Consider the following 112206-nt stretch of genomic DNA (forward strand, 5'->3'; position numbering starts at 1 on the left):
GCTATCCCGTCCTACTCAGAAGGGCGTCGGCCGTCGTCACGGACGTTGGGCGGGTTGCGGTGGACGCTGGTTTACGCTGAGACGACGGCGTGGACGGGCGTACGGCAAAACCGTGTGGTCCTGGCACCCGTTGCAGGTGTCAAGCCGTCGGGTAGGCGAGAGCTGAACCGGCGGTGACGGAGTCAACCAAGAACTCGTCTCCGGGGAGATCACGGCATAAGCCGTAAAGCCATTGCGCAGGGAAGGCCGGGTGTTCTCCGCTGCCCTGTATGCTCGTGTGCAGCCTACTTAGTGCAAACCGCACACGAGACCGCGGGTGCAGCGCGCACCCGGTCTTCCCTGCGCCCTCTGTATTTAGGGCGGGAAGTTTCTAGCAAAGCTCGGGCGCAATGCGTCGCGAGATCGCGAAGCTGTATCCACGTCGTCCCGGCGAAGGCCGGGACCCATAGCCACCGAAGTCAGCGATTGAAAGAAAGTCGTCGAACATCGTTTTTCAAAACAAGCGCCGCGGCGTATGGGTCCCGGCCTTCGCCGGGACGACGAACCAGTTAGCGATCCGATGTGCGCAGCGCGGGCGGTGACCGTAAATCCACGTGACCTGCCGTCGTTTCACTGTCGCATCGTGCTGCTATCCGCTTTGGCAGGGGCGCGTCATCGATTCGCGTGGGGCTATCAGTCGCGTCGGTTGTCATCGCCCTGTCACAGGGATCTGTTAGGTGCACGGCATGGGTAGTGACTCCTCGAGTGAAGAGAGCCCGGAGCGGCGCTTTCGCACTTTGTTTATCTCCGACGTCCATCTCGGAGCCCGCGGCTCGCAAGCCGACCGGTTGCTGGACTTCCTCAAAAGCCACGACGCCGACACCATCTATCTGGTCGGCGATATCGTCGACGGCTGGGCGCTGAAGTCCAACTGGTACTGGCCGCAATCGCATAACGACTTCGTGCAGAAGATGCTGCGCAAGGCGCGCAAGGGCGCCAAGGTCGTTTACGTGCCCGGCAATCACGACGAGTTCCTGCGCAACTATTACGGCACCCATTTCGGCGGCATCGATGTGGTGGAAAACACCATTCATGAGGGCGCCGACGGCAAGCGCTATCTCGTCATCCACGGCGACATCTTCGATCTGGTGGTGCAGAACGCGCGCTGGCTCGCCCATCTCGGCGACAAGGCCTATGATTTCGCCATTCAGATGAATCGCCTGGTCAACTTCTTCCGGCGCATGTTCGGCGTGCCCTATTGGTCGCTGTCGCAATGGGCGAAGCTGAAGGTCAAGAACGCGGTGAATTATATCGGCGCATTCGAAAAGACCCTGGCCGGCGAAGCGCGGCGTCACGGCGCCGATGGCGTGATCTGCGGCCATATCCACTACGCCACCATCCGCGACGAGCACGGCATCCGCTACATGAACTGCGGCGACTGGGTCGAAAGCTGCACCGCGCTGGTCGAACACGAGGACGGCCGGTTCGAAATCATCACCTGGGCCGATCCGCAGCGCCGGCTGGCGCCGGTTCCCCGCGTCGCGGCGCGCGCGGCATGACACATATCCTGGTCGCGACCGATGCGTGGCATCCCCAGGTCAACGGGGTGGTACGGACGCTGACCATGATGGCGGAAGCCGCCAAAGGCTTCGGCGTCGACGTCAGCTTCCTGACGCCGCAATCGTTTCGCACCTTTGCGATGCCGAGCTATCCGGATTTGCAGCTCGCGCTGCCTTACCCGGCGAAGATCGCGGCGTTGATCGAAGCGGCCAAGCCCGACAGCATACACATCGCGACCGAAGGCCCGATCGGCCTTCTGGTTCGCCGCTATTGCCGCAAGCACGGACTGCCGTTCACCACCAGCTTCCACACGCGCTTTCCGGAATACGTCTCGGCGCGCTCGCCGATCCCGGAAAAATGGGTCTGGCGCGCGCTGCGCTGGTTTCACCGGCCGACCCAGGCGGTGATGGCGGCGACGCCGGCGCTTGCAGCTGAATTGCGCAAGCGCGGATTTCGCAATGTGGTGCTGTGGTCGCGCGGCGTCGACACGTCGCTGTTTCATCCGCGCACCGCCGACCTCTGTCTGCCGCAGCCGGTGTTCCTCAGTGTCGGCCGCGTCGCGGTCGAAAAGAATCTCGAGGCGTTCCTCGATCTCGATCTGCCCGGCACCAAGCTTATTGTCGGCGATGGCCCGGCCCGTGTGGCGCTGGAGCGGAAATATCCGGACGCGGTGTTCCTGGGCGCCCGGCACGGCGAGGAACTGGCGGAGATTTATGCGGCCGCCGACATCTTCGTGTTCCCCAGCAAGACCGACACCTTCGGCCTGGTGCTGCTGGAAGCGCTCGCCAGCGGCGTGCCGGTTGCCGCTTTTCCGGTCACCGGTCCCCGCGACGTGATCGGTGCGGCGCCGGTCGGCGTGCTCTCCGACGATTTGCGCGCCGCCTGCCTCGACGCGCTGCAGATATCGCCGCAGGCCTGTGTGGAGTTCGCCGCCGCCCACACCTGGCAGGCTTCGGCGCGGGTTTTTGTCGACCATGCGCTCAATGTCCGGGCCCCAGGCCCCGAAGGCGAGGTGGTCGAGTTTGTGGAAGACCCGCATTTCGCCGCCTGACTTCACCGGATTGCGTCTTGCCGGCCTGTCCACGGACGCGATACAAAGTCGTCATGACGGATCAAGCCTCGATGGCACCGATTGGTGCCGCAGATATCGATGCGGCGGCGCGGGTGGTTGCGCCCTTTGCGGTGCGAACGCCGCTGTTGTCGTTCCCGGTTCTCAACGAGCGCGTCGGAACCAAGGTCTTTCTCAAGCCGGAAATGCTGCAGCGGACCGGTTCTTTCAAGTTCCGAGGCGCCTTCAACAAGCTCGCCTCGATCCCGCAGGCCGAACGCGGCGGCGGTGTGGTCGCGTTCTCGTCCGGCAATCACGCCCAGGGTGTGGCGGCGGCGGCGCAGATCCTCAACATGCAGGCAACCATCGTGATGCCCAAGGACTCGCCGCTGACCAAGCGCGAGCGCACTAAGGGCTATGGCGCCGAAGTCGTGCTCTATGACCGCGACAAGGAAGATCGCGAGGCGATCTCTCAAGATATCGCGCGCAAGCGCGGCGCCACGCTGGTGCGCCCCTATGACGATCCTTTCGTGATCGCCGGGCAGGGCACTGCGGGCCGCGAGATATCAGAGGATATGGCCGCGCTCGGCCTGACGCCCGATATCGTGGTGGCGCCGGCTTCCGGCGGCGGACTGATTGCGGGCGTTGCGACGGCCATCAAGGCGCGCTTTCCGCAATCGACGCTCATCGTCGCCGAACCCGAGGGCTATGACGATCACGGTCTCTCGCTGCGCGCCGGCCATCGCGAAGCCCATCGTGCGGCCGATCGCACCATCTGCGACGCGCTGATGGCCGCGATCCCCGGCGTGATGACGTTCTCGATCAACAGCAAGCTGCTGGCCCAGGGCGTGGTTGCCTCCGACGCGGAAGTCGGGGCGGCGGTGGCCTATGCCTACCGGGAACTGAAGCTGGTGGTCGAACCCGGCGGCGCCGTCGGCCTCGCTGCCTTGCTGGCCGGCCGGATCGATGTGCGCGGCAAGAACGTCGTCATCGTTCTCTCCGGCGGCAATGTTGACGCCGACCTGTTCGCCAAGCTGGTCGCCTGAATGGGTGCGACCGGACGCCGCAGGCCGCGAGGGCTCAGCCCGACCTGATAGCGAGAACTGCCTAATCCCGTGATTCCCGAGCGCTTGCGCCTTAGTCCAACTGGTGGCCGGCCGGAGTCCAACCCATTGCTGTGGTAGTGTTGCACCGCAGGTACATGCGAGTTCCCCAAATGTAGGTACGTTGTTCCCGCTAAGGAACAGCTGAACGAACGTTGTGGAGCTTGGAATGAATATCCGGAAGTGCGGTCTGTGGATCTCGGCGACGGCGCTCGGCGCGATGATCCCGTTTGCAACCGCCCTGGCGGCCGATATGCCGGTGAAGGCCGCGCCGATCGTGGCTGCGGCTTATGACTGGTCCGGCGTCTATCTCGGTGTGCACGCCGGTTACGGCGGCGGCATGAAGGATTGGGATGCGCGCAACGCTGATTTCGTCGCCCGCGGATTCCTCGCCGGCGGTCAGGTCGGCATCAACAAGCAGATTTCAAGCTTCGTGTTCGGCCTCGAACTCGACGGTTCGTGGGCTGATATCAGTGGCTCGCAGTTTGTCAGCGTCGGCAGCGCGGCGCTCGGCGTCACCAGTTCCCAAACCGCCAGATCGAAGATCGACGGTCTCGTCACCATTGCAGGCCGGGCCGGCCTTGCGGCCGATCGCTGGTTCGTCTTTGCCAAGGGTGGCATCACCGTGGCGCACGAGCGTCATTCGATGGATGCTTCCGCGACCGGATTTGGCCAGGCCGGAACGGCTACCGCTAGCGGCAACGAGATTCGCTATGCGCCGATGGTTGGATTCGGTGCCGAGTACGCGCTGGGCGGCAACTGGTCGGTCAAGGGCGAGTACAACTACATCCATTTGGACACGACGACGACCACGTTGAGGGGCACCGCGACACAGGCCGGGCTCACCGCTCCGTTCAGGGTCGATCCTCAGATCGAAGAAGCGATCCATGTCGTCAAGGTCGGCGTCAATTATCGCTTCGGCGGCATTGCGAAAGACCCGTCCTATGCGCCGGTGCCTGCCGCGCCGGGCACCAACTGGTCGGGCGCCTATATCGGTGCGCAGGCGGGCTATGGTTTCGGCCGCAAGCAATGGCCGGACCTCGGGCAGGCCGTCGCTGTGACCAACCTGCCGCAGTATGACATGTCGGGGTGGCTGGCCGGCGGCACCGTCGGCGTCAATGCCCAGGCCGGGCGCTTCGTGTTCGGCGTCGAAGGCGAGATCCTGGGGACAGACATCAAGGGAAGCCAGGCGATTGCGCTTGCCGCTCCTGGTGTCACCCAGACCCTCAACTATGACAGCAAGATCGACTGGCTCGCGCTCGCAACCGCGCGTGCCGGCTTCGTCGTCGGCGATCGCCTGATGTTCTACGGCAAGGGTGGCCTTGCGATCGCGCAGGAGACGCACAATTTCAGTTTCGCCACGGTTGCCGTCCCGGGTCCGGGCAATATCGGGGCTAATGTATCCGCGAAGGCCGTGCATACCGGCGTGGTGGTGGGCGCCGGTGGTGAATACGCGCTCGGCAACAACTGGTCGATCAAGGCGGAATACGACTACATCAAGATGTTCGCGCAACAGGTCACGGCCACGGGCACCGTGAATTTTAACATCCCGGGCGTGCTTGTCGGTACCGGCGGCGGGGCCTTCCAGGGCAGCAAGCTGACCCAGGATCTGCACCTCGTCAAAATCGGCGTGAACTATCACTTCAGCCCGACGCCGACCGTGGTCACCGCGCGTTACTGATCGGCGCTGCGCAAAAGCTCATACGAAAAGGCCCCGGCATCGACCGGGGCCTTGTTGCATCATCGTGCGATCAGCGCCTGAACCCGCCGCCGCCAAACGAGCGGCCACCGCCAAACGAACCGCCGCCACCGAATGAGCGGCCACCACCGAACGAATGCCGCGAGTGAGCAAACGAGCTACGCGAATGGTTCGCGGCGAAGCGATGGCTGGAGTGGCTGTGGCTGTGCATGCCGCCGCCCATCCTGCGCGGTCCGCGATCGTGGAATCGGCTTTTGCCCTGCATGTGATTGGCATGGGCGTGGGCGTTCATCCCTGAGGAAGTGTTCGTGAACTTGCCCGGCCTGTGGCCGTTCATCGAGGCGGATGCATTCATGCCCTTTGCCGATGAGGCCAGGGATGGCGCCCGATGGCCGTGCGAAAAGCCATGTCCATGGTGGCCCGAATGCTTCGACAGCCGGTTGAAGTGCATCAGCGGAACGTTTCTCGGCTGTGTTTGCAGCCTCAATGCCGTGCGCGCATACGGACTATCGGGGAAGCGGTCGCGGAACGACCTGTATCCGCCAGATGTGTTGGTGAGCACCGCCTTGTGCCATGCATATGACTGCCGCCAGTTGCCGAGCAGCACGCGAACGCGATCGGACAGCGGGTCGGACGGATACAGCTGAATGAATTCCTCATAATGTTCGGGCGAACCTTCCGACAGGACGTAATCATAGGCCTGACGCACCGAACGCGAAGGCAGGTTCGACGCCATCTGAACCACCGGGCCGCGATCGGGCGCGCGGGTTGCCGCAACCGCCGTGTCGCCGAAGAAATAGAAGTCGTTGGTCAGCGACGAGCTTTCCCACGGCGTCTGCCGGCCGCCGGTGGCGTTGTTCACTTCGAGACGAACGCGCTTGAATAATTGCTCGATCGGCAGATTGGGCTGGCGCGCGATGTTCAGGAAGGCGGACGTATAGGGGCTGTGATTGCCATCGCCATCATGGGCTACCATGCCCGGCGCCGTCGAATATCCGACGATCGAGCCGGCCGGCGCATCGACCATCGCAAGGCCGCGCCCGGAATCGTCGACGTCGGGAAAGGGATTGTTGCGGCAGGCGTCGAGCACGACGATCCGCATCCGGCTCGATATGGTTTCCAGCGTTCCCATCAGATCGACCAGACGCAGCGAATTGCTGTCGAGATCCGACAGCTTGGAAATTCGCGCATCGATCGGCAGCAGGTAGTTCTCGCCCTCGAGCTGCACGCCGTGCCCGGCATAATAGACCATGGCGACGGCATTGGGTCCGCGATTGGAAACCCGGTCAACAAAATCCTCCACCGCCTTGATCATGTCGCTGCGCGTCAGATCGGTCGCCGTCGTGACTTCAAAGCCCGCCGTGTTGAGGAGCTGCGCTACCGATCGCGCATCGTTGCTCGGATTGGCGAGCCGCGGCGCGATCTGGTAGTTCGCGTTGCCGATCACGAGGGCGACCCGCTGCTCGGCGGGCAGCGATCGAACGCCGTCGCTGATGGCAGCGTTCACCGCCTCTGCAAAAGCGGTGCTGGTGTGCGCCAAGCTCAGCAGGCTGCCCAACAGACCGGCGCAAAGCGCCAATGATTTGAACCCTGGCATGGGTGTCCTCCATCCAATCTCAAGGCGAGATGTCCGGCGGACAGGCTAGATTGAGGTGGGGGTGCTGTACGTGACCTTGGTCACTTAGTTCCGTTACGCAACGTGAACCAGATTTCAGGGGAAGCTGCGAACAACCTCGATCGTACCGACGATCGCGGCGTTGAAGTCGTTCAGATCCTCGGCCGGAATCCAGTATTCCAGGTGAGCTTGTCCACCAGCGTCCTTGATATCGTAGCGATCGATGAAGCTTCGCCTCACCTTGAAGCGCGTCACAAATCCGGAACCGCTCGCTGGAACGTTCCAGTCGCGCGCAATTTTCACCGCGTATTCCTCAGTGAGGACAGGGTAGAAAATTGGCTGTTCAGGTAGCCGCGGAGGGAAGGCCCGCATGCCGGTCTGCCGGACCAGTTCGAGCTCTCAGGGGCCGACTGGTCGCCAAAGGGTCAGTGTCTCATCGTTGCCGGACATGTGACCTACGAAAAGAACGCGATCTTCTCGGCCTGGCTCATGCGCCGGATCGGGGCCAGCGGATCATTGGCAGCGACAGGTCTGCGTACGATGCCGCTGGCGATGATCGACGAGCCGAGCGAGACTTCCAGCGCCGGTTCCGGCATGGCTGCGGCAACGGGCTGAGGCGGTGGTTGAACCGGCGGCGCGACCGGTGCGGACATCATTGGCTCGGGCAATGCAGCGACGATTTCGGGCGGGGCCGGAAGCGGCTCGACAATCTGAGCCTCCTCAATAATCGGCTCCGCAAGCCGGGTTTCCTCAACCATCGGCATTGCGGCGTGGGTTTGCTCGATCTCCGGTTCGACGAACTCATCGTCGTCGATCGGATCGGGCGCGCCCATCTCCATCGCGATCATGTCGAGGACCGCCTCGTCATGGGCGTCGGCAGCCTCGGCGGTGAGTTCAATCCCGGCCGTCTCGGCGGTTTCCACTTCCTCCAGCGCGGCCTCGGCCTGGGAGACCACGGCTTCAGCGACCATAACTTCAGCGACCATAACTTCAGCGACGACGGCTTCGGCGGCCGGAGCTACGGCGAGGGTCGAAACGGAACTGGTTGCAGCCTGGGCTTCCGATGCGGGCGCCTCCTCGATGACCTCGGCGACAGCCGGGGATTCATCCTGCGCCACCGGGGTGGGCGCGGCGACATACGCCCCAGCAATTGGTGTCTCAGCAGTCGGCGCCTCGGCAACCGGGGCGGGCGTCTCTTCATCGCTGAATTCTGCGATCCGTCCGGCAAGCGAAGCGAACGCGGCCTCCAATGCGGCCTTGGCCTCGTCGGAGGAGATTTGCTCGGCGCCCTTCTCGATGACCTGAACCTGCGAATCGATCAGGTCGCAGATTCGGCTGTCATTGCCGATTTCCCGCAAGCGCCAGGCGATCTCCCGAATCACCCGCGCGCCCTTGCGCACCGGCGCCAGCTTCTCGTTCAGCGCCAGTCCGTCGATCGCCCCCATCGCCGAGGTCTGCGCCGCCTCCAACGCCCCGCGAATCGCAATCAAGGCCTCAACTAATTTGGCCTCGGCGAGGCTATTGTCTGCGACGACGTCCGCCGCCGCTCGCTGTGCGTTGGCAGCTTCGCGCTGTGCGTTCGCAGCCTCCCGCTGGATCGCGAGGCTCTCTTCCTTCTGCGCGGCGAGGCTTTGCTCGATCCGCGCCACCGCATCGAGCACCATGCTGGTGTCGGCGTTGCGGTTGCGCTTGGCGTACTCGCCGAGAAACCAGCGGCCCCGCGAAGTCTCCATGAAGGCTTCGCTGATTGCAGCATAGTCTTCCTCGCCCGGCAGCGCGGCGCGTGCTGAGATCGGCGAAAGGGCGAATGCTTCGTCGGCCATGCTAAACTCTTCGCGCAAATCACCGCGCGTTGCGATAACGAAACAACACGATATCGGGCGAATCGCAATTGAATTGATGCCAAGCGAATCACAAATCCCCATCGCATCTCAAGGCGCATCGAAGCGATTCGCGGCGCGGCTGGCGCTGTTCTACGGCGCGACGTTCGGGACGATGGGCACCCATCTGCCGTTTTTCACGCTGTGGCTGAAGTCGGTTGGCATCGATGCCTCCTGGATCGGAATCATTTCCGCGGTTCCTGCGGTGACGCGCTTTACCGTGCTGCCGTTCGTGACGGGTGCCGCCGGGAGGCGCTATTCGCTGCGCGCGGTCCTGATCGTCACCGCGACCGCCACCGCGCTCGGCTTTGCGGTGATCGGCACGCAATATCTGCCGCTCGCAGTGTTGCTCGCTTATGCCGTGACCTGCTGCCTGTGGACGCCGATGGTGCCGCTGACGGACGCCTACGCGCTGGGTGGGGTGGCGCGCTATGGCCTGAATTACGGACCGCTAAGGCTGTGGGGCTCGGCGGCCTTCGTGGTGGGCGCGTTGATCTGCGGTCTGCTGGTCGACTTCATTGCGGCTAGCCAGCTGATCTGGGTCATTGCGGCGATGGCGGCGCTCGGCGCGGTCGCGAGCCTGGGGCTGCAGCCGCTGGACCGGCCAAAACCTCCAGCGACCGCGGTGCTTGGCGCGAGCGCCTTGCTGCGAGATCCCGGTTTCCTCGCCATCATTGTCGCGGCCGCCCTTATCCAGGGCAGCCACGCCGCCTATTACGCCTTTGCTTCCATCACCTGGCAGGCGTCCGGCCTGGACGGGCTGACCATCGCCGGCCTGTGGGTGCTGGGCGTGCTCGCCGAGATCGTGGTGTTCGCGCTCTCGCCGCGTTTCACGCTGGCACCTGCGCTGCTGGTGGTGATCGGCGCGCTCAGCGCGGTGGCGCGCTGGCTGATCACCGCGCAGGAGCCCTCGGTCGTGGTGTTGTCCCTGGTGCAGCTCGCGCATGGCCTGACCTATGGACTGACGCAGGTCGGCATCATGGGTCTGCTGGTGCGTCACGTGCCCGGCCATGTGATGGCGCGCGGGCAGGGCTATCTTGCGGCCTGCGGCGGCATCGTCAGCGGCACGGCGTCGGTGGTGTCGGGATTGGTCTATGCGGGCTATGGGCAGCGGGTCTATTACGTGATGGCGGCGATGGCGCTGCTGGCTGCGATCGTGATGTGGCTGGCGCGGCACCGCCTCGCGCGTCAGCCCCAGAGCGCGGCTTCCGGCGGATAGACCAGACTGCCTTCGTAGCGCAGTCCATCGACGCGGTCGTGCGCCAGCAATAGCGGGCCGTCGAGGTCGACGAAGCGCGCGTGCTGCGCCAGCAGCATTGCGGGGGCCATCGCGAGCGAGGTGGCAACCATGCAGCCGATCATGATTTCGAAGCCGAGTGCGTGCGCGGCATCCGCCATATCAAGCGCTTCTGTCAGTCCGCCTGTTTTGTCGAGCTTGATGTTGACGGCGTCATAGCGTTCGCGAAGGCCGCTGAGCGAGGCGCGGTCATGCACGCTTTCGTCGGCGCACACCACGATCGGCCGCTTGATGCGCGCCAGCGCGGCGTCATTGGCGGCGGCAAGCGGTTGCTCGACCAGCGTCACGCCGAGTTCCGCGCAGGCGTGCAGGTTCCGTTCGAGGTTGTCCGAGGTCCAGGCCTCGTTGGCGTCCACGATCAATTCGGATTCGGGGGCAGCCTTGCGGACGGCAGCGATCCGCCTCTCGTCGCCGTCGCCGCCGAGCTTGATCTTGAGCAGCGGGCGGCGCGCGGCCTTGGCGGTCGCTGCCGCCATCGCCTGCGGCGTTCCCAGCGAAATCGTGAAGGCGGTGGTGCAGGCTCGCGGCGCCGGCCGGCCGAGCAGGGTCCAGACCCGCTGGCCCCTGCTTTTGGCCTCGAGGTCCAGCAGCGCGCAATCCAGCGCGTTACGGGCGGCGCCTGCTGGCATCGCAGCCTGCAGGGCCGTTCGGTCCAATCCCCTGGACAGCGGTTCCTGCATCGCCTGAAGGGCAGCCAGGGTCGCTTCCGCCGTTTCGCCATAGCGGGGATAGGGAACGCACTCGCCGCGCCCGGTATGGCCGCCATGGCTGACTTCGGCCACGACGGTAACCGCTTCCGTCTTGGCCCCCCGGCTGATGGTGAACGAGCCGGCGATCGGCCAGCGTTCAATGCGGGCAACAAGCTGTCGGGCAAATTCTTGGGATCGGCTGGAAGTCATTTTAAAATCTGGCAATTTCTGAACCGCGCGCTTGCTCGCCGCAACCAACTATGGCTGGTTAGGGACAGATTCTACAAGGCAATGCGGCGTGCCGGACCATACCTTTTGCATCATTAGCGGGCGGGCCAGGGGGCGGGCATCGTGAGCGCAGACCCGACACTGGAGCGGATAGCCCAGGGCAACGGGCTTGCGCTGTGCGCTGCCGGTTCGTGGACGGCCCGCTTTGCCCCGGTGCTCGAGAAAATGGTGGCCGACGCCGAGAAGCTTCGCGGCAGCCGCCCGAACATCTTCATCGACGTCTCGCAGGTGTCGAAACTCGATACGTTCGGCGCCTGGCTGATCGAACGGCTGCGCCGCAGCCTGACCGAGGGTGGCATCGAGGCCAAGATCGCGGGCCTGTCGGCGAATTATTCCAGTCTCGTCGACGAGGTGCGCCGGGTCAAAGCCGAGCCGGTCGTCCAGGCCCGTTCGGTGACGATCACGGGCATGCTGGAGCAGATCGGGCGCAGCGTGGCCGGCGTCGGCGGCACCCTGGTTGGATTGATCGAGATGCTCGGCGCGGTGCTGGCAGCGGCCGGCCATGTCCTGATTCGTCCCCGCGGTTTCCGCCTGACCTCCACCGTGCATCATCTGGAGCAGGTGTGCTGGCGCGCGGTGCCGATCGTGGTGCTGATCACGTTCCTGATCGGTTGCATCATCGCGCAACAGGGCATTTTCCATTTCCGTCAGTTCGGTGCCGATATTTTCGTGGTCGACATGCTCGGCGTGCTGGTGCTGCGCGAGATCGGCGTGCTGCTGGTGGCGATCATGGTGGCAGGCCGTTCGGGCTCGGCCTACACCGCCGAACTCGGCTCGATGAAAATGCGCGAGGAGATCGACGCGCTGCGCACCATGGGTTTCGATCCGATCGAGGTCCTGATCCTGCCGCGCATGCTGGCGCTGGTAATGGCGTTGCCGATTTTGGCTTTCCTCGGCGCGATGGCAGCACTCTATGGCGGCGGCCTCGTGGCGTATCTCTATGGCGGCGTCGAACCAGAAGCCTTCCTGCTGCGGCTGCGCGACGCCATCTCGATCAATCATTTCATCGTCGGGCTCATCAAGGCGCCGGTCATGGCCGCGGTGATCGGCATCGTGGCCTGTGTCGAGGGGCTTGCGGTGCAGGGCAGCGCCGAATCGCTCGGACAACACACCACGTCGTCGGTGGTGAAGGGAATTTTCCTGGTCATCGTCATGGATGGCGTGTTCGCCATCTTCTTCGCATCGATCGGAATGTGACCATGGTGGGCGAGATTTCCGACGCCATCATCCGGGTCCGCGACATCACCGTCCAGTTCGGCAAGACGCGGATTCTCGACGGGCTCAATCTCGACGTGAAGCGCGGCGAGATCCTGGGCTTTGTCGGCCCGTCGGGCGCGGGCAAATCCGTGCTGACGCGCACCATCATCGGCCTCGTGCCCAAGGTCGCCGGCCGCATCGAAGTGTTCGGCGTCGATCTCGACAAGGCCTCTACGGCCGAGCGGCGCGGCGTGGAACGGCGCTGGGGCGTGCTGTTCCAGCAAGGCGCGCTGTTTTCCTCGCTTACCGTGCGGCAGAACATCCAGTTCCCGGTGCGCGAATATCTCAACCTCTCGCAGCGCCTGCTCGACGAGGTCATGGTGGCCAAGCTCGGCATGGTGGGCCTGAAGCCCGAAGTCGCGGACAGGTTTCCGTCCGAGCTTTCCGGCGGCATGATCAAGCGCGTGGCGCTGGCGCGCGCGCTCGCGCTCGATCCGGAACTGGTGTTCCTGGACGAGCCGACCTCGGGCCTCGACCCGATCGGCGCCGGCGATTTCGACGAGCTGGTCCGCACCCTGCAGCGTACTTTGGGGCTGACCGTTTTCATGGTAACCCACGACCTCGACAGCCTTTACACGGCTTGCGACCGTATCGCCGTTTTAGGGAACGGTAAGATCATTGCAGCAGGATCAATTGCCGACATGCAGGCCTCGCAGCATCCATGGCTGCAGCAATATTTTCACGGCAAGCGCGCCCGCGCTGTGATGGGCTAGAGCGTTTTCGAGCGAAGCGGGTCCCGGTTCGCGTGAAGAAAACGCGTCAAAAGGATAAAGTCGGGCGCCTGGTTCTGATCAGAACCGAGCGTCTAGTACCGGAGTAATTCGAGTTATGGAAACGCGGGCGAATTACGTCCTGATCGGTGCCTTCACCCTGGCGGTGATCGCGGCGGCGTTCGGCTTTGTGCTCTGGTTCCAGAGTCTGCACACCACCAAGGCGCGCAGCCCGCTGCGGGTGATTTTCGAAGGCCCGGCGACCGGCTTGCGCAATGGCGGCAGTGTCAATTTTAACGGTATCCGGGTAGGCGAAGTTGTCCGCGTGAAGCTGGACAACCCGCGTCGCGTCGTCGCACTGGCGATGGTCGAGAACAACGCGCCGATCCGCAAAGACACCCTGGTCGGCCTCGAATTCCAGGGACTGACCGGCGTGGCTGCGATCTCGCTCAAGGGCGGCGAGGAGGGGGCGCCTCCCGTGCCGCTGGACGAGGACGGCGTTCCGGTTTTGACCGCCGATCCGGCCGCGCTGCAGGATGTCACCGAGTCGATCCGCGCCACCTTGCAAAACGTCAACCGGATCGTCGCCGACAACCAGGAATCAGTGAAGAACTCGCTGCGGAACCTCGAGACCTTTACCGGAGCGCTCGCGCGCAACTCCGAGAAGATCGACAACGTCATGCTCAAGGTCGACGGCGTCATGCTCAAGGCCGACAATCTCATGCTCGGCCTCAACACCATCGCGGGCGGTGCCAACGGCGGCGAGTTGAACCTGATGGTGAAGTCGATCCGCGAACTGGCTGACGATCTCGACAAGCGCACGGGCGCGCTGATTTCCGATGGCCGCCGGACTCTCGCCGACATCAGCCGTGCGGTGAACAATTTCGACCGCAATCCGAGCCGGGTGATTTTCGGCGGCGGCAACAACGCCGCGCCGGCAGAGCCCGCGGCAGCACCGCCGCCGGCCAGGCCCGCCGCGCCCAGACCGCCTGCCGCGGCGGCAGCACCGAGTGGACAGAAGCGACAGTAATTGGCGAATGGGAAATGGCGAGTAGCGAGTAGATCGCTACGAGAGCCGTCATTGCGAGCGAAGCGAAGCAATCCATGTCGCCCAGTGCGCACAGTTGGATTGCTTCGTCGTAGGCGCCGTGTGTCAATTGGTGCCCTGGACTGTAAGCCCATGGCGGCGACCGGCGGATTACGCGTCGCCCCACGTCCGGATTTTTTCCAGGAAGGCTTCGAAGGTCGGTGCCACTTCGTAAGGTTTTACAGGTTCGGCTCCCGTCAGGTCACAGTAAACAATGCGCCCCGAAAACTGTCCGGGGATACCCAAGCAAAAAATGTTGCCACCGGAATCGCAAGCGATAGGCAAGAGACGATGGTCCGGAAGGCGTTCGCGCGCAAATTTGATGTTCCAGGACAGGTTGCTCGTTTCAACACCTCGCCCGATTCCAAAAAATATCTGAATGTCCGTCGGGCTACCCGGTAGACGGTCGATATCTATCGTGTCCGGCACGGGTCGACCGCCGTTATTTTTCAACAAGAAGTCCTTGTAAGAAGCAGGCAGCTTGCCACCGATTGCAGCCTCTACTTCGGCGATACGGCTGGTGTCGATTTGAGGGCCCGGATTGTCAATCGTGATCATAGCTCATGGCCCAGTTTTGAAACCGCCAGCGTGCCTCTTGCCGACCGAAAGATAAACTACGAACCAAAAAAACGGAGGCATCGCTGCCTCCGTTTTCATTCACTACTCGCTATTCGCCCGTTATCCCAGCCGTCCCGCCGCATGCGCGAGCAGGGTGTAGACGAGGCCGGTCTCCGAGGTCAGGTGGCCGCGCAGCGCCTGCGGACCGCGATCCTCCCGCGCAACTTCGTCGAGCAAGCGTTCGAACTCGGCGATGTAGCGGTCGACCGTCTGCTTGAACGCACGGTCGGCGCGATACTTGCGGGCGACCTCATCGAACGCCTTCTGGCCGGCGGGCGTATAGAGCCGCTTGGTGAAGGCCTTGCTCTCGCCGCGCTGATAGCGATCCCACATCTCGGCCGCGAGATTGCGATCCATCAGCCGGCCGATGTCGAGCGACAGCGATTCCAGCGGATTGGCCGGGCCGCCTTGCGGCGCGCGCGGGCGGGGAGCCTCGCGTCCGCTCGGACCACCGGCGTCGGTGCGGCTGAGCAGGTCGGACAGCCATCCGTCGCGTCCACCGTCCTGGCTGCTCGCCGGGCTGACCGGCGGGGCTTCGGTGCGGCGCGTCGCCGGCATGCCGAGATCCGGCGGCGGCAGGTTCGATGCGCTGCCGGTGTCGCGCATGCGCACGTCGTTGCGGCCGCCGCTAGCGGCTGCTGCCATCACCGGTTCTTCCTGGCGTTGCACGCTGGCGCGGCTCGTCGTCATGACGTCGAGGCCGCGGCCGTGATGGGCGACGATCCGGTTGAGTTCGGCCAGCGCCTCGATCTGGTCGACGATCACCTTGCGCATCTGCGCGGTGTTGTCGGCGGCCTCCTGCGGCATTTCGAGCACGCCGCGGCGCAGTTCGTTGCGGGTCGCCTCGAGCTCGTGATGCATCTCGGATGCCATCTGCTTCATGGCCACCACCATGGCGCCGAACTTCTCGGTCGACTGCTTGAACATCGCGTCCGTTTCGGCGTTGCTCTGCTGGTACAGTTCGTTCATGGCGTCGATGGTCTGGTGCCGCTCGTTTTCGGCTGCGACACGAACCGCTTCGAACTGCCGGCTGATCGCGGCAGAACCGGCGCCGGCGGTTTCCGCCACCACGCGGGCGATGTCGCGGGCGCGTTCCTCGGCGGCGGCAAGCGATTCATCCAGCAAGCCGGTGAAGCGCGACAGCCGCTGATCGAGGTCGGTGGTGCGCAAATCGATGGTGGTCACCAGCGATTCAAGTTGCGATTTGCGTTCGGCGACAGACGTCGTGGTGGTGCGGTTGGCCTGTTCGACCGCCGTGGCGGCATCGACCAGCGCCTTGCCGTGGGTTTCGAACTCGCTCGACAGCGAGCCGAGATCCTCCAGCGCCTTCGAGGTCTTGGTGTTGAAGGTGGTGAGCTGGTCTTCCAGCGTCTGGGTCGCAACGCCGTTGCGCGAGGTGACGTCGTTCATGGCGGACACGAAGTCGGCCACGCGGGTCACCAAAGCGCGCTCCAGCGAGTTGAGGTTGTCGTGGGCGCCGGTCAGCACTTCCTGCAGCAGGATGTTGCCTTCACGCAGCCGCTCGAACAGCGCGACGGTGTCGGTGCGCAGGATCTTGCTGGTCTCCTGCATTTCGGTGACGGCCGCGATCGAAACCTGACGCGACTGGTCGATGGCCGAACGCGACGACTGCTCGAGATCCTTCAGCGACTTGGCCACCGCGCCGGTTGCCATATCGCCGGCGGAGGTGATCGTGCGGGCGACTTCCGAGCCATGGGTCGCCATCGATTGCGAGAACGCCTGGCCCCTGGTCTCGATCGACTTCAGCGAGTCGGCGGTGACGCGGTCGAGCTCGGTCGTGAGCTGGGTGGTCTTGGCGCTGAGCGCTTCGACCAGCGAGCCACGGCGGCTGTCCACGATCTGCGCCAGACGATCGGTCTGCTGCTGGACATAGGTGACGATTTCGTCGGTCTTGCCGGTCATCGTCGAGCCGAAATTGCTGCTGGCTGACAGCACCGAGCGTTCGATATCGGCCGAGGTCGTCTTGACCTTGGAGCTGACTTCGTTCGAGGCGGCGACGAGCGCACTCTGTGCATTCTGCGCGCTGGCCTGGATCGCGTTCTGCGCAGTCTGCGCCGTGGTCTGGATGTTGTCGGTGGTGGCGGCGGTGACCGCAGCGAGCGAACGCTCGATGTCGCTGGCGATCGCCTTGATCTGGCTTGCGGCGTCGGCCGAGGTCGCGGCGAACGAGCTCTGCGCTTCGCGCGCGGTGCCGAGGATCGAGGCGGCGGTGCCGGCGCCGACCGCGCTCAGCGTACGTTCGACATCGATGGCCAGCGACTTGACGTGGTCGGCGGCTTCCGTCGACGCGGTGGAAAGCGCGCTCTGCGCTTCACGGGCGCCTGATGTGATCGACTCGGCGGTGGCATTGCCTGCCATCGAGAGCGAACGTTGCATGTCGGCTGCCAGCGACGCGACCTTGGTCGCGACATCAGTCGATGCCGTGAGGAGGGTGTTCTGAGCTTCGCGCGCACCCGACGTGATGGCTTCGGCAGTGGCCGTACCCGCGGCAGACAGCGAACGCTCGACATCGGCCGTGAGCGACTTGACCTGGCTGGTCGCATCCGTGGAAACGGTGACGAGGGTGTTCTGGGCTTCGCGTGCACCTGACGTGATGGCCTCGGCTGTGGCGGTACCGGCGGCCGAGAGCGAGCGTTCGACGTCGGCAGCGAGCGACTTGACGTGGCTGGCTGCATCAGCGGACGCGTTGATGAGGGTGTTCTGGGCGTCGCGGGCACCGGCGGTAATCGATTCGGCGGTGGCGGTGCCGGCGATCGACAGCGAGCGCTGGACGTCGGCGGCGAGCGACTTGACCTGGTTCGCCGCATCCGTGGACGCGTTGACCAGCGTGCTCTGCGCCTCGCGGGCGCCGGCGGTAATCGATTCGGCGGTGGCGGTGCCGGCGATCGACAGTGAGCGCTGGACGTCGGCGGCCAGCGACTTGACCTGGTTGGTGGCCTCCGTGGAGGCCGCGATCAAGGTGCTCTGGGCTTCGCGGGCGCCGGTCGTGACGGCTTCGGCCGTGGCGGATCCGGCGGCCGACAGGGCACGTTCGACGTCTGCGGCGAGCGACTTGACCTGGCTTGCCGCGTCCGCGGACGCCGTAACCAGCGTGGTCTGGGCCTCGCGGGCGCCGGAGAGCACCGACGCAGCGGTGGCGTTGCCGGCGGCCGAGAGCGTGCGCTCGACGTCGTCGGCCAGCAATTTGATCTGGGACGCAGCTTCGCTGGAAGCCGAGACCAGCGAGGTCTGGGCCTCGCGGGCGCTGGTGAGGATCGAGTTCGCGGCACCGGTGCCGACGGCGGTGAGGGAGTTTTCGACCTCGGCCGATGTCAGCCTCAGCTGGGCGCCGACATCGGACGAAACCGTGAGCAGCGCCTGCTGCGCGGTGCGCGCGCCGGTCTGGATGGTTTCAGAGGTGTTGACCACGAGGTTGGTGAGCGAGCGCTCGGCGTCCTCGACGTGCGACCTGATGCCCGAGGACAGCAGTTCGGCGCGGGCCATGAGGTCGTCGCTGGCCTGACGGCCGCTGCTTTCGATACGGCCGGCCACGGCTTCGACGCGCGAGCCGAGCAAATCCTCGAACTGGGCGACGCGCATGTCGATGTCGGTGGCGATGGCGCCGACCCGGGTTTCGATACCCTGGTGGATATCCTGGAACCGCGCCGCGATCGTGTCGGTCAGATAGGCGCTGCGGCCGTCGATGGTCTGGGTCACGCTGGTGATGCGCTGGTCGACGGCTTCGACTGCCTGTGCGGTGCCAACCGTCAGCGACGTGGTGACGTTGGAGAGGCGCTGGTCGATGGCTTCGACCGCTTGGGCGGTGCCAACCGTCAGCGACGTGGTGACGTTGGTGAGGCGCTGGTCGATGGCTTCGACCGCTTGCGCAGCGCCAACGGTCAGCGACGTGGTGACGTTGGTGAGGCGCTGGTCGATAGCTTCGACGGCTTGCGCGGCGCCAACCGTCAGCGACGTCGTCAGGTTGGTAAGGCGGGAGTCGATCGACTGGATGGCCTGCGTGGTGCCTCCGGTCAGCGACGAGGTGAGTTCGGTGAGACGCGAGTCGATCGAGTGGATCGCCTGCGCGGCACCGTCGGTCAGCGAACTCGCCAGTGTGCCGAGGCGATCATCGATCGTCTCCGTGACGGACCTGGCGCGGGTGTCGAAGGTCTGCTCCAGCGCTTTCAGGCGGCCGTCGACGGTCTCGTCGAACGACCTGATCTTGGTGTCGAGCGAGTTGTCGAGATGGTTGACGCGCGTGCTCAGCGTGGTTTCGAACTGCAGCAGGCGCTGATCGAGCGAGGCGGTGATCTCGCCGCTGTTGGAGATCAGGCGGGTGTCGAAGGTATCGACATAGTTCTTCAGGCTGTCGGCGATGTCCTGCGTCCGCTGGCCCATGCGTTCGACGATCTCGCCGCCGAAGGTTTTGACGGTGCGGTCGAATTCGGAGATGTGACGGGTGATCAGGGCGCCGAGCGTGCCTGAGTCGCGGGCGAATTTCTCGACCAGTTCGCTGCCCTGGTTCTGCACCAGTTCGTCGAACGCGCTCATCTGCAGCGAGAGGCTGTCATGCGCGGTCTCGGTCTGGCTGACGACCTTGGCGACCAGCGAGTTTACGGTCACGTCGAGCGCGTCGCTGGCCTTGTCGCCGGAGGTCATGATGCGGGTCGCCAGGCGGTTGCCGGCCTCGTCGATCTTGCTGACGAGATCGCCGCTGCGCAGTTCGAGCTCGAGCAGCAGCGAGTCGCTGGAATTCTTCAGGGAGTCGTGGACCTGTTCGGTGCGGTCGGAAATGCCGTCGACGATGGTCGAGGAACGCTGCTCGAACTCGCCGGTGATGCGGTCGATGCGCTCGTTCAGCATCTCGTGGACGCGATCGGCCAGATCGACGAACTCGTCATGGACGTGGCCGGTCTTGAAGTTGAGGCTGGTGGTCAGCCGTTCCGAGGCGTCGAGCACGGCGCGCGTGGTCTCGGCGCTGGCTTCCTCGAGGCGGTCGAGCAGGTCGCCGCCGCGCTCACCGAGCGCGAGGATCATGTTGTCGCCGGCATGGCTCAAGGCGGTGGTGATGTGGGCGCCGCGTTCTTCCAGCGCGCCGGTGATGCTTTTCGCGACTTCGTCGACGCGCGAGGCGATCGCGTCCGAGATCAGCGCGATGTCGTGGCGCAGGTCGATCTGCACGCCGGAAATGGCGCTGCGAACCTGCTCGGCCTGGCCGACCAGGTTGTCGCGCTGATGGGCGATGTCCTGCAGCAGCGCGCGGATGCGCACTTCGTTGTCGGAATAGGCACGCTCCAGCGCCGCGACTTCGTTGGCCACCAGCGTTTCCAGTTCGCCGGCGCGCGCGATCGCGCGTTCGACGCCGTCGCCCATGGCAGCTACTTCGCGGCGGATCGCCTGGCCGACCGTCACCATCGAGTCGGAGGCGGCACCTTCGGGCTCGGAGAAGCGGATCGCGACCTGCGCCATCGATTGCGCGATCATCCGCATTTCCTGGCCGCGCCAGGCAAGGCTCGCGAGGAAATAGAACAGCAGCACCGGCGCAAAGAACAGCGCGGCGAGGCCGCCCAGCACCAGCACGCCGCCGCTCTGTCCCATTGCGGCCTGCAGCGAAGGCAGGAACGCGGCGGTCAGCAGCGCGCAGCCGACGATCCAGACGCCGGCGAACACGGTGGCAAGCGTATAGACGCCGCGGGCAGGGCGGCCCTTCTGGATTGCCTGCAGAATCTGTCCGATGGTTTCGCGGTCATCGTTGGCGGCGCGGCGCGGGGCGCGCGGCTCTTCGATCGGATCGAAGACCTGGCGGTCGCCGCCAGAACGCGTATCAACGCGCGTATCGAACGGGGTTTCGGAGTAGGGCGGGGGCGCGGACGAAATGCTTGATGGCGAAAGGTCGTTGTTGCCGATCGAATTGCGATTGGGATCGACAGTGGTGTCACTGATGTTCAGCGCTTCCTGAATGGCGGAAAGCGCGACTTCGGTGGGATCTTTGACCTTCTTGGGATTGTTCGCCATGTTCAGTCGAGCCCTCTTACTTTTTTACGCGTCCAGCTGGTCTTGCAAACGCCCCCGCAAGCCCAAACCGGATCTTTGCCCCCACACGGACCGCAGCCGCGCCCCGTCGGCGGCTTGTCCGCTACATCCGCAAACATCCTATTGGTTGAGTGATGCGAATGAAATGGCCGCGATTAAGACATTCTTAATCATCGTTAACAGCTTTGTGGCTTAAGGCCTTACGGATACTCGAAATTCCCGTGGGAGACTGTCCTTTACGGCAACTCCTCGGCGAAAAGTAGGCGAAGTTGCGGCAATTCCGGTGAACGTTCCATTAACCAGTTTCGTGATTGGGTGGCCAAAACGGCCCTGCCTAGATCGGTCCGGCGGGGAGATGTGGGTCAGGCCATGCCGCTGCACCTTGAACGGATACAATGGATGCCATCGCCGCCGCTCGCTCCCGATGACGGTCCGATCGATTTCGAACACCTTAAGCGGATGACGCTTGACGACGCCGGCCTCGAACAGGAGGTGCTGGCGATGTTCGCGGCCCAGTCGGCCAAGCTGATGGCCATGCTTGCCACCGTGCCGGCAGATGCCAATGCGCTGGCCCATACGCTGAAGGGCTCGGCTCGCGCGATCGGCGCCTTCGGTGTGGCGGAAACCGCCGCCCGGCTGGAGGCGGTTCTTGCTGATGGCGCCGATCCGTCCCGGCTTGTTGCCGAACTCGGCGAGGCCATTGCGCGGGCGCGGGCGGCGATCGAGGCGACTCTGCGCCGGTCCTGACGCGAACCTGCGGTCTGACGCCCGACAAACCCCCGCCAAATTAGCCCCTTAGGTTTTCGTCCCGACCGCTAGCGCTGTGCGGATCGACCCGTTATAGGACTGCCGGGGACCCTCCTACCGTATACCGGCAGCACGAGCGATCATGGCCAAAATCCACTTTGTCGACCATTCCGGCGAAACTCGAACCATTGAAGTCGAAAACGGCGCGACCGTGATGGAAGCCGCGATCCGCAACGCCATTCCGGGCATCGAAGCCGAATGCGGCGGGGCCTGCGCCTGCGCGACCTGCCACGTCTATGTCGACGACGCCTGGCGCGAGAAGGTCGGCTCGCCCACGCCGATGGAAGAGGACATGCTGGATTTCGGCTTCGACGTACGGCCGAATTCGCGCCTGTCGTGCCAGATCAAGGTCTCCGACGAACTCGACGGCCTCGTGGTCTCGACGCCGGAACGGCAGGCATAGAGCCTGGTCCAGCTCTGCTGGATGGTTCAGCGCGCTCCGGCGCGCTCCTTTTCGACCAGTTCCTCATCGACCGCATAAGCCGCGCAGTCGGCGGCAGCCTTTGCGCATGCGGCAAGGGCCGCCTCCCGCGCCACGACGGCCGACCGCTGCCCGGCGCGGTAGCCAAAGCTGCCGGTCGGGGACACCGCAAATGCCTTGTGAGGGCTCGCGGACAAATAATCTGCAAAGGCTGAACGGCCTTTTTCACCCAACCGGGGCGGCGGCGAAAGCGCTGCCGGAAGCGGTGCTGCGGCCAGTTCCCGCGTTCCCAGATTCTGCTGGTGCAGGAAGCGATCGACCATCGGGGTCCATAGCGCAATGCCCCTTGAGAAGAGCGTGTGCCCGTCGTCGCGGAACGCAGGGGCGTCGATCAATTCGGCGCGGCCGCCGGCGTCGGTGAACGCCGCGTGCATCCGGTGGGCGAGGTCGGGGCGAAAGAACTTGTCGTTCTCCGCATAGATCCACAGCATCGGAATTCGCGACGTCCGGCCCAGAGCCGCAAATGCCCGGACCAGTGCCGCCTCGTCGCAGACATCGTCATCGGCACGTGAACCGCGACCGCCGGCGAAGCTGATTGCGGCGACGAGGCCGGGCGGCGCAGTGGCGGCGAGCGCGATGCTGGCAAAGCCGCCCGCCGAGGAGCCGACCGCGATCATGCCGCTGGTGGACACGTCGGTGCGGTCCTGCATGGCCCGGATCGCGGCGGCCAAATCTTCGGCAGACGCCCGGGCCGATCGCAAATAATCACGATTGGCGCAGCGACCGTTGCTCTCGGCATATCGGCCGCCGGAGTCGCCATAGCCTCGCCGCATCACGACCAGCGCTGCGAAACCGCGCCGCGCGAATTCGATCGCCTGCCGGTACATTCCATATGGCGACATGGTGGCTCGCGCGGTGTGATCGCGCGGTGCGCCGTGGCTGATCAGCGCCAGCGGAAAGCGTCCGCTGCCCGAGGGCCGCACCAGCATTGCCTCAAGGCCTGCCGTTTCCGCAGCCGCCATCGGAATGCGCAAATCCTCGCGATAGAATCCATCGGCCGCGGCGGGCTGCATCGTCGCGGAGACGATCAACACCGCCAGCAGCGCGACGCGCATTATCGTCCGTCCATTCCGCGCCGCAGCCAGCGCTGGAAGTTTCCGATGATCTCCTCGGTCAGCGGTGTCGGCTTGCGGGTGGCCTCATTGAGCAGCACCGATACCGATTGTGCCGAGGCAATGCATGTGCCTTCGGCAAATACCACCTGGTCGAAGGTCACGGAGGTGCGGCCGAATTTCACCACCCCTAGTCCCATCTCGATGGTGCCGGGCCAGCGCAGCTCGGCGCGGAAATGCATGTCGAGCCGGACCATGATCCAGGTGACGCCGTGCGGCATCAGCCCGTAACTGCGATCCTTCATCAGCGTGACGCGGCCGGTTTCGAAATAGGTCGCATAGACCGCGTTGTTGACGTGCTGGTTGGGGTCGAGGTCGGCGAAACGCACATTGTCGGTCAGCCGGTAGGGGAAATCCTCCAGGCGCGGCGTTGAATCGAGGCGGGCAGGGGCGTTCACGGGGCGGTCTCCGAACGTTTCACGTTGTTACAGCCCAGTTACCCTGCTCCGGCAAGGGGTTGAGGCGAAGGCCACCTGCCATATTATGGCTTTCCTGTTCCACCGGCGTTGGCTAGACAGACGCTGCCCCAGAAGCGCCGCCCAGGCCATCGGCGCGGTCCAACCGAAAAGAAGCTGAGATGAGCGAAGCGATCAAAACCGATGTGCTGATTATTGGTGCAGGTCCTTGCGGACTGTTCGCCGTGTTCGAACTGGGCCTCCTTGATATGAAGACGCATCTGGTCGACATCCTCGACAAGATCGGCGGCCAGTGCGCCGAGCTCTATCCGGAAAAGCCGATCTACGACATTCCCGGCATTCCTTTTGTCACCGGCCAGGGCCTCACCGACGCGCTGCTGGAGCAGATCAAGCCGTTCAATCCGACCTTTCACCTCAACGAAATGGTGGAGACGATCGAGAAGATCGGCGATCCGCTCTTTCGCGTCACCACCGACGCCGGCCAGGTGTTCGAATGCAACGTGGTCGTGATCTCCGCGGGCGGCGGCTCGTTCCAGCCCAAGCGCCCGCCGGTGCCGGGCATCGAGGCCTATGAGGGCACCTCGGTGTTCTACGCGGTGCGCAAGATGGAGCAGTTCCGCGACAAGAATATCCTGATTGTCGGCGGCGGCGATTCCGCACTCGACTGGACGCTCAATCTGCACCCCATTGCCAAGCGCGTGACGCTGTTGCACCGGCGCGATGATTTCCGCGCCGCTCCGCACAGCGTCGAGCAGATGCGCGCACTGGTGGCTTCCGGAAAAATGGACCTGAGGATCGGTCAGGTCACCTCGCTTGAAGGCGAGGGCGGCAAGCTCTCGGGCGCCATGATGAAAGGCAACGACAACGCGGTCTCGAAAGTCGAGTGCGATACGATGCTGCCGTTCTTCGGGCTGACCATGAAGCTCGGACCGGTTGCGAACTGGGGCGTTGCGCTCGAGAACAACCTGGTGCCGGTCGAAACCGCCGCCTTCGAGACCAATGTATCGGGCATTTTTGCGATCGGCGACATCAACACCTATCCGGGCAAGCTGAAGCTGATCCTGAGCGGATTCCACGAGGGCGCGCTGATGGCGCAGAAGGCGCACCGTTACGTCTACCCGGACAAGCGCCTCGTCTTCCAGTACACGACCTCGTCATCGAGCCTGCAGAAGAAGCTCGGCGTCAACTGACAGCCGGCGCATCCGACGAAAGTGTTTGACTAAGAGTTCGACTGACGTTCATTTACAGCAGCGCCCCTGAGCTGTCCCATTCGGAGAGCACCGTGAAACGTTGGTCGAACCGAGTGAGGCGGTGCGCGGTCACCTTGTTGTTGTGCGTCCTGCTGCCGGCGGCGGGTAGCGCCCTTGGTGGCGAGAGTTCGGACGACACCATCAAGGTCGGCGTCCTGCATTCGCTTTCCGGCACCATGGCCATCAGCGAAACCACGCTGAAGGATACCGTCCTCTTTCTGATCGACGAGCAGAACAAGAAGGGCGGCGTGCTCGGCAGGAAGCTCGAGGCGGTCGTGGTCGATCCGGCGTCGAACTGGCCGCTGTTTGCGGAAAAGGCCCGCGAGCTGATCACCAAGGACAAGGTCGCCGTCGTATTCGGCTGCTGGACCTCGGTGTCGCGCAAATCCGTGCTCCCGGTGTTCAAGGAGCTGAACTCGATCCTGTTCTACCCCGTGCAATACGAGGGTGAAGAGAGCGAGCGCAACGTGTTCTACACCGGGGCGGCGCCGAATCAGCAGGCGATCCCCGCGGTCGACTACCTGATGAAGCACGAGAAGGTGAAGCGCTGGGTGCTGGCCGGCACCGACTACGTCTATCCGCGCACCACCAACAGGATCCTCGAAGCCTATCTGAAGTCGAAAGGCGTCGCGCAGGAAGACATCATGATCAACTACACGCCGTTCGGTCATTCGAATTGGCGGATGATCGTGGCCGATATCAAGAAATTCGGCTCGGCCGGCAAGAAGACGGCTGTTGTCTCCACCATCAACGGCGACGCCAATGTTCCCTTCTACAAGGAACTCGGCAACCAGGGCATCAAGGCGACCGACATTCCGGTTGTCGCGTTCTCGGTCGGTGAAGGCGAACTCGCCGGCATCGACACCAGGCCGCTGCTCGGCTATCTGGCCGCCTGGAACTACTTCCAGTCGATCAAGGATCCGGCCAACGAGAAGTTCATCAAGGCCTGGCAGGCCTACACCAGGAATCCGAAACGCGTGACCAACGATCCGATGGAAGCGCACGTCATCGGTTTCGAAATGTGGATCAAGGCGGTCGAGAAGGTGAAGTCGACCGACGCCGACAAGGTGATCGACGCGCTGCCGGGCATCGAAACTCCAAATCTGACCGGTGGTATCGCGAAGATGCTTCCGAACCATCACATCACCAAGCCGGTGTTCATTGGTGAAGTCAAAATCAATGGTCAGTTCGACGTGGTGTGGAAGGCACCGGGCCTGGTGGCCGGCGATGCATGGTCGAACGAACTCGAGGGCTCCAGGGACCTGATCGGCGACTGGGTTGGCAAGAAGTGCGGCAACTACAATACCAAGACCAACAAATGCGGAGGCAGCCATTGAAGCCGGTTTGCGTATCGAGCCGGTTCCTGGCTCTTGCCGGTGATGATTCCAACGAAAATATGACCGAATGGCCGCGGCGCGTTCGCCGCGGTCTCGCGTTCGTCCGTCCAGGCACTGGAACCGTCCGCGAAATGGCCTTAGTCTGCGGCCATTCATTTTGTGAATTAGTCAGGTGATGACGATGCGAAGTGCGCTTTCTGTGGTTCGACTGATATTGCCGATCGTGATGGGGCTTGCGTTCGTTTGCGACCTTGCGGCGCAAACGGCGGAGCCGTCAGCCGCCGGGCTGTGGCAAAAGGTCGAGAAGGGCAAGCCGGTCGGATGGTTTTTGGTGGTCGATCGCGACGGCATCTATGAAGGCGCGTTTGCCAAGCTTTTTCCTGAGCCAGGCGATGCTCCCAATCCGGTCTGCTCAAAATGCACCGACGATCGAAAAGATCAGCCGTGGCTCGGGCTCTCCTTCATCCGCGACATGAAGCGAGACGGACTGAAATACGAGAATGGCAATGTGCTCGATCCGCGCGATGGCAAGATCTACAAAGCCAAGATGACGGTCAGCCCCGACGGACAGACTTTGACCATGCGTGGCTATCTCGGCTTCTCGCTATTGGGCAAGGATGAGATCTGGACCCGGCTGCCGGACTCCTCGATCGCTTCGCTCGATCCGGCCATCATCGCGAAATATCTGCCGGCACAGGCGGCGGCGATGAAGCAGCCAGCTCCGAAAGCGCCTGTCGCAAAGAAGACGACGGCGCCCGCGCCTGCACCTGGAGCACCTGCCCCCGCGCGTTGAGCAAAACTGCTGGAGGAGATGATTCGGCAAAGCATGCCCTCGGGCCACGACCCGATGGGCGGCACCGGTTGTCCCTTGCGACAAACGCGAAACGTTTGCGCGGAGATCACGCTCAACCAAAATGATAGAGCGGGATGACGATCCGAAGAAAAGTCATCGAACGCTAACGCGTCCCCGGCAATATCGGGATCGGCGATACCGGCTGCGAAATCACTTCGGGCACGGCGGCATCCAGTTGCAGCACGGCGGCCGCGGCCGGCAGCGCCGCGTCCGCCATCGCGGCGTGGCCTTCGGCGGTGGGATGCACGGCGCCGCCATACACCGCCGACAGAACCCCCCAGGTCGCGTCGTGGATGTCGGCAGGCTGCTGCGACGACGGCAAGCCCAGCGGATAGGTCATTGCCGCGAAGTAGCTGTCATTGGCGTCGCGGATCCAGCGCGCGCGCGGCAGATAGGCGCGATATTCGCCGGCGCTGCGGCCGCACAGCATTGGCTGGCTGGCGGCGGTGACGATGTCGGGATCGAAGCTCTCGCCGCGGGCCGAGAAACATTGGCGATCGAATTCGGGATCGCTCTCCGCACGCGCGCAGAAACCGTGGTTCGCAAACGTCGCCTGATGCGCATCGACAAAGGTCATGCGGTCGGCGCGCGGGTTGCGGCACAGGATGCCGGATTGGCACAGCGCGAGCGCCTTCAGCTGCGGCAGGAATTCGCCCTCGACGAAGTTCGAGACGGCGGCGAGCCGCTGCGGCTCGGCGTTGAACGAGGGGTGAATATCGAAGCCCGCCCGTCCGCCGGGGCACGGCGTGCCGTTATTGGCCAGCGTCGGGTTGGCGTAGGAGGTGTAGACGACGCGCGACATATCGCCGACCAGCGGCTTCAGCGCCTCGCGCAGCTTGGCGAATCCTTGCGGGAGGTCCCGCATCAGCGCGCCGCGTGCCTCCTCGACCGATGCCAGCACGCCGCTGCGCCGGAACAGGGCGCGCTCCGTCGCCGTGTCGACGATCACGTCGGCGACGAGCCCCGAAAAATAAATGTCGTTGGCGCCGACCGACAGCAGCACCAGATCGAGCTTGCGATCGGGCTGGCGGCCTTTGGCCGCCGTGACGGCTTCGCGCAGTTCAGCGAGCTGGGCGTTGACCGTGCCCCGGCAACTGCCCGATTTCGACGGCGGGCAGTCACGGGCGCGCTGCGAGCCGAACAGGCCGTCGGCGATGGTGGCGCCGGTGCAGGCCAGCGGCAGATACGTCACCGCTATATGCGGAAACTGTACGGCGAGCGCCAATGCGGTCCGCGTCTGATAGCTGTAGAGCGAGCGGTGGCAGGCTGCATTGAGCCAGAGCGCGCTCTGCCGCTGCCAGACGGCCATCGTATCCGGGGCTTCACAGGCCCGTCCGCCCTTATAGCCGGCGCGGCTTGGACGGTAATATTGTGAGGCGGCCGATCCCAGATAGGAGCGGAAGCAAAAGCCATCATCGGACAGCGCGATAGGCCGGTCCGGATTTCCCTCGCCGGAGGCGACGCTGTCGCCGAGGCCCGCGATGAAGATGTCGCGCACCGAGATCTCGGTGGCGACGCGCTGGCCGCCGTCCGAGCCGGCGGAGACATCGACGCTGGCCACGGTGGTACGTCCATAGCGGACCCTGAAATTGACCGGCTCGGCGCAGTCGAACGTGGATCCCTGTGGTCCGTCGCCGTCGTCGAACGACCAGGCGCAGGTGGCGCCGACCGGAACCTGTCCCGTCAGGCGGACGGTGATCGGATGATCGATTGGCGTCAGATAGCTTTCCTTGACGTTGTCGCGGGTGCAGGGCTCGCTGACACGGCCGGCAAGATCGATGCAAAGCCGGTTCACGGTGTTTCGTGCCCAGCCGCGGCCGTCGCTTTGCAATCCCAGCGCCTGTTCGGCGGCCAGAACGCTGCGGCCGCGGCTAGCCTCGGCGTGCAGTTGGAAATCCCGTTCTTCACGGAACAGCCGGAAACGGTTGCGGACCTCCCAGTAAATCTGCATGGCGCCTTGGGGCGCGGTCTGCGCTTCCGCAGGGGGAGGCGATAGCGCCGCCAGCGCGCCGGCGAGCAGCGCGACTGATACTATCGATCGAGGTAAAATACCGGCCATGGCGCGTTTGACGTTAGCGGTAAGGCAGAAATAAGAGAATGAGGCAGCGCTAGCTCAAAAGACCATATGACGCAGATAACGTCGCTGTTACCGGCATGTGGCATCGGGCGGGCGCCGTCAGTTGAACCATTTCCAGGACCGGGCGGATCTTGACCGGTTGCCGCCGCTTCCCGGCTGCGTTCCAGACCTTGCCCGGCACGAGCTTCGTCATCGATGGCGCCGCCGCGTCGCGCGATGCAGCGCTCGCCCCGGCGCGGTGAGGGCAGGGGCATCGCCCACTTTTTCCGCAGCTCACGAAGGCCGCCGTGACGCGTCATTGGCGCGGATTTTGTGACACCTTCTCATTCAGCGCAGGGCGCGCCCGGCAATTGTGTCACCCCTGCCACAGGTCCCCGTGATTGTGCAGCCGCGCCCGGCGCTTGGGAGTTCCGGCCATTGCGGCCACTGGGCATCTCTCTAACAGTGATCTGCCCGGAACGGTGTCCGGTGGCGGGATCGTACGATTCGGCCGGAATCGGGACTGGGAATGGGAATGAGCATACTGGCGCTAGGTGGCGCGCGAACCCGGCGGCTGGCATCGCTGCTGGGGGGGACGGCGCTGGTCAGCGTGGCGGCGCTGTCGATGTCGGTCACCGACGCGAGCGCGGCGTGCACGACGCTCTTCACGGGCGTCGTGGATTGCCTCGCCAATACAACCACCACCAACAACACGAACACCAATGGCGCCACGAACCCGTCCAGCGACCGGGTTCAGGAATTCAACAACTTCACCAACATCACCTCCACCATCGCCGCGACAGTCGACGGCTATGGCCTCCAGCTCTCGCTCACCAACGCCGGGTCCAACTCCATCGGCGTCATCAACAGCGGCACCGTCACGACCAATCAGAACGTCAATGCTCTGGAGCTTAATGGCAATGGCGCGCTGGTCGGCTATATCGGCACCGGGACGGTCTCAACCACCACCGCCGGCGGCGGCAATGCCATGGCGTTTACGAACATCGGCGCCGGCGGCGTCACGGTCATTAACAACGGCGTCTTCAGCTCGGTCAGCAATTACGGCCTTTCGATCGACACGACGGGGGGCAGCACCGGCACCATCACCGTTACTGGAACCGGCACCATCTCCGGCGGCTTCGGCGGCATCTACGCAGCGGCAGACGGTGTCGCCACCGTCGATATCACCAGCGCCGGAGCTATCTCCGGCGGCAACGTTCCCAACGGCATCGGCATCTTGGCCGGCTCGGGCGGAGGCAATGTGCTCGTTGCCACCGGGAGCACCGTCTCCGGCTTCGACGCCATCATCGCAAACACCAGCGGCACCGGCACGATGACGGTCACCACCGGCGGTGCCATCACCGGCACCTCCGGAGTCGGTATCAGCACCGTCGCGGTTGACGGCGCCACCACGATCGATGCCGGACACGACGTGACCGCCGGCAGCGTAGCTATCCGGACATTCGGGAACGGCAGCGGGCTGGTCGACATCAATCATACTGCCGGGACCATCACCGCCGGAACGGAGGGGATCGCTGCATCACAAACCGGCAGCGGCGCCATCGACATCAGCCAGACCGGCGGTGCGCTCAACGCCACGAACAGGGCGGTACTCGCGTTGATGACAGGCAGCGGCAACGTGATCGTCTCGCTTACCGGCGGCACGGTCGGCAATGTCAGCGGCAATGTCGTCAATACCTCGGCCACGACAGGAACGACCACGATCACCAGCGATGTTAACCTCACCTCGACCGGCGGTAGCGGCATCAGCGCGACGTCGACGACGGGCACGATCAACGTCAATGGATCCGGCGCCATCAGCGGCCTAATCCGCGGCGTCGAGGCAACGGCAAGCGGCGCCGGCAACATCAATGTCACGAGCTCCGGAGCGATCGTCGGTGGCGCTGCCAGGGGAATCCACGCGCAATCGACCGGCGGCAACGTGCTCGTCGCGACCGGGAGCACCGTCTCCGGCGCCGACTACGGGATAGTGGCTTTCAGCAACGGCAGTGGCAGTGGCACGGTGACGGTCACCACCGGCGGCGCGGTCACCGGCACGAGTCTGGCGGGTATCCTCACCAGTGCGGTGAACGGCACCAACTCAGTCAATGTCGGCCACGACGTGACGGGCGGGTTCTACGCTATCTTTTCGACCGGCAACGGCAGCGGACTGATCGACATCAATCACACCGCCGGGACCATTGCCTCCGGAACGATCGGTATATTCGCTCAACAAACCGGCACCGGCACCATCGACATCAGCCAGACCGGCGGCGCGCTCAACGGCACGGGCTACGCCGTAGCCGCTGAGATGCAGGGCGGCGGCAACGTGATCGTCTCGCTCACCGGCGGTACGGTCGGCAATGCCAGCGGCGATGTGATCGGTACTATCGCCACCACGGGCACCACTACGATCACCAGCAACGTCGGCCTTACCTCGACCGGCGGACACGGCATCAGGGCGACGTCGACGACGGGCACGATCAACATCGACGGAACGGGCGCCATCAGCGGCCAGAGCAACGGTGTCTCTGCATCGGCCACTGGCGCCGGCACCGTCAATGTCACCAATGGTGGCGCTATTGTCGGCGTGACCAGCATGGGCGTCGGCGCCGGTTCGTGGGGCGGCAACGTGCTCGTCGCCACGGGGAGCACCGTCTCCGGCGGCATCATCGGGATACGGGCCGTCACCATCAGCAGCGGCACCGTGACGGTCACCACCGGCGGCGCGGTCACTGGCACGAGCTTCGTGGGCATCTCCACCAGCGCGCAGAACGGCACCACGTCGGTCAATGTCGGCCACAACGTGACGGGCGGCAGCAACGGTATCCGGTCGTATAGCGTCGGCAACGGACTGATCGACATCAACCATACCGCCGGGACCATCGCCGCCGGATTGACGGGCATCGAGGCAGTTCATGATGGCAGCGGCACCATCGACATCAGCCAGACTGGCGGCGCGCTCAATGGCGCGACGAATGCCGTCTCCGCGGCGACGACGGGCAGCGGCAATTTGATCGTCTCGCTCACCGGCGGCACGGTCGGCAATGCCAGCGGCCACGCGGTTCAAACGTCTGCCACCACCGGTTCGACCACGATCACTTCAGGCGTTGCGTTGACGTCGACGGCCCAGGACGGGATCAACGCCACCGCGACCTCGGGCAATATCGCGATCACCAACAGTTCTGTTGTCACCGGCGCAACCAACGCGGTGTTCGGCAGCACCAGCGGTGCCTTCAACATCACCAACAACGGCACGCTCAACGGCAATGTCAGCGTGACCGGCTCGAACGCGGCCTCGACATTCGCCAACAGCGGTATCTGGAATGCCGGCACCGGCTCGTCGCAGTTCAGCGGCAGCCTCAACAACACCGGCACGGTCAATGTGCAGAACGGCGCGGCCGGGCAGGTCATTACCTTCGCCGGCAATTACTCCGGCAACGGCGCCTATCGCGTCGACCTCGATGCGGCCGGCAATGCCGATCGCATGAACATCGGCGGCACCGCCAACCTGACCGGCGGCTCGGTGAACGCGCTGTTTCTGCCCGGCACCTATGTCAGCCGCAACTACACGATCCTCTCCGCGACCGGCGGGCTCGGCGGCACCACCTTCACCGGCGGACTAACTACCACCGCTCTGCCGGCAGGATTTACTGCGTCTCTGAATTACACATCGACCGACGTGCTCCTCGATCTGGCCGCGGTCCTCGGCATCAGCGGCAATTTCAGCCAGAATCAGCAGAATGTCGCCAGCACGCTCAACAACTACTTCAACAATGGCGGCGCGTTCCCGCCGGGATTTGTCACGGTGTACGGCCTTACGGGATCGGCGCTGGGTAACGCACTGACGCAATTGTCCGGCGAGTCGGCCACCGGTGCGCAGCAGGGCGCGTTCCAGCTCGGCACCGGTTATCTGTCGCTGCTGACCGACCCGTTCTCGACCAATCGCGTTAGGGCCGATGGCGCTATCGGGTTCGCGCAAGAGCCTTCCTCAGGGCGGCCGTCCTCGGCGCTGCCATCATCGGTGCGCTCGGCCTTTGCCGCCTACACCAAGGCGCCGCCCGCGGCCTATGCGCCGCGCTGGGACATCTGGGGCGCGGCGTTCGGCGGCGCCAACCAGACGCGCGGCGAGGCGGTGGTCGGCAGCAACGATATCTACACGCGCGCCGGCGGCGTCGCAGCCGGTGCGGACTATCGCATCTCGCCCAATGCGCTGATCGGCCTCTCGCTGGCCGGCGGCAACATCAACTGGTCGCTGACCGGCAACGGCGTCACCGGCGGCGGCAACAGCGATACCTTCCTCGCCGGGCTCTATGGCAAGTACAACGCCGGACAGGCCTACCTGTCGGGCGCGCTGACTTACGCCAACTACTGGACCTCGACCAACCGGACCGTGACGGTGGCGGGCCTCGACCAGCTCAAGGCCGACTACAACGCCCGGGCCTTTGGCGGCCGCATCGAGGCCGGCTATCGCCTGCCTGTGGCTTACGCCAACATCGTCTGGACGCCCTATGGCGCCGCGCAGGGCCAGAGCTTCAGCACGCCTGGCTACGGCGAGACCGCGGTCACGGGCTCCAACCAGTTCGCGCTCAACTTCGCCAGTCGCATTGCGACCGCCTTTCGCGGCGAGCTTGGCGTGCGCCTCGACAAGACGATGGCAATCGACAATGGCAGCCAGCTCAACCTGTTCGGCCGGTTCGCCTATGCGCATGATGCGATCAGCAATCCCGCGGCGGCGGCCAACTTCACCACGCTGGGTCTCGGGGCGGCCCCGTTCACCGTTTACGGCGCGAGGCCCTCGCGCGATCTCGCACTGACGTCAACAGGTGCGGAGTGGCGGCTTGCCAACGGGGTCTCCTTCCTCGCCAAGTTCGACGGCGAGTTCGGCGATCGCTCGCAGACCTACACGGCCACGGGACGCCTCCGCTATACCTGGTGATGATCGTCAGCCCGTTTCCGGCTTCGGAGTGCTTCGGCCGCAGCCGTACAGCCGAATGTTCGGGAATCCCGGATATCTGTTACCGTTTCGCTCGCTTGAGCGGCTGCCTGACCGGGACCTCCGCCGTGCGGGGCTGTTCGGTCATCTGGCGGCTGGCCTCCTCGTTCCGGCGGCGCTCGTACCAGGGTTTTAAGACGCTGAGCCAGAGCTCGCGCGTTCCCATGATCCAGATCGAGATGCCGAAGGGAATCAGGAAATACAGGATCCGGAACACCACCAGCGTCGCCAGCAATTGCTCCTTGCCGAACTGCGGCAGCGCCACCAGCATCGCGGCGTCGAACACGCCGATGCTGCCTGGCGCGTGGCTGGCGAAGCCAAGCAGTGTTGCGAGGATGAAGACCACCGCCAGCGAAACGAAATCGATATGGGGCTGCGTCGGCATCAACAGATACATCGCCAGCGCGCAGAACCCGAGATCGACGACGCCGATCATGACCTGCAGCAGCGTCAGCCGCGCCGAGGGCAGCACTACTTTCCAGCCGTTCTGGCCGAGTTCGCGGCGGTTCTCGCCCATCACCAGCCAGAGGAAATAGGCCGCGATGCCGGCGAGGCAGCCGAGCGCGATCAGCCGGTTCACCGATGGCGGCAGCAGATCCATGGCCGTCGCCGCTTCGGGATGCCAGGCCATGCCGATGCCGAGCACGAACAGATTGCCGAGCCAGAAGGTCAGGCCCGAGAGGAAGCAGATCTTGGCGACATCGATCGCGGTCAGGCCGTAGTCGGAATAGATCCGGAAACGGATCGCGCCGCCGGTAAAGACGGTGGCGCCGATGTTGTGGCCGATGGTGTAGCTGGTGAAACTCGACAGCGCGGCGATGCGATAGGGCACGTGCGTCTTGCCGATGGTTCGCAGCGCAAAGAAATCATAGAAGGTCAGCGTGAAGAACGCGCCTACCACGCACAGCGCGGCCAGCGCGATCCGATGCGGCGCGATCTCCGTCAGGGCGGTCAGAATGATCGCAGTGTCGACCCCCTTCAGGGTGTTAACCAGATGGGTGACCGCAAGGATGATGATGAGGAGACTCGCAACGATCCCTAGCCGTTTCCAGCCGATCTTCTCCTTGAAGCCACGCCCAAGCGTGGTCAGCAGCCGATGCATTCATCCTCCCGGCGGGATGGCAAAAGAAAACCTGTCAAAAGCGGCGACAGGGACGGTCAGACGCACCGTGCGCGAAGACACATAAGCCAAAATCGAACCGTTGTGCAGCCCTTGACAAGCCTAGCTTCTGCGTTCGTTCGGCAACCCTGTCATACGTCCTACATATGCGGCCGCGTTAACGATTGTGAGTCGCGGCCAGGCGTATTCCCAACGCTCTCTTGTAAGCGCCGTTCCGCTGTTACCGGGGCCCGCCCCGCGTAGATCGGCTTGAGGAGGGGCCGCGGTTTCGCATTCCCAAGCCGAGGGACGGTTATTGGGAGGCATCACGACCATGAACGGCTTGTTCATCCCGAATTGCGGACATCTAGTATTACGTGAGAGACAACTCGTGAAAGCGTCGCCGCCGAGAACGCGGCCGAAAAGCAGCTTAAACGGGGCTTTTTGTGTCATCTCGACGAAACAGGCGCATGCCCGGAAAGGTGCTTCCGCTGCGGGGGGGCCGATGGGCACGGCGGTCAATTGCCCGTCGATCGACGGCATCATCCAGAAGGCCGAGGAAGTCGTAAGGCGAGGTCGCGGCCGTGCTGGATGCAACGCTGAGCAATGTCGCCCTACGCCGCTGCGCCTGACGAGATCTCGCTATGGCTGCCTGATCGCCCGGGTGTGGAAGCTGCCGCGCGACCACGGTGCTGGCCGAGCCCACGGTTGGTCTGCAGCTGATTTGTCCGGTCCATTGAGGCAAAACGCCGCGCGTGAAAATCGCGCGCGTTCTTGCGTCAGGGGCTGCGATTCTGGCCGGCGTGCCACTGCCGGTGCGGGTACTCACTGCTTGGGAATCACTTCACGGGTGGCCGTTTGAGGCCGCGCTCGGTCGATAACGGGAATCACCGGGTACCGGCGGGAACCCGCAACCGGCACGCGAGGACGCCAAGCATTTATTCACCATCGAACCAGACGAAACCGCGTCGGTTACCCCAAATGCACCATTAGCGTCGTCATTACAGACCGGTAGCAGGGGTCTGTGATGTATCAAGTTCTGAATTGCCTGGTCACCGAGCATGATTTGCGGCTGGTTGTTCTCGCCGGCATCATTTGCTGGCTCGCCAGCGCGGTAGCGATCAGCCTGTTTCATCGCGCCAGGGCGTCGCAGGGACGAACCCGCGCGATCTGGGTCGGCCTTGATGCTGCGGTCGGCGGCTGCGGAATCTGGGCCACCCATTTCGTGGCGATGCTGGCCTACGATCCCGGGGCGGGGGCCGGATACAATATTCCGGTCACCCTGCTGTCGCTGATCTTTGCCGTCTCGATCGCCGCGGTCGGCCTCAGCGTTGCCCTGCTCAACGACCGCCGGTCGACGCTCGCGATGGGCGGCGCGATTGTCGGCGCTGGCGTCGCAGCGATGCACTACACCGGCATGATGGCGCTCGAGCTTCCGGCGCGCATCGTCTGGTCGCCCGGCATCGTGCTGGCATCCGTTATGCTCGGGAGCATGTTCGCAGGCCTGGCGCTCGTTGTCGCCGCGCACCGGGATGACCGCAAACACACCTTGGCCGCCACGGGCCTGCTGACGGTCGCGATCGTTTCCCACCATTTCACGGCGATGGGCGCCGTGACGCTCGTTGCCGATCCGACCCTCGTCACCGACGAATTGACGATCTCGCCGGGCGCGCTTTCCTTTCTGACCGCCGTGGCCGCGTTCGCCATTCTCGGCATATCGTTCGTAGCGGCGTTGCTCGATCGCCGCTCAAGCAGCGAACTGCACCAGCAGAAGGTCCTGCTCGACTCGGCCATCACAAACATGTCGCAGGGACTTTGCATGTTCGATGCGGACGGCCGCATCATGCTGTTCAACCTGCGCTACAGCGAGATGATGGATCGGACCAACATGCCGCTGCAGGGCCGTTTGCTGGTCGACGTTCTGCGGGATCAGAAATCGATCGGAAAATGGGACGGCGATCCCGAAGAATTCTTCAACATTGTGGTGACCGCGGCGAAAGCCGGCGAGAGCCTGAACCGGGTCGTCAGCCGAAACGGACGTTCAATCCGCGTCGTCGATCAGCCCAAAGAGGGCGGTGGTTGGGTTGCGACCTTCGAGGACATCACCGAATGGCAGGCGGCCCAGGAGCAGATCACGCATATGGCGCGCCACGACGCGCTCACCAATCTGCCGAACCGGACGCTGTTCCGCGAGCAGCTCGAGAAGGCGCTGCGCCTCGCCAAGCGCAGCGATCAGCTCGCGGTGTTCTGCCTCGATCTCGATCATTTCAAGGAAATCAACGACTCGCTCGGGCATCCGGTCGGCGACGCCCTGCTGAAGGAAGTTGCCCGCCGGCTCGGCGAATGCGTCACCGAGCACGACACGGTGGCTAGACTTGGCGGCGACGAATTCGCGGTCGTGCAGTTCTGCAGCGACTGCGATCCGTCGGCGGTGGCCTTGCTTGCCAGCCACATCGTCGAGAAGATCGGGGAGCCCTACGATATCGGGGGCCACCAGCTCGTCGTCGGCGTCAGCATCGGCATCTCGCTGGCGCCCGAGGACGGCAAGAACCCCGACGAACTGCTGAAGAAGGCCGATCTCGCGCTCTATCGCGCCAAGGCGGACGGCCGCGGCACCTATCGCTTCTTCGAGAGCGGAATGGATGCCCGCGCCCAGGCGCGGCGCATTCTGGAACTGGATCTGCGGGCGGCGCTGCAACGCGACGAGTTCGAGGTCTATTATCAACCGATCCGCGACGTCGCCAGCGACAGCGTCGTCGCGTTCGAGGCCCTTGTACGCTGGAATCATTCGCTCCGCGGGATGATCGCGCCGGCTAATTTCATTCCGCTGGCGGAGGAAACCGGCCTGATCATTCCGCTCGGCGATTGGGTGCTTCGGCAGGCCTGCGTGGACGCCGCAGGCTGGTCCGAGGATATCACCGTCGCCGTCAATCTTTCGCCGGTGCAGTTCAAGAATCCGAACCTGATCTTGTCCGTGAAGTCGGCGTTGCAGGCCGCCGGTCTTCCGGCGCATCGCCTCGAACTGGAGATCACGGAATCGGTGCTGTTGCAGAACAGCGAGGCGACACTGGCGGTTCTGCACGAGCTTCGCGGGTTTGGCGTCAGGATCTCGCTCGACGACTTCGGAACGGGCTATTCGTCGCTGAGCTATCTGCGCAGCTTCCCGTTCGACAAGATCAAGATCGACCGCTCGTTCGTCACGGAACTGGCCACACGCGACGATTCCATGGCCATCGTCCGCGCCGTGACCGGATTGGGCAAGAGTCTCGGGATCGTCACCACGGCGGAGGGTGTCGAGACGGAGGCCCAGTTCGATCTGCTGCGCCGCGAAGGATGCACGCAGGCCCAGGGCTATCTGTTCAGCAAGCCGCGTCCCGCCGCCGAGGTGGCCGCGATGCTGTCGAAGCCGCGCGCGCGCATCGTCGCGTAATCGCAGAGCGTTTTCGAGCGAAGCATGCCCTCGGACTTGATCCGGGGGTGGATACCGGTTCGCGTAGCAATCAAGTTTACGCAGATTGCGTAGACTTATCTGCGGTAGAAAACGCGTCAAAAAGAATCGGGTTTGAAGTTACGCTTTACGCAGCGCGAAATGCGCGCCGCAGAATGCCATCACGGCGCCGAGGCATAACGCCGCAAGACCCGAAAGCACGCCCGAAATCGTCGGGATCGGGCTCGGCGCGGAGGCTGCCTGGCCGGCGCCGGCCAGGATCAGCACGCCGACCGCGATCAGGAACTGGCGCATCCGCTGCGGGATTTGGCCGGACACCGCACTGTGCATCAGATTGGCGGTGAAATAGCCGCCGCAAAACCCGACGCTCGCAATCAGCCACCACGCAATGGCCGCGCCCGCGGGCATGAATTCACGGGTATCGGATCGCCACAGGCCGCCGAGATCGAGGCCGTAGCGTGCGCCGAGCATGTGAACGGCAAGCGCCAGCAGCACCCCGGATATCATCGCGCCGGCCAGAATCAGGCGTCGCGGAAAATAGGTCGTATCGGCCATGGCCTGCTTGTAAGGTAAAGCCGGCTGGCCGCGCAAGCTGCGCGCTCGGCCGCTACCGGGATTTTTGAATTGCCAACCTCACTACCGGACAGGACGGAGACATCGGGCGATAGCGCGCCCGAAACCCGCTATGTCTACAAGGCGTCGCTGATCGGATCGGCGCATGAATTCAAGCTGACCGATGCCGGCTTGTCCTGGCATATCTCGGGCAAGTCCGGTGTCTGGGGTTACGCCGACATCGCGGCGATCCGCCTCAGTTACAAGCCGTCGTCGATGCAGTCCCGCCGTTTCCGCGCCGACCTTCAGGGCAGGGATGGTGGACGCATCACCATTCTCTCGACCACCTGGCAAACCGTCTCGCTGATGGTGCCGCAGGATCGCGACTATCGTGCCTTCATCACCGAGTTGCATCGGCGTATGGCGAACGCGGGCAGCAAGGCCGCGTTGATCGCCGGTATCGGACGGATCACCTACGCCGCGGCCCTTGCGATGGTGACGTTGCTCGGCATCGCGATGACCGGACTTCTGGTGCGCGCGTTCGCGACCGGTGAATGGTACGGCGCGTTGTTTCTGGTTGGCTTCGTCGCGCTGTTCAGCTGGCAGATCGGCGGCTTCATCAAGCGTAACCGGCCGCGCGCTTACGACTTCGATCATTTGCCGCAAGCATTGCTGCCGTAGTTTCCGCAATCAAGCGCAATCAAATGTGACTTTGCGAGGCGCGCCGCATGCGGCAACGTGCCAATGCGTTCCCCGCGGTTGGATGAGCATTGCTGCGAGCACGAAGTGACGGATCGAAGCACGCGATTGCCGACCGAGGCCGAGATTGCCGCCATCAATGCGCAGCATTTGATCCGCACGCCGCTGAAGCCGGCTGATCTCTTGTTCGTGTTCGGCACCCGCGTCGATGTCAGGGAGCGCGTCGATGAGGCTTTCAGGCTGTGGCGCGACGGGTACTTTCGCTGCTCGATCGTCAGCGGGGGCACCACGCCGGGGGCGGAGCGTTCGGAATGCGAAATCATTGCCGATGCGATGATCGCGCGCGGCATCCCGCCCGGGCGGATCCTGCGGGAAGATCGCGCGATGAACACCGGCGAGAATGTGATCTTCTCGCTCCCGGTGATCGATGCCGCGCTGGGGCTTGCGCATGTTCGCAGCGTGATTTGCCTCGGCAATACCTGGACCGCGCGCCGCTATCCGATGACGCTGCATCGGCACTGGCCGGAAGTGGAGAAAATGCTGGTCACGGTCGACGGCTTTGCGACACCGCGGTCGCTCTGGCACACCGATCCCGAATTCAGGCGGCGCATGCTCTGTGAATGGGACAAGATCGAGCCGTACAAGGCGAATGGCTTCATCGCCGAGTGGCCGTGAGGTGCGGGCGACCGGTCTATTCGGTCGATTCGAAATCTTCTTCGCTCGCGCGCAGCATTCCCGCCAGCGTGCGCAGCGCCGCATCGAGCTGGTCGACGGGCGGTGCGGCCAGCGCCAGCCTTATTGCGTTCGGCGCATGTCCGGGGCTCACCGCAAAGGTCGACGAGGGCGTCAACGCGATGTCCCGGCGGGCTGCGGCGGCGACGAAGGTCTGCGACCGCCAGTGATGCGGCAGCGTCAGCCACAGATGGTAGGATTTCGGGTTGGCCTGCAACTCGAAGCCGGCCAGCCGTTCGGCGGCAATGTGCTGACGCCGCTGCGCATCGATGCGCTTTAATCTGACGAGTTCGGACGCGGTGCCGTCGGCCATCATGCGTTGCCCGGCCGCGAAGGCGTATCCCGAGGCCGTCCATCCGCCGGAACGAACCGATGCCATGATACTCTCGCGCAAACGTGGCGGCGGCACGATGAAGCCGAGCGCCAGACCCGGTGCGACCTTCTTGGAAAGGCTGTCGAGCACGACGCAGCGATCGGGTGCCAATGCCGCCAGCGGTGCCTCGTCGTCGAGGAATCCATAGACCGCATCTTCGATGATGGTGAGATCGAGTTTCTCGACGACGCGCAGCAACTCGGTGCGGCGCGAGGCCGGCATGGTCATGCCCAATGGATTCTGAACCGTCGGCTGGATGTACAGCGCCGACAGATGCGCTTCTCGGTGCGCCTTTTGCACGGCGTCGGGACGCACGCCGTGCTCGTCCATCGTCAGCGGCACCAGTGTCACGCCGATCCGGGCGGCGATGCCCTTGATGAAAGGATAGGTCAGGGCCTCCACGCCGCAACGGCCGCCGGCCGGTACGATCGCGGCCAAGGCGGCGGCGATGCATTGCCGGCCGTTGGCGGTGAAGACGATCTGCTCCGCGCGCGCCGACCAGCCGTTTTGGGAGAGGAAGTCCGCCGCGATGTTTCTTGCCGCTTGCGTGCCGGCGCTGGTGCCTTGCCGCAACGCGATTTCGAGGGCTTCCGGCCGCTCCAGTCCCTCAAGGCTTTTCGCGATCAGGGCCGATTGTGTCGGCAGCAGCGGATAATTGACTTCCAGATCGATGCGGGCGCCGCGTGGTTCGGTCAGCGTGGTGATCGCGCGGGGCGCCTGTCCGGAAATGAACGTGCCGCGTCCGACTTCGCCGACCACGAGGCCTCGCCGTAACAATTCCGTGTAGACGCGGCTCGCGGTGGAGACCGCGATCTTGCGCTCATAGGCGAAACTGCGCTGCGGCGGCAGGCGATCGCCCGGTTTGAGCCCGCCATTGGCGATCTCGGAGGCAACGGCATCGGCAAGCCTGAGATATTCGAACTTTGACATAATTGCACCGAGAGCAATGTTTTACTTGCACCGAGGAATGTACCGGATCATTTTGAACCTATCAAGCCTGAGATTGCACTGAGGAGAGTGCAAACAATCAGACCTAAAGGCGCTGCCGCTGATTCCCAGCGATTGCGTCGGCGGCATCGCCTTGCCGCGTGAAAGCCAACTGGAGAAGACCAATGACCATGATGTCCCAAGCTGCAGCCCAGCCTGCCATTCCCTTCGCATCGAGCGGATTTCTCCGCCGATTCGGGATCTGGGCGCATGTAATCGCCGCGTATCTGGATCGCCGGGCGGCGGTCAAAGCGCTGCGCCAGCTGGACGATCGTGAACTCCGCGATATCGGAATAACCCGCAGCCACATCGAGCAGGCGGTTTGGGGTCTCGCAGACCCGGATCTCGGGCGGCTCCGGTAAAGGCTGCGTGCCTTGATCTGGACCAACACAGAATTGCGGCCCGGTCGATCGGCCGGGCTGCATTGTGACTGCGTATCGCTATCGCTGCATCAATGCCGGACCACCAGCACCGAGCATTTGGCGTAGCGCACCACGTGGCCGGCATTGGAGCCGAGAAAATAGGTCCGCATCGCCGGCCGGTGCGACGTCATCACGATCAAATCGGCCTTGATCGCCGCAGCCTCTTCCAGGATCTCGTGATAGATACCGCCTTGCCGCACCACGGCGGAAATGCGCGACGCCTCGATGCCGGATTCCTGCGCCACGATCGCGAGCGCCTCTTCCGAGGTCTGGCGCTGCTGGGCGTCGAAATCGGCCGGCACATATTCCGCCAGCATCACCGGCGTCATCGGCATGACGTTGAGCAGCCGCACCGTGCCGCTCCAGGTCTGTGACAGCGTTGCCGCTGTTGCGATCGCGGGCTTCGCCAGATCGGTGTCGGCGAGATCGAGCGGCACCAGAATGGATTTGAACATCCGCGCCTCCTGTCGGAAACGAGCCTAGCATGAGGGCGACCGGATGTCCGCCCGGCCTACTTTGCATGGGGTTGTTTTCGCGATTTTATCTCTGGGCTAGTCGTCCGACGTCTGTCTCAGCAGTTTCGGGCTGGTGAAGCGCACGAGGTTGCCGCGGCGAAACGCCACCTCGTTCCAGTCCTCGATCGCAAAATCGAGGATCGCAAGGCCGCTGGTCGGCAGATTGTCATTGAGGGCTTTTTTCGCGGCCGCATCGCCGCTGCCGGATAGCGCCAGCGCCAGTTCATGCATGCCGGGATTGTGGCCGATCACCATCAACCGCTTCGGATCGGTGGCTTCGGCCATGCGGATGATCTGCAGGAGATGCGTCGGGTCGGCGCCGTAGAGTTCGGCCAGGAACTCGACCTGCGGCGGGGCGAAATCCTTGGCCGCATCCTGCATTGCCTGCCGGACGATCTCCCAGGTCTGCAGCGTCCGCACCGCGGTTGAGACCAGAACCATGTCGGGAACGGGCAGGTGCCGGCCGATCCAGCCACCGACGGCGGCAGCATCCAGCCGGCCGCGGTCGTCGAGACGGCGGTCCTGGTCGTGCCCCGAGGGCGCGTCGTGTTCGGTCTTGGCGTGACGCAGCAGCATCAAACGGCGCATGGGCAGCAATCTCGATTCGTTTCGGCCTGAATTAATCTACAGGCTCATGCCCAGGACAAGGTGACAAGCGCCGCAGCGGTCCGTAAGAAAACGCCATGGCAGAGACTTTCACAAGTGCGACCAACGGTCCGGACGACGACGCGCCGTTTCGCTCCCGCCTGTCGTTCGACCTCGATGTCGACATCTGCGTGGTCGGAGCAGGCCTCGCCGGCCTGACCGTGGCACTGGAGGCCGCGCGCCTTGGCGCCAGCGTTGCCGTGCTCGAGGGCCGCCACGTCGGCTGGAACGCGTCCGGCAACCAGCTCGGTACCGTCATGCCGGGCTATAGCCTTCCGATCGGCGAGTTGATCGAGCGCGTCGGCCTTGAGGATGCCCGCGAGCTCTGGGCGCTGTCGAAGGAGGGCGCTGATTACATTCGCGCGGTAGCGACCGAGGAGGCGATGCCGGGCATTGCGCTGACCGAGGGGGCACTGGAAGTCTCCAATGTCGATGCCGGCGAAACGCTGATCAGCCGGCTGCAGACGCTGAGCGAGGATTTCGAGACCGAAGTCGAGGGCTGGCAGGTCGATCGGGTGCGCGATCAGCTCAAGACCGGGCACTATTTCCACGGCATCTATTACCCCAAGGCGTTTCAGGTCGACGGCCGCAAATATGTCCATGGCCTGGCGGCGCTCGCAAGGCGGGCAGGGGCGCGCATCTTCGAGGACACGCCCGTGGTCAGCATCGATCCTTCGGGCATTCGCAAGCGCATCGTGACGCCGTCGGCGCGGCTTCGCGCATCGCACATCGTGCTGGCCGGCAACATCCATCTCGGGGCGCCGCTGCGGCGGCTGTCGGAAACGCTGCTGCCGGTCTGGCGCTATGCCGCCGTGACCGAACCGCTCGGCGCGCGCCTCACTGACGCCATCACCTTTCAGGGGTCTGTTAGCGACAGCGACGGCATCGATCATTTCCGGATCGTGGAAGGCGACCGCCTGATGTGGGCCAGTCCGGAAACGACGTGGGACGCGCGGCCGCGCCGCTTCGGCGCGACCATCCAGCAGCGGATCTCCACCATTTTTCCAAAGCTCGGCAAGGTCGGAATATCCGACGTCTTCGGCGGCGCCGTCGGTGTGACCGTCCACGGCATGCCGCAGATCGGCCAGTTGCGGAAAGGATTGTGGGTCGCCTCCGGCTTCGGCCGCCAGGGGATGAATACCGCGGCGATGGCGGGGCAATTGGTGGCGCGCAGCATTCTGTGGGGCGACGAGCGCTGGCGGCTGTTTTCGCCGTTCGAACTGGTCTGGGCAGGCGGCACGACCGGGCGGGTCGCCGGTCACCTGATCGGCATGTGGGGGCGGGGCAGTTCAGCCGCCGCGGGCGCGCTGGCCCGTTATCGGGAAGGCATGCGCGCCAAGGAGCGGATTCGCGAGGCGCGGGTGGCCGAGGCCAGCCGGCAGGCTGGAACCAGGCCGCCGCTCCGTCGCCGTCCGCCGCCGGGACCGTCGCGGCCGGTCCGCCCGCAGCCGCCGTCGGAAGCCGCGGAAGCTGCAATACCGCCGATCGTGACCTCGCAGGAAAGTGAGCGAATTCGGGACGGATCCGTGTAACTTCCGCACGCGCGCGCCGTATTTGATGGCGAACCACCTTGTTCCGCCTCGCACGGAGACCCCGATGATCGACCGCCGTATCCTGCTTGCATCTGTGGCCGGCCTGTTCGGCCTTGTGGCCTTCCGCTGGTTGCGCACAACGCCCGCGCAGGCCGCCGAGAAGTTCGAGGTCGAAAAGACCGACGCCGAGTGGCGCGCGCAGCTGACGCCGCAGCAATATGAAATCCTGCGCAAGCACGGCACCGAGCGTCCGGGCTCGAGCCCGCTTCTGAAAGAGCACCGCAAGGGCATCTTTGCCTGTGCCGGTTGCGACCTGCCGCTGTTCGCCTCGGAGACGAAATTCGAGAGCGGCACCGGCTGGCCGAGTTTCTACCAGCCGCTCGACAACGCGCTCGGCAAGACCGAGGACCGCACCTACGGCATGCTGCGCACCGAGGTGCATTGCAGGCGCTGCGGCGGCCATCTCGGTCACGTCTTCAACGATGGACCGAAACCGACGGGGTTGCGCTACTGCATCGACGGATTTGGGATGGTGTTTCACCCGGCCATGGCGTCGGCGACCTGACCGATTCCACCTCTGCTGCCCGGCAATTGTTGCCCGCCCGGCAATTGTGCCCCGGTCCTTGGACCGGGGTTTTTCATTTAAGATATTGATATAAATATATTTTCTATGTTGGCATAACGCTTGCGACGTCTTCCTTCGATTGCGGCCCTGAATTTTGGCAAACACCGGCACGCCGCCCGGATCGAAGTTGGAGACGATGTAATGGGTATCTTCGGCGCTCTCACCACGTCCGTCGCGGGCCTGCGGGCGAATTCCTACGCCCTAGAAAACATTTCCGGCAACATCGCGAACTCGCAAACGACCGCCTTCAAGCGGATCGACACCAGTTTCATGGATATCATTCCCGACACCGGTAGCACCGCGCAACTCGCGGGCAGCGTCACCGCCGGCTCGCGCAGCACCAACACCATCGCAGGGTCGGTGCAGTCGGCGGCGGTATCGACTTACATGGCGATCAACGGCGACGGCTTCTTTGCGGTGCAGAAGCCCGGCAGCATCTCCGACAACAACCCGGTGTTCGACGGCATCAATCGTTACACGCGGCGCGGTGACTTCTCGCTCGACAAGAACGGCTACCTCGTCAATGGCGCCGGCTACTATCTGGAAGGCGTGCCGATCGATCCGACCACGGGCAATCCGAGCGGCAGCGTGCCGCAGGTTCTGCGCTTCCAGAATGACTTTCTGCCGTCGCAGGCAACAACCAAGATCGACTACCGCGCCAACCTTGCGAGCTACCCGCTGACCAACAAGCACGACACCTCGGTGCCGGGATCGGAGTTGCTGCGGCCGGCCGACTTCATTTCAAATCCGAGAATCCTCGGGACCCCTGCGACCCCGTATTCCAATACGGCCGTGCTGGGTAACGCGCGGAACAACTATGAGACGATACCGCAGCCGATATCGGCAGGCACGTTGCTCACAAGCACGTCCGGCACCAACTCACTTCCTGCTGGATTTGCAAACGGCGATACGCTCGTGCTCAAGACCACCACCGGTGGCGTCACGACGACCAACACACTGTCCTTCTACACCGGTGCTGCGCCTGCTCCGGTAGCCGGCACCACTTTCATCGACCTTGCCACCGCGACAGTTGGAGGCCTGCTGACCACGATCGATGGCCTCACGGGCGGTGCGCCTGCTTCGAGCGTCTCCGCTGCAGGGGCCATCACGCTCAATACCGGTACCACGAACGACTTTACCCTTGCGGCCGGTGCGTCGGCATCGGCTGTATCGGCATTCCAGGCGCTCGGCTTCACGGGCACCGTCACGGGGCTTCGCGGTGGCGGCGGCACGGCTGGTACCGGCATCGTGATCGGCAGCGACAATAAGGCGTTTCTCGACGAGTCTATCAGCGGCGGCACCAGCACCGCCTACGACGGCAACGGCGCTCCAGTCGCCTTGCAATTCAGATGGGCCAAAGTGGAATCGGCCACACAGGGCGCAACGGACACCTGGAACTTGTTCTATCAGGTCAATCCCGGCGCCACCGGCAACACCGTCTCCTGGCAAAACGTCGGCACCGATTTCAAGTTCGGCACCAACGGCCAGATGCAGCCGGTTGTCGGCCAGATTACATTGACCGGTTTGACGGTCGCCGGCACCAGCCTCGGCAATGTCACAATGGCCTTCGGCACCGGTGGTCTCACGCAATTCGCTGATACCAACGGTAATGCTCAGGTGAACCAGTTGCAGCAGGACGGCTACGCGGCCGGTCAACTGCAGAGCGTATCGGTCAGCAACGAAGGCCGCGTCGTCGGCAGCTACTCCAATGGCCGCAACATCGATCTGGCGGAGGTCAGCGTGGCGACCTTCAACGGCGCCGACTTCCTGAAGCGTATCGATGGCGGTGCGTTCGAGGTCACCAACGAATCCGGTGAAGCCCTCTACGGCAAGGGTGGCAACATTTCCGGCTCGTCGCTGGAATCGTCCAACACCGACATCGCCGACGAGTTCACCAAGCTGATCGTGACGCAGCAGGCCTACTCGGCCAACACCAAGGTGATCACGACGGCGAACACGATGGTCCAGGATCTTCTGAACGTGATGCGATAGTCCACGCAGTATTCCGTGGCGGTTTCCGAGAGCGGTAGTTTGTCATGAGTCTCAGCGACGCACTCTCCATTGCGATGTCCGGCCTGCGCACCAATCAGGCCGCGATGTCACTGGTGTCGTCGAATGTCGCCAACGCGGAAACGCCCGGCTACGTTCGCAAGACACTGAATCAGGTCGCGACCGATGCCGGGGCCTTTGGCAGCAACGTCCGGAGCGTTGGCGTCAACCGCGAGCTGGATCAGTATATCCAGGCACAGCTACGCACGGAGACCTCCGGCGCCGGCTATGCCTCGCTGCGATCCAACTTTCTGCAGCAACTGCAGAGCCTCTACGGCAACCCGGGTTCGGTCGGCACGCTCGAAGATGCGTTCAACAAGCTGACCACGGCGGTACAGGCGCTGTCGACCAGCGCCGACAGCCAGTCGGCGCGGATCGGCGTCGTCAACGCGGCGAACGTGCTGGCGAGCCAGCTCAATTCGATGACGCAGGGCATTCAGACGCTGCGCGGCGCAGCCGAAAACGGCATCAGCGATTCCGTCAACACCGCCAACAACCTGATGTCGCAGATCGCGACCATCAACAACCAACTATCGGCCAATCCGCTCGGCGGGACTTCGACCGACGCATCGACGGCGGCATTGCTCGACCAGCGCGATCAGTACATCACGCAATTGTCCGAACTGATGGACATTCGCGTCACCACCAACGGCGCCAACCAGATTACGGTCTTCACCACCTCCGGCGTGGAGCTCGTGGGCAACCAGGCCGCCAGGCTTTCATTCAATGCGCAGGGCACGGTCACCCCCAACACGCAGTGGAACACCGACCCGTCGAAAAGCAACCTCGGCTCGGTCGTCATCTCCTATACCAATGGCGGATCGATTGATCTAACTGCCTCAGGCGGCATCAGGTCGGGTAAGATCGCCGCCTATACGGAGTTGCGCGACAAGTCGCTGGTCGAGGCGCAGAACCAGCTCGACCAGTTCGCGGCATCGCTGTCCAGTGCGCTGTCGGACAAGACCACCGCGGGCACCGCGGTGACGTCAGGCCCGCAGTCGGGATTTGATTTGAATGTTGCCGACCTGAAGGCCGGCAACGTCATCCATGTCACCTACACCGACACCGCGACCAATACGCAGCGCCAGATATCGATTATGCGCGTCGACAACGCCAGCGTGCTGCCGCTGCCGAACAGTGCGACCGTCGATCCCAACGACCGGGTGGTCGGTATCGATTTTTCGGGAGGCATGGCCTCCGTCGTTGCTCAACTGAACACGGCGCTGGGCGGATCGGACCTGCAGTTCTCCGGCTCGGGCTCCACGCTGACGGTGCTGAACAGCGCCGGCAACTCCACGGTCAACGCAGCTTCGGTCACCACGACGCAAATCAACCTGACCAACGGCAGCGCCGAGCTCTCGCTGTTCACTGACAGCGGCTCGCCCTACACCGGCGCGATCGGTGCGACGGGTTCGCAGATCACGGGCTTCGCGGGACGTCTCACCGTCAACAACGGGTTGGTCGCGGATCCCTCCAAGCTCGTGCTCTACAGCGCCTCGACGGCCGCGGGCGACACCACGCGTTCCGATTTCATTCTGTCGCAACTGACCACGGCAAAGTTTCAATATTCGCCGGCATCGGGCGTCGGCAGCGCCAGCGCGCCGTTCAAGGGCACGCTGCTGAGCTACATGCAACAGTTCACCAGTTCGCAGGGCGCGGCCGCCGACGCGGCGGCGCAACTCGCCGGCGGACAGGATGTGGTGCTCAACACGCTGCAGGAAAAGATGTCGTCGACCTCGGGCGTCAACATCGACGAGGAGATGGCGCATCTGCTGTCGCTGCAAAACTCGTATTCGGCCAATGCGCGTGTGATGTCGACCGTGAACGAAATGTACAAGACCCTGATGCAGGCGATTTGAGGTAGTCATGACCATTAGCGGCGTCAGCGGACGGACATCCTACATCGGCTCAGGCATCCTTGATCTGCGCAGCCAGCTCGACGCGCTGACTCAGCAGTTGGCGAGCGGCAAGATCTCCAACACCTATGCGGGGCAGGGCAGTGGCCGCAGCCTCGCTATCGGCTTGCGCTCGCAGCTCAGCGGCCTGGCCGGCTATGCCGATACCGCGGTAAACCTGAACACGCGCATCAGCGTCGCCAACCTGTCGCTGCAGCGGCTTGTCGACGTCGGCTCGTCGGTAAAGGGCGCCGCGGTCAGTGCGGTCAGCGAGATCGACAACACCGGCCAGACCGCGGGACAGAAAACCGCATCGCTCGGGTTCCTTGATTCCGTCGATATGCTCAATGCCAAGTCCGGCGATCGCTACCTGTTCTCCGGCCGTGCCACCGACACGCCGCCGGTGACTCCCGCCGACGTAATCATGAACGGCAACGGCGCCCAGGCCGGGCTCAAGCAATTGATCCTGGAGCGCAAGCAGGCTGACGTCGGCACTAGCGGCCTTGGCCGCGTCGTGTTGACGGCGCCGTCGGTGACATCAGTACAGATCGCCGAGGACGCTTCGCCGTCCGAGTTCGGCCTCAAGCTCAATGCGATCACCTCGACGCTGACGGGCGCAACGATCACCCAGCCGACCGGCACGCCGGCGGCGATGTCGGTTGATCTGGGTGCCACCAACCCGGCTGAAGGCGAATCGGTCAAGTTCACCTTCAATCTGCCGGATGGCACCACCGAGGACATCACTTTGACGGCCTCGACGGCGACGCCGCTGCCGGCCAACACCTTCGCCATCGGTGCCAACCCGGCCGCGACGGCTGCCAATCTCAACGCCGCCCTCAATACCTCGATCGGCAAGCTCGCCAATGGGCCGCTGGTGGCGGCATCAGCGGTGACGGCTGGCGACAATTTCTTCGACCAACCGCCGATGCGCGTCGGCACTACACCGTTCGGCGCGGCGACCACACTGGTGGCGGGCACGCCGGCGAACACTGTCAGTTGGTACCAGGGCGAAACCGGCACCGATTCCGCGCGCGGTACCGCCGTCGCGCAGATCGATCAATCGATCACGGTGCAATACGGCGCCCGCGCCGACGAACAGGCGTTGCGCTCGCAACTGCAGACCGTCGCGGTTTTTGCCGCGGTGACGACGTCGGTGACCGATCCCAATGCCAACGCGCAGATCGCTGCGCTGAACCAGCGCATTGCCCAGAATCTCGCGGACGTGCCGGGGACGCAGTCGATCCAGGACATCCAGGCCGACTTCGCCGGCGCCGGGGCGTCAATCAAGGCGGCCACCGATCGCCAGGCCCAGACCAAGACGATCACGCAGACGATGCTGGATTCGATCGAGGGCATCAACGACGACGAGGTCGCGACCAAGATTCTCGCACTGCAGACCAGTCTGCAGGCCTCGTACCAAACCACAGCGATGCTCTACCAGACCTCGCTGACCAAATATCTCTGATGATCGCCGGCTGATAGCTCCGCCGACACGCAAAAAAGGCCTCCTTGCGGAGGCCTTTTGTCGTTGTGGTATTGTCCGGTGCCGATCAGGCCGACTTGCGATCGGCTTCGCTGCCGGAGTTAGCTGCCCGCAGGTTTCTTGCGTCGGCGATCAGCTCTTCTTCGTGGCCGATCAGCTTCTTTGATTCCTTCAGGGCGTGGTACAGGTCGCCGTTCAGGATGTTATTGTTGATGCCTTCGATGAAAGGCCACGCGCTCGGCATGGTGCTCAGGATGTCCCGCACCAGGCTGAAATAGGTCGGGTGATGCGCCATCGGATCCGGCGACAGATACATCAGTTGCACCGAGAGATAGATCAGCTTGGCCGGCGTATCGGCGGTCTCGGGCGTCAGGATGTCTTTCTCGCGCAGGATCGGGATCCTGTCGCCGTCGATCAACAGGCGCGCGCGCTGGTCGGTGTTGGTCACCACGCAGGCGCCGATGATGATCCGCTCGTTCGGCTTGAGTTCAACCTTCAAGGCCATGCCTGTTCTCCGTCGCCGTTTTGAAAGCGCAGTCATTGAAGAGGGAAAGCGTGCCGCCAGCTACGCGCTGGCGCTCCTCCAGGCGATTCGAACGCAATCCTTTCCCATTATAGTTAACCATTGGTGAACGAGGCCAACCGGCTGCTTTTTCGTCTGTCGCCCAATGTGCAGCAATATCAATGGTTTTTCGAGGTAAGGCGCGTCAATGAAGGCAATTTGTTCCTTTTTTGGCGCGGGTGGAGTCCAGTTTCGATTCATTTCTCTTTAGGGGGCTTCGCTCCAGTTTGGCCTCACCCGATCGAAAAAGATTGGGACAACGACTGTTCCTCGATTTTCACACCAGAAAGGTCTGAAACATGTCCATCGTTCTCTCTGCCTCGGTTCGTCAGAACCTGCTCTCGCTTCAGTCCACCGCCGACCTGCTGTCGACCACCCAGAATCGCCTTGCGACTGGCAATAAGGTCAACTCGGCGCTCGACAACCCGACCAACTTTTTCACCGCGCAGGGCCTCAACAACCGCGCCAGCGACATCAACAACCTGCTCGACAGCATTGGCAACGGCGTGCAGGTTCTGCAGGCTGCCAACACCGGCATCACCTCGCTGCAGAAGCTGGTCGATACCGCGAAGTCGATCGCCAACCAGGTGCTGCAGGCCCCGGCCGGTTATTCGACCAAATCCAGCGTCACCAGCGGCGCGAACGCCGGGGGAACGGCAGCCAACCTGCTAGGCGCAACGCTTGTGCAGGGCGACGTCCTGACGATCGCAGCGACCGGCGGCGGCACGGCGTCGAGCATCACGTTCGGTACCGGTGGGGCCGAAGTTGACACGCTGACCGAACTCAACGCGGCTCTCGCACCCAACAACCTGCAGGCTTCGGTTAACGACACCACCGGCGCGATCACGATCACGACGACCAACGATAAGGCTTCGGCCACCGTCGGCGCGCTCGGTGGCACCGCGATTGGTGCGGGCAAGGCATTCCTGCCCGCTTCGACGACCGTGGTCGCGGCGGTTGCCGACACGGCTTCGCAGACCATTCGCTCGAGCCTGGTGAAGCAGTACAACGACATCATCACGCAGGTCACGACGACTTCTCAGGATGCCTCGTTCAACGGCATCAATCTGCTGAACGGTGACGATCTCAAGCTGACCTTCAACGAGACCGGCAAGTCCACCCTGAACATCAAGGGTGTGACCTTCAACGCGGCGGGCCTCGGCCTTGCTTCGCTGACCTCGGGCACGGACTTCCTGGACAATTCGTCCGCGAACGCCGCACTGGTCAAGCTCAGCGCCGCCAGCACCACGCTTCGTACTCAGGCGTCGTCACTCGGTTCGAACCTGTCGGTCGTGCAGATCCGCCAGGACTTCAACAAGAACCTGATCAACGTGCTGCAGACCGGCTCGTCCAACCTGACGCTGGCCGATACCAACGAGGAAGCGGCCAACAGCCAGGCGCTGTCGACCCGCCAGTCGATCGCGGTGTCCGCGCTGGCGCTCGCCAACCAGTCGCAGCAGAGCGTGCTCCAGCTCCTGCGCTGATTTCGACGACATCTTGAGCGGCGGGGGAAACCCCGCCGCTTTGGACCACTGACAAACCCCTTGATTAACCCCGATCGAAAAAGATTGGGACAACGACCGTCCTCCCATTTCACACCAGAAAGGTATGAAACATGTCCATCGTTCTCTCGGCTTCGGTTCGCCAGAACCTGCTCTCGCTCCAGTCCACCGCCGACCTGCTGTCGACCACCCAGAATCGCCTTGCGACTGGCAACAAGGTCAATTCGGCGCTCGACAACCCGACCAACTTCTTCACCGCGCAGGGCCTCAACAACCGCGCCAGCGACATCAACAACCTGCTCGACAGCATTGGCAACGGCGTGCAGGTTCTGCAGGCTGCCAACACCGGCATCACCTCGCTGCAGAAGCTGGTCGATACCGCGAAGTCGATCGCCAACCAGGTGCTGCAGGCTCCCGCCGGTTATACGACCAAGTCGACAGTGAGCTCGACTGCGCTCGCCGGCACCGCGGACGACCTCGTTGACGGCACCGTCCTCGACGCCACCGACCAGCTGCAAATCGCGGCTACCGCTGGCCATGCGGCAGTCAACTTCACCTTCACTGCCACCACGTCGCTCGCTGACTTGAATGCGGCGCTGGCGACCAGCAATCTGTCGGCCAGCCTCGACAGCACCAACCAGCTCGTCATCAGCACAACCAATGATACGGCGTCGTCCACGATCGGTGCGGTTACGTTCACCAACACCGGCGGTGGCACCGTGACCTTTGGGGCCGCCGGCAGTGCGCCGGTTGCCGACGCGGCTTCGCAGACCATTCGCGCGAGCTTGGTAAAGCAGTACAATGACATCATCACCCAGGTCACGACGACTTCTCAGGATGCCTCGTTCAACGGCATCAACCTGCTGAACGGTGACGATCTCAAGCTGACCTTCAACGAAACGGGCAAGTCCACCCTGAACATCAAGGGCGTGACCTTCAACGCAGCGGGCCTTGGCCTCGCTTCGCTGACCTCGGGCACGGACTTCCTGGATAATTCGTCCGCGAACGCCGCACTCACCAAGCTCAGCGCCGCCAGCACCGTGCTTCGTACTCAGGCGTCGTCACTCGGTTCGAACCTGTCGGTCGTGCAGATCCGCCAGGACTTCAACAAGAACCTGATCAACGTGCTGCAGACCGGCTCGTCCAACCTGACGCTGGCCGATACCAACGAGGAAGCGGCCAACAGCCAGGCGCTGTCGACCCGCCAGTCGATCGCGGTATCCGCGCTGGCGCTGGCCAACCAGTCGCAGCAAAGCGTGCTCCAGCTCCTGCGCTGATTTCGACGACATCTCAAGATCAAGCGGCGGGGGAAACCCCGCCGCTTTTTTGTTTTCCAGGGCCGAAACGGGGCGAAAAAGCGCTGCGCGCCCTCCGGTAAGGAAGCATTAATCACATCGCTTAAGCCGGCGTTTACCTTAATTTAAAGGAAGCTGACTAGAACTGAGGACATAAACTAGGAAAGTTTGACACATGTCCGTTGTTCTTTCGGCCTCGGTTCGCCAGAACCTGCTCTCGCTTCAGTCGACCGCGGACCTGCTCGCCACCACGCAGAACCGCCTCTCGTCCGGCAAGAAGGTCAATACGGCGCTCGACAATCCTACCAACTATTTCACTGCCGCGGGGCTCGATAACCGCGCCAGCGACATCAACAACCTGCTCGATGGCATTGGCAACGGCGTACAGGTGCTGCAGGCCGCCAACACTGGCCTCACCTCGTTGCAGAAGCTGGTCGATACCGCGAAGTCGATCGCCAACCAGGTGCTGCAGACGACCGCCGGCTATTCTCCCAAATCCAGCGTCACCAGCGGCGCGAACGCCGGGGGAACCTCAGCCAACCTGCTGGGCGCCACGCTTGCGCAGGGCGACGTCCTGACGATCGCAGCGACCGGCGGCGGCACGGCGTCGAGCATCACGTTCGGTACCGGCGCGGCGGAAGTTGATACGCTGAACGAACTCAACGCGGCTCTGGCACCCAACAATCTGCAGGCTTCGGTTGACGACACCACCGGCAAGATCACGATCACAACGATCAACGACGCGGCTTCGGCCACCGTCGGCGCGCTCGCCGGCACCGCGACCGGTGCGGGCAAGGCATTCCTGCCGGCTTCGGTGGTCACGGTCGCACCGGTCGCCGATGCGGCTTCGCAGACCATTCGCTCCAACCTGGTGGCCCAGTACAACAACATCATCGCCCAGATCACGACGACAGCGCAGGATGCCTCGTTCAATGGCATCAACCTGCTGAACGGCGACGATCTCAAGCTAACCTTCAACGAGACCGGCAAGTCCATATTGAACATCAAGGGCGTGACGTTTGGCGCGGCGGGCCTTGGCCTTGCTTCGCTGGTCGCGGGCACCGACTTCCTGGACAATGCCTCGGCCAAGGCGACGATTGCCAAGATAAGCAATGCGTCGGACATGTTGCGGACGCAGGCCTCTTCACTCGGTTCGAACCTGTCGGTCGTGCAGATCCGGCAGGACTTCAACAAGAACCTGATTAACGTATTGCAAAACGGCTCGGCCAACCTGACGCTGGCCGATACCAACGAGGAAGCGGCCAACAGCCAGGCGCTGTCGACCCGCCAGTCGATCGCGGTGTCCGCGCTGGCGCTCGCCAACCAGTCGCAGCAGAGCGTGCTCCAGCTCCTGCGGACCTAGCGGCGACCAGAGAAAAGTCGAGGGCGGCGGGGGAGACCCCGCCGCTTTCTTTTGAGTCGGCGGCGTAGCGGTTACCGCCGATTTATGGACACATTTGGCAACCGCAGCTAACCATATTTAAAGACGCGACCTGTATGAAAGTTGGGCAGTTTTCAAGCCCCGCGGTTCTGCGAATCGCTCCCATCGAGGTCAGTTAATGTCCAATGCAGCCCAAGCCTACGCTCGCACGTCACAAACGACAGCCTCTCCCCGTGAAATCGAAGCGCAAGCGCTGCTGAAGGCCGCACGACAACTCCAGGACGTTCAGGCCAACTGGGCTGGTCCCGACAAGAACATGCACAACGCACTGCTGTTCAACAGCCGGCTTTGGTCGATCTTCATGAGCGCCGTGGAGACCAACGACAACCCGCAGCCGATGGAAGTTCGTCAGAACATCGCCAATATCGGCGTCTTTGTGATGAAGCAGACCATCGAGATGCAGATGAATCCGGATCCGGCCAAATTGAACTCGCTGATCGACATCAACTGCAACCTGGCCGCGGGGCTATCGGGCCGCGGCTGACCGCGGAGTAACGGAGCGCGATCATGGCTGACGTTTTCAGTATCCTGTCGGCCAACTACAAGACCGTGGGAATGGCGGTTCCGTCCAAGACGCCGTATGTGCCGGTCGATCCCACGCTCTATCAGGGCGACTGGACCGGAAAATACGCCAACAACAAGTCGTTCAAGATCACGGTCTCGAACGTCACGGGATTTCGCGCCAAGGTCCACTACCAGAGCGGCAGCACCAACAAGTTCGCGGACGTTCTGATCAGGGACAATGCATTCCGGATCGGTGACTTGAAGTTCATGGTGACCAAGGAAGGAACGGCGGTCATCAAGAACGTCGTCACCGACCCGGCAACCGGCGGAACGTCGCTCGATACCGCTTATGCGAAGCAGAGCAGGTGAGCGGAATTCTCAAAGCTTTTTGAATCAAGCCCGCCGGTCGGTGGCGCGAAGACGCTGCGGCGCGTCCTTGCTGAGGTCGAGCGCGTGGAAATAGGCGCGGCGGCGCAGCACCGCTTCCTCGGGGAATTGCTTCACCACCTGGCTCGTCCTGTTATCGACGACCTGATAGACGACCGCTCGCGCGTCGCGATCGAACACCACCTGGTTCGAGACGGACGCATTCGAAATCGAAACGCGGACGGCAGCGGAATCGCTGGCGCGCGCGCCCGCATCCGACGCGACCACGCTCTGGCTCGCCGGCAATTGGGTCGCGACCGCATTATGCGCCGCTTCGCTGATCGGTTGAACGATCGGCGCGGCAACCGGTGCCCCCACCGGTTTGATGTTGAAATCTGTACTCATGGCAGCCTCCAGGCTTCCTTCGAGTCAAATCCCAACCCCTCTCAAACCGCAATATAGCTTCCCACCCCTCAACGCGGTGTTAGGGAACGCGCTGAATCCCGTGCTTATACGGGGGCGCGAATTTGTCAAAAATTTTAGATGTCTAGAGCGAGCGGCTGACCGCGAGCGGCGTCATGTTGCGCGGCCCGGGCGTCGCGCGCCGGCCGCTTGCCGTATAGGTGTTGGGAATGTTGCGGCGCTGGATCTCGACGTTGACGCCGCGCACGATGCCTTCGGACACCGCATGCGCGGTCGCAAGCACCGTGAGATTGATCTGCAGCATGGCGCGGAACGTGTCGTGATGGCGCCGCAGCGTGGTCAGCAGTTCAGGTGATACCTGCGCCAGATATTTTTGCGAGTTCTTCAGATGTTCGACCGCGACCATGTAGCGGCGCGACAGCTCGCCCTTCTGGCCTTCAAGCTCCATCGCTTCGCGGATCTTGCCGGCGCGAACCAGTTCGGTTTCGCGCTCGATGATGCCGAGCAGGCCGCTCATCACGTCCATCAGGTCTTCCGCGAGCTTGCGGGCCTCGACCGGCGAGGAAATCGCACGTGCGGTAACTGCGGCGGGCTGTGCTTGCGGGCGCTGGTTCATGTCGGGTTTCCCTATCTCAGCCGGCGCGGTTGGCTTGCTGCAGGATCAAGGTGCGGAAGACGTCGTTGGAGATTCCGATGCCGCCGGATTTGGCGAACGACTTCGAATATTCATCCGTCAGCATCGAGCGCCAGGCGCCGGTGCCCGTCGTATCGCCGAACGGGCCTTCGCCTTTGACGCCGGTGGTCATCTGCGAGAACATCGAGTTCAGGAACATCGCCTCGAAGTCCTGCGCCTTGGCGCGGGTCTTCTTCTGCGCCTCGGGCGAAATCTTGGTCAGGGCCTCGGCCAGCTGCGGATCGTTGCGACCGTTGATCAGCGTGGATTTCGGGTACGAATTGCCGATGCCGTTCAAGCTGCTTTGCATCACATCACCTCGATGTCGGCCTGGATCGCGCCGGCGGCCTTGATCGCCTGCAGGATGCCGATAAGGTCGCGCGGGCCGATGCCGAGACCGTTGAGGCCGTCGACGAGTTGCTGCAGCGAGACGCCGTCTTTCACGACCGCGAATTTCTTGCCGTCTTCGGAAACGGACACGCTCGAGCGTGGCGTCACTACGGTTCGGCCGCGTGACAGCGGATTGGGTTGGCTCACTTGCGGACTCTCGGAAATCGAGACCGTAAGGTTGCCCTGCGCCACCGCCACGGTGGCGACGCGCACATCGCGGCCCATCACGATGATGCCGGAGCGTTCGTCGATCACGATCTTGGCGGTGAGGTCGGGTTCGACCTGCAATTGCTCGATCTCGGTCAGGAAGGCGACGACGTTGCCCTTGAACTCGGCGGGGATCGCCAGCTGCACCGTGGAGGGATCGATCGGCTCGGCGGTCTTGACGCCGAGGAAATCATTGACGGCCGCGGCGATGCGCTTGGCGGTGGTGAAATCGGCATTGCGCAGCGCCAGCCGCACATTGGGTAGGCGATTGAGCGCGAATTCGATCTCGCGCTCGATGATGGCGCCGTTGGGGATGCGGCCGTTGGTCGGTACGCCGCGGGTGATGCTGGCGGCGGCGCCTTCCGCCGCGAAGCCCGAGATTGCGAGCGAGCCTTGCGCGACCGCATAGACATTGCCGTCGGCGCCGAGCAGGGGGGTGACGAGCAGGGTGCCGCCGGTCAGGTTCTTGGCGTCGCCGAGCGCGGAAACGGTGACGTCCATCCGCGTGCCCTGGGTGCCGAACGCCGGCAGATTGCCGGTGACCATCACGGCGGCGACGTTGCCGGTGCGGATGGTTGCGCCGCGGATGTTGACGCCCATGCGTTCCAGCATTGCCTGCAGCGACTGCTTGGTGAAGGGGATGTTGTTCAGCGTGTCGCCGGTGCCGTTGAGGCCGACGACGAGGCCGTAGCCGATCAACTGGTTCTGACGCACGCCTTCGATATTGGCGAGGTCCTTGATCCGCGAGGTCGCGCCTGCGGACATGGCCGACAACGCCAGCGCCAGCAGCGCTGCGCAGCCCACCCACAACACTCTCGCCGTATGGATGCCGGGCATCCCAATGCTCCCCTGGAAGTCGTTCCCGGACAACGCGCCACTCCCATGACGGTAGCCCGTGATTAACTATGCGAGATTGGTGCCACGCGGTTTCATTGGCCTAGTCCGTTGAAAGTGCTATGCTTTGTTCGGTGGTGCGCGATCCGGCCGATCTCGCGGCACCGGCGAAACTGCCGCGCTGCGGCAGATTTTGCCGGGTCGTTTACGCGGCATTAACCATAAAGCGGCGAAGCTCCCTGCAATCGACCGGCGAGATTCACGACGATGCGCATCTACGGACCGAACGGCACCACGCTTGGATCGCCCGCGAGCAGCACGCGGCGAACCAGCTCGACCGGCTTTTCGCTGCCGGATGCGCCGGCGACGCCGGACGAGACCCGCTCCGCGGCCCCGCCGAAAGCCGCTGGCAGCATCGACGCGCTGCTGGCGATGCAGGGCGTCGAGGATCCGACCGAGCGCCGCAAGCGGTCGGTGGCGCGCGGGCGCGGCGCGCTCGACGTGCTCGACGAGCTCAAGCTCGGGCTGCTGTCCGGCAATCTCGACACCGCCACCATGAACCGGCTGCGCGATGCCGCGGCTAACCTGAAATCCTCCTCCGGCGATCCCGGCCTCGATGCCGTCCTGGCCGAGATCGAGCTTCGGGTCGAAGTCGAACTGGCCAAGGCTGGTAAGTTCTAGGCTTCGCGCTTCCTCACATCCCGTCTGTCACGCCGCCATCGCATTGCGCTGCGCATCGTAGCGGCGCTGCGCGTTCAGCACTTCCTTCAGATTGCTTTCGGCCCAATCGCGCAAGGCATCGACGGCCGTTGACAGCGTCGCCCCCAGCGGCGTGATCGAATACTCCACCGTCACCGGCACGGTTGCGATGACGCGGCGCTTGATCAGCCCGTCGCGCTCCAGGCTCTTCAGCACCTGCGACAGCATCTTCTGCGAGATGCCTTCGATGGCACGGCGCAACGCGTTGAAGCGCATCGGCTCGTCGCGCACCAGAAGCAGAATCAGCACCGCCCATTTGTCGCCGACGCGATCGAGAATCTGGCGCGTCGGACAATTGGCGGCATAGGCGTCGGGTTTCATTTTCATGGCGGTTACTCCGGCGTAATCAGGTGAGTTCAAAGTGCTCTCTTAACACCTACGCTCTTTGCGTTATCTAGTCACCATTGGATACCACATCCATCCCATCGCAAGGAGACCAAAGATGAAGATCGCCGTCGTCGGCGCGTCCGGTAATGCCGGCTCGCGTATCGTCACCGAACTGGCCAGCCGCGGCCACACCATCACCGCCATTGCCCGCCACCCCGAGAAGATCGCGAGCCAGCCCAACGTCACGGCCAAGCAGGGCGACGTGCAGGATCAGGCCGGCCTGGCCGCACTGTTCGCCGGCCACGATGCCGCGATCAGCTCGGTGCATTTCCTCGACAGCGACCCGGTCCGGCTGATTGGCGCCGCCCGCGATTCGAAGGTTGGCCGCTACCTCGTGGTCGGCGGCGCCGGGAGCCTCGAGGTGGCGCCGGGCGTCCGGCTGGTCACGACGCCGAACTTCCCCGTGGTATACAAGGCCGAGGCCGAGAAGGGCGGCGTCTTTCTCGACCTGCTGCGGCAGGAAAAGGAGCTGAACTGGACCTTCCTGTCGCCCTCGGCCCTGTTCACGGCCGGCGAGCGGACGAATAAGTTCCGTCTCGGGACCGACCAGCTTTTGACCGCTTCCGACGGCAAAAGCTGGATTTCCTTCGAGGACTTCGCAGTTGCACTCGCCGACGAAATCGAGCGTCCGGCCCATATCCGCCAGCGTTTTACCGTCGGTTACTGACCAAGCGGGCTGCCCCGCTGCGGTGCACAGTTTTGCCTGTGTATGCGCTCCGGGGCGGCCTTCCTTGCTGCAGGGCCGATATTGTCTGTCACAACTCGCCGCTATATAAGGCGCGCGCGGACGGACGATTTTCTGTTCCGCCTTGCACTTGTAGATAGGCTGACATTGGAAAAGTTGAAGAATTATCGACCCTCCGAAAAAGAGCCTTTCATGAACGACCGCCAGCGCGATTATTTTCGCGCCAAGCTGCTGGCGTGGAAGGACGAGATCCTGCGGGAATCGAAGATCACCCTGCAGACGCTCCAGGAAGAGAACGTCAATCATCCCGATCTGGCTGATCGCGCCTCTTCCGAAACCGATCGCGCGATCGAACTGCGCGCCCGGGACCGCCAGCGCAAGCTGATCTCCAAGATCGACGCGGCGCTGCAGCGTATCGAAGACAACACCTACGGCTATTGCGAAGAGACCGGCGAGCCGATCTCGTTGAAGCGGCTGGAAGCCCGCCCGATCGCGACGCTGTCGGTGGAAGCGCAGGAGCGTCACGAAAAGCGTGAAAAGGTTTACCGGGACGAGTAGAGTAACGTCCGGCACCTGACCGCAGCGCGCGGTCGGCACTGCCGGTTTGCAACGAGAGAGCTGCCGCCGATGGACAAAATTCTCGCGGCCGCCAAAAATATCGCCACCGCGCGCCGCGGCCGCAACCCGCTGCCGGCGCTTTCGAGCGAACTCGTGCCGCAGGACGAGGCCGAGGGCTACCAGGTTCAGCGCGCGGTCCACGATCTCTTGCTGCCGCAGGTAGGCGGCCTCGTCGGCTACAAGATCGGCTGCACCAGCGCGGTGATGCAGCAATATCTCGACATCCCCCATCCGTGCGGCGGCGGCGTGTTCGCCAAGGGCGTTCATGAGTCCGGCGCGAAGCTGCGTTTCGGCGATTACGTCCGCGTCGGCGTCGAGTGCGAAATCGCGGTCCGGCTCGCGCGCAACCTGTTGCCGTCGGAAGCGCCGTTCACCGCCGAGTGGGTGATGGAGGCGATCGAGGCCTATTATCCTGCGATCGAGATCGTCGACGATCGCTACGTCAAATGGGAAACGATGGGGGCACCGACCCTGGTCGCCGATGATTTCTTCGCCGCCGGCTGCGTGCTCGGCAAGGCGATACCGCGCAACAACGCGCCCGATCTGCTCAAGGTGGTCGGACGCGCCATCGTCAACGGCACCGAAGTCGGGCGCGGCACCGGCGCCGATGTGCTCGGGCATCCGCATAATGCGCTGGCCTGGCTCGCCAATCACCTGGCCGAGGAGGGCAAGGGATTGCACGCCGGGCAGATCGTTCTCACCGGCAGCCTGGTCAAAACCGTGTGGCTCAACGCCGGCGACAAGGTGGTGATGGAGCTCGACGGGCTCGGCACGGTGGCGGCGAGTTTTCGGGACTGAGCGGCAATCATGCAAGGGCAGGAGAGCGTTCCCTCGATCGTTGAGGCCGACGCGCGCGGTGAAATCGCCGACATCTACGCCGACATCCGAAAGGTGCTCGGCACCAGCGTCGTCAATCTGATCTGGCGCAACCTCGCGACCATGCCGGGCGCGCTGCCCTGGACCTGGGCCACGGTGCGGCCGCTTTATCTCGGCGCCGCACCGCTGCATGCCGAAGCCGTCAGGCGCACGATCGCCTTGCCCGATCTGCCCGGCTTTTCCGCCGACACGTTGCTCGCCGCCGGAATCGATGAATCCGACCAGGCCATCATTCGCAACGTGCTGGACAGCTATCAACATACCAACGCGCTGGCGCTGACCGTGCTGTCGGCGTTGCTCGCGCATTTCGATCCGCGCCCGGCCGTTACAGTCACGGCCGCCAGCTCCGCAGCCCCGCCCTCCGACGTCAAGATTCCGGAACTGCCGCCGATGGACGCGCTCGATCCCGAGGTGGCGCGGCTGGTTGGCGAATTGAACGGTTTTGGCGAGGACACCGAACCGCAATTGATTGCGAGCATGTATCGGCATCTGGCGTACTGGCCGGCGTATCTGGCGCTGGTGCGAACCTTGCTGGCGCCGCTGCAAGCCGACGGCCGGCTCGATGCGCTGACGCGTTCGACACGCGCGCTCGGGCACGCGCATGGCGCGATGCTGGCGCAGCAGCTGAAACCTGCAGCGCCGCCCGACGCGCTTGCGGGCGTGCTGAAATCCTGCCGGTTGTTCGTCGAGCATCCGATCGCCCGCATGACCGGGCTCTGCGCATTGATCCGCCGCGCCACGCCTGAGTGAACGGATCTCGTAGCCCGGATGAGCGGAGCGACATCCGGGACGGCTGCCTATGTGAATCCCGGATATCGCTGCGCTCATCCGGGCTACGAATTCTTCATCAGCTACCCGAGCACTTCAACTCGGTGCGGTCGTAGAACGCCTTGATGGCGTTGAAGGGGACGACGAACCGTTCCGGATACCCCTTGAACCACACCAGCACTTCGAAGCGGTCGTCCTTCACGGCCAGCTTGCCGAATTCATATTGCAGGACGACGGTCATCTCGTTCGGATATTTTTCCAGGAGATATCCCGGCATTTTCACGCCCTCGGTCCGGGTCGTGAAGGTGACATGGACCGGATGTTCTTCGGCCGCGTGCCACAGCGTCTCGGCAATGTTGAAACGCGCCGGCGTCGTGCTGCAGGGTTCAGCCGCCACCGCGCCGGATGCGGCGAACACGGTCGCCAGCACGGCGAACAGGATTGCTGCTTTTTTTGTTGTGGCTGCCGGCATTGGTTCGTCTCGCGTTGTCACACTGTTTCATGCGTCAGTTGTCGTGGAATGCACATGGGTTCATTTCGGCGGGCCAGCGGCTCTTCGAATGTGCGGGAGGTCACAGCTACACCGTCGTCCCGGCCTTGAGCTCAGATGCGCAATTGCGCATCGTAGGCTCGGTAACAGTGACCGTTCGCAAAACTTCTTCCTGTGGTTATGGGTCCCGGCGTTCGCCGGGACGACGGCGGTGTTTGTTGTTACACCGTGGTCTAAACGCACTTCCGCATTCTCGCGACGCAGTGCGCCCGAGCTTTGCCAGAAATTCCTTGCCCCCGAAATAAGAGGGCGCAGGGAAGACCGGGTGCGCGCTGCACCCGCGGTCTCGCGTGCGGTTTGCACAAAACAAAATGCACACGAGCATACAGGGCAGCGGAGAACACCCGGCCTTCCCTGCGCAATGGCTTTACGGCTTATGCCGTGCTCTCCCCGGAGACGAGTTCTTGGTTGACTCCGTCACCACCGGTTCAGCTTGCGCTTAGCCGGCAGCTTGACACCTGCAACGGGTGCCAGGACCACACGGTTTTGCCGTACGCTTAGTCCACGCCATCGTCGAGGCGTAAACCAGCGTCCACCGCAACCCGTCCAACGTCCGTGACGACGGCCGACGCCCTCTGAGAGGGACGGGATGGGCAGATATATGCCCCTGATTTGTGTTCTGGTAAACAGAAATATTTTTCGGGGCTTGACACGAATTCCGTAAATCAGAACTGATTTGCCCCCGCTTCGCCAAGGCTACGCCGGGCGCGGCCGACGGGCCAATAGGCCGCATGTTTTTGACTTGCCAGAGCGCAACTCGGCTCTTTCACGTCGGAGAACGACGCACTACGCTGTCGCCAGCGCAGCAAGCCTTGTCCGACCAATCAAGCAGGCACCCGCGCAAGGGAGGGGAAAATGATGCCGCAGCTCACGCCTGTGAACCGCCGCAAATTGCTGACCATGCTCGGCGGCTCGATTGCCGCGCCGTATCTCGTAAGGCGCGAGGCGTTCGCGCAAGAGGCCTGGCCGACGCGGCAGGTGAAATACGTCAACGGTTTCCCGGCCGGCGGCGCCACCGATACGCTGTCGCGGATCATCTGCCAGAAGATGAGCGACCTGTCCGGACAGACCTTCGTCGTCGAGAACAAGGCCGGCGCGGGCGGCGTGCTGGGGGCCGATGCTGTGGCGAAATCGCCGCCCGACGGATACACGCTCGGCCTCGGCGGCATCGCCAGCAACGTGCTGGCGATCGGCAGCTACGCAAAACTTCCCTACGATCCGCGCGGTGATTTCACCTTCATCGGCGGCATGTGGCAATTGCCCAATATCCTGGTGGCGAGGAAGGATCTGTTCTCCTCGGATATCAGGGAATTGCTGGCCGCGTTCAGGAAGGAGCCGAAGAAATACACCTATGCTTCGGCGGGCTTCGGTACCACGCTGCATTTGTCGGGCGAGATGATGAACAGCATGGGCGGCGTGGAGGTCAACCACATTCCCTATCGTGGCGCCGGGCCGGCGTTGACCGACCTGCTCGGCGGGCGCGTCGATCTGTTGTTCGACAATCTGCCTGGCTCATTGCCGAGCGTGCGCGCAGGCCAGGTCAAGGCGGTTGCCGTCACCTCGCTGAAACGCATTCCCGAACTTCCTGATGTGCCCACGATGGCCGAGGTGCTGCCGGGATATGCGATGACGTCGTGGACCGCGCTGATCGGGCCAGCGAACATGAAGGCCGATCTTGTCGCGCAGGTAAGTGCGCTCACCGTCAAGGTGCTCGCCGATCGCGCCTTGCAGGAGCGCTACGCAGAGCTTGGCGCCACGCCTTGGCCGGCGTCATCAGCCGAGATCAGCAAATTCCGCGACGACGAGGAAAAGCGGCTGCTGCCGATCATGCAGGCGGCCGGGATCAAGCCGGGGTGAGGGCGCTGGTGGTCGGGGACAGCAGCGGTAATGACCAACGCGCTACTCGGACCTCCGCGAACGGCACGCCGCGAAGACTAGGCGGTTGTTGCCAGCAGCATCCTATGACACCATCCAGGTACCGCGTTTTCATGATCTCTGGATGCCTATGCCACCTCGGAAATATACTTGGGAAAAGCTGTCGGATGAGCAGTTGCTCAAACAGCGTCTCAGCAGCCTGAAGGTCAAGATCAAGGGCACCTGGCTCGAGGACTGTCTCGGCACTCTGAACGAAGAGCTCCAGGCGCGGGGCATACGGCTGCGGCCGCACGCGTGGATATCGAGCGAATGGTTCAGTCCGGCAGATGTGCCCGGCATTGCCATCCCATTCTATCTTGCCCATCCCCGCCTGATGAAACTCGAGAAAAAAATGATGCTCGAGGTAGAGGGAAGTACCTGGTCGGAGTGCATGGCCATCCTCCGTCACGAGGCAGGCCATGCCGTGCAGCACGCTTACCAGTTGCAACGCCGCCGACGCTGGCAACAGTTGTTCGGCCCGTCCTCGAAACACTATCCGCTCTACTACCGGCCCAATCCGGCCAGCCGGCGTTACGTCCAGCATCTTCGGCGCTGGTACGCGCAGAGCCATCCGGACGAGGATTTCGCCGAAACCTTTGCGGTGTGGCTGCGACCGCGGTCGAAATGGCGGGCACGCTATGCCGGTTGGCCGGCGCTGAAGAAGCTCGAATATGTCGACGAGCTGATGAGCGAGATTGCAGGCGAGCGGCCGCCGACTACATCACGGGAGCGTGTCGATCCGCTGTCCGGGCTCAGCCAAACGCTTGGCGAGCATTACCAGAAGAAGCAGGCGTTCTACGCTTTCGAGCCGCCGAAGACGTATGACCGCGACCTATCCCGTCTGTTCTCCACCGATCAACGACATCGACGGGCGCAGCCGGCGGCGTCCTTCATCAGGCGGCACCGCGCGCAAGTCAGGCAGCTGGTCGCGCTATGGACGGGCGAGAACCAGCTTACGCTCGATGCCGTTCTCGATGACATGATCTCCCGCTGCCGCGAACTCGGTCTCCGGGCCCCGGGCTCGGAACGGAAGCTTGTGATCAACTTCACCATTCTGTTGACCGCCAAGACCATGCACGCGCTGTTCGGCCCGTCACGCCGCAAATGGATCGCGCTATGAGACGCCTGCGCGTTCTAGTCCTGATGCATCCGGACTTCTTGCCGCCGGACTCGACCGACGGATACACCGCGCAGGAAATCAACCGATGGAAAACCGAATTCGACGTCGTGAGCACCTTGCGCGCGGCAGGCCACGATGTGCGCCCGCTCGGCGTGCAGGAGGAAATCAAGCCGGTCCGGGACGCGATCGAAAGTTTCAAGCCGCATGTGGTGTACACATTGCTGGAGGAGTTCCACTATACGTCGGGGTATGACCAGCACATCGCGAGCTTTCTCGAGCTGATGAAAGTCCCGTATACCGGCTGTAACCCGCGCGGCCTGGTCCTGGCGCGCGGCAAGGACCTGTCCAAAACGTTGGTGCACCATCGCCGGATCGCGGTGCCGGCCTTCGCCGTGTTTCCGATGCGCCGCAAAGTCAAACGGCCGACGCGTCTTGCGCTGCCGCTGATCGTCAAGAGCCTGAACGAGGATGGATCGTTCGGCATCTCGCAAGCATCCATCGTCGATACGGACGAGAAGCTCGCAGAGAGAGTCGCGTTCGTCCACGAACGGATGGGAACTGCCGCCATCGCCGAGCAGTACATCGAGGGACGTGAGCTCTATGTCGCCGTGCTCGGCAATAATCGGCTGCGAGTTCTGCCGGTTTGGGAATTGAAATTCGGCAGCATGGGTGGCCAGGGGGCACGGCAGATTGCCACCGAAAAGGTCAAACACGATCCCAGTTACCAGGAACGCGTCGGAATTGTAGACGGGCCGGCCAAGAACCTTGCGCCGGAGGTATCTGCCCGCATTCAGCGAACCGCGAAACGCATCTACCGTACACTGAAGCTCGATGGATACGCACGCATCGACTTTCGGCTCTCTGCCGACGGCACTCCGTATTTCATCGAAGCGAATCCCAATCCCGAAATAGCGAAGAGCCAGGAGTTCGCTACAGCCGCCCGGCATGACGGGCTTGACTACCCCGACCTGCTAAATCGCATTCTGGCCCTCGGAATCAGCCGGGCAAAGGCGGGCGCATCCGTAGGCTGAAAGGCAACGCAAAACGGTCATGCACAGCAGTGGTGCGCGCTCGGAAGTTGATGTTTCTGCGCTCGTCAACCCAAGGCGGGAGATATAAAGTCCCTGTGCAGGCAAGTTGGTCTTTGGGCGCCATCGAACCGCACGGTGATGCCGGTGGTACGAGGGCTCAGCTCAATGACAATGCCAGCCCGGTCAGCCAGCTCGGGGCACCGAGCGACTCCAAGTTTACTCATCTTGAAACGGGTGCCGACAAAAATTCTGTCGGCTTTCTGGTCAATCATTATGGCTATTCGATAAGTCGAAAAAAATCGTCTTCAGTAAAGCAAAGCGTCAAATCGCAGGGATCAGACTAGATCGGATCAACCCTGTGAACAATCTCCGGAGTAATACCGGACTCCGCAACGCAAGTAAGCTGCGTATCGCAGCGCAGCATTGATCGTCACTGATGAACACGCGGCCAAGCGTGGGAAAGCGAGTAAAACCAGCCACACGACGACAAAGCTTTCGGCATCGGCGGTCAAGTCGCTGGGATTTGCCGCGACAGCTGAAATCTCACGTCCGCCGAGGACACGCGATGCAGAAAGGCAACGCCCCGACGGAATGTCATCCGAGCAAGAAAATCTCCTTAGTATTTCCCGGACCAAGCGTGTATTTCCGGAACCCAGTCGGTACGGAGCGGGCCATGGAATTATTTCGGGCTGAGATGGTGGCCGTTGTGGAGAGTGAGACGGACAAGGATTGCCCTTCTTGTGGCGAGAGGTTGAGGCTGGTTCGAACAATGGTGAGCCCGAGCACCGGCTGCATCGTCCACATGTTCGAATGCAAGTGCGGACAGCGCACTTGGGCCGATTAGACGACTAAGAGTACAGCCTGTATCGATTGGACGACAACGTTGTCGTGCGGCAGTCTCGAAGACCAAGATGGTGGGTTACGCTTCCACCTTTCGCTCTTTGAGCTACGGCAGACAGGTCGCTAACGCGCCCAGCTAAGCTGCATCATCTGTTGGCCCTGACGTTCAGCCGACCAATTCGACCTTGCCGCTGTCCAGCCGATAAATACCACCGACAACCATGATCTTGCCCTCGGCTGCGGCGGCGCTGAGGATTGGCGTCGCCGATTTGAGCCGGGCGACAACGTCGATGACATTCTGGCGGATGGCGTTCGCGAGCTTGTCGCCGGGTTTGTCCGCGCTGGCCTTGACGGCAGGCGCAAGCGCGTTGACCAGCGACGGCAGGTGGCCGGGCAGAGTGGTGTTGTCCTTGAGCGACTTGATCGTGGCATCGACGGCGCCGCAGCTGTCGTGGCCGAGTACCAGGATCAGCGGCGAGTTGAGCACGGCTACGCCATATTCCAGGCTCGCGACCGTGTCGTCATTGGCGAAATTGCCGGCAACGCGGCAGACGAACAGATCGCCCCGGCTGCTGTCGAAGGCATATTCCGGCGCGATGCGGGAATCCGCGCAGCTCAAAATGCTGGCGAAGGGATTCTGGCCGCCAACAAGAGCTTCCCGCTCGCTTTTGAAATCGTGCCGGCGCGAGACGCCTTCGACATAACGCGCATTGCCTTTCATCAACCGATCGAGGGCCGCGGCCGGAGACATCTGGTTCTGCGGCTTCGGCGGCGGTTTTGCATCCTTGGCTTTAGGATCCTTGGCAAAGGCCGCCGGCGCAAAGGCCAGAGTTGCGGCGATCCCGCCTGTGAATTGAAGAAAGCGGCGGCGTGAGGTTTCACGAACTTCAATGGCACGGCTGGCATCGCAGATACGGCACATGGCGGTTCTCCTTGGGGAGACGATAGCGATGCCGACGTTTATGTCACCGCGAGTGACGCGATGCAATTAGGCTCGCCGATTGCAACCCCAGCGGGTTCGCGCAAAGTGTGCTCAAATGACGGTTCGTAAGATACGTCCTTACGCCCGCGACGACGCCTGTCGCGATACGCTGTAGGCGTCCCAGCTGCCCCAGCTCACCTGCGCGAGGCTGCGCAGATCGGTCGCCAGCGGCCGCTTGGTTTGCCTTTCGTGCGCGGCGATGCATCGCTGCGATTCAGCGATCTTGCGCTTGAGCTGGGCCAGGGCTTTTTGTTGCGCATGGCCGGCCGCGCCGGTCATCTCGCCAACCCGGAACCGGGCGATTTCCAGTTCCTTGACGGCCTCGCGGTTCTTCTTGAGCTGAACCCGGTGCCAGGCGATGTTGCTATTGCTTTCAGCGTTCATGTTTGCAGCCGTGATCAATACGAGTGGGCAGGAGAGGGAACGCCTGCGCGCCGGCCAGGTGACCCGACCTGGTCAATCCCTTGGATCCTCTCCTGGACTTTCGAGGATGAGACGGCTTGGTTAACGAAGGGTTAATGGCGTGGTAACGATCCGCAGGATCAGCGCCACAGGCAGCCTCAGCGCTGCTCCGCCGTCGCCGGCTTCTGATCGTCATCCGCCAGGCACCGGATGACAAAAGCGGTCCAGTCGCGCGGCAGCACCTTGGCGAGATGGGCCTTGCGCCGGCATTCGAGTTGCTCGGCCTTCTTGGCGTTCGCCTTCTCCTCGGTGAGGGAGGATTGCCTGATCCGGCGCAGCGTCACCGGCTCGCCGTCGGACTCGAATTGCAGTTCGTATTTCCGGCCATCCCTGGCGGTCGCCGCACAGGTGATGCTGGAGACCTGCCGCGTCGCGATGATCCCCATCTGACGGCAGGTGCCGGTCGATGATTCAACCAGTGGCACCGGCAGGCCGTCGACCTTCGGCCTTTCCTTGGAGTTCAGCAGCATCCGGTCGACCTGCAGTTCATAGACGTTGTCCTGCTCGCGGCGGCCGGTTTCGCCGGAGAACGAAATGATGTGGCTGTCATCCTTGGGATCGTCGAGCACGATCGTGAAATGCGCGCGGCCCTGCTGGCCGTGGAAATAGGCTACCGCCTTGCAGCCGAAATCGCTGCCGGCGATCTTGAGCCTGGTGCACTTGCCCGAGATGTGCGCGTACATGTCGATGTCGGGCTCTTCACGTTCCACCGCGCCCGCGGTCAACGATGGCGTTGCCGCACAGAGAACGCCAACAAGGAACGGCCAGCACAAGCGCATCGTCATGTCCGGTTCAGGAGAATTGGCCCGGTCAGGCACCGAGGGAATATCAGTTCGAATCGCATTCTGGTGGAACACTTTGTCGTTTCGATGGAACTTTTTGCCGGAAAAACACGGCAATCTGCCGCACTGCACCGGGGAATCATGGCCCTTTTAACCCGACACTAACTGGGATTCCTAACCGGGCTTCCATTCATCGCTGGCCTGATACCCATAGCCTCCAGCGTTGTCGATACGAGGGTTGAGGACTTGAAGACCGGAGCCAAAGCAAGTGCAGACGTCGCACAGGGCTATGCCGTGCGGCTGATGCAGCATTTGGTGGTCCCGACCTTCGTGCTCAATCCGAAACGGCGCGTCGTGATCTGGAACCGGGCCTGTGAGCGCCTCACCGGCGTCGTCGCGGCTGACGTCATCGGCACATCGGATCATTGGCGCGCGTTCTATCAGCAGCAGCGTTATTGCCTGGCCGATCTGGTCGCGCTCGGACGGCCCGACAAATTGAGCCAGCTCTATCCCGAGCACACCATCCCCGATGACGGCGTCGGCTTTTCCGCCGAAAACTGGTGCGTGATGCCGAAGCTCGGCAATCAATTGTATCTCGCCATCGACGCCGGCCCGATCCACGACGAGGACGGCAAACTGATCGCTGTCGTCGAGACCCTGCGCGACATGACCGATCAAAAGCGTGCGGAGCTGGCGTTGCAGACGCTGGCCGCGAGCGACGGCCTGACCGGCCTTGCCAACCGCCGTTCGTTCGACCAGGCGCTGGCGATGGAATGGGCGCGTGCGCAACGGACCAAAAAGCCGCTGTCGCTGCTGTTGTGCGACGTCGACCATTTCAAGCTCTACAATGATCTGCACGGCCATCAAAAAGGCGACGAGTGTCTGCGCGCGGTGGCGGACGCGATCGGCAAGAACGCGCTTCGCCCGGCCGATCTTTCGGCGCGCTATGGCGGAGAAGAGTTCGCCATCATCATGCCCGAGACCGATTCCGCCGGCGCGCGAAAACTCGCCGAGCGGCTGCGCGATGCGCTGGCGCGGGGCCGGCTGCCGCACGGCGCGCCTTGTGTGCCGCCGTTCGTGACGCTGAGCATCGGCATCGCGACGCTGGTGCCGAGCGAGGATACGCGCGCGGATTGGCTGCTGGGGCAGGCCGACCAGGCGCTCTACGCCGCAAAATATTCCGGCCGCAACCGCGTCGTGTCGGCCGACAAAGTGCTCGCCGCGTTCGCCGGCGCGCAGGACCTGCGCGAGAGCGAGACGCCGCAGCCGGCCCGCAAGCGCCGTGTGCGCAAGTCGGCTTGACGTTCGCGCTTTCCGTCATTTCCTCAAAACGACCGCGGCCCTCGTCAGGGGAGCTGACAAGGGCCGCGTTGGTACACATCGTCGCGCCTAGGTTCGCAACGAGGTGTGGGAGCTCGGGATTACGAATTAGAACGGCAGCAGCACGTCCATTACCTGCTGGCCATAGCGGGGTTGCTGCACGTCGGTGATCTGGCCGCGGCCGCCATAGGCGATGCGGGCCTGCGCGATCTTCGAGGAATCGATGGTGTTGTCGCTCTGGATGTCTTCCGGGCGCACGATGCCGGCGACGATCAGCTCGCGGATTTCGAAGTTGACGCGGATCTCCTGCTTGCCTTCGACCACGAGATTGCCGTTCGGCAGCACCTGCGTCACCACGGCGGCGACGTTTGTCTGCAGCGCTTCCTGGCGGTTGACCGAACCCTTGCCGTCGGTCGACGCGGTCGAGTCCGCCGTCAGGATCTTGCCCGGCAGGATCTTGTTGGCTTGCGTGATCGTCTGGGATCCGAGGAAGTCGGTAACGCCGGAGTCTTCCTTGCTGGAGCGGCTGCGCTGGGTCTGGTTGGCGATGTTGGCCTTGTCGGTGATGTTGACGGTCACCGTCATGATGTCGCCGACGCGCGCGGCGCGCTGGTCGCGGAAGAACGCGCGTGAGCCGTTCCGCCACAGCGAGTTCGCATTGTAGGAGGCCTGCTCGGGCTTGGGCATCGGCATCTGCACCGGCTTGTAGCCGGGCTGCGTGGTCGGATTCTCGATCTCGGTCAGCTTCGGCTTTTCGCCGATCTGGGAGAGACGGTCGATCGAGGAACAACCGCTTGCGAACGCTGCCACGGCCAGCAAGGCGCCGGTGAGAATGAAGCGGTTGATACGGGAGACTGACATTTACATTACTCGGCTTTTGGAGCGACTGACGAACTGAGTTTGGCGACGGCGACGGGGGCGGCTTGTCCGGTGCTGCCGAGCGAGGAGGTGGTATCGGCGGCGGCAGGCGCAGGGCGCGGCGCGGCGACCGTGATCGAGACCTGGCCGCGGCCAATCACGGTGCCGGACACCGTGCGCTTGGATTGCAAATTCATGACGTTGACGACGTCGCCTTCGGTACCGCTTTCGAGCGCCTTGCCGCGCACGGTGAGGTAAAGTCCGGGGGAATCGTAGACCAGCGTGACGTTCTGGTCGCGCTGCACCAGATCCGGCTTGGCGAGATCGGCAACCCGGACGGCCTGGCCGGCGCGCAGCTGGCGGCGCGCCTGCATGCCGACCGCGCGGTCGCGCGTGGCGGCATCTGCGCCGACTTCGGCCTTGGGGCGGCGCTCGACCACGACGTCGGAGGATTTCAGAACTTCGTTGCGCTCGATTGCGCGCGCCAGCACCGCGGCCTCGATGGTCTCGATCGCGGTGCCGGTGAAGCGCAGCTTGATCGGCGCCGTGCCGCTGTCGTTGGAAATTTCGAAGGTGACGTCGAAGCGGCCGTTGCGCGGATCGAAGCGCACGATGGCGGCCTGCATGCCGCCGCTGTTGGAAGCATCGAGCCTGACATCGCCGGGATCGCGGTCGAAGGTGAGATTGAGATTGGCGGCCTCGCCGAGGCCGTTCTTGCGCTCCAGCGTGCGCGCGATCTGCTGCTCGATGTCCTTGCCCTCGAGCGTGCGGGCCAGCCGCGTCACCGAAATTTCCTTCAGGTCGCGGGTGTCGACGCCGATCACGTGATGCGAGCGCAGTGCATTGAGCACTTGCGCGACCGGCAGCGAACCGGTGGTGCCCAGATCCGGCGCGCGGTAGATCGCGATCTGCGAAGCGCTGCCGGCGTTGTCGATGATGTCGCCGATCCGCACCAGGTCGCCCGTGACGGTCACGCTGGCGCGCAGCGCGGGTGCGGCGATGACGTCGCCACGGGTCTGCGCGACCGCTGTCGCCGCGGAGGCGGCGAGCAGTGCGGAGGCAACGAGGAGCGCGCGGGCGATCATGACAATTCCTCAGCGGAACATGTTGGAGGTGGACTGCAGCATCTGGTCGGCGGCGCTGATCACCTTGGCGTTCATCTCGTAGGCGCGCTGCGCCGCGATCAGGTCGGAGATTTCGGTGACGACCTCGACATTGGCCTGTTCGAGGTTGGACTGCTGCATGTCGCCGAAACCGTCGGTGTTGGCGATGCCGTCCTGCGGCGGCCCCGAGGCCGGCGTGTCCGTGAACAGATTGTCGCCGATCGGGTTGAGGCCGGCCTTGTTGATGAAGCGGGTCAGGCCGATCTGGCCGACGGTCGACGGCGTGGTCGATCCGGGCAGCAATACCGACACCTGGCCCTGGGCGTTGATGGTGAGGCCGGAAGCGCTCTGCGGGATCGTGATGGTCGGCTGCACCGGGTTGCCCTGCGAGGTCACGACGCGGCCCTGCGCGTCCATCTGGAACGAACCGTCGCGGGTATAGGTGTAGGTGCCGTCAGGCATCTGGATCTTGAAGAAGCCTTCGCCGCGGACCGCGATGTCGAGCTCGTTGCCGGTCGGCAGCAGCGTGCCCTGGCTCATCAGGCGCGGCGTGCCGACGGTCTTGACGCCACCGCCGATATCGACGCCCACGGGCAGGATGGTGCCCTGATCGGACGCCTGCGCGCCGACCCGGCGCACATGGTCATAGATCAGGTCCTGGAACGCGGCGCGCTGCTTCTTGTAGCCGGTGGTGCGCATGTTCGCGATGTTGTTGGAGATCACCTGAACGTTGAGTTCCTGTGCCGCCATGCCGGTCGAGGCTGTGTAGAGTGCGCGCATCGATCAAAACTTTCAGGTTATGCCGGAACTTCGGCGAGTTTCTCGATTGCGGATTTGTGCAGATCGCTCTGCTGCTGCAGCAGCGCCGAGATCTGCGTGTAGGCGCGCGTGATCTCGATCATGCGGCTCATCTCGGTCACCGAATTGACGTTCGACTTTTCGATGAAGCCCTGACGAACCCTTGAAGTGGTGTCGATCTGGGCGACGACGCCCTGGCCCGCCGAATAAAGGTTGCTGCCTTCCTTCTCGAGCTGCTGGGCGTCGGCGAAAGAAACCAGTCGCAGCTTGCCGCGGACCGAGTCGATGCGGCCGGTGCCCTCGACCACGGTGATGCTGCCGTCGGCGGCGATGTTGATTTCCTTGTCGGTCGGCTGGAACACGATCGGGCCGGAGGTGCCGAGCACGGGATTGCCGCCGGCGGTGACCAGCTGGCCCAGATTGTTGATCTGCAGACCACCGTCGCGGGTGTAGCGCTCGCCGGCCGCGGTCTGCACCGCAAGGAAGGCCTTGCCGTCGATCGAGACGTCGAGCGGGTTCTTGGTGATTTCGGTATTGCCTGCCGCGAAATCCTTGAAGGTGGCGCGGTCCTGCACGAACGCGACTTGGCGGTCGGGGCGCTGGAAATTGTCTTCATGCGCGGGCGAGCGCAGAAATTGCTCGAACAACGACCGGTCGGCCTTGAAGCCGTTGGTGTTGACGTTGGCGACGTTGTTGGCGACGACATCCATCTGCCGTTCCAGCACCATCTGCCGCGATAGTCCGACGAGAAGCGTATTCTCCATCGGTGGTTCTCCCCTTCATCGATCCGCGTGCTGCTCTCCCAAGCCGCCCGCCGATCTCTCGAACCGCCCAGGCTCTCCCAAGCCCGTGGTCCGCCAAGTACTCAGCGAAAGCCGTGCCAGTTTGGAAAACGACGATTTTTAAAGGAGTTAGGCGTTTTGCCGGGGCGATTACGGACGGCAGAAAGGTCTTGTTGACCATGTTTGCCCGGCAACTTTTTCCTAGTTGAGGGCCAATGGAAAGGTTCCGTTAACCATTATTACCCTAGCGTTGCATTTGAAGAGAGCGCGTGTGCGCTGGCGGCTTTTGTATCGCGTCTGGGGCCTCGTACGGCCCGGCTGGTGGCAACCGTGTTCGTTCCCAATTGGATCGGGCGGGGCAATGGCGGACAACGAAGCAGAAGGTGCTGCCGAAGGCGCGGAAGCCGTCCCGGCTAAAAAGGGCAAGCTCAAGGTGATCATTGCCGCCGTCGGGTTCGTCGCCATCCTTGGCGCCGGCGCGGGCTGGTTCTTCCTGATGCGCGGCCACGGCGAGGAGAAGCACGCCGAGGCGCCGCCGCCGAAGCCGCCGTCCTTTGTCGAAGTCCCGGACATGATGGTCAATCTGGTCGGCGCCCCCGGCGAGCGCGTGCAATATCTCAAGGTCAAGGTCGTGCTCGAGTTCAAGGAAGAGAAGCAGCTCGAGGCGATCAAGCCGACGCTGCCGCGCGTCACCGATCTGTTCCAGACCTATCTGCGCGAACTGCGCCCCAGCGACATCAACGGCTCGGCCGGATTGTTTCGCCTCAAGGAGGAGCTGACCAAGCGCGTCAATATCGCGCTGGCGCCGCAACAGGTGAGCGCGGTGCTGTTCAAGGAAATCCTGGTCCAGTGACTCAGCAGGTCTCATAATCATGGCCAACGGTAAAGACCTCGACCAGGACGCAATTGCCGCCCAATGGGAGGCCTCGCTCGATTCCGAGGATCCTGCGGCGGCGGCGGAAGAAGCTGCGGCCAATGAACTCTCGGAGAGCATGGCCCTGCAATGGGCCGCGATGGTCGAGGACGGCAGCCGCGATTTCGGCAACAAGGCCGGCGGCGAGCGGGTTCTGTCGCAGGAAGAAATCGACAATCTGCTCGGCTTCACCGTCGGCGACGTCAATCTCGACGACAATTCCGGCATCCGCGCCATCATCGATTCGGCGATGGTGTCCTACGAGCGTCTGCCGATGCTCGAAATCGTGTTCGACCGCCTGGTGCGGCTGATGACCACGAGCTTGCGCAACTTCACCTCCGACAACGTAGAAGTCTCGCTCGATCGCATCACCTCGGTGCGGTTCGGCGACTACATGAACTCGATTCCGCTCCCCGCAGTGCTCAGCGTGTTCAAGGCCGAGGAGTGGGAAAACTTCGGCCTCGCGACCGTCGATTCAAGCCTGATCTATTCGATCATCGACGTGCTGCTCGGCGGCCGCCGCGGCCAGACTTCGCTGCGCATCGAAGGCCGCCCCTACACCACGATCGAAACCAATTTGGTCAAGCGGCTGGTCGAGGTCGTGCTGGCCGATGCCGAGCAGGCGTTCCGGCCGCTGTCGCCGGTGACGTTCTCGATCGACCGGCTGGAAACCAATCCGCGCTTCGCCGCGATCTCGCGGCCTGCCAACGCCGCGATCCTGGTGCGGCTGCGCATCGACATGGAAGACCGCGGCGGCAATATCGAACTGCTGCTGCCCTATGCGACCATCGAGCCGATCCGGCCGGTGCTGTTGCAGATGTTCATGGGCGAAAAGTTTGGCCGCGACCCGATCTGGGAAGGCCACTTTGCCACGGAGGTGGCGCAAGCCGAGATCTCCGTCGACGCCGTGCTGTATGAAGCCAACGTGCCGCTCAAGCAGCTGATGAAGCTGAAGGTCGGCGACACGCTGCCGCTGGAAATGAAAAAGGACGCGCTGGTGTCGGTCCGCTGCGGCAACGTCGTGCTGACCGAAGGCCGCATGGGCCGGGTCGGCGACCGCGTCGCCATCCGCGTCACCAAGCAGCTGCGCAAACCGAATACCACCTTCGCGATGTTCGAGAAGGCCGACGAGCAAACCAAGTTGATGGAGGCACAATGAGTCATTCCCTCGGAATTATCATCGAGAGTCTGGTGGCGGTGCTGCTGCTGCTGACGATCGGTTATTGCATCCTGCTCAACGCGCGCCTCAAGCGGCTGAAGGCGGACGAGCATTCGCTCAAGGCAACGATCGGCGAACTGATCACCGCCACCGAAATCGCCGAGCGTGCGATCGGCGGCCTCAAGCATACCGTTCGCGACGTCAATGAGCACCTCGGCAGCCAGCTGACCGCGGCCTCCCAGATGTCGACGCAGCTGAAGGGCATGCTGGCCGAGGGCGACGGCATCATCCGCCGCCTCTCGAAGATCGCCGTTGCAGCGCGGCCGCTGACGTCGGAGCCGGAACAAGCCGCCGCTCCCAAGGTATCGAGCGCAAGAGCAGTCGCGGCTGCCGCGGAAGCTTTCTCGGAACGCCGAAGGGCTAGTGGCCTCGCTGCATGAAATCGTTTCGCGACATACGTGTCATTCCGGTGGTGCTGGTCGCCGTCTTCGGCCTTGCGGTGCTGAAGGTGGCCGGCCTCGTCATCGACGGAGGATACGTATTCGACTATCAGCCGCAGCCGGCCAAGAAGTCGTGGGCGCAGGATACTTTCAATTTCCCGGGCGGCGGCTCCAAGGCGGCGTCCAAGATCGCCTCCAAGCCTGAACCCGACGACATCACAGGCTCGGTGCCCAAGCCCAAGGAGGAGGCGCCGAAGCCGGCGGCCCCCGCTGCCGCCGATCCGCCGCCGCAACAAAGCGGCACGGTGATCTTTCCTGAACCCAACCAGCAGTCGGTATCGCCGTCGGAGCGCGCCATTCTCGAGCGGCTGCAGGCGCGGCGGCAGGAACTGGAGCAGCGCGCGCGAGAGATCGAGATCCGCGAGAGCCTGTTGAAATCGGCCGAGAAGCGCATCGAGGGGCGGGTCGAGGAGATGAAGGCCACCGAGGCGCGGATCACGACCGCGACCGGGCAGAAGGCCGAAACCGAAGCCGCGCGCTTCAAGGGCATCATCACGATGTATGAGGGCATGAAGCCAAAGGACGCCGCCAAGGTGTTCGACCGGCTCGAAATGTCCGTTCTGTACGAAATCGCTTCCCAGATCGCGCCGCGCAAGATGTCCGACATTCTCGGCCTGATGCAGCCGGAGGCGGCCGAGCGGCTGACCGTGGAACTGGCGCGTCGCGCCGGACCCGACAAATCCGCCTCGACGGCCGAATTGCCCAAAATTGAGGGCAAGATGCTGTCGCAAAAGCCCAATTGACGGGGATATTTAACAATACCTTAAGCCGGCCAATTCAAGATTCAGCCGCGAAGGCGACGGCGCCTCGCTGCTGCAATCGTTGAGGCCAAGAGACATCCTGGATGGGGCAAAGGGCTGCCGCTGGAATTGGGTCGCAAGGCCGCGCATTGGCGCGGATGGCCCGGCGCTGCCTTGATGTAACCCTTAACCGATCTCTTAACCGATCTCTTGGGCTCCGTTCGCCACTTGCCATCCTGCTGGTACTCGCCGGCTTGACGGCGGCCTGGCCGTGCCGGGCGCAGGACCTGGTCAAGGGCGAAGCAACGTTCACGGCGTCCGGCGGCTATGCGCGGCTGGTGCTGAAGCTTGCCGAGGACGTCGAGTCCGACGTCATCACGGCCGGCTCGATCATCGTGATCCGCTTCAAGCGTCCGGTGGACATTCCCGTCGACAAACTGAGCGACGCCGTGCCCGATTATGTCGGCTCAGCCCGGCGCGACCCTGATGGTTCGGCGATCCGGCTGTCGCTGGCGCGGCGGGCGACGATCAACACCATGACGGCCGGCGAGCGGATCTTCGTCGACTTCCTGCCCGACAGCTGGACCGGCCCGCCGCCCACGCTGCCGGCCGACGTCATTCGCGAACTGGCCGCGCGGGCCCGCGCCGCCGAACGCGCGCTGCGCGCCCAGCTTGCGGTTGCCGCGGCCAAGAAGAAGCCGCCGGTGCGCGTCCGCGCCTCGGTGCAGCCGACCTTTGTCCGCTTCGTCTTTGAAATGCCCAACGGGGTCAACGTTTCTTCGGTGCTGAACGAGCAGAAGCTGACGCTGCAGTTCAACGGCGTGCTGGCGTTCGATCTGGCCGACGCCAAGGTGGCGGCGCCGCCGAATATCGCCTCGATCACGCAGCGGACCGATGGCGATGCCTCCGCGGTCGATATCGTGTTGATCGGCGAAGTCGACGTGCATTCCTTCCGCGAAGAGAAGAACTACGTCATCGACGTCGCCTTCCAGCAGGTCGACAAGCCGGCGGCGGAACAGGCGCAAGCCCCGGCTGCCGCGAATACCCCGGCTGTAGCGCATGCCCCGACGGCCAGGTCGGGGGTCGCAGCGCAGATCGCCGCTGCCCAGGCGATCGCCCACAGCAAGCCGCTGAACGATTCGATCCCGCCGCAGCATCTCCCGCAACTGCCGCCGGTTACGTCGGAGGCAATCGCCGAGCAGGCCAAAATCGAGATCAAGCCCGGCGAACCGCAGCAGGCGCCGCCCGCAATGGAAACAGCGCCGCCAGCCCCCGCAACAACGCCGGGCGCGATGCCGGTCGTCGAGCAGGCTGCTCCTGCAGCGGAGAAGCCGGCGCCGCAGGCTGCAGCGCCCACACCCGCCGTGGAAAAGTTGCCGGCTGTACCTCAGAAGCCGGCGCTTGCGGCCGAGAAGACGGCGCCAGCGGAGACGCCGAAAGCCGCACAGCCTCCGGAAGCAAAGCCGGCCGCCGCGATCGAGACGCCAAAACCCGCAGCACCGAAGAAGGCCGCTTCTGCTGCCGTTGAGGCGCCGAAGAAAGCCGAACCACCGGCGGCTGCCGTCGAGGCGAGGCGGGACAGCGACGGCCTGCGCGTGATGTTCTCCTTTGCCGCGCCGACGCCTGCGGCCATGTTCCGCCGCGCCGACACGGTGTGGCTGGTGTTCGACCAGACCGGGCCGATCGATGTCGAGCAGATCCGCGCCAAGGGCGGCGCAATCATCGGCGACGTCAGCCGGCTGCCGCTGGAAAAAGGCCAGGCCATCCGCATTCGTCTCAACCGGCCGCAGATGCCGTCGCTTGAAAGCGATGGCCGCGCCAACGGCATGATCTGGACGCTGACATTTGCCGATCGTGTGCAAGCGCCACCATTGCCGCTGCAGGTGTTGCGCAACATCACCGATCCGGCGCTGGCCAACGTCACCGTGCCGCTGGCGAACCCCGGCCTCATGCATCGGCTGGTCGACCCCGACGCCGGCGACACGCTGCTGGTGGTCACCGCGCCGCCGCCGACCCGCGGCTTCATCAAGCGGCAGGACTTCGTCGAGCTGTCGCTGCTGGAATCCGTCCACGGCGTCGTCGTTCATCCCAATTCCGACGATATCACCGCCGAGGTCGGATCCGACAAGGTCATGCTCGGCCGGCCGGGCGGGCTGACGCTGTCGTCGGCCGACGTCTCTGCCGAACGCGCCACCGCGGCGGTGCGGTCGTTGTTTGACGCCAAGGAATGGCGCAAGAACCGCGAGGAGAATTTTCTGGGCCGGCTGGATGCGCTGATCAAGGCGGCGGCCGCGGCCGGCGATGACGGGCTGGCGCAAGCCCGGCTCGACCTTGCCAATTTCTATATGGCGCGGGGGATGTTTCAGGAAGCGAGGGGAGTGACCAATCTCATCCTCTCTGAATCCAAGGCTGGAAGTGAAGACGCTGGCGTCGTCATGGTCAATGCGGTCGCCAGCATCCTGATCGGCCATCCCGAGCGGGGACTGAAGGGCCTGGCCAGTCCGGTGATCGGCAACGGCTATGACTCCCAATTGTGGAAGGCGCTCGCCTTTGCCCGCCAGGGCAAATGGGCTGACGCCCGCGAGAAGTTCAAGAACGCCGAATTCTCGATCGCGGCCTTGCCGCTGGAAATGCAGCGCATCGTGACCGCGGATGCGATGCGGGCGTCGCTCGAGGTGAAGGACTATGCCGGAGCCTCGCGCCGCCGCAGCGAACTCGAGGTCGTCGGCGTGCCGAAGGAAATGAAGCCGGAGATCGCGGTGTTGCGCGGACGGCTGGCCGAGGCGCTCGGCCACGACAAGGACGCACTCGACGCCTACCGGTTCGCCGCCAATTCGTCCGATCGGCCCGCCGCGGCCGAAGCCAAGCTGCTGGAGGTCTTGCTCCGCCAGCGGCGCGGCCAGCTCGGGCAAGCCGAGGTGCTGCGCGAACTGGAAACGCTGTCGGCGATCTGGCGTGGCGACGCGATCGAGTTGAAGACCCTTGCTGTACTGTCGCAGCTATATGCTGACGCGGGCCGCTACGAGGAATCGCTCGCGGCGGCCAAGACCGCGACCCGGCTGCAGCCGAATTCCGAACTGGCGCGGCAGGGCCAGGACGCCGCGTCCGCGCTGTTTGCGCAGCTCTTTCTCAGCCCCAAGGGCGAGGACATGAAGCCGATCGATGCGCTCGGCATGTTCTACGAATATCGCGAACTGACGCCGATCGGCCGCCGCGGCGACGAGATGATCCGCCGTCTGGCGGACCGCCTGGTGGCGGTCGACCTGCTCGATCAGGCCGCCGAGCTGCTGCAGTATCAGATCGACAAACGGCTGGAGGGCGCCGCGCGCGCGCAGGTGGCGGCGCGCCTTGCCATGGTCTATCTGACCAACCGCAAGCCGGATCGCGCTGTCGCGGCGCTGCGCACCACGCGCATCGCCGATCTCTCCGGTGAGTTGCGCCAGCAGCGCCTGTTGCTGGAGGCGCGCGCGCAAAGCGACGTCGGACGCCATGATCTCGCGCTCGACATCATCTCCAACATCACCGGACGCGAGGCGATCCGCCTGCGTTCCGACATCTACTGGGCGTCACGGCAGTGGCGCGAGGCCTCCGAACAGATCGAATTGTACTATGCCGATCGCTGGCGCGACTTCAAACCGCTGAACGCGGTGGAGAAGGGCGACGTGATCCGCGCTGTCGTCGGATATGCGCTCGCCGAGGACGCCATTGGACTGTCGCGCTTTCGCGAGAAATATGCGCCGCTGATGCTGGGCGATACCGACCGGATGGCGTTCGATATCGCAAGCAAGCCGGCCGCTGCCTCAAGTGCCGAATTTGTCTCGATCGCCAAGATGGCGGCAGGCGTCGACACGCTCGATGGCTTTATCCGGGAAATGAAGGTCCGCTTCCCCGACGCCACCGCGCGCGCGCCGATTTCGCCCGAAATGGCCAGGGGCGAGCCGGTCCACACCGGTTCGCTGCCCGCGATATCAGGACACAAAACCGCCGGAGCGGCAAAATAGTAGTTCAGGCAACCCCCGGCGGGGTTTGCGCGCCAGCGTTTCGTCGGTTAAGCGAAATCCACACATCAAGCCGTATGGAAGTTTGTCGTTCGATGCCGCTGACCCGGGGCCGAATTGTAGGACACGACAACGAACGATTGGCGTTCAAGTTCACCATGCAAAATGGGGACGAGCCGATCGAATGCCAGATCAGTGACGCCGCCATGGACGAGCTTGCAGGCGTCAAGGGAACCGAGAGCCTGGCAAGACAGGCGCAGTTTTTGGCGTTGCGAGATGCCGTCGAGCGCATCGCCTCCGACATGTTCGACGCGGCGCCGGCCGTGAAGGGCTATGTCGTCAGAATATTCACCAAGCACATCCCGAAATAGCGGCCGGCGCGGCAAGGTATCGCGCCGCGGTCTCGTCCCCTCGACAGACGGCTTCCGAACCGGCAACCTGCGCGCACAAAATCAAAGACGCCACCGGGGGAACTATCGCCATGAGCAAGCCAGCCAAGACCGAAGCCGAACTCATTGCGATGGCAAGGGCCGAGTTGAAGGTCCATAACGATTGCCCCGATGGAATGGTGATCTCCGTGCTCCGCGACGGCGACTCTTGGGAGTTTCGCGTCAGTGCCGAACAGGCGACGATCGACAAGCCGGGCTATCCCGAATGCGTCGCGATGCTGGTGCAGATCGGCGACCACCTCTGCAAGCAGTATGATTTCAAGGGTGAGTAGACCGCGAGGAGTTGCGCGCCTTTCCTATTTCGCAGGATTGCGCACAGCGTAGGCGGTACGAAGTCCCGGCACGAAGCCGCAAGCCTCGTAAAACCGATGCACACGCGGATCGGCCCGGCCGCTTTGCATCAGTACCTGATAGCAATCCTGCTTCCACGCCTCGGCAAGGGCTGCCGCGATCACCGCGCGGCCGTGGCCGCGTCCCTGGAAGTCGGGATGGGTGGCGACGTTCTCGAGAATGCCGAACTGACGACCGCCGCGCAGAAGATTGGGCGTGGTGATGAGCGTGCAGGTTGAAACGATTCTGCTGCTTTCGTCCGATACAAAGATCATTACTCCTTCGCGGGCGAGGATCTGCGCCCAAATTATTCTAGCTCGTTCTGGTTCGGCACTCCGGCTGACGTCGGACTCGGCAAACAGCGCCAGCAGCGCGTCGAGATCGCTGGCATTTACCAGTCGCGCACTTGTCATCCGTGAGCTCCTTGATTGAAACCGTTTCGATCCCAAATCGTAGCTTCCCAAGCAGCCAAGTAGTACGAGAGACGGACTAATTTTTATGCATCCCAGGAATACACACCGAACGCTGGTTCCGGTCGCGATAGCTGTCGTGGTCGCGATCATCGGCACCGCGTTTTTCGCGGTGGAATTGCGGACCAAAGACGTGGTCGCGGACAACGGTATCAGTATGATCACGACGGCTGTCGTCGAGAAGGCCGGCGCGACCGCGTATCCGACCGTCCGTGACACCGGCGCGGATCAAATCAGCTACGTCCCGTAACTCTGCACCAGGCTTCCCGCCACCAGCGACCAGCCGTCGACCAGCACGAAGAAGATCAGCTTGAACGGAAGTGACACCACGACCGGCGGCAGCATCATCATGCCCATCGACATCAGAACCGACGCCACCACGAGGTCGATGATCAGGAAGGGCAGAAACAACAGGAAGCCGATCTCGAAGGCGCGCTTCAGCTCGGAGATCATGAAGGCCGGCACCAGAATCCGCAGCGACATCTCTTCCGGCGTCGCCGGCGGCGGCTCGCGCGACATGTCGAGGAACAGCTTGAGGTCCTTCTCGCGGACGTTCTTCATCATGAAGCCGCGCAGCGGCACGGACGCCCTTTGCAGCGCGTCCTCGACGCCGATCTGGTTGGCGACCAAAGGCTTGATGCCGTCGTCATAGGATTTTTGCAGCACCGGCCCCATCACGAACGCGGTCAGGAACATTGCGAGCGCAATGATCACGGAGTTCGGCGGTGCGGTCGCGGTGCCGAGCGCGGTGCGCAGCAGCGACAGCACCACCACGATCCGGGTGAACGACGTCATCATGATCAGGATCGACGGCGCGATCGAGAGGATCGTCAGCAGCGCGATCAGCTGGATCGCGCGTTCGGTGACGCCGCCACCGCCCTGGCCTAGATTGATGCTGATGTCCTGCGCCAGCACCGGATCGGCGAGCGATCCGGCGGCTATCAGTGTGACAAAAAATAAAACTCTACGCGGGGCTTTCGCCGATCTCACGAAGGAGACTTCGGGCGGCCCAGCAATGAGGCCATCTCGTCTTCGAGATTCTCAAACCCGCTTTTCTGCGGCGCGGGCGCGGGGGGCGGGGCGGGCGTCTCGCTGCGCGAGGGGCGGGCAGGCGGCGGCTCCGGCGCGACCGGCGGCGCGATCGGGGCATCGGCCGGCCGGCGCAAGGCAGCTTCGAGCCGCTGCGCCATCTCGGCGAGATTCTGGTCGGCGGACTGCGGCGGAGGCGCAGGCGGCGGGGGTGGCGGCGGCGGTGCTGCGGCACGCTCGGGCGCACGGACCGGCGGCGGCGCCTTCGGCGGCTCCATCTGGCGCTGCGGCCGCGGCATCAAGGGTTCATTGCGCGCCATGCGCGGCGGGACCGGATCGGGACGCGGTTCCGGCCGGCCGCCCATCGGCTCCGGCGCGAAGCTTGCCAGTGGATCGGTGCGGCGCTCGGCCATCGGCGGCGGCGCCGGGCGGCGGAGTTCGTCGGCGAAAGCGGGCCGTGCCGGGCGCGGCGGCGGCTCGGGCATTTGCGGCTCGGCGTGATCGAACGGGTCGCGCGCGCTCTCGTCGTTCCAGCCGGCATCCGGCAGCGGGGCGATACGCGGCGGCTGCTCGCCAGTGACCGCAGGCCGCGGCGCCATCTGCTCACGGCCCGGCATGGCACGGACGATATTGGGTTCCACCACGATGTCGCTGGGGCCGCCGATCATCAGGAGATGCTCGACATTGTCGCGCCGGACCAGCACCAGGCGCCGGCGGCCGTCCACCGCGGCGGCGTCGATCACGGCCAGCCGCGGCATCCGCCCGCGATTCGGGTTGGCACCAAGGCGGTTGGTGGCGAAGCGCCGCACCAGCCATGCGGCAACGCCGATCAGCGCCAGCACGGCGATGAATGCGAAGATGAAATATGCTGTCTGCATTCTCTAGTCCCCGGCCTCAGGCCGTTCTCACATGCTTGCTTCGAGGTGCGCGGACCTGATCTTCCAAGTTGAACATGATTCTTCCGGATTCATGTTCCGAAACGATATTCATGTTCCGAAGCGATCCGTCGACCGGCGAATCACGCCCGAGATGAGCCCTATTCCTTAGTTCCCCACGGCAAACGCTGCCGCCCATTAATTAATAGACCAAGAATCGCTTGATCCAAAACGACTTCTGAGCGCCCCCGGCCGCGTTGGCCGTTGCTGGTTAACGCAGGTTTCGTGGCGAAAATGCGCTCTTTTGGGCGCCGGCCCCCGTGCAAGCGCGTTGTCCACGGCCTGATTCTGCGGATTTTAACCAGCCGTTAACCATACACCGGGCAAATTCTGCCTACCTCGCGGCGCCTGCCAGAGGTTAACGAGGACCCGCTCGCGATGGCCATCAACGATCTTCCGATCCTGTCGGCGCTGCGCACCAAGATGCAGTGGCATCAGGAGCGCCAGCGGGTACTCGCCGAAAACATTTCCAACGCCAACACCCCGAACTTCAAGCCGCGCGACCTGGTGGAACCGAAATTCGACAAGAAGGGTTCCACCGTCGGCGGAGGGTTCGGATCGATGGCGATGATGCGCACCAGCGCGAGCCATATCGGCGTGTCCGGCGGCGCCCAGACCTTCGACGGCGATGGCGGCAAGAGCGGTTTCCTGACCCGACCGGCCGGCAACGCCGTCAACCTGGAAGACCAGATGATGCGGGTCTCCGCCAACCAGATGGACTATGCGGCGGCCACCTCGCTCTACACCCGCAGCCTCGGACTTCTCAAAACCGCGATCGGAAAGCGCTGACGCGCCGCATTTAGGGGAACCGGATCATGGCAGATGATGGTGGAAGCGACTTCGCCCGCTCGATGAGCATTGCGACCTCGGGCCTGCGCGCGCAGGCCGGGCGGATGCGGGTGATCTCGGAAAACATCGCGAACGTGGATTCCACCGCGCCGACTTCCGCCGGCGATCCCTATCGCCGCAAGGTGCCGACCTTCTCCTCGGCGCTCGACCGCACGATCGATGCCAAAGTGGTGACGCTCGGCAAGGTGCGCACCGACCAGTCGGCGTTCCGCATCAAGCACGAGCCGAGCAACCCGGCGGCGGACGCCGCCGGCAACGTCAAATACCCCAACGTCAACCCGCTGGTCGAAATGACCGACATGCGCGAAGCCCAGCGGTCCTATGAGGCCAACCTCAACATCATCAGCGCCACGCGCCGGATGATTCAACGCACGCTCGACATCCTCAAGGCCTGAAACAGGAATCATAGACCATGGCTTCACCGACCGTTGCTGCAAACGCCTACGCCGCGCTCTCGCGCATCATGGAGACCGGCGGCGCCGAGAAGGGCGGCCAGACTTCGGGCGGCCCGTCCTTCGGCGCGCTGCTCAAGGATGCCGTCGGCAGCGTGATGGAAGCCGGCAAGAAGTCGGACACCCAGACCATCGCGATGACCTCGGGCAAGGCCAACGTCATGGACGTGGTGACGGCGGTGGCCGAGACCGACGTCGCGGTCTCGACGCTGGTGTCGGTACGCGACCGGGTGATCCAGTCCTACGAAGACATCATGAAGATGCCGATTTGACCGCGAAAGCGGTCATCCCGGGGCGCGCGTAAGCGCGAACCTGGGATCTCGAGATTCCGGGTCTGGTCCTTCGGACCATCGCGGAATGACGAAGGCAATTGTGCAGGCGGGATAGAAACGAGACAAAAAATGACCGGTGCTGAAACCCTCGACGTGGCGCGCGATGCGATCTGGACCATCGTGGTGGTGTCGTCGCCCCTGATGGTGGTCGGTCTCGTGGTCGGCGTCGTGGTGTCGCTGTTCCAGGCGCTGACGCAGATCCAGGAGCAGACGCTGATCTTCGTGCCGAAGATCCTGGCGATCTTCGTGACACTATTGCTGGCGTTGCCGTTCATGGCGGATTCGCTGCAGGGCTACATGATGCGGATATCGTCGCGAATCATAGGCGGATGATGCACTGTGGTTGAGCCATGCGCATCGATGTCTCGTTCCTGCCGGCCCTTGCCGCCACCTTCATGCTGGTGTTCGCCCGCGTGGGGGCGATGGTGATGCTGTTGCCGGGATTTGGCGAGAGCAACATCCCGGTCCGGATCAAGCTCGCGATCGCGCTGTTGTTGACGCTGATCATCCTGCCGCTGCACCGCGCCGCCTATCAGGTCGATTTGACCTCGATGAGCGCGATGGGCGTCCTGATGGTGCACGAGATCGTCATCGGCGTGGTGCTCGGCGCCACCGCGCGGGTGACGCTGTCGGCGCTGGCGGTCGCAGGATCGGTGATCGCCCAGCAGCTCGGCCTCGGCTTCGTCACGGCTGTCGATCCGACCCAGGGCCAGCAGGGCCTTCTGATCGGCAACTTCCTCTCCATCCTCGGCATCACGCTGTTGTTCGCCACCGACACCCATCACCTGGTCATTGCAGCGCTCAACGAGAGCTACCGGATCTTCTCGCCGGGCGAGACGATGCCGACCGGCGATGTCGCGGCGCTTGCGACCCGGGCTTTCGCCGCCGCCTTCAAGATCGGCCTGCAATTGTCGGCGCCGTTTTTGGTGTTCGGCATCGTCTTCAACATGGGGCTCGGCATTCTGGCGCGGCTGATGCCGGCGATGCAGGTCTATTTCGTCGGCGTGCCGCTATCGATCCTGATCGGCTTCTTGATCTTCGCCGGCGTCCTCACGGCGATGATGGGCACCTATCTGAACTACTTCACCGGCGTCATGCACGAGCTCACACCTCTTAGATAGAGCATGATCCGGAAAAGTGGGCACCGGTTTTCCCTCGCGACAAACGCGAAGCGTTTGCGCGGAGATCATGCTCAAATAAAAAAGCCAAGGCACCGCGATGGCCGACGATAGCGACGATAAAACAGAAGACCCTACGCAAAAGCGCCTCGACGACGCGCATGCGAAGGGCGACGTTGCCAAGAGCCAGGAGGTCAACACCTGGTTCGTGATCGCGGGCGCGACGCTTGTTTTGTCGACCTTCTCGGGCTCGATCGGCGGCGGCATCCTGATGCCGCTGCGCAATTTGATCGCCAATGCCGGCACGCTGCGCGCCGACGGCTCGGCGCTGCTGCAGCTCGGCAATACGCTCGGCATTGCCGTGCTGGCGGCGATCGGCGTGCCGCTGTTGATGCTGATGCTATCGGCCATCGCCGGCAACATGATCCAGCACCGGCTGGTGTGGTCGTCGGAATCGCTCACGCCCAAATTCAGCAAGGTGTCGCCCGGCGCCGGCTTCAAGCGCATCTTCGGCAAGCAGGCGCTGGCGAATTTCCTCAAGGGCGTGTTCAAGCTGGTCGCGCTCGGCGCCGTCATGATGGCGGTGCTGTGGCCGGAGCGCCACCGGCTGGAATCGTTCCTGGCCTTCGACCCGACGGCGATCATGGGCGTCACCACCAGTCTGACGCTGCATCTGATGGGCGCGGTGGTGGCGATGCTGGCCGCCGTGGCGATCGCGGACTACTTCTTCCAGTACCGGCAGTGGTTCGAGCGGCAGAAGATGTCGCTGCAGGAGATCAAGGACGAGTTCAAACAGTCCGAAGGCGACCCCCACATCAAGGCCAAGATCCGGCAGTTGCGCCAGGCCAACATGAAGAAGCGGATGATGACCGATGTGCCCAAGGCCAGCGTGATCATCACCAACCCGACCCACTATTCGGTGGCGCTGTCCTACGACCGCGGCATGTCGGCGCCGGTCTGCGTCGCCAAGGGCGTCGACAATATCGCGTTCAAGATCAGGGAGATCGCCAAGAAACACGACATTCCGATCGTCGAGAACGTGCCGCTGGCGCGCGCGCTCTATGCCACCGTCGATGTCGACGAGGAAATCCCGGTCGAGCACTATCATGCGGTTGCCGAAATCATCGGCTTCGTCATGGGGTTGAAGCGCGACGCTGCCGGCCGGCGCAACTGACGGATGGGTCGGAAATTGCCTTGAAATGCGTTGGATAAAGCCCTGGACGAAATTTTTTACGTGTTTTCTTCACTCGAACCGGTGCTCATTTCGCTTGAAACCGCTATTGATGCCAATTAGCCGCCTGATGGACTTGCGCTTGCCGGTCCGATTCAGGCACTCAAGGGAGGCGCGCAGATCAGCGCGCCATCCGATGCCGACGGGCTTGCGTCCCCTGATATGACCGCCGAAACCGACAGCCATCCGTCCCCCGAGCCCTTCGCGGCCCATGAGCCGGCGCGGCGTGGCGGCAGCATCGTGCTGGTGCTGCTGGTGGCCGCCGGCATCGTCGCGATCGCGGTCGTGCTGATGACCATCGGCCGCGCCCAGGCCCAGCCCTATATCCTCGGCGTGCTGGCGCTGCTGGCCATGGTCGGCCTGTTCAATCTGTTCGCCTTCGCCGCGGGCATCATCCGGTTCACCGACCGCAGCACCGACGATCCGGTGATGGGGCGGATCGCGGACCATGCCTATGACGGGCTCGCGGTCACCGATTCGCGCGGCCATGTGGTCTATTCCAACGCCGCCTATCTGGCGCTGACGGGGGCCGCGACCGCCCAGGAGGTGCGCCCGATCGAGCGCGTCTTCATCGGCAATCCCGATGTGTCGGAGGCGGTGTTCCGCCTGCTCAAGGCGGCGCGCGAGGGCAAGCGGCAGCAGGAGGAAGTCCGGATCGCAGGGACCGACGGCGCCCATGGCCGCTGGCTGCGGATGCGGGTCCGTCCGCTCGGCGCCAGCAAGCGCGAGGCGAAATATTCGGTGTGGTCGATCGCCGACATCACACGGGATCGCGAGCGCCAGGAGGACGTCTTCAAGGAATTGCAGCACGCGATCGAATATCTCGATCACGCGCCTTGCGGCTTCTTCTCGGTCAGTCCTTCAGGCGAGGTCGTTTATGTCAACGCGACGCTAGCGGGCTGGCTCGATCACGACCTTGCCGAGATCGGATCGGGCGGCTTGAAGCTGACCGATATCGTATCGGGCGACGGCGCGTCGCTGCTGACCTCGATCGTGGCGGTGCCGGGCGAAGTCAAAACCGAAGTGCTCGACATCGATCTGCGCATGCGCAGCGGCAAGACCATGCCGGTGCGGCTCTTTCACAAGCTGGCGTTCGGCGCCGACGGCGTGCCCGGCGCGTCGCGGACGCTGGTGATCAGCCGCGCGCGCGACGAGCATTCCGACCCCGAGCGCGCCGCTGAAGTGCGCTTCATGCGGTTCTTCGACCATACCCCGATGGCGATCGCGACCGTGGACCGCGCCGGCGCGGTGGTGCGCGCCAATGCCCGCTTCGCCAAGCTGGCGCAAAGCCTGAGTGCGGATGGTGCCGCCAACAAGTCGATCTTCCGCAGCGTGAACGCCCGCGACCGCAGCCTGCTGATAGCGGCGATCAACCAGGCCGCCGAAGGGCAGGGCGACATCGCGCCGGTCGAAGCCATGCTCGACGGCGCCAAGGAGCGCTGGGCGCAATATTTCGTCACCGCGGTCGAGGAGGACGAGCGCGAAACCGAAGCTGCCATCGTCTACATGCTGGAAACCACCGAGCGGCGCACGCTCGAGAACCAGATCAACCAGTCGCAGAAGATGGACATGGTCGGCCAACTCGCCGGCGGCATCGCACACGATTTCAACAACGTGCTCTCGGCCATCATGATGGCCAACGACTTCCTGCTGAACGCGCACAAGCCGACCGACCCGTCGTTCCAGGACATCATGCAGATCAAGCAGAACGCGACCCGGGCGGCGACGCTGGTGCGGCAACTGCTCGCGTTCTCGCGCCGCCAGACCCTGCGGCCGCAGGTGCTCGACCTCGGCGACGCGCTCTCCGATCTCACCATGCTGCTGCGCCGCCTGATCGGCGAGAAGGTCAAGCTCGACCTGGTGCACGGCCGCGATCTCTGGCCGGTGAAGGTCGACGTCTCGCAATTCGAACAGGTGATCGTCAATCTCGCCGTCAACGCCCGCGACGCGATGGCCGATGGCGGCAAGCTGACGGTCAAGACCAGCAACGTCACGACGGATGAAGCCGCGCTGTTGTCCTACAAGGGCATGCCGGCGGCGGACTACGTGCGGATCGACGTTGCCGATACCGGCACCGGCATCCCCGCCGAGATCGTCGACAAGATTTTCGAGCCGTTCTTCTCCACCAAAGAGGTCGGCAAGGGCACCGGCCTCGGGCTCTCGACCGTCTACGGCATCGTCAAGCAGACCGGCGGCTTTGTTTACGTGGATTCGAAAGCGGGGGAGGGCACCACGTTCCGCATCTTCCTGCCGCGGCACCGTCCGGAACTGGAAGCCGCGCCCGAACCGCAGGTTACCAATGGCGCCGCCAAGGAAGCCGTGGCGGAGCCGCCGAAGCCGCAGGCCGATCTGACCGGGCAGGGCACCATCCTGCTGGTGGAAGACGAGGACGGCCTGCGCTCGCTCAACGCGCGCGGTCTTCGTTCGCGCGGCTACAGCGTGATCGAGGCCGCCAACGGCATTGAGGCGATGGAAGCGCTGGAGGAGAAGAACGGCGCGGTCGATCTCGTCGTCTCCGACGTGGTGATGCCGGAAATGGACGGCCCGACGCTGCTCAAGGAAATGCGGCAGCGCAATCCCAACCTCAAGATTATCTTCGTCTCCGGCTATGCCGAAGAGGCCTTCGACAAGAGCCTGCCGGAAAACGAGCAGTTCGCCTTCCTCGCCAAGCCCTTCGCGCTGAGCGCGCTGGTCGCGAAGGTGAAGGAAACGATGACGGCGTCGTAAGGCCTTTCGGTCTTCGGTCCGGATTTCAGGATTTGTTGCGAGGCGGGAACGGCCCTTGTTCCCGACGCTTGGGCCGGAAAACCCGCGCGACCATACATTTGCCGTTCTGAACGGGGTTAAGGTGTCCGCATACGGCACCGACGCTGCTCACGAAGGCATGTTGCATGACCGATCCTGCCACGGTTCCCGAGGCGGCTGACGCCGCGGAAACAGCGTATTTTCTGCGCCGTTTCGCCGACATGATGTCCAACGGGCAAAACGCCGAAAATCTGCTGCGGGCGGCCGATCTGATCGACGGCCTGATGGCGCGCGTTTCCGGCTCCTTCGATGAGGAACAGCTGTGGCGATACAAGTACGAAACCGTGAGCCACCAGAATGACGAGCTGGAAACCGAATGCGAAAGCCTTCGGCATGACGTCGAGCGGCATGTAAAGCTTTCCAGTTTCATCATCACCGAGCGCGATACGCTCAAGACGACGCTGCAGGGGCGGGAGGCGGAGCTGCTCGAGCTCGGCGACACGTTGAAGCGAGCGCAGGAAACCTTGGAGGGTGCACAGGAGGAGGCCGCGACGAAATCGCAGGCGCATGAATCCGCCCTGGCCGAGCTTGGTACGAGCTTCGATCAGGAGCGTGTCGCGCTGAAGGCAAGCCTGGATGCGAGCATCAAGCAAATCGAGCAGCAGCGCAGCGAGCATCTGCGCGAGCGCGACGAGCTCTCGGCAAAGCTGTCGCAGAGCGAGGCCGTCATGGCCGAGTTCAGGCTTGCCTTTGATCGTGAACGTGACGATTGGCAATCCAGGCTGCGAGCACGCGAGGACGAGCTTGCGACGATCCGCGTCGCGACCGCGAACGAACACGAGGAGCTGCAGCAGAGGATCGAGGTGCTCGAGGCCAAGCGGGAGGAGCTTCGGTCGGCCTTTGACCGGATCAGCCAGCTCGGCGTTGCGGCCGCCGACCCGCGCGCGGAAGCCCAAGGCGGCTTGCCTCCGGTTCAACCGCCGGACCGGGATTCAGCGCCCGGAGAAAACAGCGCGGTCGTGCCGAAAGAGACCCTGCGCCAGGCGCGGGCGCAATTCGAATTTCTGGCCAAGGAATGTGTTCGCCGCGGCGATGTCGCAACCCAGGCCATGTGCGAGCTCGGGGCCCACACCATGGATCAGGCCCTCGTGGCCGAGGAAACATCGCATCCATCGCCGGTCGGTGAGGTGGCGTTAAGCATCCTCGGGCCGGTCCTTGCACCCGTCCTTCGACCCGTCGCGGCCGATCCCCATCCGACTCGCTAGGTCAGCGCGGAAAGCTTCTGAGTTCCAACGGGTTCAATCGTACAACCGGCCTAATCGTCACATCCCCGCGACTGAGGGCCGCAGCGCTTGTTCCCGTTTACGGCTTCACTTTTAAGCAGCTCTGACCATCTTAGGGGCTGCTTCCCCATGCCGGGGAATTGAGGAAACAGATATGAATTTCTCGCAACGCACGCGCGGAATTGTCCGGGCCTTCGCCATCGTCCTGTCGCTGGCGGTTCCCGCCGCGATGGCCATCACGGCGGCTGACGCCCGGGTGGGCGGCGGCAACAGTTCCGGTTCGCGGGGATCGAAGACCTATTCGGCTCCGCCCAGCACCACCACGGCGCCCAACGCGGCGCAGCCCATGAACCGTACCTTCAGCCAGCCGGGCGCACCGGCGGCCGCTGGAGCCGCCGCAGGGGCAGCCAAGGGTGGCTTCTTCAGCCGGCCCGGTATGGGCATGATGATGGGCGGTCTCGCCGCAGGCTTCCTCGGCGCCGGCTTGTTCGGCATGCTGTCCGGTGGTGGGTTGGCCGGCGGCCTCGGCGGAATAATGTCGATCATCGGCCTGGTGCTGCAGATCGGCTTGATCCTGATCGTGGTCAAGCTGGCGATGTCGTGGTGGCAGCGCCGCCACACGCCGGCGAACGCTTATGCCAATTCCGGTGCCGGACCTGCCGCGGGTTCAGCCCCGCCGCAGACCGGCTTCGGCTCCGGAATGGGCTTTGGTCTGGGATCGAGCGCCCCCGCACCGCTCGAGATCGGGCCTACCGACTACGAGGCGTTCGAACGGCTGCTTGGCGAAGTCCAGGCCGCATGGTCGAACGAGGACGTCGCGAAACTGCATACGCTCGCAACGCCCGAGATGGTGTCGTACTTCACCAAGGACCTCGAGCAGAACAAGGCCAACAACGACGTCAACAAGACCTCCGACGTCAAGCTGCTGCAGGGCGACCTCGCAGAAGCCTGGCGCGAAGGCCAAACCGATTATGCGAGCGTCGCGATGCGCTTCTCGCTGGTCGACAAGACCTTGGAGCGCGGCACCAACCGTCTGGTCTCGGGCAGCGAGACCCCGATCGAGGCGACGGAAGTCTGGACCTTTGCCCGGCAATCCGGCGGACAATGGGAACTCTCGGCGATCCAGCAGACCAACTGATCTTCTGCTAAACGCTAAAACATACAAGGCGCCGCGGTTAATTCCGCGGCGCCTTTTGCTTTGCCGCCGATTCTTATTTTGACGCGTTTTCTACCGCAGATAAGTTTACGCAATCTGCGCAAACTTGATTGCTATGCGAACCGGTATCCACTTCGCTCGAAAACGCTATGCCTCCGGAATAATGATCGCCGCGGCGTGTTTTTGACGACGTACCAACAAGAAAAAAGGGAGGCTTCGATGAACCTCGTTTCCAGGATGATCTCACCGGCCGCTTTCGTCCTCGCGGCGATCTCGCTTCTCGCCGCAGCGCCGGCGCAGGCGCAATCGGCCGACACCAGCTTCTTCGTGACCAGCAACGGCATCGGCAATGGCGGCAATCTCGGCGGCCTCGCCGGGGCCGATAATCAATGCCAGACGCTGGCGCAGGCTGCCGGCGCGGGCGGTAAGACCTGGCGCGCCTATCTCTCGACCCAGGCCGCCGACGGCAAGCCCGCCGTCAATGCGCGCGACCGCATCGGCAACGGACCATGGAAGAATTCCAAGGGTGCGGTGGTCGCCAAGGACGTCGCCGAACTGCACGGCAGCAACGGTCTCACCAAACAGACCGCGCTCAGCGAGAAGGGCGATGTCATCAATGGCCGCGGCGATACGCCGAACCGGCATGACGTGCTGACGGGCTCGCAGCCGGACGGAACGGCCTTTGCAGCCGGCGAGGACCGCACCTGCAAGAACTGGACGAGCAGCACGCAGGGGGCGGCGTTGGTCGGGCACATCGACCGTGTCGGCCTGCGAGACGACGACGCCTCGAAGTCCTGGAATTCGTCGCATCCGTCGCGCGGACCGGATGGCGGCTGTTCGCAGAACGATCTGAAGAGCACCGGCGGCGACGGCCTGATGTATTGCTTCGCGGTGAACTGACGACGTCATTCCGGAATGGTGCGTTAGCACCATATCGCAGATGCGCAATTGCGCATCGGGGAATCTCGAGATTCCCCGATGTGCAATTGCACATCTGAGGTTCGATGCTTCGCATCGCCCCGGAATGACGGGGGAGGGTTCGCAGGTTCACATCTGGTCGCAAACCGTGACGCCGACGTCGGGGCTGCATCGCAAGGTCGCGAAGTTCGCGGCCGAGGAAGTCCTGGCCGAGATGGACGAGGCAGGTGTGGATGCCGCGCTGATCCATCCGCCAGCCGGCTGGGATCCCGATTCCAATGCGCTGGCGATCGAGGCGGTCCGGAATTATCCGGACCGCTTTGCCATCATGGGCAATTTTGCCCTCGAAGATCCTGACGACCGCAAGCTGATCCATGGCTGGCGCAAGCAGTCCGGCATGATGGGGCTGCGCTGGCCGCTGCTGCTGGAAGAGCACCAGAAGTGGCTCTACGACGGCTCGCTCGACTGGCTGTGGCCCGCGGCCGAGCAGGAGGGGCTGCCGCTGGCGATGATGGGCGGACTGTTCCTGCCGAAATTTCGCGAGATCGCCGAACGGCATCCCGGCCTGAAGATGATCCTGGATCATTGCGGCCTGAACCGGCACGGGCGCGATGCCGCGGCGTTCGTCCATCTCGATGAGCTGCTCGCGCCGGCGCAATTGCCGAACGTCGCGGTCAAGGCGACCGGTGCGCCGCATTATTCGACCGAGTACTATCCGTTCCGCAACATCCATGACGGGCTGCATCGTATCTTCGATGCCTATGGGCCGAAGCGGATGTTTTGGGGCACCGACATCACGCGGATGCCCTGCAGCTACCGGCAATGCGTCACGTTCTTCACCGAGGAGCTGCCGTGGCTGAAGGGCGCCGATCTGGAAGACGTGATGGGCCGCGCGCTCTGCGACTGGATCGGCTGGGACTATGCAAGCGTGCGCGGGTAGCGGCGTGGTCTCGTGAAGCCAATGAAGCAAACGTAAACCAGCGCTGATCGGAAAGGACTGCCCCTTTAGGCGTCAGTCACCTTTCAACCCTAAGCTTTGTGAATGGGAGTAATCACCTGCATAGGCGCCGCCGTGTTGTGGTGGCTGGTCGCATCCTACCAGATATGCTGCACCGGCGGGGGCGCAGTCACGTCTGGCGCAATCGTCATTGCCCTGTTGATCGCGGTTATCACGCAAGCTCCTTTTTGGATGCTGATCATCACCTTCCTGACAATGGCAGAGTTCGTTTCATCGCGGATTCCTGGCAAATGGAGCGTCGTCGTTTTCACGGCGGTTACCGTGGTCTCCACAACGCTTCTGACGATCGCTCTGCGCCGTTCCTACGGTCCGGAGTCGTTCACATATCGGGTCATCGTCTATCCGGCTTTTGCGGTTGCCCTGCTCTATGTTGTCAGGAGCATGTCGCGACGCGTCCCTACCGGTCGTGAAACTTCCGCGCCCGCCTCGGAAGGCTAGATCGCTGTTCACGAGTCGTTAGCGATGTTCGTCAAGGTAAATATTGTTTTCAAGTTGACGCATGGTGTTGCTCGGCTAGATCATTCAAACGGACGAAGTTGCGTGCAACTTCACGAATTTTCTTCAAGCCAGCAGGTATAATCATGTCTCGCGTTATTGCCGCCGCCTTCGCCACCGCGCTCGCCGTCGCCGTCATCCCGACCGCCGCTTCCGCCGGCTGTTATTCCTGCTACCAGCCGCAGCCCTGCTGCGGTCAGCAATACGTGCAGCAGGTGGTCCCGGCGGAGTACCGCACCGTGCGGGAAACCGTGATGGTTTCGCCCGGCCGCGTCACCGCGTATCGCACCCCGGCGCGCTATCGCACTGTGATGGTGCCGAAGACCGTGATGGTCTCGCCCGGCCGCGTCCACTATGAACGGTCAGCCCCGCGATACGCCGTCCAGCAGCGCGTTGAAATGGTTGCGCCGGCCCGTGCCTATTATGCGCCGGTCGCGCCGCGTTGCGCCACCTGCGGTTATTGAGCCTCACGCAAGCCGCCATCGCCTGAAGCCGTCGCCCGGTGCGGCGCGACGGGTCCGCGATCGCGGCGCTGTTGCTCGAAGAAGCCATGCCCGGCTTTGAGGCCGCCTTTCAGGCGGCCTTTTTCTTTGACGCCTTGCCGGCGGTCTTCTTTTTTGCAGCCTTCTTTTTGGCAGGCGCTTTGACGGTCTTCTTGGCGGCTTTCTTCTTGGTCGTTTTCTTCTTGGCCAGATAGACACCGACGTTTTTCGACGAATGCCCGGCGGCGGCGACGGCAGCCTTCAGTTTCGCCGGGGTGACCTTGAATTTCTTCGACCAGTAGCGGACTTCGTGGGGTTGGCTGACGGCGATCAGGGCGCGGTCGGCGGCCTTGTGCTTCTGCTCCCCGATATAGGCTTCCACTTTCCTGGCGGAGTGGCCGACCTTCTTGACGGCGGCTTTCAGCTGGGCCGGCGTGATCTTCAATTTCTTCGACCAATAGGCGACTTCGTAAGCTTCGCTCATTGCGATCAGCGCGGCATCGGCACCGCCGCGCTTCTTCTTGTTATCCGCCATCCCATGCTCCTGTCGTGTTAAGGAATCCGGCACCCAGGAGGAACCTAACACGGCCTCCCGCCTTCGGACAGATTCGCGCCTGTGAGAATTCACGCCGTGCGAAACGCAATTGCGTGGCGATGGGCGTCAGGGCCGGCCGGCATTGTGACGAACGAAATGCGGACTGATGTGTTATGGCTGCGAGCAGGGCTCTTGGTACAGGGTCCTTGATACAGGGTCCCTGGAGATGCCGTCGATGCGCTATCAACTGTATTACTGGCCGCATATTCAGGGCCGCGGCGAATATGTCCGGCTTGCGCTGGAAGAAGCCGGCGCGGCCTATACCGACGTGGCGCGAAGCGGCAACGGCACCAGCGCGATGATGAAGATGATGGAGACCGCAAAGGGCACGCCGCCCTTTGCGCCGCCGTTCCTGAAAGCGGGAAACCTCGTGATCGGCCAGACCGCCAACATCCTGCTCTATCTCGGCGCGCGCCATGGGCTGGCGCCGAAGGCGGAAGCGGCAAGGCTGTGGGTGCACCAGCTGCAGCTCACCATTACGGATTTCGTGCTGGAAGTTCACGACACCCATCATCCGCTCGGCCAGTCGCTCTATTACGAGGAGCAGAAGGCGCCCGCCAAAAAGCGCACCGCCGAATTCTGGAAATCACGGGTGCCGAAATATCTGGATTATTTCGAGGAGTTGCTGGCCGCCAATGGCGGCGGCTACGTCACCGGCCGGCGCCTGACCTATGTCGACCTGTCGCTGTTCCAGATCGTGGAGGGGCTGCGCTACGCCTTTCCCAAGCGCATGAAAGCGTTTGAAAAGAACATTCCCGCCCTGGTCGAACTGCATGACCGCGTCGCCGCACGGCCGAACATCAAGGCCTATCTCGCCAGCGAGCGGCGGATTGCGTTCAATGAGGACGGGATATTCCGGCGCTACAAGGCGCTGGATCTCTAACCTCGTCATTCCGGGGCGCGCGGAGCGCGAACTGCGGTGCGCAATTGCGCGCCTGAGAATCTCGAGATTCCCCGATGTGCAATTGCACATCTGAGGTTCGATGCTCTCGCATCGCCCCGGAATGACGGCGTTGCCGTCATCTGCTCCTCCCATCGATCGGCGTCATCGTCAGCTTCGACAATTCGATGCCGTCGATGCAGCTCACGTTGAGCGCCACCACTTCGCTGCCATCAGGCCTGGTGCCGCGCGCAAAGACGTCGACGCCGCAATCGATGCAGAGCTGGTGGCGGATCGCGTGCTTGTTGAAGAGATATTCGCGTAGATTGTCCTCGCCGGCGCGGAGCTGAAAGCTCTTCGGCGCCAGGAACGTGATATGCAGGCCCTTCTTGGTGCAGATCGAGCAATTGCAGGCGGTCACCATCGCCAGGTCGGTGGTGCATTCGAACCGAACTTGGCCGCAATGGCAGCCGCCCGTGTAGGTCTTGCTTTCAGGCATGTGTCCCTCACCAGATTCCCGGAACCAGACGATAGCGCACGCGCGCGGCATAGTCAGCATAGCCCGGCAGGCCCGCGATCAGCGCGCGTTCCTCAATACGGGCGCGTACCGCGAACAGGATGGCGAACAGCGGCGCCAGCGCCACGCCCCACCAGGATCCCAACAGCAGTGGCACGCCGACGAAAAACAGCATGATGCTACTGTACATGGGATGGCGGACAAAGGCGTACGGTCCCGTCGAGATCACATGATGGTCGCGCGCGGCCTGTACCTTGATCACGGGGGCCGCGAACGTGTTTTCGCGAAACACCCACATGATGAAGGCTGTCGAGAGCAGGTACATGGCAAGGCCCAGCACCTGCAGGGCCAGGGGGACGTGGGAGGCCTGCATGCGCCGGTCCAGTCCCATCGCGACGAACCAGATCAACCCCGTGGCGGCGAACACCAGCATGAACTTCTTGTCGGCGGCCGGCTGTTCCTCGCGTGCCGTCAGCCGCATCCGCTCGGCGAGCAGCGCGGGATCGGTTTTCGCAAGCCACAGGCCGCAGGCCGGGCCGAGCACCGCGGAGGTCGCAAGGCACGCCCACGCGCCGGGCCAATGCAGCGTGCCGGCGGAGGCAAACAGCAGCGCACCCATCCCGACGACGAAGAAAGTGTTCTGCAGCAACAGCTTCGCGATCATGCGTATCCCCATTGCCTGGGGCATCATGATCGCGTGATTTTTCGGCAAACTTGCGGCGTTTGGCCCGACAAGGCCAGGGCGAGCAGTCTCTATGCGAACTGGTCGATCCGCGTTCCCTGTCCAGGCGGCAGGGCGGCAAGCAGCGTCGGCTTCGGCAGGCGCGTGCCGTCGGCGGCGGCGCCGTTTTGTACGTCGGCGGGCTTTAAATCTGGCTTGGGCGCGCTGGCTTCAGGCGGCTTGATCTGCACCGGCGCGGACACAGCAGAGATATCCATCGGCATCATCCTTTTCGTTGCCTCCGACACTGGAGGCATTGAAGCGAACGATGTGTGAATCCCGGCCGGTGATCCCGCCCGATGGTGAACGGGGCGCTCGAAAATTCATTAGAATGCAGCGGATTCCGCAGGGGGGCCGCTACTCGTCCTTGCCGCGGGTGACCGCAATCGAGGCCTCGGTCTTGGTCCGCGTGCATTCCATGTTGAGCCGGCGGAAGCGCATCGAGACCTTGTCGCCGCGCAGGATGCCCATCCGCTTCATGCAGCGCGTCGAGCCGGTCACGACGTCGGGCTTCGGAATGGTGAAGACGAGCGCGCCGGCTCTCGCGACCATGTCGAGAAATTCCGGTTTGAATTTCCGGTCGGTCTTCGCATAGAGCTCGAGCGAGTAGCTCTTGCCGCGGCAGCCGATCGAGAGTTCCTTCGCGGAGGGGTGCGTCAGATAGACGATGTTGGCGGCCTTGAAGTTGACCTTGATCCCGTCGACCTGGCTGGCGAGTTGCTTGGCGACGTCGTCGCAGCGGTCGGCGCGGGCCGGTGAGGCCGAGAAGGCGGCCAGCGCCAGCGCGGTCGCGACCAGAACCGATCGGCGAAAGTGTCGTCGTGATGTCATTTGTAAATGCCCCTCTGGGCCCCATTGAAGCTTGCGCGGCAGCTTCCTGCAAGAGGCCTATTCGAATGTCAATCAGAAGCCGCGCATCATCATTGCGATAAAGAACGCCGTCGTGGTGAACAGGTTGAGCAGGGTCGGCGTGCTGACCAGCGCCGTGGCGGCCCCGAGCCGCTGGTCGCGCGCGGCACAGGCGATGGCAAAGGCAGCCATCAGCGGGAACAGGATGATTTGCACCGATGTTTCCAGAGCCGCGTAAGGGCCGTTGAAAGCGAGCCCGTGCCGGATCACCGAGGGCATGTAGCTCAGCCAGGTCATGAGCATGACCGCGCCGAGCGCCATGACCGCGTGGCGCACGTAACCGATGGCCGCGAACAGCAGCGCCGACAGCGCCAGCACCGGATGGACGGCAAGATGCAGCTTGATGACGGCCGCGCCGATGCCGGGACCCGGGATTTTCGACATATCGTCCAGCAGCGTCGGTGCGCTCGACATGCCCCAGTAGAGCTCCAGCAGCGCGATCACAGACAGCGCGATGCGCAGGCCGATCCGGGGCGGCGCTGACGTGGCAGGCGCGATCCCGGCCGCCGGGGCAGCCGCGCGCATCTCGGCCGCGGTCATCGGTGTCCCCATTGGCTTGCCGGCATTGTGCATCAGGCCCCGCGTATGGCGAGGCCGATGGCAATCGCGATGATGGCGGCGATGTTGAACAAGGTGGGAAGGCTGGCCAACGCGGTGGCAACGAGCAGCCGACGGTTGCGCGCGGCAAGGCCGATCGCGCAGACAGCCAATAGCGGGAACACGATGATCTGTGCAGGCGACCAGATCGCGCCGAAGCCGACCGCGTCTATTCCTGACGACACCACGGTCGGCATGTATTTCAGCCAGGTCACGATGATGACAGCGCCGAGCATGACGATCGCGGGGCGCACGCGCCCGAAGCCGGCGAACACCAAGGCCGCCAGCGCCAGCAACGGGTGCATGAGGCTAGCTGCGCCGCTGACGGCAGGCACCTCGATTTCAGGATCACCGAAGATCCCCCATGCCACCGAAATGCCGTCGAGGAGTTCGAGGACCGTGATGATGATCAGGGCGACGCCGAGGCCGGACAGGCTAGCCGCGGACGGGACCGGGGGAGGGGCGGCCACTGTCTCGGTCGACACTGCGGTGGGAACAGTCGTCATTCTCGATTTCGATTGCTGATGGCCATTCGGGAACCTTCCTTTTGTGTCAAAAGTGCTTAGAACGGTTCAAATGCCGGGGTGTCCCGTGGACGCTTCCGCCCCCAAAACCTTGCGAGCCCAGCCCATGAACGCCCCCACCGCCTTTCCCGACCAAAAGCCCGTTCCGCCCTACAAGCACACGCCGCTGTTTCCGCTGGGCGCGGACACCACGCCCTACAAGAAGATCACGACGGAGGGCGTGCGGGTCGAGAAGGTCTTGGGCAAGGACATGCTGGTGGTGTCGCGCGATGCGCTGCGGGCGCTCTCCGAGGCCGCCTTCGGCGACATCAACCACTATCTGCGCCCCGGCCATCTGAAGCAGCTGGCCAACATCCTCGAGGACAAGGAAGCCAGCGACAACGACAAGTTCGTCGCGTTCGATTTCCTCAAGAACGCCAACATCGCCGCCGGCGGCGTGCTGCCGATGTGCCAGGACACCGGCACCGCGATCATCATGGGAAAGAAGGGCGCCCGCGTGATCACCGACGGCGACGACGAGGCCGCGCTCTCGGAAGGCGCGCGCGACGCCTATTTGCGCCGTAACCTGCGCTATTCGCAGGTGGCGCCGATTTCGATGTATGAGGAAAAGAACACCGCCAACAACATGCCGGCCCAGTGCGAGATCTACGCCGAGGGCGATGACGCCTACAAGTTCATGTTCATGGCCAAGGGCGGCGGTTCCGCCAACAAGAGTTTTCTGTTCCAGGCGACGCCGTCGGTGCTGACCAAGGACCGCCTGCTGGCGTTCCTGAAGGAGAAGGTGCTGACCCTCGGCACCGCCGCGTGCCCGCCCTATCACCTGGCGATCGTGATCGGCGGCACCTCGGCCGAGCTTTGCATGAAGACGGTGAAGCTGGCGTCCGCGCGCTATCTCGATGCGCTGCCCACCCATGGATCGGCCGATGGCAACGCCTTCCGCGATCTGGAGATGGAGCAGGAAATTTTGAAGATGACGCAGTCGCTCGGCGTCGGCGCGCAGTTCGGCGGCAAGTATTTCTGCCACGACGTGCGCGTGATCCGGATGCCGCGTCACGGCGCGTCGCTGCCCATCGGGCTCGGCGTGTCCTGTTCGGCCGATCGCCAGGTGCTCGGCAAGATTACGAAAGACGGCGTCTATCTCGAGGAGCTTGAGCACAACCCCGCGCAGTATTTGCCGGCGGTCGAGCAAGCGCTCGGCGGCGAGGTGGTAAAAATCGATCTCAACCAGCCGATGAAGGATATTCTGGCGACGCTTTCAAAGCATCCGATCAAGACGCGGGTCTCGATGACCGGCACGATGATCGTCGCGCGCGATTCCGCCCACGCCAAATTGCGCGAGCGGCTGGAGAAGGGCGAGCCGCTGCCGGATTACTTCAAGAACCATCCGGTCTATTACGCCGGTCCCGCCAAGACGCCCGACGGCTACGCCTCCGGCGCGTTCGGTCCGACCACCGCGGGACGCATGGATTCCTTTGTCGACCAGTTCCAGGCCGCGGGTGGATCGATGGTGATGGTCGCCAAGGGCAACCGCGCAGTCGCGGTGCGCGAGGCCTGCAAGAAGCACGGCGGTTTCTATCTCGGCTCGATCGGCGGCGCCGCGGCCAACCTCGCCGAGCACTGCATCAAGAAGGTCGAGGTCGTGGAATATCCCGAACTCGGCATGGAAGCGATCTGGCGCATCGAGGTGGTGGATTTCCCGGCCTTCATCATCATCGACGACAAGGGCAATGATTTCTTCAAGGAATTGAATCTGGGGTGAGGCGGCGTCCAGATTGTGAGCGAGGGTGTGATGGTCGAATGGTTCGAGGACCTGAAGCTCGGGATGCGCTTCAAGAGCGACGGAGTGACGGTGTCGAAGGACGACATCATCCGCTTCGCGACCGAGTATGATCCGCAGCCATTCCACCTCGACGAGGAAGCGGCGAAGAATACCATACTTGGCGGCCTCGCCGCTTCCGGGTGGCACACGGCTGCCATTGCGATGCGGCTTGCGTCGAGCTGTCGTCCGTTCGGACCACATCCCCTGTTCGGCGCCGGTGTCGATGATCTTCGCTGGCTGAAACCCGTGCGGCCCGGCGATACGATTCATCTTGAAGGGGAACTGGTCGAACTGGTGCCTTCACGCTCGAAGCCGCATGGCGTCGTTCGCATCAAATGGACGGCCTATAATCAGCGCGGCGAGGCGGTCTACGCATTCAATCCGATTGCGATCGTGCCAAGCCGGCCGAAGTGAGCGGGGGCGGGAGCTGCAGAGCCGTCGGCCTCGATGGATTTGGCAACGGCTGGGTCGCCGTGCGTCTTGAAGGCGGCACGCACGAAATTTCCTTCCATCGCGATGTCTCGGAAGCGTTGTCGCGCCCATTCGATCGGGCAGGGATCGATATCCCCATCGGCATGGCCGACGACGGCGAGCGCGCGTGTGATCTGCTCGCCCGCGACGAATTGCGCCCGCACACCTCGCGTGTTTTCACGGGCGCGCGGCGCTGGATTTGGCAAGGCTTCAACAACCCCGACGAAGCGAACAGGGAATGCCTGCGGCGCGGCCAAAAGCGAATATCGCGCCAGCTCTGGCATCTCGGACCGAAGATCATGGAGGTAGACGCTTTCCTGCGTGCGCATCGCGCGCTTGATGTCCGCGAGGTCCATCCCGAGCTGGTGTTTCTGCGGTTGAACGCAAACAAACCCTTGCCGTCGAAGAAATCCGAGGAAGGAGATTCGCTTCGTCGGATGTTGCTCAAGCGGAGCGGGCTTGGCGATATCGAGCAATGGCTCGGCAAGGCGCGGATCGGCACCGGCGCGAAGCGTGACGATGTCCTGGACGCCAGCGCCGTGGCGATTGCCGCGCGCGAACCCGCAGGCAGCGTCGGATCGCCATTACCGGACGCCGACGGTCTGCCGATGCAAATCTGGTTCTAACGGCGCCAGCGGACGTCTCACTTGTCGTCCCGGCGAAGGCCGGGACCCATAGCCCCGATCATCTGTTGTTTGAAGGAAGTCATCGACCATCGTGCCAATTCACAATCGCCACGGTGTATGGGTCCCGGCCCCCCGTGCGCAAGTGCGCACTAGGCCGGGACGACATCGACCCCTCAACTGCAATTCGTGACCTGGCTGGAGCACAGGCTGCGCCACCAGCCGCGCACGCCGTCCTGGCTTTCGACGAGGCCCCAATAGCCGCTGCAGGCGAGCAGGCGCTTCGGGCCGCCGTCGGTGTCGAGGGGGCCGCCGAGCTTGCGCTGCGCCGGCGTCCACTTCGCATCGGCGAACGGCGCCTGGAATAATCCGCCCATCCGCGTGCCGCCATTGGCGTAGTTTGCGCCGACCTTGTTCGCGGCGACCCAGCCGCGCCCCGAATAGGGTTTTGGCGCGTTGCGCGGATATTTCTTTTCGTCCTCATATTCCTTGCCGGGCGGCGTCGCGCCTTCGATCAGGAACCAGCCGTCCTTGAATCCGATGACGCGGAATTCGGTCAGCCAGCCGTCTTCGGGTGTGTTCTCACTGCCAGCCATCTTCAGGCGATAGGGCGGCGGCAGCGTGCCGAGCACGCGCGATTTCACCGAAGGCTCGGCGCGGACGTTGAGGCCCTTGGGATCGCGATCTTCCGACCAGGCGCCGAGATTGCAGGGCTCGGTACCATCAGGCTGCGCCGCGCGTTTGGCCGCGAGTTCGGCGTGCGATTTTGCGAACTCGCTTTCCTGGCCGTCGGGATCGGTCATCGTGGTGTCGCGGTTGCCGCGCGTGGCGTCGCTGCGCGGCTTCAATTCCGCCGACAGCGCACGCCGCTCATCCTTGTCGAGCTTGATGACGAGCACCTGGCGGGCTGCGAACACGCTGGCAGCGGACTTGGGGTCGTTCGCGCCTGCCGGATAGACCGCGAGGTATCCGGTCATATCAGTGGTGCGGTAGGCTTCGCCCGCGACATAGCCCGCCGGCACCAAAGCGAGCGCGCTGGCGCGCCATGCCGGCTCGGGCTCGGGCGCGGATTGTGCGATCGCCGCCGTCACCAGGGAGGCGACGACGGCGATTGAAAGCAGTGTGGTCTTTTGCATGGATCGAACAACGAGGGAGCGAAGCTGCTCCGTCCGTATCAGGCCCGGGTGCCCGTGAACGGAAAACTGCCCATCGGGCCGATGCCCATTTCGCCGGACATGCTGTCGCCGGAAACTTTTCCGGTGAAGGCGAGCGTCAGCGGCATCGGGTTGGTGATGGAGATCTTCCAGGCGACGTCGTCGCCATTGGCGGTGCCGTCGAAGATGTCGCCGGAATTGCCGTCGGCGCCTTGCGTGCCCGTCAGCGTGCCGCCGGAATTCTTCAACGTCAGCGTCGCCTTGCGCTCGCCCATCGGCGTGGTCATGACGATATCCCAGTTTCCGTCCACGGCCATCTTGGTCTCCCCAATACATTTCCCAGCAACCGGAATGGTTCTGAGTTCTCCCGGCGGCGGTATAACCCATCTTGCCGCGCAAGCCCAACCCTGTAGCCTTCCTTTTGACGCGTTTTCTTGACGCGAACCGGTATCCACTTCGCTTGAAAACGCTTTGCCTACGGTACTTACGCGCGGGCGGCCGCGCGCAGGCGGCTGCCGACCAGGACGCGGAACGCGACATATTGCACGGCGAACAGAGCAATCTTGGCCCCGATCAGGACGACGGTCACATAGAACGTCCACAGCTTCATGTCGCCGGTCATCGCGACGCCGATGGTGCCGGCGGCGAGCACGAAGCACAGCCCGGCCCAGACGTAGCCTGCGGCAGTGGCATATTCCGGGATGGTCTGGGTCACGATCGGCGGCATATAGCGCAGCATCCAGCCGCGCTTGAGCATGATGAGGCCGATCGCAAAATGCCCGATCGCGGGTTTCGCCAGCACGAAGCGCGGGTCGTGGGTCAAGAGCGTGGCGCCGCCGAGCACGATCACGAGGCCGAGGCTGGCCCAGGTCATGTAGCCGAGTTCCTTGCCCTTGATGCGGGAATAGATCACCTGGCCGATGGCGCCTGCGATCGCGACGCCGGTCGCCAGCAACACGTTGTCGGTCGCGAGATAGATCGCGATGAACACGATGGTGGAGAAAAAGTCGGCGCCTAATCTTGCGAATACGTCTTTCATCGCGCTGCTTTCTGTTGAATGCGGTGGCTCGGAGAGATCGATATCTTAGTGCGTGCCGGGCAAAGCGTTGGCGGGCGGGGTGCCATACTTCGCCTTGCAGTATTCGGGATACCATTTGGTGAAATAGGCCGCGCTGTTGCGTGCGGCAAACGCGACCAGCAGTCCCGCCCACAGTGGCAGGCCCGGCACATAGATCAGCGCGGCATTGCCGGCCATCATCAACACCATCGCGCCGGTCCATGCCCAGGTGATGATATAGTTCGCCTTGATGAAGCCGGGCAGCTTCGCGGTCTTGGCATCGACCACCTCAAGCGCATATTGCAGCGTGAAGGGTTTGCCAGCGATGATCGAGCCCAGCGTGACCAGGAACATGCCGGCATCGACCGCGAGCTTGACGCCGGAGACGCTGAGGTCAGGATCGATCTCGGTGACGTAACCGCCGATCGCGGTAAAGACCACGACGGAGCCCACGCCCAGGATCTTCAGCGAGCGGCCGCGAACCATGTCGTAGGCGATCGCCGGGAGGCAAATCGCGGCAGCGCCGAACAGGGCGACGTCGGCCGAAGTCACCAGCATCAGCAGGGCGAAGGCACCGTAGGGGGCGAGGATCAGGAGGATCGTCATGGCAGCCTCTCCGGCTTTATCTTTACATCGTAAAGATACCGTAGGGGTAAGGGCGGGAGGCGTCAAGGAAAATCTTTACAGTGTCAAAATAAATGAATTGTAGCGAAATAGTCAATTAATACAGTTAGTTGCGCGGAATTGAGCGAGGACTATAACGGCCAGAAGCGCGCCAGCGCAAGAAGCGCGGCTGCGAGCAGCACAAGCAGGGTAAGCAGAATGCCGCCGACCCGGCAGATCTGAAACTGCAAGGTGCGTGGGCCGACATACATGCCGAGCGGATGCAGCAGCCGCGCCACCAGCAGCATTCCCATCAAGAGGTGCACCCGCGCGGTCGGCATACCAGACATTTCCAGCAGCGCGACCAGCAACACGATAACAGGGACATATTCGGCAAAATTGCCATGCGCGCGAATGGCGCTGCGCAGCTTGATGTTGTCGCCGTCGCCGAACACGATGCGATGTCCCCGCCGCAGGCGCGAGACCTGCAGGCCGAGCACGAGATACAGCAGCGCGAGAATGGCGAGATAGAAGCCGGTGATCGTGGGTATGTGCATGTGTGGGTCCCCCGAGACGACTCATAGCGTCATTCCCCGACGCGCAATAGCGCATCTGAGGGCGCGCGTTAGCGCGAACCCGGAATCTCGAGATTATCGTATTCTATCATCTCTAGATTCCGGGTTCATCGCTGCGCGATGCCCTCAGATGCGCAATTGCGCATCGGGGAATGACGGGAGGACCCTCAGGTCGCACTCACCCAATTGCCATGGAAGCCATCGGGCACGCGATGCCCGAGATGCACCAGCGCCACCGGTCCGGCTTCGACGTCTTTGGCGTTGAACACTGCCAGGTCGCTGCGGTTTTCCCGCGCGCGCCAGACCGCTGATAGCAGCCAGCCATCGCCCTCGGCGGCATCTTCACCGCGCTCGACGAACACGGCTTCGGAAATGGTGTCGCCGGCGGGCAGGTGATATTTGCCCAGCCGCTTGCCCTTGCCGTCGACATGCACGATGCCGGACAGCGCGCCGAACATCGGCAGGTCAGGATTGGCGCAGGCGTACCAGCCGTGGTTGCTGGCAAGGCCCGCGCGGCGATCGTCGATGCGCGGGAATTCGCCGGTCAAATCGTCGAGATAGGTTTGCGTGAAGCGGTCGGTATTGCCGGAGAGATCAAAGGTCCAGCGGCAATAGCGTGCGCGCGATTTTTCGGGGTCCGTCGGCGAGCCGTCGGGGTGGGTGAACAGTGGCGCTTCCTCGAACTGCATCACGTCGGCGACGATGCGGCCGCCTTCCTCCCACGCGTTCATGACGTGGAACACGTAGCAGCTCTCGGCGCGGAACCAGACGATGTCTTTCGCCGAGCCGGTGCGCTTCATGACGCCGACATAGGCGCCTTTCTCCGGCTCCCAGGCGTAAGGCGGCTTGCCGCGCATTGCCCGCTCCATGCTGCCGGTGATCGGCAGGATCGGAAACAACATGTGGTTTTCGGTGACGATGAAGTCGTGCACCATGCTGGCATAAGGCGCTTCGAAGCGATCGAACCGCGTCACCACGCCTGAGGCGTTGACCGATCCGAACGAGAGGGCAGGGGTTAGCGGCCCCGCGGCGTTGTAGCCGAAGAAAACCATCTCGCCGGTGACGGGGTCGATCTTGGGATGCGCCGTAAAGGGGCCTGCGATCGCGCCCTTGTAGTCGCAATAGCCCATACGCTCCAGGGTGCCCGGTTCGATCTCGGTCGGCATATGGCCTTCTTCCAGCGCCAGCAGGCGGCCGCCGTGGAAGATGATGTTGGTGTTGGCGACGCCGCCGTCATTGGTGACATCGGCGGGCGCGCCCGGCAGCTTGCGGCCAAAGCCGCCGAACAACGCGCGGCCGGCATCATGCTCGGCCTGCCATTTGGGGGTGCGGACCCAGCGGTTGCGATAGCTGGCGCGGCCGTTCTCGAGATGGAAGGCGTGCAGCATGCCGTCGCCGACGAACCAGTGCGCGCCGGGCGCTTCGAATTGCGGGTTGGGGCCGTTGCGATAAAGCGTGCCGTTGAGCTCGCGCGGCAATTCGCCGGTCACCTTCAGGAACGGTGCGTCGCATTCCATCGGTATAGGCGCCAGATTGGTCCGCGCCGCGTTGGTCGCCACTTGATCGAGCATCGTCGCTTCCTCCCGGTTTGATCTTTACAACGTAAAGATATGACTACAGGGCATGCCAGCCATCGTCAAGCAAAATCTTTACAGTGTAAAAATTGCGGCTATAAGGATTCGCAAGGGGTTCAAATGGCCAAAACATCGAGAGAAAACAAAGTCGTTCGCACCGTCGCGCGGACCCGCAAACCGGCGAGGGCGGCTGCCGAACGGCCCGCCGTGCGGCGGCGCAAATCACCGGGCGATACCCCCTATCATCATGGCGACCTGCGCGAGGCCCTTCTGCAGGCAGCCGAGCGGGTGCTGGAGCGCGACGGACTGGCGGGGCTGACGCTGCGCGCGGTGGCGCGCGAGGCCGGCGTCTCACATGCCGCACCGACCCATCATTTCGGCGATCTCACCGGCCTTGTCAGCGAACTCGCGGCGATCGGCTTTCGGATGTTCAACGAGGCCATGGTCACCGCCGGCAACAGCGAGACGCTGCCGATCATGAAGGGGCTGGCGAGCGCCAAAGCCTACGTCGCCTACGCGCAGGCGCATCCCGGTATGTACGGCGTGATGTTCCGCAGCGCACGGCTGGATTATTCGCGTCCCTCGCTGCATGAGGCTTCCGATGCCGCGTTCGCAGGGCTGACCCGCGGTGTCGGCGCCAGCCGGCACGAGCAGATTCCACAGGATGGAATCTCGCTGGATCAGGCCGCCGCCATCGCACGCGCGTGGTCGCTGGTGCATGGTTTTACCACGCTGCTGCTTGACGGCCGGCTCACGGGCATTCTGGAGCGGTTGCCCGAGGGTACGTCCGCCGACCAGCTGCTGGACGCGATGCTGCGCGGGGCCGTGCCCCGGCCGCCGGGGGCCTAGGTGGCAGCATACCAGCTATCGGGCATGTGACTTCCGCGTGACTTCCCGCAGGTCGGCGCTCTATAAGGTGCGGCTTA

At 63.5% G+C, this 112206-nt stretch carries 108 protein-coding genes; 64 read left to right on the forward strand and 44 right to left on the reverse strand.

Translation table 11 applies throughout. The features are described 5' to 3' along the window. Positions 1-725: 725 nt before the first annotated feature. The 4 genes from JQ600_RS16160 to JQ600_RS16175 all read left to right on the forward strand — a co-directional run bounded on the left by JQ600_RS16160 (position 726) and on the right by JQ600_RS16175 (position 5371). Positions 726-1538, forward strand: coding sequence for a UDP-2,3-diacylglucosamine diphosphatase (locus tag JQ600_RS16160; RefSeq protein ID WP_192737752.1), 813 nt, complete (start codon positions 726-728; stop codon positions 1536-1538). After that, entirely contained in the window at positions 1535-2590 is a 1056-nt protein-coding gene (locus JQ600_RS16165) for a glycosyltransferase family 1 protein (RefSeq protein ID WP_212391617.1), read from the forward strand. Before JQ600_RS16160 ends, JQ600_RS16165 begins: the two co-directional genes overlap by 4 nt. A gap of 53 nt (positions 2591-2643) precedes the next feature. Beyond that, complete coding sequence (locus JQ600_RS16170) at positions 2644-3633, forward strand: threonine/serine dehydratase (protein WP_212391619.1); 990 nt, start codon at positions 2644-2646, stop codon at positions 3631-3633. Positions 3634-3859: 226 nt separating this feature from the next. Next, positions 3860-5371, forward strand: coding sequence for an outer membrane protein (locus tag JQ600_RS16175; RefSeq protein ID WP_212391621.1), 1512 nt, complete (start codon positions 3860-3862; stop codon positions 5369-5371). Positions 5372-5441: 70 nt separating this feature from the next. On the opposite strand, the gene JQ600_RS16180 is transcribed toward JQ600_RS16175, so the two are convergent. From JQ600_RS16180 to JQ600_RS16190, 3 genes are all read right to left on the reverse strand, one after another. Then, positions 5442-6986 (reverse strand): caspase family protein, encoded by a 1545-nt coding sequence (locus JQ600_RS16180; protein ID WP_212391623.1) that lies wholly within the window; start codon positions 6984-6986, stop codon positions 5442-5444. 114 nt (positions 6987-7100) lie between these two features. Next, positions 7101-7394, reverse strand: coding sequence for a hypothetical protein (locus tag JQ600_RS16185; RefSeq protein WP_212391686.1), 294 nt, complete (start codon positions 7392-7394; stop codon positions 7101-7103). 65 nt (positions 7395-7459) lie between these two features. After that, positions 7460-8827, reverse strand: coding sequence for a hypothetical protein (locus JQ600_RS16190; RefSeq protein ID WP_212391625.1), 1368 nt, complete (start codon positions 8825-8827; stop codon positions 7460-7462). Between the two features lie 76 nt (positions 8828-8903). Here JQ600_RS16190 and JQ600_RS16195 point away from each other — a divergent pair, with 76 nt between their 5' ends. After that, positions 8904-10103, forward strand: a complete 1200-nt coding sequence (locus tag JQ600_RS16195; RefSeq protein ID WP_212264239.1) for an MFS transporter — start codon at positions 8904-8906, stop codon at positions 10101-10103. Here the strand turns inward: JQ600_RS16195 and dgcA are convergent. Beyond that, positions 10073-11080 (reverse strand): N-acetyl-D-Glu racemase DgcA, encoded by a 1008-nt coding sequence (gene dgcA / locus JQ600_RS16200; RefSeq protein ID WP_212391627.1) that lies wholly within the window; start codon positions 11078-11080, stop codon positions 10073-10075. The two genes, JQ600_RS16195 and dgcA, sit on opposite strands and share 31 nt — an antisense overlap. 141 nt (positions 11081-11221) lie before the next feature. On the opposite strand from dgcA, the gene JQ600_RS16205 reads away from it, so the two are divergent. From JQ600_RS16205 to JQ600_RS16215, 3 genes are all read left to right on the forward strand, one after another. After that, complete coding sequence (locus tag JQ600_RS16205; RefSeq protein WP_212391629.1) at positions 11222-12355, forward strand: ABC transporter permease; 1134 nt, start codon at positions 11222-11224, stop codon at positions 12353-12355. A gap of 2 nt (positions 12356-12357) precedes the next feature. Next, on the forward strand, positions 12358-13128 hold the full coding sequence (locus JQ600_RS16210; RefSeq protein ID WP_212264242.1) for an ABC transporter ATP-binding protein: 771 nt from the start codon (positions 12358-12360) through the stop codon (positions 13126-13128). 115 nt (positions 13129-13243) lie between these two features. Beyond that, the gene (locus JQ600_RS16215; RefSeq protein ID WP_192737742.1) at positions 13244-14155 is read left to right on the forward strand and encodes an MlaD family protein; all 912 of its coding nucleotides are present in this window, start codon (positions 13244-13246) and stop codon (positions 14153-14155) included. 168 nt (positions 14156-14323) lie between these two features. On the opposite strand, the gene JQ600_RS16220 is transcribed toward JQ600_RS16215, so the two are convergent. Together JQ600_RS16220 and JQ600_RS16225 are read right to left on the reverse strand one after the other, a co-directional pair. Beyond that, positions 14324-14770, reverse strand: coding sequence for an SMI1/KNR4 family protein (locus tag JQ600_RS16220; RefSeq protein WP_212391631.1), 447 nt, complete (start codon positions 14768-14770; stop codon positions 14324-14326). Between the two features lie 120 nt (positions 14771-14890). Then, positions 14891-20845, reverse strand: coding sequence for a negative regulator of septation ring formation (locus tag JQ600_RS16225; RefSeq protein ID WP_212391633.1), 5955 nt, complete (start codon positions 20843-20845; stop codon positions 14891-14893). A 387-nt stretch (positions 20846-21232) separates the two neighbouring features. On the opposite strand from JQ600_RS16225, the gene JQ600_RS16230 reads away from it, so the two are divergent. Together JQ600_RS16230 and JQ600_RS16235 are read left to right on the forward strand one after the other, a co-directional pair. Then, complete coding sequence (locus JQ600_RS16230) at positions 21233-21610, forward strand: Hpt domain-containing protein (protein ID WP_212391635.1); 378 nt, start codon at positions 21233-21235, stop codon at positions 21608-21610. Positions 21611-21752: 142 nt separating this feature from the next. Beyond that, a complete protein-coding gene (locus tag JQ600_RS16235; protein ID WP_212264246.1) occupies positions 21753-22073 on the forward strand; it encodes a 2Fe-2S iron-sulfur cluster-binding protein in 321 nt (106 codons plus the stop codon). A 26-nt stretch (positions 22074-22099) separates the two neighbouring features. Here JQ600_RS16235 and JQ600_RS16240 read toward each other — a convergent pair whose 3' ends face one another. Next, positions 22100-23206, reverse strand: a complete 1107-nt coding sequence (locus tag JQ600_RS16240; protein ID WP_212391637.1) for a S9 family peptidase — start codon at positions 23204-23206, stop codon at positions 22100-22102. Continuing rightward, a complete protein-coding gene (locus JQ600_RS16245; protein WP_212391639.1) occupies positions 23206-23661 on the reverse strand; it encodes a thioesterase family protein in 456 nt (151 codons plus the stop codon). Before JQ600_RS16245 ends, JQ600_RS16240 begins: the two co-directional genes overlap by 1 nt. Positions 23662-23840: 179 nt before the next feature. On the opposite strand from JQ600_RS16245, the gene JQ600_RS16250 reads away from it, so the two are divergent. The 3 genes from JQ600_RS16250 (at position 23841) to JQ600_RS16260 (ending at position 27059) form a co-directional block, all read left to right on the forward strand. After that, positions 23841-24869 carry an NAD(P)/FAD-dependent oxidoreductase gene (locus tag JQ600_RS16250; protein ID WP_212391642.1) on the forward strand — a complete coding sequence of 343 codons (1029 nt, stop codon included), beginning with the start codon at positions 23841-23843 and terminating at the stop codon, positions 24867-24869. Positions 24870-25003: 134 nt separating this feature from the next. Further along, a complete protein-coding gene (gene urtA, locus JQ600_RS16255) occupies positions 25004-26266 on the forward strand; it encodes an urea ABC transporter substrate-binding protein (protein ID WP_249135946.1) in 1263 nt (420 codons plus the stop codon). Positions 26267-26447: 181 nt separating this feature from the next. After that, positions 26448-27059 (forward strand): DUF2147 domain-containing protein, encoded by a 612-nt coding sequence (locus JQ600_RS16260; protein ID WP_212391644.1) that lies wholly within the window; start codon positions 26448-26450, stop codon positions 27057-27059. Between the two features lie 163 nt (positions 27060-27222). Here the strand turns inward: JQ600_RS16260 and JQ600_RS16265 are convergent, their stop codons facing one another. Next, entirely contained in the window at positions 27223-29178 is a 1956-nt protein-coding gene (locus tag JQ600_RS16265) for a hypothetical protein (protein ID WP_212391646.1), read from the reverse strand. Positions 29179-29710: 532 nt separating this feature from the next. Between JQ600_RS16265 and JQ600_RS16270 the strand changes: the two genes are divergently transcribed. After that, the gene (locus JQ600_RS16270; protein ID WP_212391648.1) at positions 29711-34114 is read left to right on the forward strand and encodes an autotransporter domain-containing protein; all 4404 of its coding nucleotides are present in this window, start codon (positions 29711-29713) and stop codon (positions 34112-34114) included. Between the two features lie 79 nt (positions 34115-34193). On the opposite strand, the gene JQ600_RS16275 is transcribed toward JQ600_RS16270, so the two are convergent. Next, entirely contained in the window at positions 34194-35273 is a 1080-nt protein-coding gene (locus JQ600_RS16275) for a YbhN family protein (protein WP_211998902.1), read from the reverse strand. A gap of 1024 nt (positions 35274-36297) precedes the next feature. On the opposite strand from JQ600_RS16275, the gene JQ600_RS16280 reads away from it, so the two are divergent. Then, on the forward strand, positions 36298-38700 hold the full coding sequence (locus JQ600_RS16280; protein ID WP_212391651.1) for an EAL domain-containing protein: 2403 nt from the start codon (positions 36298-36300) through the stop codon (positions 38698-38700). A gap of 138 nt (positions 38701-38838) precedes the next feature. On the opposite strand, the gene JQ600_RS16285 is transcribed toward JQ600_RS16280, so the two are convergent. After that, positions 38839-39273 (reverse strand): hypothetical protein, encoded by a 435-nt coding sequence (locus tag JQ600_RS16285; RefSeq protein ID WP_212391653.1) that lies wholly within the window; start codon positions 39271-39273, stop codon positions 38839-38841. Between the two features lie 69 nt (positions 39274-39342). On the opposite strand from JQ600_RS16285, the gene JQ600_RS16290 reads away from it, so the two are divergent. Together JQ600_RS16290 and JQ600_RS16295 are read left to right on the forward strand one after the other, a co-directional pair. Continuing rightward, positions 39343-39951, forward strand: coding sequence for a hypothetical protein (locus tag JQ600_RS16290; protein WP_212391655.1), 609 nt, complete (start codon positions 39343-39345; stop codon positions 39949-39951). A gap of 105 nt (positions 39952-40056) precedes the next feature. Next, the gene (locus JQ600_RS16295; protein ID WP_212391657.1) at positions 40057-40644 is read left to right on the forward strand and encodes a YdcF family protein; all 588 of its coding nucleotides are present in this window, start codon (positions 40057-40059) and stop codon (positions 40642-40644) included. 16 nt (positions 40645-40660) lie between these two features. On the opposite strand, the gene JQ600_RS16300 is transcribed toward JQ600_RS16295, so the two are convergent. After that, entirely contained in the window at positions 40661-42004 is a 1344-nt protein-coding gene (locus JQ600_RS16300; protein WP_212391659.1) for a PLP-dependent aminotransferase family protein, read from the reverse strand. A gap of 182 nt (positions 42005-42186) precedes the next feature. On the opposite strand from JQ600_RS16300, the gene JQ600_RS16305 reads away from it, so the two are divergent. Next, positions 42187-42423: a DUF1127 domain-containing protein gene (locus JQ600_RS16305; protein WP_212264258.1), complete on the forward strand. Its 237-nt coding sequence runs from the start codon at positions 42187-42189 to the stop codon at positions 42421-42423. Positions 42424-42512: 89 nt separating this feature from the next. Here JQ600_RS16305 and JQ600_RS16310 read toward each other — a convergent pair whose 3' ends face one another. After that, positions 42513-42938, reverse strand: a complete 426-nt coding sequence (locus tag JQ600_RS16310; RefSeq protein WP_211998895.1) for a universal stress protein — start codon at positions 42936-42938, stop codon at positions 42513-42515. A gap of 96 nt (positions 42939-43034) precedes the next feature. Further along, positions 43035-43586, reverse strand: coding sequence for a histidine phosphatase family protein (locus JQ600_RS16315; RefSeq protein WP_212391661.1), 552 nt, complete (start codon positions 43584-43586; stop codon positions 43035-43037). Positions 43587-43681: 95 nt separating this feature from the next. On the opposite strand from JQ600_RS16315, the gene JQ600_RS16320 reads away from it, so the two are divergent. From JQ600_RS16320 to JQ600_RS16340, 5 genes are all read left to right on the forward strand, one after another. Beyond that, entirely contained in the window at positions 43682-45175 is a 1494-nt protein-coding gene (locus JQ600_RS16320; RefSeq protein WP_212391663.1) for an FAD-binding oxidoreductase, read from the forward strand. Positions 45176-45239: 64 nt separating this feature from the next. Beyond that, positions 45240-45740 (forward strand): peptide-methionine (R)-S-oxide reductase MsrB, encoded by a 501-nt coding sequence (gene msrB, locus JQ600_RS16325; RefSeq protein WP_212391665.1) that lies wholly within the window; start codon positions 45240-45242, stop codon positions 45738-45740. 201 nt (positions 45741-45941) lie between these two features. Then, entirely contained in the window at positions 45942-47792 is a 1851-nt protein-coding gene (locus JQ600_RS16330; protein WP_212038767.1) for a flagellar hook protein FlgE, read from the forward strand. Between the two features lie 44 nt (positions 47793-47836). Further along, complete coding sequence (gene flgK / locus JQ600_RS16335; RefSeq protein WP_212391667.1) at positions 47837-49708, forward strand: flagellar hook-associated protein FlgK; 1872 nt, start codon at positions 47837-47839, stop codon at positions 49706-49708. A gap of 7 nt (positions 49709-49715) precedes the next feature. Continuing rightward, a complete protein-coding gene (locus tag JQ600_RS16340) occupies positions 49716-51209 on the forward strand; it encodes a flagellar biosynthesis protein FlgL (protein ID WP_212264263.1) in 1494 nt (497 codons plus the stop codon). Between the two features lie 85 nt (positions 51210-51294). Here JQ600_RS16340 and flbT read toward each other — a convergent pair whose 3' ends face one another. Next, a complete protein-coding gene (gene flbT, locus JQ600_RS16345; RefSeq protein WP_212264264.1) occupies positions 51295-51732 on the reverse strand; it encodes a flagellar biosynthesis repressor FlbT in 438 nt (145 codons plus the stop codon). 356 nt (positions 51733-52088) lie between these two features. Between flbT and JQ600_RS16350 the strand changes: the two genes are divergently transcribed. The 5 genes from JQ600_RS16350 to JQ600_RS16370 all read left to right on the forward strand — a co-directional run bounded on the left by JQ600_RS16350 (position 52089) and on the right by JQ600_RS16370 (position 56900). Further along, positions 52089-53273, forward strand: a complete 1185-nt coding sequence (locus tag JQ600_RS16350; RefSeq protein WP_212264265.1) for a flagellin — start codon at positions 52089-52091, stop codon at positions 53271-53273. A 131-nt stretch (positions 53274-53404) separates the two neighbouring features. After that, positions 53405-54568, forward strand: a complete 1164-nt coding sequence (locus tag JQ600_RS16355) for a flagellin (RefSeq protein ID WP_212264266.1) — start codon at positions 53405-53407, stop codon at positions 54566-54568. Positions 54569-54761: 193 nt separating this feature from the next. Further along, positions 54762-55949 (forward strand): flagellin, encoded by a 1188-nt coding sequence (locus JQ600_RS16360; protein WP_212391672.1) that lies wholly within the window; start codon positions 54762-54764, stop codon positions 55947-55949. 196 nt (positions 55950-56145) lie between these two features. Beyond that, entirely contained in the window at positions 56146-56511 is a 366-nt protein-coding gene (flaF, locus tag JQ600_RS16365) for a flagellar biosynthesis regulator FlaF (protein WP_212039225.1), read from the forward strand. Between the two features lie 23 nt (positions 56512-56534). Then, positions 56535-56900: a hypothetical protein gene (locus JQ600_RS16370; RefSeq protein WP_212391674.1), complete on the forward strand. Its 366-nt coding sequence runs from the start codon at positions 56535-56537 to the stop codon at positions 56898-56900. A 24-nt stretch (positions 56901-56924) separates the two neighbouring features. Here the strand turns inward: JQ600_RS16370 and JQ600_RS16375 are convergent, their stop codons facing one another. The 4 genes from JQ600_RS16375 to JQ600_RS16390 form a co-directional block, all read right to left on the reverse strand. Further along, positions 56925-57302, reverse strand: coding sequence for a hypothetical protein (locus tag JQ600_RS16375; protein ID WP_212264269.1), 378 nt, complete (start codon positions 57300-57302; stop codon positions 56925-56927). A 142-nt stretch (positions 57303-57444) separates the two neighbouring features. Beyond that, a complete protein-coding gene (locus JQ600_RS16380; protein WP_212391676.1) occupies positions 57445-57936 on the reverse strand; it encodes a hypothetical protein in 492 nt (163 codons plus the stop codon). Positions 57937-57952: 16 nt separating this feature from the next. Next, entirely contained in the window at positions 57953-58303 is a 351-nt protein-coding gene (gene flgJ / locus JQ600_RS16385) for a flagellar assembly peptidoglycan hydrolase FlgJ (protein WP_212264271.1), read from the reverse strand. Continuing rightward, positions 58303-59427 (reverse strand): flagellar basal body P-ring protein FlgI, encoded by a 1125-nt coding sequence (locus JQ600_RS16390; RefSeq protein WP_212264272.1) that lies wholly within the window; start codon positions 59425-59427, stop codon positions 58303-58305. Before JQ600_RS16390 ends, flgJ begins: the two co-directional genes overlap by 1 nt. A 264-nt stretch (positions 59428-59691) precedes the next feature. Between JQ600_RS16390 and JQ600_RS16395 the strand changes: the two genes are divergently transcribed. Next, on the forward strand, positions 59692-60105 hold the full coding sequence (locus JQ600_RS16395) for a flagellar assembly protein FliX (RefSeq protein WP_192740236.1): 414 nt from the start codon (positions 59692-59694) through the stop codon (positions 60103-60105). A 27-nt stretch (positions 60106-60132) separates the two neighbouring features. Here JQ600_RS16395 and JQ600_RS16400 read toward each other — a convergent pair whose 3' ends face one another. After that, positions 60133-60504 (reverse strand): winged helix-turn-helix transcriptional regulator, encoded by a 372-nt coding sequence (locus tag JQ600_RS16400; protein WP_192740311.1) that lies wholly within the window; start codon positions 60502-60504, stop codon positions 60133-60135. 121 nt (positions 60505-60625) lie between these two features. Here JQ600_RS16400 and JQ600_RS16405 point away from each other — a divergent pair, with 121 nt between their 5' ends. From JQ600_RS16405 to JQ600_RS16420, 4 genes are all read left to right on the forward strand, one after another. Continuing rightward, on the forward strand, positions 60626-61237 hold the full coding sequence (locus tag JQ600_RS16405) for an NAD(P)-dependent oxidoreductase (protein ID WP_212391680.1): 612 nt from the start codon (positions 60626-60628) through the stop codon (positions 61235-61237). A gap of 210 nt (positions 61238-61447) precedes the next feature. Next, positions 61448-61813 carry an RNA polymerase-binding protein DksA gene (gene dksA, locus JQ600_RS16410; RefSeq protein WP_092509290.1) on the forward strand — a complete coding sequence of 122 codons (366 nt, stop codon included), beginning with the start codon at positions 61448-61450 and terminating at the stop codon, positions 61811-61813. Positions 61814-61882: 69 nt separating this feature from the next. Continuing rightward, complete coding sequence (locus JQ600_RS16415; RefSeq protein ID WP_212264274.1) at positions 61883-62671, forward strand: 2-keto-4-pentenoate hydratase; 789 nt, start codon at positions 61883-61885, stop codon at positions 62669-62671. 9 nt (positions 62672-62680) lie between these two features. Further along, complete coding sequence (locus JQ600_RS16420) at positions 62681-63499, forward strand: hypothetical protein (protein ID WP_212391682.1); 819 nt, start codon at positions 62681-62683, stop codon at positions 63497-63499. A gap of 97 nt (positions 63500-63596) precedes the next feature. Here the strand turns inward: JQ600_RS16420 and JQ600_RS16425 are convergent, their stop codons facing one another. Beyond that, positions 63597-63989, reverse strand: a complete 393-nt coding sequence (locus tag JQ600_RS16425) for a ClpXP protease specificity-enhancing factor SspB (protein ID WP_212391684.1) — start codon at positions 63987-63989, stop codon at positions 63597-63599. Between the two features lie 933 nt (positions 63990-64922). Between JQ600_RS16425 and JQ600_RS16430 the strand changes: the two genes are divergently transcribed. The 4 genes from JQ600_RS16430 (at position 64923) to JQ600_RS16445 (ending at position 68476) form a co-directional block, all read left to right on the forward strand. Next, complete coding sequence (locus tag JQ600_RS16430) at positions 64923-65924, forward strand: tripartite tricarboxylate transporter substrate binding protein (protein WP_212387288.1); 1002 nt, start codon at positions 64923-64925, stop codon at positions 65922-65924. Positions 65925-66066: 142 nt separating this feature from the next. Continuing rightward, positions 66067-67101, forward strand: coding sequence for a putative zinc-binding metallopeptidase (locus tag JQ600_RS16435; protein WP_249135114.1), 1035 nt, complete (start codon positions 66067-66069; stop codon positions 67099-67101). Then, a complete protein-coding gene (locus JQ600_RS16440; protein ID WP_212264278.1) occupies positions 67098-68132 on the forward strand; it encodes an ATP-grasp domain-containing protein in 1035 nt (344 codons plus the stop codon). The genes JQ600_RS16435 and JQ600_RS16440 overlap by 4 nt, the downstream gene beginning before the upstream one ends. Before the next feature lie 113 nt (positions 68133-68245). Continuing rightward, the gene (locus tag JQ600_RS16445) at positions 68246-68476 is read left to right on the forward strand and encodes a hypothetical protein (protein ID WP_212413715.1); all 231 of its coding nucleotides are present in this window, start codon (positions 68246-68248) and stop codon (positions 68474-68476) included. Positions 68477-69138: 662 nt separating this feature from the next. On the opposite strand, the gene JQ600_RS16450 is transcribed toward JQ600_RS16445, so the two are convergent. The 3 genes from JQ600_RS16450 to JQ600_RS37390 form a co-directional block, all read right to left on the reverse strand. Next, a complete protein-coding gene (locus JQ600_RS16450) occupies positions 69139-69894 on the reverse strand; it encodes a carbonic anhydrase (protein ID WP_212387282.1) in 756 nt (251 codons plus the stop codon). A 138-nt stretch (positions 69895-70032) separates the two neighbouring features. Continuing rightward, positions 70033-70338: a hypothetical protein gene (locus JQ600_RS16455; protein WP_212264281.1), complete on the reverse strand. Its 306-nt coding sequence runs from the start codon at positions 70336-70338 to the stop codon at positions 70033-70035. A 176-nt stretch (positions 70339-70514) separates the two neighbouring features. Then, positions 70515-71201 (reverse strand): hypothetical protein, encoded by a 687-nt coding sequence (locus tag JQ600_RS37390; protein ID WP_312010929.1) that lies wholly within the window; start codon positions 71199-71201, stop codon positions 70515-70517. Between the two features lie 243 nt (positions 71202-71444). Between JQ600_RS37390 and JQ600_RS16465 the strand changes: the two genes are divergently transcribed. After that, entirely contained in the window at positions 71445-72500 is a 1056-nt protein-coding gene (locus JQ600_RS16465; protein WP_249135935.1) for a diguanylate cyclase domain-containing protein, read from the forward strand. A gap of 126 nt (positions 72501-72626) precedes the next feature. On the opposite strand, the gene flgH is transcribed toward JQ600_RS16465, so the two are convergent. From flgH to flgF, 4 genes are read right to left on the reverse strand one after another with little or no spacing between them, the layout of a single operon-like run. Further along, entirely contained in the window at positions 72627-73379 is a 753-nt protein-coding gene (gene flgH / locus JQ600_RS16470; protein ID WP_212264282.1) for a flagellar basal body L-ring protein FlgH, read from the reverse strand. A 5-nt stretch (positions 73380-73384) separates the two neighbouring features. After that, the gene (flgA, locus tag JQ600_RS16475; RefSeq protein WP_212387269.1) at positions 73385-74461 is read right to left on the reverse strand and encodes a flagellar basal body P-ring formation chaperone FlgA; all 1077 of its coding nucleotides are present in this window, start codon (positions 74459-74461) and stop codon (positions 73385-73387) included. A gap of 9 nt (positions 74462-74470) precedes the next feature. Further along, the gene (gene flgG, locus JQ600_RS16480) at positions 74471-75259 is read right to left on the reverse strand and encodes a flagellar basal-body rod protein FlgG (RefSeq protein WP_192740248.1); all 789 of its coding nucleotides are present in this window, start codon (positions 75257-75259) and stop codon (positions 74471-74473) included. Positions 75260-75276: 17 nt separating this feature from the next. Beyond that, positions 75277-76041, reverse strand: a complete 765-nt coding sequence (gene flgF / locus JQ600_RS16485; RefSeq protein ID WP_212264284.1) for a flagellar basal-body rod protein FlgF — start codon at positions 76039-76041, stop codon at positions 75277-75279. Between the two features lie 379 nt (positions 76042-76420). Here flgF and fliL point away from each other — a divergent pair, with 379 nt between their 5' ends. The 7 genes from fliL (at position 76421) to JQ600_RS16520 (ending at position 84090) form a co-directional block, all read left to right on the forward strand. Continuing rightward, complete coding sequence (gene fliL / locus JQ600_RS16490; protein ID WP_212264285.1) at positions 76421-76912, forward strand: flagellar basal body-associated protein FliL; 492 nt, start codon at positions 76421-76423, stop codon at positions 76910-76912. A 19-nt stretch (positions 76913-76931) separates the two neighbouring features. After that, positions 76932-78131 (forward strand): flagellar motor switch protein FliM, encoded by a 1200-nt coding sequence (gene fliM / locus JQ600_RS16495; RefSeq protein ID WP_212264286.1) that lies wholly within the window; start codon positions 76932-76934, stop codon positions 78129-78131. Further along, the gene (locus JQ600_RS16500) at positions 78128-78571 is read left to right on the forward strand and encodes a DUF6468 domain-containing protein (protein WP_212264287.1); all 444 of its coding nucleotides are present in this window, start codon (positions 78128-78130) and stop codon (positions 78569-78571) included. The genes fliM and JQ600_RS16500 overlap by 4 nt, the downstream gene beginning before the upstream one ends. Beyond that, positions 78568-79374 (forward strand): MotE family protein, encoded by an 807-nt coding sequence (locus JQ600_RS16505; protein WP_212387266.1) that lies wholly within the window; start codon positions 78568-78570, stop codon positions 79372-79374. The genes JQ600_RS16500 and JQ600_RS16505 overlap by 4 nt, the downstream gene beginning before the upstream one ends. Positions 79375-79475: 101 nt before the next feature. Continuing rightward, positions 79476-83372, forward strand: coding sequence for a tetratricopeptide repeat protein (locus JQ600_RS16510; RefSeq protein ID WP_212489982.1), 3897 nt, complete (start codon positions 79476-79478; stop codon positions 83370-83372). A gap of 92 nt (positions 83373-83464) precedes the next feature. Continuing rightward, a complete protein-coding gene (locus tag JQ600_RS16515; RefSeq protein ID WP_192740255.1) occupies positions 83465-83740 on the forward strand; it encodes a DUF1488 family protein in 276 nt (91 codons plus the stop codon). A gap of 110 nt (positions 83741-83850) precedes the next feature. Further along, entirely contained in the window at positions 83851-84090 is a 240-nt protein-coding gene (locus tag JQ600_RS16520; RefSeq protein ID WP_212387260.1) for a hypothetical protein, read from the forward strand. A gap of 24 nt (positions 84091-84114) precedes the next feature. Here JQ600_RS16520 and JQ600_RS16525 read toward each other — a convergent pair whose 3' ends face one another. Next, on the reverse strand, positions 84115-84561 hold the full coding sequence (locus tag JQ600_RS16525; RefSeq protein WP_212387258.1) for a GNAT family N-acetyltransferase: 447 nt from the start codon (positions 84559-84561) through the stop codon (positions 84115-84117). 136 nt (positions 84562-84697) lie between these two features. Between JQ600_RS16525 and JQ600_RS16530 the strand changes: the two genes are divergently transcribed. Next, positions 84698-84868 (forward strand): hypothetical protein, encoded by a 171-nt coding sequence (locus JQ600_RS16530; protein ID WP_212264292.1) that lies wholly within the window; start codon positions 84698-84700, stop codon positions 84866-84868. Here JQ600_RS16530 and fliP read toward each other — a convergent pair. Beyond that, positions 84856-85608, reverse strand: coding sequence for a flagellar type III secretion system pore protein FliP (fliP, locus tag JQ600_RS16535; RefSeq protein WP_212387256.1), 753 nt, complete (start codon positions 85606-85608; stop codon positions 84856-84858). The genes JQ600_RS16530 and fliP overlap by 13 nt on opposite strands. After that, complete coding sequence (locus JQ600_RS16540; RefSeq protein WP_212489983.1) at positions 85605-86525, reverse strand: flagellar biosynthetic protein FliO; 921 nt, start codon at positions 86523-86525, stop codon at positions 85605-85607. The genes fliP and JQ600_RS16540 overlap by 4 nt, the downstream gene beginning before the upstream one ends. A 435-nt stretch (positions 86526-86960) precedes the next feature. Between JQ600_RS16540 and flgB the strand changes: the two genes are divergently transcribed. The 13 genes from flgB (at position 86961) to JQ600_RS16605 (ending at position 98643) form a co-directional block, all read left to right on the forward strand. Beyond that, on the forward strand, positions 86961-87371 hold the full coding sequence (flgB, locus tag JQ600_RS16545; protein WP_212387252.1) for a flagellar basal body rod protein FlgB: 411 nt from the start codon (positions 86961-86963) through the stop codon (positions 87369-87371). Positions 87372-87397: 26 nt separating this feature from the next. After that, a complete protein-coding gene (flgC, locus tag JQ600_RS16550; protein WP_212264295.1) occupies positions 87398-87826 on the forward strand; it encodes a flagellar basal body rod protein FlgC in 429 nt (142 codons plus the stop codon). A gap of 17 nt (positions 87827-87843) precedes the next feature. Beyond that, the gene (gene fliE / locus JQ600_RS16555; protein ID WP_212387250.1) at positions 87844-88155 is read left to right on the forward strand and encodes a flagellar hook-basal body complex protein FliE; all 312 of its coding nucleotides are present in this window, start codon (positions 87844-87846) and stop codon (positions 88153-88155) included. Positions 88156-88284: 129 nt separating this feature from the next. Beyond that, entirely contained in the window at positions 88285-88548 is a 264-nt protein-coding gene (gene fliQ, locus JQ600_RS16560) for a flagellar biosynthesis protein FliQ (protein WP_192740264.1), read from the forward strand. 17 nt (positions 88549-88565) lie between these two features. After that, positions 88566-89336 (forward strand): flagellar biosynthetic protein FliR, encoded by a 771-nt coding sequence (gene fliR, locus JQ600_RS16565; RefSeq protein ID WP_212387248.1) that lies wholly within the window; start codon positions 88566-88568, stop codon positions 89334-89336. Positions 89337-89433: 97 nt separating this feature from the next. Continuing rightward, positions 89434-90507, forward strand: a complete 1074-nt coding sequence (gene flhB / locus JQ600_RS16570; RefSeq protein ID WP_212387246.1) for a flagellar biosynthesis protein FlhB — start codon at positions 89434-89436, stop codon at positions 90505-90507. A 219-nt stretch (positions 90508-90726) separates the two neighbouring features. Further along, complete coding sequence (gene cckA / locus JQ600_RS16575) at positions 90727-93291, forward strand: cell cycle histidine kinase CckA (protein WP_212264299.1); 2565 nt, start codon at positions 90727-90729, stop codon at positions 93289-93291. A gap of 164 nt (positions 93292-93455) precedes the next feature. Next, positions 93456-94574: a hypothetical protein gene (locus JQ600_RS16580; protein ID WP_212387244.1), complete on the forward strand. Its 1119-nt coding sequence runs from the start codon at positions 93456-93458 to the stop codon at positions 94572-94574. 172 nt (positions 94575-94746) lie between these two features. Then, complete coding sequence (locus JQ600_RS16585; RefSeq protein ID WP_212387241.1) at positions 94747-95730, forward strand: TIM44-like domain-containing protein; 984 nt, start codon at positions 94747-94749, stop codon at positions 95728-95730. Between the two features lie 255 nt (positions 95731-95985). Continuing rightward, the gene (locus JQ600_RS16590; RefSeq protein WP_212387350.1) at positions 95986-96648 is read left to right on the forward strand and encodes a lectin; all 663 of its coding nucleotides are present in this window, start codon (positions 95986-95988) and stop codon (positions 96646-96648) included. Between the two features lie 124 nt (positions 96649-96772). Continuing rightward, positions 96773-97606: an amidohydrolase gene (locus tag JQ600_RS16595; RefSeq protein WP_212489984.1), complete on the forward strand. Its 834-nt coding sequence runs from the start codon at positions 96773-96775 to the stop codon at positions 97604-97606. Between the two features lie 102 nt (positions 97607-97708). Next, positions 97709-98122, forward strand: a complete 414-nt coding sequence (locus JQ600_RS16600; protein ID WP_212489985.1) for a hypothetical protein — start codon at positions 97709-97711, stop codon at positions 98120-98122. 143 nt (positions 98123-98265) lie between these two features. Beyond that, positions 98266-98643, forward strand: coding sequence for a hypothetical protein (locus JQ600_RS16605; protein ID WP_212264304.1), 378 nt, complete (start codon positions 98266-98268; stop codon positions 98641-98643). Positions 98644-98752: 109 nt separating this feature from the next. On the opposite strand, the gene JQ600_RS16610 is transcribed toward JQ600_RS16605, so the two are convergent. Continuing rightward, positions 98753-99196, reverse strand: a complete 444-nt coding sequence (locus tag JQ600_RS16610) for a DUF3606 domain-containing protein (protein ID WP_212387232.1) — start codon at positions 99194-99196, stop codon at positions 98753-98755. A 235-nt stretch (positions 99197-99431) separates the two neighbouring features. Here JQ600_RS16610 and JQ600_RS16615 point away from each other — a divergent pair, with 235 nt between their 5' ends. Then, positions 99432-100139, forward strand: coding sequence for a glutathione S-transferase (locus JQ600_RS16615; RefSeq protein WP_212387229.1), 708 nt, complete (start codon positions 99432-99434; stop codon positions 100137-100139). Between the two features lie 136 nt (positions 100140-100275). Here JQ600_RS16615 and JQ600_RS16620 read toward each other — a convergent pair whose 3' ends face one another. From JQ600_RS16620 to JQ600_RS16645, 6 genes are all read right to left on the reverse strand, one after another. Next, positions 100276-100635 carry a GFA family protein gene (locus tag JQ600_RS16620; RefSeq protein WP_212264307.1) on the reverse strand — a complete coding sequence of 120 codons (360 nt, stop codon included), beginning with the start codon at positions 100633-100635 and terminating at the stop codon, positions 100276-100278. Positions 100636-100642: 7 nt separating this feature from the next. Then, positions 100643-101317 (reverse strand): isoprenylcysteine carboxylmethyltransferase family protein, encoded by a 675-nt coding sequence (locus JQ600_RS16625; protein ID WP_212387227.1) that lies wholly within the window; start codon positions 101315-101317, stop codon positions 100643-100645. 89 nt (positions 101318-101406) lie between these two features. After that, positions 101407-101592 carry a hypothetical protein gene (locus JQ600_RS16630; RefSeq protein ID WP_212387224.1) on the reverse strand — a complete coding sequence of 62 codons (186 nt, stop codon included), beginning with the start codon at positions 101590-101592 and terminating at the stop codon, positions 101407-101409. Between the two features lie 139 nt (positions 101593-101731). Further along, positions 101732-102205, reverse strand: a complete 474-nt coding sequence (locus JQ600_RS16635; protein WP_212387222.1) for a hypothetical protein — start codon at positions 102203-102205, stop codon at positions 101732-101734. A 72-nt stretch (positions 102206-102277) separates the two neighbouring features. Next, complete coding sequence (locus JQ600_RS16640; protein ID WP_249133357.1) at positions 102278-102823, reverse strand: hypothetical protein; 546 nt, start codon at positions 102821-102823, stop codon at positions 102278-102280. Between the two features lie 32 nt (positions 102824-102855). Next, entirely contained in the window at positions 102856-103386 is a 531-nt protein-coding gene (locus JQ600_RS16645) for a hypothetical protein (protein WP_212387220.1), read from the reverse strand. A gap of 124 nt (positions 103387-103510) precedes the next feature. Between JQ600_RS16645 and JQ600_RS16650 the strand changes: the two genes are divergently transcribed. Genes JQ600_RS16650 through JQ600_RS16660 form a run of 3 tightly spaced genes read left to right on the forward strand, consistent with a single transcriptional unit; the run spans position 103511 to position 106320 of the window. Beyond that, positions 103511-105163: a fumarate hydratase gene (locus JQ600_RS16650; RefSeq protein ID WP_212387219.1), complete on the forward strand. Its 1653-nt coding sequence runs from the start codon at positions 103511-103513 to the stop codon at positions 105161-105163. Between the two features lie 30 nt (positions 105164-105193). Continuing rightward, the gene (locus tag JQ600_RS16655) at positions 105194-105637 is read left to right on the forward strand and encodes a MaoC family dehydratase (RefSeq protein ID WP_212387218.1); all 444 of its coding nucleotides are present in this window, start codon (positions 105194-105196) and stop codon (positions 105635-105637) included. Next, entirely contained in the window at positions 105634-106320 is a 687-nt protein-coding gene (locus JQ600_RS16660) for a DUF429 domain-containing protein (RefSeq protein ID WP_212387217.1), read from the forward strand. The genes JQ600_RS16655 and JQ600_RS16660 overlap by 4 nt, the downstream gene beginning before the upstream one ends. Before the next feature lie 173 nt (positions 106321-106493). On the opposite strand, the gene JQ600_RS16665 is transcribed toward JQ600_RS16660, so the two are convergent. The 6 genes from JQ600_RS16665 to JQ600_RS16690 form a co-directional block, all read right to left on the reverse strand. Further along, entirely contained in the window at positions 106494-107453 is a 960-nt protein-coding gene (locus tag JQ600_RS16665; RefSeq protein WP_212387215.1) for an SH3 domain-containing protein, read from the reverse strand. A 38-nt stretch (positions 107454-107491) separates the two neighbouring features. Beyond that, positions 107492-107788, reverse strand: coding sequence for a hypothetical protein (locus JQ600_RS16670; RefSeq protein ID WP_212264316.1), 297 nt, complete (start codon positions 107786-107788; stop codon positions 107492-107494). 167 nt (positions 107789-107955) lie between these two features. Next, complete coding sequence (locus JQ600_RS16675) at positions 107956-108510, reverse strand: inner membrane-spanning protein YciB (RefSeq protein ID WP_212387213.1); 555 nt, start codon at positions 108508-108510, stop codon at positions 107956-107958. Between the two features lie 45 nt (positions 108511-108555). Further along, positions 108556-109134: a hypothetical protein gene (locus JQ600_RS16680; protein WP_212264318.1), complete on the reverse strand. Its 579-nt coding sequence runs from the start codon at positions 109132-109134 to the stop codon at positions 108556-108558. 149 nt (positions 109135-109283) lie between these two features. Continuing rightward, positions 109284-109688, reverse strand: coding sequence for an MAPEG family protein (locus JQ600_RS16685; RefSeq protein WP_212387205.1), 405 nt, complete (start codon positions 109686-109688; stop codon positions 109284-109286). A gap of 185 nt (positions 109689-109873) precedes the next feature. Beyond that, positions 109874-111277: a carotenoid oxygenase family protein gene (locus JQ600_RS16690; protein ID WP_212387203.1), complete on the reverse strand. Its 1404-nt coding sequence runs from the start codon at positions 111275-111277 to the stop codon at positions 109874-109876. A 123-nt stretch (positions 111278-111400) separates the two neighbouring features. On the opposite strand from JQ600_RS16690, the gene JQ600_RS16695 reads away from it, so the two are divergent. Beyond that, the gene (locus JQ600_RS16695) at positions 111401-112129 is read left to right on the forward strand and encodes a TetR/AcrR family transcriptional regulator (RefSeq protein ID WP_212387201.1); all 729 of its coding nucleotides are present in this window, start codon (positions 111401-111403) and stop codon (positions 112127-112129) included. The last annotated feature ends 77 nt before the right edge of the window (positions 112130-112206 follow it).

The organism is Bradyrhizobium sp. AUGA SZCCT0176 (assembly GCF_018130145.1).
Classification (GTDB): domain Bacteria; phylum Pseudomonadota; class Alphaproteobacteria; order Rhizobiales; family Xanthobacteraceae; genus Bradyrhizobium.

Bases quoted from the DNA above. Each gene is read 5' to 3' on its own strand.
- flgF (WP_212264284.1), bottom strand. From the start codon at position 76,041: ATGGAGAATACGCTTCTCGTCGGACTATCGCGGCAGATGGTGCTGGAA.
- fliM (WP_212264286.1), top strand. From the start codon at position 76,932: ATGGCCAACGGTAAAGACCTCGACCAGGACGCAATTGCCGCCCAATGG.
- JQ600_RS16440 (WP_212264278.1), top strand. From the start codon at position 67,098: ATGAGACGCCTGCGCGTTCTAGTCCTGATGCATCCGGACTTCTTGCCG.
- JQ600_RS16505 (WP_212387266.1), top strand. From the start codon at position 78,568: ATGAAATCGTTTCGCGACATACGTGTCATTCCGGTGGTGCTGGTCGCC.
- JQ600_RS16300 (WP_212391659.1), bottom strand. From the start codon at position 42,004: ATGTCAAAGTTCGAATATCTCAGGCTTGCCGATGCCGTTGCCTCCGAG.
- JQ600_RS16500 (WP_212264287.1), top strand. From the start codon at position 78,128: ATGAGTCATTCCCTCGGAATTATCATCGAGAGTCTGGTGGCGGTGCTG.
- JQ600_RS16650 (WP_212387219.1), top strand. From the start codon at position 103,511: ATGAACGCCCCCACCGCCTTTCCCGACCAAAAGCCCGTTCCGCCCTAC.
- JQ600_RS16285 (WP_212391653.1), bottom strand. From the start codon at position 39,273: ATGGCCGATACGACCTATTTTCCGCGACGCCTGATTCTGGCCGGCGCG.
- JQ600_RS16165 (WP_212391617.1), top strand. From the start codon at position 1,535: ATGACACATATCCTGGTCGCGACCGATGCGTGGCATCCCCAGGTCAAC.
- flbT (WP_212264264.1), bottom strand. From the start codon at position 51,732: ATGGCCTTGAAGGTTGAACTCAAGCCGAACGAGCGGATCATCATCGGC.
- JQ600_RS16395 (WP_192740236.1), top strand. From the start codon at position 59,692: ATGCGCATCTACGGACCGAACGGCACCACGCTTGGATCGCCCGCGAGC.
- JQ600_RS16600 (WP_212489985.1), top strand. From the start codon at position 97,709: ATGGGAGTAATCACCTGCATAGGCGCCGCCGTGTTGTGGTGGCTGGTC.
- dgcA (WP_212391627.1), bottom strand. From the start codon at position 11,080: ATGACTTCCAGCCGATCCCAAGAATTTGCCCGACAGCTTGTTGCCCGC.
- JQ600_RS16360 (WP_212391672.1), top strand. From the start codon at position 54,762: ATGTCCGTTGTTCTTTCGGCCTCGGTTCGCCAGAACCTGCTCTCGCTT.
- JQ600_RS16435 (WP_249135114.1), top strand. From the start codon at position 66,067: ATGCCTATGCCACCTCGGAAATATACTTGGGAAAAGCTGTCGGATGAG.
- JQ600_RS16580 (WP_212387244.1), top strand. From the start codon at position 93,456: ATGACCGATCCTGCCACGGTTCCCGAGGCGGCTGACGCCGCGGAAACA.
- fliL (WP_212264285.1), top strand. From the start codon at position 76,421: ATGGCGGACAACGAAGCAGAAGGTGCTGCCGAAGGCGCGGAAGCCGTC.
- JQ600_RS16620 (WP_212264307.1), bottom strand. From the start codon at position 100,635: ATGCCTGAAAGCAAGACCTACACGGGCGGCTGCCATTGCGGCCAAGTT.
- JQ600_RS16340 (WP_212264263.1), top strand. From the start codon at position 49,716: ATGACCATTAGCGGCGTCAGCGGACGGACATCCTACATCGGCTCAGGC.
- JQ600_RS16655 (WP_212387218.1), top strand. From the start codon at position 105,194: ATGGTCGAATGGTTCGAGGACCTGAAGCTCGGGATGCGCTTCAAGAGC.
- JQ600_RS16645 (WP_212387220.1), bottom strand. From the start codon at position 103,386: ATGACGACTGTTCCCACCGCAGTGTCGACCGAGACAGTGGCCGCCCCT.
- cckA (WP_212264299.1), top strand. From the start codon at position 90,727: ATGACCGCCGAAACCGACAGCCATCCGTCCCCCGAGCCCTTCGCGGCC.
- JQ600_RS16635 (WP_212387222.1), bottom strand. From the start codon at position 102,205: ATGACATCACGACGACACTTTCGCCGATCGGTTCTGGTCGCGACCGCG.
- JQ600_RS16280 (WP_212391651.1), top strand. From the start codon at position 36,298: ATGTATCAAGTTCTGAATTGCCTGGTCACCGAGCATGATTTGCGGCTG.
- flgJ (WP_212264271.1), bottom strand. From the start codon at position 58,303: ATGCAAAGCAGCTTGAACGGCATCGGCAATTCGTACCCGAAATCCACG.
- JQ600_RS16585 (WP_212387241.1), top strand. From the start codon at position 94,747: ATGAATTTCTCGCAACGCACGCGCGGAATTGTCCGGGCCTTCGCCATC.
- JQ600_RS16305 (WP_212264258.1), top strand. From the start codon at position 42,187: ATGACCATGATGTCCCAAGCTGCAGCCCAGCCTGCCATTCCCTTCGCA.
- JQ600_RS16680 (WP_212264318.1), bottom strand. From the start codon at position 109,134: ATGACGATCCTCCTGATCCTCGCCCCCTACGGTGCCTTCGCCCTGCTG.
- JQ600_RS16380 (WP_212391676.1), bottom strand. From the start codon at position 57,936: ATGAACCAGCGCCCGCAAGCACAGCCCGCCGCAGTTACCGCACGTGCG.
- JQ600_RS16695 (WP_212387201.1), top strand. From the start codon at position 111,401: ATGGCCAAAACATCGAGAGAAAACAAAGTCGTTCGCACCGTCGCGCGG.
- JQ600_RS16250 (WP_212391642.1), top strand. From the start codon at position 23,841: ATGAGCGAAGCGATCAAAACCGATGTGCTGATTATTGGTGCAGGTCCT.
- dksA (WP_092509290.1), top strand. From the start codon at position 61,448: ATGAACGACCGCCAGCGCGATTATTTTCGCGCCAAGCTGCTGGCGTGG.
- JQ600_RS16310 (WP_211998895.1), bottom strand. From the start codon at position 42,938: ATGTTCAAATCCATTCTGGTGCCGCTCGATCTCGCCGACACCGATCTG.
- JQ600_RS16665 (WP_212387215.1), bottom strand. From the start codon at position 107,453: ATGCAAAAGACCACACTGCTTTCAATCGCCGTCGTCGCCTCCCTGGTG.
- fliE (WP_212387250.1), top strand. From the start codon at position 87,844: ATGGCTTCACCGACCGTTGCTGCAAACGCCTACGCCGCGCTCTCGCGC.
- JQ600_RS16455 (WP_212264281.1), bottom strand. From the start codon at position 70,338: ATGAACGCTGAAAGCAATAGCAACATCGCCTGGCACCGGGTTCAGCTC.
- flgH (WP_212264282.1), bottom strand. From the start codon at position 73,379: ATGTCAGTCTCCCGTATCAACCGCTTCATTCTCACCGGCGCCTTGCTG.
- JQ600_RS16235 (WP_212264246.1), top strand. From the start codon at position 21,753: ATGGCCAAAATCCACTTTGTCGACCATTCCGGCGAAACTCGAACCATT.
- JQ600_RS16275 (WP_211998902.1), bottom strand. From the start codon at position 35,273: ATGCATCGGCTGCTGACCACGCTTGGGCGTGGCTTCAAGGAGAAGATC.
- JQ600_RS16640 (WP_249133357.1), bottom strand. From the start codon at position 102,823: ATGACCGCGGCCGAGATGCGCGCGGCTGCCCCGGCGGCCGGGATCGCG.
- JQ600_RS16425 (WP_212391684.1), bottom strand. From the start codon at position 63,989: ATGCCGGCAGCCACAACAAAAAAAGCAGCAATCCTGTTCGCCGTGCTG.
- JQ600_RS16370 (WP_212391674.1), top strand. From the start codon at position 56,535: ATGGCTGACGTTTTCAGTATCCTGTCGGCCAACTACAAGACCGTGGGA.
- JQ600_RS16375 (WP_212264269.1), bottom strand. From the start codon at position 57,302: ATGAGTACAGATTTCAACATCAAACCGGTGGGGGCACCGGTTGCCGCG.
- flgA (WP_212387269.1), bottom strand. From the start codon at position 74,461: ATGATCGCCCGCGCGCTCCTCGTTGCCTCCGCACTGCTCGCCGCCTCC.
- flgB (WP_212387252.1), top strand. From the start codon at position 86,961: ATGGCCATCAACGATCTTCCGATCCTGTCGGCGCTGCGCACCAAGATG.
- flhB (WP_212387246.1), top strand. From the start codon at position 89,434: ATGGCCGACGATAGCGACGATAAAACAGAAGACCCTACGCAAAAGCGC.
- JQ600_RS16350 (WP_212264265.1), top strand. From the start codon at position 52,089: ATGTCCATCGTTCTCTCTGCCTCGGTTCGTCAGAACCTGCTCTCGCTT.
- JQ600_RS16320 (WP_212391663.1), top strand. From the start codon at position 43,682: ATGGCAGAGACTTTCACAAGTGCGACCAACGGTCCGGACGACGACGCG.
- JQ600_RS16415 (WP_212264274.1), top strand. From the start codon at position 61,883: ATGGACAAAATTCTCGCGGCCGCCAAAAATATCGCCACCGCGCGCCGC.
- JQ600_RS16180 (WP_212391623.1), bottom strand. From the start codon at position 6,986: ATGCCAGGGTTCAAATCATTGGCGCTTTGCGCCGGTCTGTTGGGCAGC.
- JQ600_RS16330 (WP_212038767.1), top strand. From the start codon at position 45,942: ATGGGTATCTTCGGCGCTCTCACCACGTCCGTCGCGGGCCTGCGGGCG.
- JQ600_RS16355 (WP_212264266.1), top strand. From the start codon at position 53,405: ATGTCCATCGTTCTCTCGGCTTCGGTTCGCCAGAACCTGCTCTCGCTC.
- flgG (WP_192740248.1), bottom strand. From the start codon at position 75,259: ATGCGCGCACTCTACACAGCCTCGACCGGCATGGCGGCACAGGAACTC.
- JQ600_RS16405 (WP_212391680.1), top strand. From the start codon at position 60,626: ATGAAGATCGCCGTCGTCGGCGCGTCCGGTAATGCCGGCTCGCGTATC.
- JQ600_RS16540 (WP_212489983.1), bottom strand. From the start codon at position 86,525: ATGCAGACAGCATATTTCATCTTCGCATTCATCGCCGTGCTGGCGCTG.
- JQ600_RS16175 (WP_212391621.1), top strand. From the start codon at position 3,860: ATGAATATCCGGAAGTGCGGTCTGTGGATCTCGGCGACGGCGCTCGGC.
- flgC (WP_212264295.1), top strand. From the start codon at position 87,398: ATGGCAGATGATGGTGGAAGCGACTTCGCCCGCTCGATGAGCATTGCG.
- JQ600_RS16215 (WP_192737742.1), top strand. From the start codon at position 13,244: ATGGAAACGCGGGCGAATTACGTCCTGATCGGTGCCTTCACCCTGGCG.
- JQ600_RS16430 (WP_212387288.1), top strand. From the start codon at position 64,923: ATGATGCCGCAGCTCACGCCTGTGAACCGCCGCAAATTGCTGACCATG.
- JQ600_RS16160 (WP_192737752.1), top strand. From the start codon at position 726: ATGGGTAGTGACTCCTCGAGTGAAGAGAGCCCGGAGCGGCGCTTTCGC.
- JQ600_RS16515 (WP_192740255.1), top strand. From the start codon at position 83,465: ATGCCGCTGACCCGGGGCCGAATTGTAGGACACGACAACGAACGATTG.
- JQ600_RS16525 (WP_212387258.1), bottom strand. From the start codon at position 84,561: ATGACAAGTGCGCGACTGGTAAATGCCAGCGATCTCGACGCGCTGCTG.
- flaF (WP_212039225.1), top strand. From the start codon at position 56,146: ATGTCCAATGCAGCCCAAGCCTACGCTCGCACGTCACAAACGACAGCC.
- JQ600_RS16590 (WP_212387350.1), top strand. From the start codon at position 95,986: ATGATCTCACCGGCCGCTTTCGTCCTCGCGGCGATCTCGCTTCTCGCC.
- flgK (WP_212391667.1), top strand. From the start codon at position 47,837: ATGAGTCTCAGCGACGCACTCTCCATTGCGATGTCCGGCCTGCGCACC.
- fliR (WP_212387248.1), top strand. From the start codon at position 88,566: ATGCGCATCGATGTCTCGTTCCTGCCGGCCCTTGCCGCCACCTTCATG.
- JQ600_RS16420 (WP_212391682.1), top strand. From the start codon at position 62,681: ATGCAAGGGCAGGAGAGCGTTCCCTCGATCGTTGAGGCCGACGCGCGC.
- JQ600_RS16510 (WP_212489982.1), top strand. From the start codon at position 79,476: ATGGGGCAAAGGGCTGCCGCTGGAATTGGGTCGCAAGGCCGCGCATTG.
- JQ600_RS16615 (WP_212387229.1), top strand. From the start codon at position 99,432: ATGCGCTATCAACTGTATTACTGGCCGCATATTCAGGGCCGCGGCGAA.
- JQ600_RS16265 (WP_212391646.1), bottom strand. From the start codon at position 29,178: ATGGCCGGTATTTTACCTCGATCGATAGTATCAGTCGCGCTGCTCGCC.
- JQ600_RS16260 (WP_212391644.1), top strand. From the start codon at position 26,448: ATGCGAAGTGCGCTTTCTGTGGTTCGACTGATATTGCCGATCGTGATG.
- JQ600_RS16625 (WP_212387227.1), bottom strand. From the start codon at position 101,317: ATGATCGCGAAGCTGTTGCTGCAGAACACTTTCTTCGTCGTCGGGATG.
- JQ600_RS16690 (WP_212387203.1), bottom strand. From the start codon at position 111,277: ATGCTCGATCAAGTGGCGACCAACGCGGCGCGGACCAATCTGGCGCCT.
- JQ600_RS16270 (WP_212391648.1), top strand. From the start codon at position 29,711: ATGAGCATACTGGCGCTAGGTGGCGCGCGAACCCGGCGGCTGGCATCG.
- JQ600_RS16195 (WP_212264239.1), top strand. From the start codon at position 8,904: ATGCCAAGCGAATCACAAATCCCCATCGCATCTCAAGGCGCATCGAAG.
- JQ600_RS37390 (WP_312010929.1), bottom strand. From the start codon at position 71,201: ATGACGATGCGCTTGTGCTGGCCGTTCCTTGTTGGCGTTCTCTGTGCG.
- JQ600_RS16220 (WP_212391631.1), bottom strand. From the start codon at position 14,770: ATGATCACGATTGACAATCCGGGCCCTCAAATCGACACCAGCCGTATC.
- JQ600_RS16210 (WP_212264242.1), top strand. From the start codon at position 12,358: ATGGTGGGCGAGATTTCCGACGCCATCATCCGGGTCCGCGACATCACC.
- JQ600_RS16315 (WP_212391661.1), bottom strand. From the start codon at position 43,586: ATGCGCCGTTTGATGCTGCTGCGTCACGCCAAGACCGAACACGACGCG.
- JQ600_RS16400 (WP_192740311.1), bottom strand. From the start codon at position 60,504: ATGAAACCCGACGCCTATGCCGCCAATTGTCCGACGCGCCAGATTCTC.
- fliQ (WP_192740264.1), top strand. From the start codon at position 88,285: ATGACCGGTGCTGAAACCCTCGACGTGGCGCGCGATGCGATCTGGACC.
- JQ600_RS16520 (WP_212387260.1), top strand. From the start codon at position 83,851: ATGAGCAAGCCAGCCAAGACCGAAGCCGAACTCATTGCGATGGCAAGG.
- JQ600_RS16675 (WP_212387213.1), bottom strand. From the start codon at position 108,510: ATGAAAGACGTATTCGCAAGATTAGGCGCCGACTTTTTCTCCACCATC.
- JQ600_RS16390 (WP_212264272.1), bottom strand. From the start codon at position 59,427: ATGCCCGGCATCCATACGGCGAGAGTGTTGTGGGTGGGCTGCGCAGCG.
- JQ600_RS16685 (WP_212387205.1), bottom strand. From the start codon at position 109,688: ATGCACATACCCACGATCACCGGCTTCTATCTCGCCATTCTCGCGCTG.
- JQ600_RS16670 (WP_212264316.1), bottom strand. From the start codon at position 107,788: ATGGCCGTGGACGGAAACTGGGATATCGTCATGACCACGCCGATGGGC.
- JQ600_RS16230 (WP_212391635.1), top strand. From the start codon at position 21,233: ATGCCGCTGCACCTTGAACGGATACAATGGATGCCATCGCCGCCGCTC.
- JQ600_RS16450 (WP_212387282.1), bottom strand. From the start codon at position 69,894: ATGTGCCGTATCTGCGATGCCAGCCGTGCCATTGAAGTTCGTGAAACC.
- msrB (WP_212391665.1), top strand. From the start codon at position 45,240: ATGATCGACCGCCGTATCCTGCTTGCATCTGTGGCCGGCCTGTTCGGC.
- JQ600_RS16240 (WP_212391637.1), bottom strand. From the start codon at position 23,206: ATGCGCGTCGCGCTGCTGGCGGTGTTGATCGTCTCCGCGACGATGCAG.
- JQ600_RS16595 (WP_212489984.1), top strand. From the start codon at position 96,773: ATGACGGGGGAGGGTTCGCAGGTTCACATCTGGTCGCAAACCGTGACG.
- JQ600_RS16225 (WP_212391633.1), bottom strand. From the start codon at position 20,845: ATGGCGAACAATCCCAAGAAGGTCAAAGATCCCACCGAAGTCGCGCTT.
- JQ600_RS16610 (WP_212387232.1), bottom strand. From the start codon at position 99,196: ATGGCGGATAACAAGAAGAAGCGCGGCGGTGCCGATGCCGCGCTGATC.
- JQ600_RS16190 (WP_212391625.1), bottom strand. From the start codon at position 8,827: ATGGCCGACGAAGCATTCGCCCTTTCGCCGATCTCAGCACGCGCCGCG.
- JQ600_RS16170 (WP_212391619.1), top strand. From the start codon at position 2,644: ATGACGGATCAAGCCTCGATGGCACCGATTGGTGCCGCAGATATCGAT.
- JQ600_RS16605 (WP_212264304.1), top strand. From the start codon at position 98,266: ATGTCTCGCGTTATTGCCGCCGCCTTCGCCACCGCGCTCGCCGTCGCC.
- JQ600_RS16630 (WP_212387224.1), bottom strand. From the start codon at position 101,592: ATGGATATCTCTGCTGTGTCCGCGCCGGTGCAGATCAAGCCGCCTGAA.